This window comes from Paracraurococcus lichenis (assembly GCF_030657435.1).
GTDB lineage: Bacteria > Pseudomonadota > Alphaproteobacteria > Acetobacterales > Acetobacteraceae > Paracraurococcus > Paracraurococcus lichenis.
This window is the reverse complement of record NZ_JAUTWS010000015.1, coordinates 1-107,116: the sequence shown is the minus strand read 5'-3', so window position 1 is coordinate 107,116 and position 107,116 is coordinate 1. Positions and strand designations below refer to the sequence as shown.

At 72.9% G+C, this 107,116-nt stretch carries 118 protein-coding genes, 1 tRNA gene and 1 pseudogene; 54 read left to right on the top strand and 66 right to left on the bottom strand.

The annotated features are described in order from the left end of the window. Positions 1-210: 210 nt before the first annotated feature. The 5 genes from Q7A36_RS17180 to Q7A36_RS17160 all read left to right on the top strand — a co-directional run bounded on the left by Q7A36_RS17180 (position 211) and on the right by Q7A36_RS17160 (position 7,183). The gene (locus Q7A36_RS17180) at positions 211-1,299 is read left to right on the top strand and encodes a TRAP transporter substrate-binding protein (protein WP_305104951.1); all 1,089 of its coding nucleotides are present in this window, start codon (positions 211-213) and stop codon (positions 1,297-1,299) included. A 3-nt stretch (positions 1,300-1,302) separates the two neighbouring features. Then, positions 1,303-4,215 carry a PAS-domain containing protein gene (locus tag Q7A36_RS17175; protein ID WP_305104950.1) on the top strand — a complete coding sequence of 971 codons (2,913 nt, stop codon included), beginning with the start codon at positions 1,303-1,305 and terminating at the stop codon, positions 4,213-4,215. 138 nt (positions 4,216-4,353) lie between these two features. Beyond that, a complete protein-coding gene (locus Q7A36_RS17170) occupies positions 4,354-5,277 on the top strand; it encodes a polysaccharide deacetylase family protein (protein WP_305104949.1) in 924 nt (307 codons plus the stop codon). After that, a complete protein-coding gene (locus Q7A36_RS17165) occupies positions 5,274-5,882 on the top strand; it encodes a TRAP transporter small permease subunit (protein ID WP_305104948.1) in 609 nt (202 codons plus the stop codon). Before Q7A36_RS17170 ends, Q7A36_RS17165 begins: the two co-directional genes overlap by 4 nt. Beyond that, a complete protein-coding gene (locus Q7A36_RS17160) occupies positions 5,879-7,183 on the top strand; it encodes a TRAP transporter large permease (protein ID WP_305104947.1) in 1,305 nt (434 codons plus the stop codon). The genes Q7A36_RS17165 and Q7A36_RS17160 overlap by 4 nt, the downstream gene beginning before the upstream one ends. Before the next feature lie 13 nt (positions 7,184-7,196). On the opposite strand, the gene Q7A36_RS17155 is transcribed toward Q7A36_RS17160, so the two are convergent. Continuing rightward, complete coding sequence (locus tag Q7A36_RS17155; RefSeq protein ID WP_305104946.1) at positions 7,197-8,099, bottom strand: polysaccharide deacetylase family protein; 903 nt, start codon at positions 8,097-8,099, stop codon at positions 7,197-7,199. A 70-nt stretch (positions 8,100-8,169) separates the two neighbouring features. On the opposite strand from Q7A36_RS17155, the gene Q7A36_RS17150 reads away from it, so the two are divergent. Then, positions 8,170-9,207 (top strand): TRAP transporter substrate-binding protein, encoded by a 1,038-nt coding sequence (locus Q7A36_RS17150; protein ID WP_305104945.1) that lies wholly within the window; start codon positions 8,170-8,172, stop codon positions 9,205-9,207. Between the two features lie 10 nt (positions 9,208-9,217). Here Q7A36_RS17150 and Q7A36_RS17145 read toward each other — a convergent pair whose 3' ends face one another. The 4 genes from Q7A36_RS17145 to Q7A36_RS17130 all read right to left on the bottom strand — a co-directional run bounded on the left by Q7A36_RS17145 (position 9,218) and on the right by Q7A36_RS17130 (position 14,382). After that, positions 9,218-10,480 (bottom strand): Zn-dependent hydrolase, encoded by a 1,263-nt coding sequence (locus tag Q7A36_RS17145; protein ID WP_305104944.1) that lies wholly within the window; start codon positions 10,478-10,480, stop codon positions 9,218-9,220. Positions 10,481-10,574: 94 nt separating this feature from the next. Beyond that, a complete protein-coding gene (locus Q7A36_RS17140; RefSeq protein WP_305104943.1) occupies positions 10,575-11,321 on the bottom strand; it encodes an enoyl-CoA hydratase/isomerase family protein in 747 nt (248 codons plus the stop codon). Next, complete coding sequence (locus tag Q7A36_RS17135; RefSeq protein WP_305104942.1) at positions 11,318-12,283, bottom strand: Bug family tripartite tricarboxylate transporter substrate binding protein; 966 nt, start codon at positions 12,281-12,283, stop codon at positions 11,318-11,320. The genes Q7A36_RS17140 and Q7A36_RS17135 overlap by 4 nt, the downstream gene beginning before the upstream one ends. Beyond that, positions 12,280-14,382 (bottom strand): acetate--CoA ligase family protein, encoded by a 2,103-nt coding sequence (locus tag Q7A36_RS17130; protein WP_305104941.1) that lies wholly within the window; start codon positions 14,380-14,382, stop codon positions 12,280-12,282. The genes Q7A36_RS17135 and Q7A36_RS17130 overlap by 4 nt, the downstream gene beginning before the upstream one ends. Positions 14,383-14,583: 201 nt before the next feature. On the opposite strand from Q7A36_RS17130, the gene cysK reads away from it, so the two are divergent. From cysK to Q7A36_RS17110, 4 genes are all read left to right on the top strand, one after another. Then, positions 14,584-15,603: a cysteine synthase A gene (gene cysK / locus Q7A36_RS17125; protein WP_370655674.1), complete on the top strand. Its 1,020-nt coding sequence runs from the start codon at positions 14,584-14,586 to the stop codon at positions 15,601-15,603. A gap of 135 nt (positions 15,604-15,738) precedes the next feature. Beyond that, positions 15,739-16,323, top strand: coding sequence for a glutathione-regulated potassium-efflux system oxidoreductase KefF (gene kefF, locus Q7A36_RS17120; RefSeq protein ID WP_305104940.1), 585 nt, complete (start codon positions 15,739-15,741; stop codon positions 16,321-16,323). Between the two features lie 3 nt (positions 16,324-16,326). Continuing rightward, positions 16,327-18,222: a monovalent cation:proton antiporter-2 (CPA2) family protein gene (locus Q7A36_RS17115; RefSeq protein ID WP_305104939.1), complete on the top strand. Its 1,896-nt coding sequence runs from the start codon at positions 16,327-16,329 to the stop codon at positions 18,220-18,222. Between the two features lie 98 nt (positions 18,223-18,320). Continuing rightward, on the top strand, positions 18,321-19,898 hold the full coding sequence (locus Q7A36_RS17110; RefSeq protein ID WP_305104938.1) for an HWE histidine kinase domain-containing protein: 1,578 nt from the start codon (positions 18,321-18,323) through the stop codon (positions 19,896-19,898). A 10-nt stretch (positions 19,899-19,908) separates the two neighbouring features. Here the strand turns inward: Q7A36_RS17110 and Q7A36_RS17105 are convergent, their stop codons facing one another. Both Q7A36_RS17105 and Q7A36_RS17100 read right to left on the bottom strand, forming a co-directional pair. After that, positions 19,909-20,220, bottom strand: a complete 312-nt coding sequence (locus Q7A36_RS17105; protein WP_305104937.1) for a DUF4387 domain-containing protein — start codon at positions 20,218-20,220, stop codon at positions 19,909-19,911. 3 nt (positions 20,221-20,223) lie between these two features. Beyond that, positions 20,224-21,582 carry an acyclic terpene utilization AtuA family protein gene (locus Q7A36_RS17100; RefSeq protein WP_305104936.1) on the bottom strand — a complete coding sequence of 453 codons (1,359 nt, stop codon included), beginning with the start codon at positions 21,580-21,582 and terminating at the stop codon, positions 20,224-20,226. Positions 21,583-21,777: 195 nt separating this feature from the next. Here Q7A36_RS17100 and Q7A36_RS17095 point away from each other — a divergent pair, with 195 nt between their 5' ends. Next, positions 21,778-22,263 (top strand): MarR family transcriptional regulator, encoded by a 486-nt coding sequence (locus Q7A36_RS17095; protein WP_305104935.1) that lies wholly within the window; start codon positions 21,778-21,780, stop codon positions 22,261-22,263. 186 nt (positions 22,264-22,449) lie between these two features. Here the strand turns inward: Q7A36_RS17095 and Q7A36_RS17090 are convergent. Both Q7A36_RS17090 and Q7A36_RS17085 read right to left on the bottom strand, forming a co-directional pair. After that, positions 22,450-22,920 (bottom strand): annotated as a pseudogene (locus tag Q7A36_RS17090) (SOUL family heme-binding protein); the annotation flags it as partial. 221 nt (positions 22,921-23,141) lie between these two features. Then, positions 23,142-24,944 (bottom strand): GH39 family glycosyl hydrolase, encoded by a 1,803-nt coding sequence (locus Q7A36_RS17085; RefSeq protein WP_305104934.1) that lies wholly within the window; start codon positions 24,942-24,944, stop codon positions 23,142-23,144. Between the two features lie 119 nt (positions 24,945-25,063). Between Q7A36_RS17085 and Q7A36_RS17080 the strand changes: the two genes are divergently transcribed. Next, positions 25,064-26,278: a M20/M25/M40 family metallo-hydrolase gene (locus tag Q7A36_RS17080; protein ID WP_305104933.1), complete on the top strand. Its 1,215-nt coding sequence runs from the start codon at positions 25,064-25,066 to the stop codon at positions 26,276-26,278. A gap of 290 nt (positions 26,279-26,568) precedes the next feature. Here the strand turns inward: Q7A36_RS17080 and Q7A36_RS17075 are convergent, their stop codons facing one another. Both Q7A36_RS17075 and Q7A36_RS17070 read right to left on the bottom strand, forming a co-directional pair. Then, positions 26,569-27,405, bottom strand: coding sequence for an alpha/beta fold hydrolase (locus Q7A36_RS17075; protein ID WP_305104932.1), 837 nt, complete (start codon positions 27,403-27,405; stop codon positions 26,569-26,571). A gap of 489 nt (positions 27,406-27,894) precedes the next feature. Then, positions 27,895-28,941 (bottom strand): A/G-specific adenine glycosylase, encoded by a 1,047-nt coding sequence (locus Q7A36_RS17070; RefSeq protein WP_305104931.1) that lies wholly within the window; start codon positions 28,939-28,941, stop codon positions 27,895-27,897. Here Q7A36_RS17070 and Q7A36_RS17065 point away from each other — a divergent pair, their 5' ends adjacent. The 3 genes from Q7A36_RS17065 to Q7A36_RS17055 are packed head-to-tail and all read left to right on the top strand — an operon-like array spanning position 28,942 to position 34,707. Beyond that, the gene (locus Q7A36_RS17065; protein ID WP_305104930.1) at positions 28,942-29,424 is read left to right on the top strand and encodes a DUF721 domain-containing protein; all 483 of its coding nucleotides are present in this window, start codon (positions 28,942-28,944) and stop codon (positions 29,422-29,424) included. Between the two features lie 43 nt (positions 29,425-29,467). Beyond that, entirely contained in the window at positions 29,468-30,094 is a 627-nt protein-coding gene (locus Q7A36_RS17060; RefSeq protein WP_305104929.1) for a thioredoxin domain-containing protein, read from the top strand. Next, positions 30,091-34,707 (top strand): AAA family ATPase, encoded by a 4,617-nt coding sequence (locus tag Q7A36_RS17055; protein WP_305104928.1) that lies wholly within the window; start codon positions 30,091-30,093, stop codon positions 34,705-34,707. The genes Q7A36_RS17060 and Q7A36_RS17055 overlap by 4 nt, the downstream gene beginning before the upstream one ends. 139 nt (positions 34,708-34,846) lie before the next feature. Here the strand turns inward: Q7A36_RS17055 and Q7A36_RS17050 are convergent, their stop codons facing one another. The 3 genes from Q7A36_RS17050 to Q7A36_RS17040 form a co-directional block, all read right to left on the bottom strand. After that, positions 34,847-35,107 carry an alpha/beta hydrolase gene (locus Q7A36_RS17050; protein ID WP_305104927.1) on the bottom strand — a complete coding sequence of 87 codons (261 nt, stop codon included), beginning with the start codon at positions 35,105-35,107 and terminating at the stop codon, positions 34,847-34,849. Next, entirely contained in the window at positions 35,079-35,807 is a 729-nt protein-coding gene (locus tag Q7A36_RS17045; RefSeq protein ID WP_305104926.1) for an alpha/beta hydrolase family protein, read from the bottom strand. The genes Q7A36_RS17050 and Q7A36_RS17045 overlap by 29 nt, the downstream gene beginning before the upstream one ends. Positions 35,808-35,876: 69 nt before the next feature. Continuing rightward, complete coding sequence (locus tag Q7A36_RS17040; protein ID WP_305104925.1) at positions 35,877-36,074, bottom strand: hypothetical protein; 198 nt, start codon at positions 36,072-36,074, stop codon at positions 35,877-35,879. Between the two features lie 140 nt (positions 36,075-36,214). On the opposite strand from Q7A36_RS17040, the gene Q7A36_RS17035 reads away from it, so the two are divergent. From Q7A36_RS17035 to Q7A36_RS17025, 3 genes are all read left to right on the top strand, one after another. Then, positions 36,215-38,089, top strand: coding sequence for an ABC transporter ATP-binding protein (locus tag Q7A36_RS17035; RefSeq protein WP_305104924.1), 1,875 nt, complete (start codon positions 36,215-36,217; stop codon positions 38,087-38,089). A gap of 239 nt (positions 38,090-38,328) precedes the next feature. Beyond that, positions 38,329-39,420 (top strand): TRAP transporter substrate-binding protein, encoded by a 1,092-nt coding sequence (locus Q7A36_RS17030; RefSeq protein WP_305104923.1) that lies wholly within the window; start codon positions 38,329-38,331, stop codon positions 39,418-39,420. A 109-nt stretch (positions 39,421-39,529) separates the two neighbouring features. Beyond that, entirely contained in the window at positions 39,530-40,612 is a 1,083-nt protein-coding gene (locus tag Q7A36_RS17025) for a TRAP transporter substrate-binding protein (RefSeq protein ID WP_456306809.1), read from the top strand. Between the two features lie 57 nt (positions 40,613-40,669). Here the strand turns inward: Q7A36_RS17025 and Q7A36_RS17020 are convergent, their stop codons facing one another. The 6 genes from Q7A36_RS17020 to Q7A36_RS16995 all read right to left on the bottom strand — a co-directional run bounded on the left by Q7A36_RS17020 (position 40,670) and on the right by Q7A36_RS16995 (position 45,017). Continuing rightward, positions 40,670-42,259, bottom strand: a complete 1,590-nt coding sequence (locus Q7A36_RS17020; protein WP_305104922.1) for an ABC transporter substrate-binding protein — start codon at positions 42,257-42,259, stop codon at positions 40,670-40,672. 136 nt (positions 42,260-42,395) lie between these two features. Beyond that, entirely contained in the window at positions 42,396-42,899 is a 504-nt protein-coding gene (locus Q7A36_RS17015) for a F0F1 ATP synthase subunit B family protein (protein WP_305104921.1), read from the bottom strand. Continuing rightward, a complete protein-coding gene (locus tag Q7A36_RS17010; protein ID WP_305104920.1) occupies positions 42,899-43,525 on the bottom strand; it encodes a F0F1 ATP synthase subunit B family protein in 627 nt (208 codons plus the stop codon). Before Q7A36_RS17010 ends, Q7A36_RS17015 begins: the two co-directional genes overlap by 1 nt. Before the next feature lie 89 nt (positions 43,526-43,614). Next, positions 43,615-43,839 carry an ATP synthase subunit C family protein gene (locus Q7A36_RS17005; RefSeq protein ID WP_305104919.1) on the bottom strand — a complete coding sequence of 75 codons (225 nt, stop codon included), beginning with the start codon at positions 43,837-43,839 and terminating at the stop codon, positions 43,615-43,617. 67 nt (positions 43,840-43,906) lie between these two features. Beyond that, a complete protein-coding gene (locus tag Q7A36_RS17000; protein WP_305104918.1) occupies positions 43,907-44,665 on the bottom strand; it encodes a F0F1 ATP synthase subunit A in 759 nt (252 codons plus the stop codon). 58 nt (positions 44,666-44,723) lie between these two features. Then, positions 44,724-45,017, bottom strand: a complete 294-nt coding sequence (locus Q7A36_RS16995; protein WP_305104917.1) for an AtpZ/AtpI family protein — start codon at positions 45,015-45,017, stop codon at positions 44,724-44,726. 359 nt (positions 45,018-45,376) lie between these two features. On the opposite strand from Q7A36_RS16995, the gene Q7A36_RS16990 reads away from it, so the two are divergent. From Q7A36_RS16990 to Q7A36_RS16920, 15 genes are all read left to right on the top strand, one after another. After that, positions 45,377-45,577, top strand: a complete 201-nt coding sequence (locus Q7A36_RS16990; protein ID WP_305104916.1) for a hypothetical protein — start codon at positions 45,377-45,379, stop codon at positions 45,575-45,577. A 108-nt stretch (positions 45,578-45,685) separates the two neighbouring features. Then, on the top strand, positions 45,686-46,240 hold the full coding sequence (gene dcd / locus Q7A36_RS16985) for a dCTP deaminase (RefSeq protein WP_305104915.1): 555 nt from the start codon (positions 45,686-45,688) through the stop codon (positions 46,238-46,240). A gap of 14 nt (positions 46,241-46,254) precedes the next feature. Further along, a complete protein-coding gene (gene murA, locus Q7A36_RS16980; protein WP_305104914.1) occupies positions 46,255-47,514 on the top strand; it encodes a UDP-N-acetylglucosamine 1-carboxyvinyltransferase in 1,260 nt (419 codons plus the stop codon). A 177-nt stretch (positions 47,515-47,691) separates the two neighbouring features. After that, positions 47,692-48,432, top strand: coding sequence for an ATP phosphoribosyltransferase (gene hisG, locus Q7A36_RS16975; RefSeq protein WP_305104913.1), 741 nt, complete (start codon positions 47,692-47,694; stop codon positions 48,430-48,432). Next, the gene (gene hisD / locus Q7A36_RS16970) at positions 48,429-49,724 is read left to right on the top strand and encodes a histidinol dehydrogenase (protein ID WP_305104912.1); all 1,296 of its coding nucleotides are present in this window, start codon (positions 48,429-48,431) and stop codon (positions 49,722-49,724) included. The genes hisG and hisD overlap by 4 nt, the downstream gene beginning before the upstream one ends. Before the next feature lie 107 nt (positions 49,725-49,831). After that, complete coding sequence (locus tag Q7A36_RS16965; RefSeq protein WP_305104911.1) at positions 49,832-50,314, top strand: DUF29 domain-containing protein; 483 nt, start codon at positions 49,832-49,834, stop codon at positions 50,312-50,314. Between the two features lie 220 nt (positions 50,315-50,534). Then, positions 50,535-50,753, top strand: coding sequence for a translation initiation factor IF-1 (infA, locus tag Q7A36_RS16960; RefSeq protein WP_111471402.1), 219 nt, complete (start codon positions 50,535-50,537; stop codon positions 50,751-50,753). A gap of 5 nt (positions 50,754-50,758) precedes the next feature. Then, positions 50,759-51,346: a Maf family protein gene (locus Q7A36_RS16955; RefSeq protein WP_305104910.1), complete on the top strand. Its 588-nt coding sequence runs from the start codon at positions 50,759-50,761 to the stop codon at positions 51,344-51,346. A gap of 61 nt (positions 51,347-51,407) precedes the next feature. Then, positions 51,408-52,547 (top strand): ribonuclease E/G, encoded by a 1,140-nt coding sequence (locus Q7A36_RS16950; protein ID WP_305104909.1) that lies wholly within the window; start codon positions 51,408-51,410, stop codon positions 52,545-52,547. Then, positions 52,540-52,731, top strand: coding sequence for a DNA gyrase inhibitor YacG (gene yacG, locus Q7A36_RS16945; protein ID WP_305104908.1), 192 nt, complete (start codon positions 52,540-52,542; stop codon positions 52,729-52,731). Before Q7A36_RS16950 ends, yacG begins: the two co-directional genes overlap by 8 nt. Positions 52,732-52,824: 93 nt before the next feature. Beyond that, positions 52,825-52,900 (top strand) — tRNA-Phe (locus Q7A36_RS16940). A 126-nt stretch (positions 52,901-53,026) separates the two neighbouring features. After that, a complete protein-coding gene (locus Q7A36_RS16935; RefSeq protein ID WP_305104907.1) occupies positions 53,027-54,442 on the top strand; it encodes a pyridoxal phosphate-dependent decarboxylase family protein in 1,416 nt (471 codons plus the stop codon). Positions 54,443-54,752: 310 nt separating this feature from the next. Further along, positions 54,753-54,956, top strand: coding sequence for a hypothetical protein (locus Q7A36_RS16930; protein WP_305104906.1), 204 nt, complete (start codon positions 54,753-54,755; stop codon positions 54,954-54,956). A gap of 115 nt (positions 54,957-55,071) precedes the next feature. Then, positions 55,072-55,572, top strand: coding sequence for a hypothetical protein (locus tag Q7A36_RS16925; protein WP_305104905.1), 501 nt, complete (start codon positions 55,072-55,074; stop codon positions 55,570-55,572). Beyond that, complete coding sequence (locus Q7A36_RS16920) at positions 55,569-56,054, top strand: hypothetical protein (RefSeq protein ID WP_305104904.1); 486 nt, start codon at positions 55,569-55,571, stop codon at positions 56,052-56,054. Before Q7A36_RS16925 ends, Q7A36_RS16920 begins: the two co-directional genes overlap by 4 nt. Before the next feature lie 35 nt (positions 56,055-56,089). Here Q7A36_RS16920 and Q7A36_RS16915 read toward each other — a convergent pair whose 3' ends face one another. Beyond that, on the bottom strand, positions 56,090-56,839 hold the full coding sequence (locus tag Q7A36_RS16915; protein ID WP_305104903.1) for an SH3 domain-containing protein: 750 nt from the start codon (positions 56,837-56,839) through the stop codon (positions 56,090-56,092). A gap of 240 nt (positions 56,840-57,079) precedes the next feature. Continuing rightward, positions 57,080-58,054 carry a Bug family tripartite tricarboxylate transporter substrate binding protein gene (locus Q7A36_RS16910; protein WP_305104902.1) on the bottom strand — a complete coding sequence of 325 codons (975 nt, stop codon included), beginning with the start codon at positions 58,052-58,054 and terminating at the stop codon, positions 57,080-57,082. A gap of 83 nt (positions 58,055-58,137) precedes the next feature. On the opposite strand from Q7A36_RS16910, the gene Q7A36_RS16905 reads away from it, so the two are divergent. Beyond that, entirely contained in the window at positions 58,138-59,682 is a 1,545-nt protein-coding gene (locus tag Q7A36_RS16905; RefSeq protein WP_305104901.1) for a cation:proton antiporter, read from the top strand. Between the two features lie 3 nt (positions 59,683-59,685). Here Q7A36_RS16905 and Q7A36_RS16900 read toward each other — a convergent pair whose 3' ends face one another. From Q7A36_RS16900 to hemF, 3 genes are all read right to left on the bottom strand, one after another. After that, on the bottom strand, positions 59,686-60,018 hold the full coding sequence (locus tag Q7A36_RS16900; RefSeq protein ID WP_305104900.1) for an FKBP-type peptidyl-prolyl cis-trans isomerase: 333 nt from the start codon (positions 60,016-60,018) through the stop codon (positions 59,686-59,688). Between the two features lie 26 nt (positions 60,019-60,044). Then, entirely contained in the window at positions 60,045-61,019 is a 975-nt protein-coding gene (locus Q7A36_RS16895; protein ID WP_305104899.1) for an NADPH:quinone reductase, read from the bottom strand. Between the two features lie 149 nt (positions 61,020-61,168). Continuing rightward, the gene (hemF, locus tag Q7A36_RS16890) at positions 61,169-62,077 is read right to left on the bottom strand and encodes an oxygen-dependent coproporphyrinogen oxidase (protein WP_305104898.1); all 909 of its coding nucleotides are present in this window, start codon (positions 62,075-62,077) and stop codon (positions 61,169-61,171) included. A gap of 205 nt (positions 62,078-62,282) precedes the next feature. Here hemF and petA point away from each other — a divergent pair, with 205 nt between their 5' ends. The 3 genes from petA to Q7A36_RS16875 are packed head-to-tail and all read left to right on the top strand — an operon-like array spanning position 62,283 to position 64,910. Beyond that, the gene (petA, locus tag Q7A36_RS16885) at positions 62,283-62,831 is read left to right on the top strand and encodes a ubiquinol-cytochrome c reductase iron-sulfur subunit (protein WP_305104897.1); all 549 of its coding nucleotides are present in this window, start codon (positions 62,283-62,285) and stop codon (positions 62,829-62,831) included. A gap of 10 nt (positions 62,832-62,841) precedes the next feature. Further along, positions 62,842-64,113, top strand: coding sequence for a cytochrome b (locus Q7A36_RS16880; protein ID WP_305104896.1), 1,272 nt, complete (start codon positions 62,842-62,844; stop codon positions 64,111-64,113). Beyond that, entirely contained in the window at positions 64,113-64,910 is a 798-nt protein-coding gene (locus Q7A36_RS16875; RefSeq protein WP_305104895.1) for a cytochrome c1, read from the top strand. The genes Q7A36_RS16880 and Q7A36_RS16875 overlap by 1 nt, the downstream gene beginning before the upstream one ends. A 192-nt stretch (positions 64,911-65,102) precedes the next feature. Here Q7A36_RS16875 and Q7A36_RS16870 read toward each other — a convergent pair whose 3' ends face one another. Continuing rightward, entirely contained in the window at positions 65,103-65,249 is a 147-nt protein-coding gene (locus Q7A36_RS16870; RefSeq protein ID WP_305104894.1) for a hypothetical protein, read from the bottom strand. Between the two features lie 142 nt (positions 65,250-65,391). On the opposite strand from Q7A36_RS16870, the gene Q7A36_RS16865 reads away from it, so the two are divergent. Beyond that, positions 65,392-66,276, top strand: a complete 885-nt coding sequence (locus Q7A36_RS16865) for an S-methyl-5'-thioadenosine phosphorylase (RefSeq protein ID WP_305104893.1) — start codon at positions 65,392-65,394, stop codon at positions 66,274-66,276. 81 nt (positions 66,277-66,357) lie between these two features. On the opposite strand, the gene Q7A36_RS16860 is transcribed toward Q7A36_RS16865, so the two are convergent. The 9 genes from Q7A36_RS16860 to fliF form a co-directional block, all read right to left on the bottom strand. Beyond that, a complete protein-coding gene (locus Q7A36_RS16860) occupies positions 66,358-67,428 on the bottom strand; it encodes an OmpA family protein (RefSeq protein WP_305104892.1) in 1,071 nt (356 codons plus the stop codon). A 155-nt stretch (positions 67,429-67,583) separates the two neighbouring features. Beyond that, entirely contained in the window at positions 67,584-68,339 is a 756-nt protein-coding gene (locus Q7A36_RS16855; RefSeq protein ID WP_305104891.1) for a nucleotide-binding protein, read from the bottom strand. Further along, positions 68,336-69,292 (bottom strand): flagellar biosynthesis protein FlhF, encoded by a 957-nt coding sequence (locus Q7A36_RS16850; RefSeq protein ID WP_305104890.1) that lies wholly within the window; start codon positions 69,290-69,292, stop codon positions 68,336-68,338. Before Q7A36_RS16850 ends, Q7A36_RS16855 begins: the two co-directional genes overlap by 4 nt. A 3-nt stretch (positions 69,293-69,295) precedes the next feature. Beyond that, positions 69,296-71,359, bottom strand: a complete 2,064-nt coding sequence (flhA, locus tag Q7A36_RS16845; RefSeq protein WP_305104889.1) for a flagellar biosynthesis protein FlhA — start codon at positions 71,357-71,359, stop codon at positions 69,296-69,298. Positions 71,360-71,362: 3 nt separating this feature from the next. After that, on the bottom strand, positions 71,363-72,772 hold the full coding sequence (locus Q7A36_RS16840) for a sigma-54 interaction domain-containing protein (RefSeq protein WP_305104888.1): 1,410 nt from the start codon (positions 72,770-72,772) through the stop codon (positions 71,363-71,365). Between the two features lie 34 nt (positions 72,773-72,806). Then, positions 72,807-73,130: a flagellar motor switch protein FliN gene (gene fliN, locus Q7A36_RS16835; RefSeq protein WP_305104887.1), complete on the bottom strand. Its 324-nt coding sequence runs from the start codon at positions 73,128-73,130 to the stop codon at positions 72,807-72,809. Between the two features lie 3 nt (positions 73,131-73,133). Further along, positions 73,134-73,829, bottom strand: a complete 696-nt coding sequence (locus Q7A36_RS16830; protein WP_305104886.1) for a hypothetical protein — start codon at positions 73,827-73,829, stop codon at positions 73,134-73,136. Beyond that, positions 73,826-74,830: a flagellar motor switch protein FliG gene (fliG, locus tag Q7A36_RS16825; RefSeq protein WP_305104885.1), complete on the bottom strand. Its 1,005-nt coding sequence runs from the start codon at positions 74,828-74,830 to the stop codon at positions 73,826-73,828. The genes Q7A36_RS16830 and fliG overlap by 4 nt, the downstream gene beginning before the upstream one ends. Further along, positions 74,830-76,497 carry a flagellar basal-body MS-ring/collar protein FliF gene (gene fliF / locus Q7A36_RS16820; RefSeq protein WP_305104884.1) on the bottom strand — a complete coding sequence of 556 codons (1,668 nt, stop codon included), beginning with the start codon at positions 76,495-76,497 and terminating at the stop codon, positions 74,830-74,832. Before fliF ends, fliG begins: the two co-directional genes overlap by 1 nt. A gap of 276 nt (positions 76,498-76,773) precedes the next feature. Between fliF and Q7A36_RS16815 the strand changes: the two genes are divergently transcribed. From Q7A36_RS16815 to Q7A36_RS16775, 9 genes are all read left to right on the top strand, one after another. Continuing rightward, a complete protein-coding gene (locus Q7A36_RS16815; RefSeq protein WP_305104883.1) occupies positions 76,774-77,706 on the top strand; it encodes a ribose-phosphate pyrophosphokinase in 933 nt (310 codons plus the stop codon). Between the two features lie 94 nt (positions 77,707-77,800). Beyond that, entirely contained in the window at positions 77,801-78,418 is a 618-nt protein-coding gene (locus Q7A36_RS16810) for a glutathione S-transferase family protein (protein WP_305104882.1), read from the top strand. A gap of 131 nt (positions 78,419-78,549) precedes the next feature. Next, entirely contained in the window at positions 78,550-79,134 is a 585-nt protein-coding gene (locus Q7A36_RS16805) for a histidine phosphatase family protein (RefSeq protein ID WP_305104881.1), read from the top strand. A gap of 158 nt (positions 79,135-79,292) precedes the next feature. Continuing rightward, the gene (locus Q7A36_RS16800; RefSeq protein ID WP_305104880.1) at positions 79,293-79,958 is read left to right on the top strand and encodes a 50S ribosomal protein L25/general stress protein Ctc; all 666 of its coding nucleotides are present in this window, start codon (positions 79,293-79,295) and stop codon (positions 79,956-79,958) included. A gap of 15 nt (positions 79,959-79,973) precedes the next feature. After that, positions 79,974-80,549: an aminoacyl-tRNA hydrolase gene (pth, locus tag Q7A36_RS16795; protein WP_305104879.1), complete on the top strand. Its 576-nt coding sequence runs from the start codon at positions 79,974-79,976 to the stop codon at positions 80,547-80,549. After that, positions 80,549-81,019, top strand: coding sequence for a hypothetical protein (locus tag Q7A36_RS16790; protein ID WP_305104878.1), 471 nt, complete (start codon positions 80,549-80,551; stop codon positions 81,017-81,019). The genes pth and Q7A36_RS16790 overlap by 1 nt, the downstream gene beginning before the upstream one ends. Before the next feature lie 218 nt (positions 81,020-81,237). Next, on the top strand, positions 81,238-82,332 hold the full coding sequence (gene ychF, locus Q7A36_RS16785; protein WP_305104877.1) for a redox-regulated ATPase YchF: 1,095 nt from the start codon (positions 81,238-81,240) through the stop codon (positions 82,330-82,332). 18 nt (positions 82,333-82,350) lie between these two features. Next, positions 82,351-82,824: an MgtC/SapB family protein gene (locus Q7A36_RS16780; RefSeq protein WP_305104876.1), complete on the top strand. Its 474-nt coding sequence runs from the start codon at positions 82,351-82,353 to the stop codon at positions 82,822-82,824. Between the two features lie 128 nt (positions 82,825-82,952). After that, a complete protein-coding gene (locus Q7A36_RS16775) occupies positions 82,953-83,390 on the top strand; it encodes an MgtC/SapB family protein (protein WP_305104875.1) in 438 nt (145 codons plus the stop codon). A gap of 43 nt (positions 83,391-83,433) precedes the next feature. Here the strand turns inward: Q7A36_RS16775 and Q7A36_RS16770 are convergent, their stop codons facing one another. After that, the gene (locus Q7A36_RS16770) at positions 83,434-83,880 is read right to left on the bottom strand and encodes a hypothetical protein (protein WP_305104874.1); all 447 of its coding nucleotides are present in this window, start codon (positions 83,878-83,880) and stop codon (positions 83,434-83,436) included. 40 nt (positions 83,881-83,920) lie between these two features. Next, positions 83,921-84,115, bottom strand: a complete 195-nt coding sequence (locus Q7A36_RS16765) for a DUF4169 family protein (protein ID WP_305104873.1) — start codon at positions 84,113-84,115, stop codon at positions 83,921-83,923. A 174-nt stretch (positions 84,116-84,289) separates the two neighbouring features. On the opposite strand from Q7A36_RS16765, the gene Q7A36_RS16760 reads away from it, so the two are divergent. From Q7A36_RS16760 to Q7A36_RS16740, 5 genes are all read left to right on the top strand, one after another. After that, on the top strand, positions 84,290-85,282 hold the full coding sequence (locus tag Q7A36_RS16760; protein WP_305104872.1) for a TRAP transporter substrate-binding protein: 993 nt from the start codon (positions 84,290-84,292) through the stop codon (positions 85,280-85,282). A gap of 77 nt (positions 85,283-85,359) precedes the next feature. After that, entirely contained in the window at positions 85,360-85,872 is a 513-nt protein-coding gene (locus Q7A36_RS16755; RefSeq protein ID WP_305104871.1) for a TRAP transporter small permease, read from the top strand. Beyond that, entirely contained in the window at positions 85,872-87,191 is a 1,320-nt protein-coding gene (locus Q7A36_RS16750; protein ID WP_305104870.1) for a TRAP transporter large permease, read from the top strand. Before Q7A36_RS16755 ends, Q7A36_RS16750 begins: the two co-directional genes overlap by 1 nt. Before the next feature lie 100 nt (positions 87,192-87,291). Beyond that, the gene (locus tag Q7A36_RS16745; protein WP_305104869.1) at positions 87,292-87,444 is read left to right on the top strand and encodes a DUF3309 family protein; all 153 of its coding nucleotides are present in this window, start codon (positions 87,292-87,294) and stop codon (positions 87,442-87,444) included. 67 nt (positions 87,445-87,511) lie between these two features. Next, complete coding sequence (locus tag Q7A36_RS16740; protein WP_305104868.1) at positions 87,512-88,327, top strand: FkbM family methyltransferase; 816 nt, start codon at positions 87,512-87,514, stop codon at positions 88,325-88,327. Between the two features lie 81 nt (positions 88,328-88,408). On the opposite strand, the gene Q7A36_RS16735 is transcribed toward Q7A36_RS16740, so the two are convergent. Then, positions 88,409-89,914 (bottom strand): AAA family ATPase, encoded by a 1,506-nt coding sequence (locus Q7A36_RS16735; RefSeq protein WP_305104867.1) that lies wholly within the window; start codon positions 89,912-89,914, stop codon positions 88,409-88,411. Positions 89,915-90,036: 122 nt separating this feature from the next. Beyond that, entirely contained in the window at positions 90,037-91,014 is a 978-nt protein-coding gene (locus Q7A36_RS16730) for a cyclase family protein (protein ID WP_305104866.1), read from the bottom strand. A 60-nt stretch (positions 91,015-91,074) separates the two neighbouring features. Here Q7A36_RS16730 and Q7A36_RS16725 point away from each other — a divergent pair, with 60 nt between their 5' ends. After that, entirely contained in the window at positions 91,075-92,043 is a 969-nt protein-coding gene (locus tag Q7A36_RS16725) for a Bug family tripartite tricarboxylate transporter substrate binding protein (protein ID WP_305104865.1), read from the top strand. 232 nt (positions 92,044-92,275) lie between these two features. Then, positions 92,276-92,743, top strand: coding sequence for a GlcG/HbpS family heme-binding protein (locus Q7A36_RS16720; RefSeq protein ID WP_305104864.1), 468 nt, complete (start codon positions 92,276-92,278; stop codon positions 92,741-92,743). Positions 92,744-92,825: 82 nt separating this feature from the next. Here Q7A36_RS16720 and rplQ read toward each other — a convergent pair whose 3' ends face one another. The 27 genes from rplQ to rpsJ all read right to left on the bottom strand — a co-directional run bounded on the left by rplQ (position 92,826) and on the right by rpsJ (position 107,086). After that, positions 92,826-93,251 carry a 50S ribosomal protein L17 gene (rplQ, locus tag Q7A36_RS16715; protein WP_305104863.1) on the bottom strand — a complete coding sequence of 142 codons (426 nt, stop codon included), beginning with the start codon at positions 93,249-93,251 and terminating at the stop codon, positions 92,826-92,828. A gap of 28 nt (positions 93,252-93,279) precedes the next feature. Next, positions 93,280-94,302 (bottom strand): DNA-directed RNA polymerase subunit alpha, encoded by a 1,023-nt coding sequence (locus Q7A36_RS16710; protein WP_305104862.1) that lies wholly within the window; start codon positions 94,300-94,302, stop codon positions 93,280-93,282. 34 nt (positions 94,303-94,336) lie between these two features. Further along, positions 94,337-94,738, bottom strand: coding sequence for a 30S ribosomal protein S11 (rpsK, locus tag Q7A36_RS16705; RefSeq protein ID WP_305104861.1), 402 nt, complete (start codon positions 94,736-94,738; stop codon positions 94,337-94,339). Between the two features lies 1 nt (position 94,739). Then, positions 94,740-95,117: a 30S ribosomal protein S13 gene (gene rpsM / locus Q7A36_RS16700; protein ID WP_305104860.1), complete on the bottom strand. Its 378-nt coding sequence runs from the start codon at positions 95,115-95,117 to the stop codon at positions 94,740-94,742. A 183-nt stretch (positions 95,118-95,300) separates the two neighbouring features. After that, positions 95,301-95,960: an adenylate kinase gene (locus Q7A36_RS16695; RefSeq protein WP_305104859.1), complete on the bottom strand. Its 660-nt coding sequence runs from the start codon at positions 95,958-95,960 to the stop codon at positions 95,301-95,303. Between the two features lie 79 nt (positions 95,961-96,039). Further along, a complete protein-coding gene (secY, locus tag Q7A36_RS16690; RefSeq protein ID WP_305104858.1) occupies positions 96,040-97,398 on the bottom strand; it encodes a preprotein translocase subunit SecY in 1,359 nt (452 codons plus the stop codon). Positions 97,399-97,564: 166 nt separating this feature from the next. Then, positions 97,565-98,056 (bottom strand): 50S ribosomal protein L15, encoded by a 492-nt coding sequence (rplO, locus tag Q7A36_RS16685; RefSeq protein WP_305104857.1) that lies wholly within the window; start codon positions 98,054-98,056, stop codon positions 97,565-97,567. A 1-nt stretch (position 98,057) separates the two neighbouring features. Then, entirely contained in the window at positions 98,058-98,261 is a 204-nt protein-coding gene (gene rpmD / locus Q7A36_RS16680) for a 50S ribosomal protein L30 (RefSeq protein WP_305104856.1), read from the bottom strand. Further along, complete coding sequence (rpsE, locus tag Q7A36_RS16675; RefSeq protein WP_305104855.1) at positions 98,254-98,907, bottom strand: 30S ribosomal protein S5; 654 nt, start codon at positions 98,905-98,907, stop codon at positions 98,254-98,256. The genes rpmD and rpsE overlap by 8 nt, the downstream gene beginning before the upstream one ends. A gap of 11 nt (positions 98,908-98,918) precedes the next feature. Further along, the gene (rplR, locus tag Q7A36_RS16670) at positions 98,919-99,281 is read right to left on the bottom strand and encodes a 50S ribosomal protein L18 (protein WP_305104854.1); all 363 of its coding nucleotides are present in this window, start codon (positions 99,279-99,281) and stop codon (positions 98,919-98,921) included. Continuing rightward, positions 99,281-99,814, bottom strand: a complete 534-nt coding sequence (gene rplF, locus Q7A36_RS16665; protein ID WP_305104853.1) for a 50S ribosomal protein L6 — start codon at positions 99,812-99,814, stop codon at positions 99,281-99,283. The genes rplR and rplF overlap by 1 nt, the downstream gene beginning before the upstream one ends. A gap of 14 nt (positions 99,815-99,828) precedes the next feature. Further along, a complete protein-coding gene (gene rpsH / locus Q7A36_RS16660; RefSeq protein WP_305104852.1) occupies positions 99,829-100,227 on the bottom strand; it encodes a 30S ribosomal protein S8 in 399 nt (132 codons plus the stop codon). Between the two features lie 12 nt (positions 100,228-100,239). Continuing rightward, positions 100,240-100,545, bottom strand: a complete 306-nt coding sequence (gene rpsN, locus Q7A36_RS16655) for a 30S ribosomal protein S14 (protein ID WP_305104851.1) — start codon at positions 100,543-100,545, stop codon at positions 100,240-100,242. A 57-nt stretch (positions 100,546-100,602) separates the two neighbouring features. Continuing rightward, complete coding sequence (rplE, locus tag Q7A36_RS16650; protein WP_305104850.1) at positions 100,603-101,274, bottom strand: 50S ribosomal protein L5; 672 nt, start codon at positions 101,272-101,274, stop codon at positions 100,603-100,605. Beyond that, positions 101,271-101,591, bottom strand: a complete 321-nt coding sequence (rplX, locus tag Q7A36_RS16645) for a 50S ribosomal protein L24 (RefSeq protein WP_305104849.1) — start codon at positions 101,589-101,591, stop codon at positions 101,271-101,273. The genes rplE and rplX overlap by 4 nt, the downstream gene beginning before the upstream one ends. Before the next feature lie 4 nt (positions 101,592-101,595). Continuing rightward, the gene (rplN, locus tag Q7A36_RS16640) at positions 101,596-101,964 is read right to left on the bottom strand and encodes a 50S ribosomal protein L14 (RefSeq protein WP_043364848.1); all 369 of its coding nucleotides are present in this window, start codon (positions 101,962-101,964) and stop codon (positions 101,596-101,598) included. Next, positions 101,961-102,236, bottom strand: a complete 276-nt coding sequence (gene rpsQ / locus Q7A36_RS16635) for a 30S ribosomal protein S17 (protein WP_305104848.1) — start codon at positions 102,234-102,236, stop codon at positions 101,961-101,963. The genes rplN and rpsQ overlap by 4 nt, the downstream gene beginning before the upstream one ends. A gap of 16 nt (positions 102,237-102,252) precedes the next feature. Further along, complete coding sequence (gene rpmC / locus Q7A36_RS16630) at positions 102,253-102,468, bottom strand: 50S ribosomal protein L29 (RefSeq protein ID WP_305104847.1); 216 nt, start codon at positions 102,466-102,468, stop codon at positions 102,253-102,255. Positions 102,469-102,472: 4 nt separating this feature from the next. Further along, complete coding sequence (gene rplP / locus Q7A36_RS16625) at positions 102,473-102,892, bottom strand: 50S ribosomal protein L16 (protein ID WP_305104846.1); 420 nt, start codon at positions 102,890-102,892, stop codon at positions 102,473-102,475. Positions 102,893-102,905: 13 nt separating this feature from the next. Continuing rightward, positions 102,906-103,583, bottom strand: a complete 678-nt coding sequence (rpsC, locus tag Q7A36_RS16620; RefSeq protein WP_305104845.1) for a 30S ribosomal protein S3 — start codon at positions 103,581-103,583, stop codon at positions 102,906-102,908. A 1-nt stretch (position 103,584) separates the two neighbouring features. Next, positions 103,585-103,986, bottom strand: coding sequence for a 50S ribosomal protein L22 (gene rplV / locus Q7A36_RS16615; protein ID WP_305104844.1), 402 nt, complete (start codon positions 103,984-103,986; stop codon positions 103,585-103,587). 4 nt (positions 103,987-103,990) lie between these two features. After that, positions 103,991-104,269 carry a 30S ribosomal protein S19 gene (rpsS, locus tag Q7A36_RS16610; RefSeq protein WP_305104843.1) on the bottom strand — a complete coding sequence of 93 codons (279 nt, stop codon included), beginning with the start codon at positions 104,267-104,269 and terminating at the stop codon, positions 103,991-103,993. A 5-nt stretch (positions 104,270-104,274) separates the two neighbouring features. Next, positions 104,275-105,111 carry a 50S ribosomal protein L2 gene (rplB, locus tag Q7A36_RS16605; RefSeq protein WP_305104842.1) on the bottom strand — a complete coding sequence of 279 codons (837 nt, stop codon included), beginning with the start codon at positions 105,109-105,111 and terminating at the stop codon, positions 104,275-104,277. A 4-nt stretch (positions 105,112-105,115) separates the two neighbouring features. Further along, positions 105,116-105,439, bottom strand: a complete 324-nt coding sequence (locus Q7A36_RS16600) for a 50S ribosomal protein L23 (RefSeq protein ID WP_305104841.1) — start codon at positions 105,437-105,439, stop codon at positions 105,116-105,118. Then, entirely contained in the window at positions 105,436-106,056 is a 621-nt protein-coding gene (gene rplD / locus Q7A36_RS16595; protein WP_305104840.1) for a 50S ribosomal protein L4, read from the bottom strand. Before rplD ends, Q7A36_RS16600 begins: the two co-directional genes overlap by 4 nt. A gap of 12 nt (positions 106,057-106,068) precedes the next feature. After that, positions 106,069-106,755, bottom strand: coding sequence for a 50S ribosomal protein L3 (gene rplC, locus Q7A36_RS16590; RefSeq protein WP_305104839.1), 687 nt, complete (start codon positions 106,753-106,755; stop codon positions 106,069-106,071). 22 nt (positions 106,756-106,777) lie between these two features. Then, positions 106,778-107,086, bottom strand: coding sequence for a 30S ribosomal protein S10 (gene rpsJ, locus Q7A36_RS16585; RefSeq protein WP_007004401.1), 309 nt, complete (start codon positions 107,084-107,086; stop codon positions 106,778-106,780). Positions 107,087-107,116: the final 30 nt, after the last annotated feature.

Below are 107,116 nucleotides of genomic sequence, written 5' to 3'. Positions count from 1 at the left end.
GGTCGGGCGAGCCCGCCCGGGCCTCGCGCCGCCACCGCGGTACAGGGACGATGCAATGGCGGGCCGCGTCCGCATCTCGGGGCTGCAAACGGGCGGCACAACAGTTAGGGTCCGCCGGGCGGGGCCGATGCCACCATGGCGTGCCCCCGCCACCGTTCGACACGGGCTGCCGAGGGCCAATTCGTGACTTCCGGGACGATCCTTGCCGCCGTGCCAGGGACCATCGCTGCTGCGTGCAGATGGTGCCGGCCGGTCCTGCGCCGCCTCGCGCTGCTCGCCCTGCTGCTGCCCGGCGCGGGACCGGCCCGGTCGCAGGCGCCGGCGCCGATCGAGATCAAGGTGGTCGGCGGGCTCGCCTCCATCAGCCAGTACGTGCGCTACGAGGCGCCCTTCTGGACCGACCGCGTGCCCGGCCTCACCCATGGGCGGCTGCGGGCGGAGATCGCGCCCTTCGACCGCAGCGGCATCCGCGGGCAGGAGATGCTGCAACTGATGCGGCTCGGCGTCGTCTCCTTCGGCACCGTGCTGCTCTCGGTCGCGGCCTCCGAGGAGCCCGAGCTGAACGGCATCGACCTGCCGATGCTGAACCCGGACATCGCCACCCTGCGGCAGACCGAGCAGCTCTGGCGGCCGCGCCTCGAGGTGCTGCTGCGGGAGCGCTACGGCATCCGCCTGCTGGCGGTCTATACCTATCCGGCGCAGGTGATGTTCTGCCGGCAGGCCTTCGCCGGGCTCGGCGACCTGGCGGGCCGGCGCGTGCGGGTCTCCTCCGTCGGGCAGTCGGAGCTGATCGCGGCGCTCGGCGCCGTCCCCGTGGTCACGCCCTTCGCGGAGATCGTCCCGGCCATCCGCGCCGGCGTCGTCGAATGCGCGCTGACCGGCGCGCTCTCCGGCAATGCCATCGGGCTGCACCAGGTCACCACCCATGTCTCGCCGGTCTCGATAAGCTGGGGCGTCTCGATCTTCGGCGCCAATCAGCGCGCCTGGAATGCGCTGCCGGAGGAGGTGCGCGACGCGCTGCGCACCGGCCTCGCCGGGTTGCAGGAGGAGATCTGGCGCGGCGCGGAGCAGGAGACGGCGGACGGCCTCGCCTGCAATGCCGGGCGGCCGGACTGCGCCAACGGCACGCGCGGCCGGATGACGATCGTCGAGGACCGGCCGCAGGACCAGGCCCGCCGCCGGCAATTGCTGCAGGACACGGTGCTGCCGGCCTGGGTCGAGCGCTGCGGGCCGGACTGCGCGGAGTCCTGGAACCGGATCATGGCCCCCCTGCGCGGCATCGTGGCGAAGGCCGACTGAGCCATGCAGGCACGCCGTCTCCGGATCGCGGTGCTCCTGTCCGGCGGGCTGCTGCTGCTGGCGGTCGCGCTGGGCTCGGCGCTGATCCTGGACCGGCTGCGGGCCTCGGCGCGCGGCAATGCGGTGCAGATGGTCCAGCGCGTGGCGCGCGTCGCGGAAAGCACCGTCAATCGCCATTTCCTGGCGGTGGACGGCATGCTGGCCGGCCTGCCGGCCGTGCTCGGGCAGGTGCTGCAGGACGCCCAGCCCGATCGCGCCGCAGCCAACCGCATGCTGCGCGACCTCAACTTCCAGAACCTCAATTTCCGCGACCTGGTCATCCTCCGGCCGGATGGCCTGCCCTGGGCGAGTGCTCTCAGCGCCTCGCGCAACCACGGCCTGCCGCTCGACCCGGCCCGGATCGCCGAGGCGCGGCAGACCGGCGCCGCCGTCGTGAGCGGACCGGTGCGCAACCCGCTGACCGGCGAATGGGCCCTGCTCTTCCTGCGCAGCATGGCGCTTCCCGGCCTCGGCGAGGTGATCGCGGTGGCCGAGGTGCCCGTCTCCCTCGTGGCCACCATGCTGGCGCCGGTCGGGGAGGTTCCCGGCCTGCGCATCTCGGTCGAGCGCTGGGATGCGCATCTGCTGGCCAGCCTGCCGCATGACGAGACGCGGATCGGGCGCCGGCTGCCCCGCGGCGCGGCGCAATTGCCGCGGGACGGCACCGCCATCGAGATGCCCGGCCGCTTCACCACGGCCACCGTGCTCGCCGCCGCGCGGCCGCTGCTCTACCGGGACATCGCCGTCGTCGCCAGCCTCGAGATCGAGGAGGCGATGGCGGAGTACCACCAGGACCGCGAGCGGCTGGCCCTGGTCGCGCTCGGCTCCATGCTGCTGCTCGGCGCGCTGATGCTGGCGCTGAACGGCGCGCTGCGCCAGCGCGAGCGGATCGAGGCCGAGCGCGCCGCGGCGCGCCGCCTGCTCGAGAGCGCGATCGAGACCATGCCGGACGGCTTCGTCATGTTCGACGCCGAGGACCGGCTGGTGATCTGCAACCAGCGCTACCGCGACCTCTATGCCGTCAGCGCGCCCTTCATCGCCCCGGGCGCGCGGTTCGAGGACATCATGCGGGAGGGTGCGAAGCGCGGGCAGTACCCGCAGGCGGGCGCGGATATCGAGGCCTTCGTCGCCGAGATGAAGGCCTGGCACCGCGGCAACCATCCGCCGATGGAGCGCCTGCTGCCGGATGGGCGCTGGCTGCTGGTGACCGAACGCCGGCTGCCGCATGGCGGCACGGTCGGCATCCGCACCGACATCACGGACCTGAAGCACGCCATGACGGACCTCGCGCAGGCGCGCGACGCCGCCGCCGCGGCGACCGCGGCGAAGTCGCGCTTCCTCGCCCGCATGAGCCACGAATTGCGCACGCCGCTGAACGGCGTGCTGGGCCTCGCGCAGGTCCTCGCGCGCGACCCGGCGCTCTCGGGCGAGCAGCGCGCCTGGGCCGAGACCCTCGAAGCGGCGGGCCGCCACCTCGTCGCGGTGGCGAACGACGTGCTGGACCTCGCCAAGGTGGAGACGGGACGGCTGGAGCTGCGTCCCGCCCCGGTCGCGTTTCCGGCCCTGCTGCGCGACTGCGCGACCCTGGTCCGCGCGGCTGCCGAGGAGAAGCGGATCGACCTGGCCGTCGAGTTGGCGGAGACGCTGCCGGCGACGGTCGAGATCGACCAGACCCGGATGCGGCAGATGCTGCTGAACCTGCTGTCCAATGCGGTGAAATTCACGCCGCCCGGCGGCCGGGTGGAGCTCGCGGCGCAACCCCTGGCGCCGGCCGGGGGGGACGGCCCGGTGCGGGTGCGGATCGAGGTGCGCGACACCGGCCCCGGCGTGCCGGACGACCAGCGCGGCGCCATCTTCGGCGATTTCGTGCAGCTCGATCGCGGCAAGGGCGGCGGCAGCGGCCTCGGCCTCGCCATCGCCGCCGGCATCGTCGGGCAGATGGGCGGCCGCATCGGCTGCGCGGCCAATCCCCGCTGCCCGCCTGGCGAGGGCGCGGTCTTCTGGGCGGAACTGCCGCTGCGCCAGGCCAGCCCGCGCCCGCCGGAGGTCGCGCCGCCGGCCCTCGCCCCGCGCAGACCCCTGCACATCCTGGTCGCCGACGACGTGCCGGCCAACCTCGCCGTGGCGCGCGCCCTGCTGGAAGCGGCCGGCCACAGCGTGCACTGCGTCCCGGATGGCGCCGAGGCGGTGCGGGCGGTGGCCGAGGCGCCGCCCGACCACCCCTTCGACGTGGTGCTGATGGACGTGATGATGCCCGGCACCGACGGGCTGGAGGCCACGCGCCAGATCCGCGCCCTGCCCGGCCCCGCGGCCCGGCTGCCGATCCTCGCGGTGACCGCGAGCGCCTTCGCCGAGGACATCGCGGCCTGCCGCGAGGCCGGGATGGACGCGCATCTCGCCAAGCCGATCGAGCGGGAAGCGCTGGTCGCCGTCCTCGCGCGGCTGTCCGGCGAGGTCTGGCCCGCCGTTGCCTCGGCGCCGGATGCCGGGAGCTTTCGCCACATCCCGCTCTTCAGCCGGGAGGCGGGCTCGGCCCTGGCCGTGCCGGGACTGGACGCGGAGGCCTCGCGCAGCCTGGCGGCGGAGTTCGTGCGGGAGATGCGCGACGCCACCGAGCAGTTGCGCGAGACCGAGGCCGTGCCGGCGGAGGGCATGATCCCGTCGGCGCACCGGCTGGCCGGGGCCGCCGCCACCCTCGGCGCGGCGCGGCTGACCACCGCGGCACGGCGGCTCATGGGCGACGCGCGCGGCCTGACGCCCGAGGGCGCGGCGGCGCTGCGGGCCGCGACGCTGGCCATCGCCGAGGAGACGCTGGCGTCGCTCGCCGAGGAGGGCACGCCGCTGCCGGGCGGCAGGAGGGCCGCGGCGGTGGCCTGAGCGCCGCCTGCCCGCCGGCTGCGCAGCCTGCGCAAGGCGGGGTCATCCGCCGGCCGCGAAGACGCGGCGCGGCGGCCCGCGCCATGGCATGTCGCTTGCTCCAATCTGCCGTGCACCTGCCGTGCAGCGGAGACGACCATGACCCTTCTGCCCGGCGGCATGCCCCCGGCCGAGCGCGACCTCGCCGGCTATGGCCGCAACCCGCCCGATCCGCGCTGGCCGGAGGGCGCGCGCCTCGCCCTCTCCTTCGTGGTGAACGTGGAGGAGGGCGCGGAGCTTTCGCTGGCCAGCGGGGACGAGCGGAACGAGCTGGTGCCGGAGACGCGCCAGCACGTGGAGGGCACGCCGGATCCCTGCATGGAGACGCATTTCGCCTATGGCTCGCGCGTCGGGCTGTGGCGCATCCTGGACCTGCTGGACCGCTTCGGCGTCGCGGCCACCTTCTCCTGCTGCGGCCGCGCGGTGGCGGCGACGCCCGCGCTGGCCGGCGCCCCGGCCGCGGCGGGGCACGAGGTCAGCGCGCATGGCTGGCGCTGGCAGATGCATGCGGGAATGGAGGAGGCCACCGAGCGCGCGGTGATCGCGCGGACGGTGGAGGCGCTGCACGGCGCCGCCGGCACCCGCCCGCTCGGCTGGCACACCAAGTCGGCGCCGAGCGTGAACACCCGCCGGCTGCTGATCGAGGAAGGCGGCTTCCTCTACGACTCGGATGCCTATGACGACGACCTGCCGCGGCTGGTGCAGGTGGCGGGCCGGCCGCATGTCGTCCTGCCCTACAGCTTCGAGACCAACGACATGCGCTTCGCGCCGGGCCAGGGCTTCGTCTTCGCCGAGGACTTCTCCAGGTACTGCATCGGCGCCTTCGACTGGCTGATGCGGGAGGGCAGGACCACGCCGAGGATGATGTCGGTCGGGCTGCATCTGCGCACCATCGGCCGGCCGGGCCGCATCCGCGGTCTCGAGCTGCTGCTGGAGCATGTGACGCGCGTGCCCGGCGTCTGGATCGCCCGACGGATGGACATCGCACGGCACTGGCGGGCGCTCTCGGGTCTCCCGGCATGATGAGGCTGGACAATCCCGTCGCGCGGCTGCTGGCGCCGCCGGCGCGCCTGGTGGCGATCATCGGCGGCTGGTGGCTGCTCGGCCTCGCCTTCCTCACCTGCGCCGAGATCTTCGGGCGCAAGTTCCTCGGCGTCTCGCTGCAGGGCGTCGACGAGATCGGCGCCTATACGCTCGCGGTCTTCTCGACGCTCAGCTTCGCCCATGCGCTGGTGGTGCGGTCGCATACCCGGGTCGATTTCCTGCTCGGCCACCTGCCGGCGCCGCTCCGCGCGGTGCTGAACGCGCTCGCCTTCCTGCTGCTGACGGCGCTGGCGATCTTCGCCGCGCTGCGCGGCTGGTCGGTGCTGGAGGAGAGCCTGCTCTTCCAGAGCCACGCCAATTCCCCGCTGCAGACGCCGATGTGGCTGCCGCAATCGGCCTGGCTCGCGGGCCTCGTCGCCTTCGCGCTCGCCGCCGGCGCCTTCGCCGCGCATGCGCTCTGGCTGCTGCTGACGGACTGGCCGAAGGTGAACCGCTGGTACGGGCCGATGACGCTGGAGGAGGAGGTGGAGAGCGAGGCCGGCGCCGTCATCTCCCGGGCCGAGGGACGGGAGATCGGCGCATGATCGGCGTCGGCGAGGCGGCGATCGGCTTCGGCATCCTGGTCGGGCTGCTCTTCCTCGGCCTGCATGTCGCCACCGCGATGTTCCTGACCGCGGTGCTCGGGGCCTCGCTCTACCTGTCGCCGGCGCTGGTGGACGCGCTCGGCACGCAGCTCTGGGCCTCCATGGAGGACTACGTCCTCCTCTCCATCCCTCTCTACATCCTGCTCGGGGAGATCCTGGTCCGCAGCGGCAGCACGGACCGGCTCTACCGCAGCCTCGCGGACTGGCTGAACATCCTGCCGGGCGGGCTGCTGCACACCAACATCGCGGCCTCGGCGATCTTCTCGGCGGTTTCCGGCTCCTCCGTGGCCACTGCCGCGACGGTCGCCACCGTCGCGCTGCCGAGCTTCCGCACGCGGAAATACGACGAGCGGCTGGTGCTGGGCTCCATCGCCGCCGGCGCCTCGCTCGGCAACCTCATCCCGCCGGGGATCGCGCTGATCGTCTACGGCGCCATGACCAATACCTCTGTCGGGCAACTCTATGCCGCGGCGGTCGTGCCGGGCATCGTCATGACCGTGCTGTTCATGGCGACCATCGTGCTGATGGGCTGGCTGAAGCCGCACTGGATCCGGCAGCAGGAGGCGCAGGACCACCTGGCCGCGCGGCTGCGGCGGCTGGTGGACCTGCTGCCGCCGCTGGTCATCTTCGCCATCATCATGGGCAGCATCTACAGCGGCTGGGCGACGGTGACGGAGAGCGCGGCGCTGGCCGTGGTGGCGGCCCTGCCGATCGCCGCGCTCTACGGCAGGCTCTCCGTCCGCATGCTGCACGACTGCTTCCTGGCGACCGCCAGCCTGACGGCGATGAGCCTGCTGATCCTCTCCGTCGCCTTCTACCTCAACTTCGTGCTCGGCCTGCTCGGCGTGACGCCGGCGCTCGGCGGCTTCGTCACCCATCTCGGCGCGACGCCGCTGCAGCTCATCCTGGTGCTGACCGTCTTCTACCTGCTGCTCGGCGTCTTCTTCGAGACGCTGCCGATGCTGGTCGGCACGGTGCCGGTGGTCTTCCCGGTGGTGACCGCGGCCGGGATCGACCCGGTCTGGTTCGGCGTCTTCATCGTGCTGATGTGCGAGATCTCGCTCATCTCGCCGCCGGTCGGCATGACGCTCTACGTCATCCAGGCCGTGCGGCGGGAGGGGACGATCGCCCAGGTCTTCGCCGGCACCGTCCCCTTCTTCGTCGCCATGGTGGTGATGACCGCGCTGCTGATCGCCTTCCCCGGCATGGCGACCTGGCTGGCCAAGGCGACCTACGGGTAGGCGGCGGGGCGGACTACCCCGCCGGCAGCACCGCCCGCACATGCGCGGCGATGTCCCGCCGCCGCGCCACCCAGACCTTCCCGCCGCGCGCCGCCAGCACGCGCAGGATGCCCTCCACCGCGCGGAAGCGCGCCGGGCGGCCGCAGATCCGCAGGTGCAGGCCGATATTCAGCAGCTTCGGCGCGCCGCGCTCGCCCTCCTCGATCAACTGGTCGATCGCCGCCTCGGCATAGTCGACGAATTGCTGCGGCACCACGAAGCCGTTGGGATGGAAGAACTTCATGTCGTTGCAGTCGAGCGCATAGGGCATGACCAGCATCGGCCCGCCCGCGACATCCCGGTCCCAATAGGGCAGGTCGTCGTCGAAGGCATTGCTGTCATAGAGGTAGCCGTGCTGCGCCAGCAGTTCGCGCGTCCAGGGGCTCGGGCTGCCGCGGCAGAAGAAGCCGACCGGGCGCTCGCCGGTCGCCGCCTCGATCGCCGCGGCGCTGCGCAGCAGGCTCGCCTCCTCCTCCGCCCGGCTCGAGAAATCGGCATGCGGGCGCCAGACCCAGCCATGGTTCGCCGCCTCGTGCCCGCGGGCGATGCAGGCGCGCGCGAGGTCCGGCGTCCGCTCCACCGCCCGGCCGCACATGAACCAGGTGACCTTCACGCCGTGGCGGTCGAAGGCGTCGAGGAATCGCGCGAGGCCGGCGCGGGTGCCGTAGGAGAAGATGCCCTCCTGCCCGAAGTCGCGGCGTCCCGGCGGGACGACGCTGATCACCTCGCCGATCCGCTCGTTCTCCGGATCGCCGGCCTCGACGGCCATCTCCGCCCCTTCCTCGTAGTTGACGACGAGGGAGACGGCGAGCTTCGCGCCGCCCGGCCAGGCGATCCGGGGCGGGTTCAGGCCATAGCCGAGCAGGTCGCGGCGCATGCGCAGGCTCCTCCGATCCGGCCCCGATCTTGCAAGCACCGGGCCGGTTTCCGCCAGCCCGGGAGACGCCATGTTCCGCCGCCTTGCCCTCGCCGCCGGCCTGCTGCTGACCGCGGCCCCGGCCCTCGCCCAGGCCCCCGTGCCGCTGCGCGCGGTCGGGCATTTCAGCCAGAACACCAAGCAGATCGAGATCGAAAAGGCCTTCTACGCCGCGCTGCCGGGCCAGACCGGCATCAACTTCCAGGTCTCCTTCAACCCCATGGACCAGATCGGCCTGCAGGCGGCCGATGCGCTGCGGCACCTCCGCACCGGCGCCTTCGACGTCATGGCGGTGCTGATCGGCCAGGTGGCGCGCGACGAGCCCTTCTTCGACGGCCTCGACCTCATCGGCGTCTCGACCAACGTGGACGACCTGCGCAAGGCCGTGGATGCGGGGCGGGAGGCCTTCGACAAGCGGCTGCAGGAGCGCTTCAACGCCAAGGTCATGGCGCTCTGGCCCTTCGGCCCGCAATACTTCTTCTGCAACGCGCCGGTGCGCTCGGTCAGCGATCTGAAGGGTATGAAGGTCCGCAGCTACACCCCCTCCATGACCGCGCTGGTGCAGCATCTCGGCGCCATTCCCGTGACGCTGCAGTTCTCGGAGGTCTATCCGGCGCTGCAGCGCGGCCTCGTCACCTGCGGCGTCACCTCCGCCGTCTCGGCCTATGCCGGCAATTGGGGCGAGGTGACGACGCATACCTTCCCGCTCTCGGTCGCCGGCGGCGTGCAGGGCCATTTCATGAGCATGACCGCCTGGCGCCGCTTCACGCCGGAGCAGCAGGCGGCGTTGGTCAAGGCCTTCCAGGGCCTCGAGAAGACGATGTGGGACTTCGCCGCGGTCAGCGACCAGCAGTCGCTGGACTGCCTCGCCGGCAAGCCCGCCTGCGAGGGCCGGAAATTCACCTCCGTCATCTCAGCCGTGCCGCCGGAGGACGATGCGAAGGTCCGCGAGGCCGTCAGCAGCGTGGTGCTGCCGACCTTCCGCGACAGTTGCAACCGCATCTGGGCGGAATGCAGCGCGGTCTGGAACCGCACCGTCGGCGCGGCCCGCGGCTACACGATCCAGTAGCGGGGGATCGTCAGGCGGCGATCTCCCCGATCGCCGCCGCCAGCACGTCGAGGGCGGCGGCGAAATCCGCCATGTCCATCGCCTCCTCCGGGTTGTGGCTGCCGCCGGCATTGCGGATGAAGAGCATGGCCGTCGGCACGCCGAGCCCCGCGAAGGTCAGCGCGTCGTGCCCCGCGCCGCTCGCCATCTCGAGCACCGGCACGCCCGCCGCCTCGGCGCCGTGCCGCAACGCCGCGCGCAGCCGGGCATCCATCGCCGCGGGCGGGACGGGCAGCGGCGCGCCGTAGTCGATGGCGACGCCCCGCTCCACCTCGATCCGCGCCGCCTCGTCGCGCAGCAGCGACTCGACCTGCTGCAGCACCTGCGGATCCTCCGAGCGGATGTCGAGGCTGAAGGCGACCTCGCCCGGCACCTTGGTCGGGCCATGCATGGCAGGGTCGGTCCAGAACTCGCCCATGGTCAGCACCAGGTCGCGGCCGCCCTGCTCCGCCTCGCGCCAGAAGGCCTCCAGCGCCTGCGCCAGCGCGGCGACCGCCAGGACCGCGTCGCGCCGCCCGCCGCGCGGCACCGCGCCGGCATGCGCCCAGGCGCCGCGCGCCCGGCAGGCGCGATGCCGCAGGCTGCCGCGGATGCCGGTGACGACCGCCGCCGGCAGCCCGGCCTCGACCAGCACCGGCCCCTGCTCGATATGCGGCTCCAGGAAGGCATGGATGAGGCGCGGGTCGAGCGAGGCGCGGCCCTGCCGGATGAAGTCCGGGTCGAAGCCTTCCTCCTGCATGTGCTCGGCGAGCGTCCGGCCGCTGTCCGTCCGCCGCAGCGTATCGGGCGCCTCCGGCGGCAGCAGGCCGAAGGCGGCGCGGCTGCCGAGATAGAGCATGGGGAACCAGCACATCTCCTCGGCGCGGATGCCGAGCACGACCAGGTCGCGCGGCAGCATCCGGCCGTCCCGCCGCAGCCGCGCCGCCAGCGCGACGCCCATCACCACGCCCGCCGCGCCGTCGTAATTGCCGCCATGCGGCACGGCATCGAGATGCGAGCCGATGACGACCGGCGGCCAGTCCCGGTTCTGGCCGGGCAAGGTCATGGAGAGCGTGCCGACCGGATCCGTCTCGACCTCGAGCCCGATCTCCTCGGCTGCCGTGCGCAGGATGGCATGCGCCGCGCGCTCGCCGGGCCCGTAGCTGGCGCGGCTGACGCCGGGCGGGTCCAGCGAGGCCTCGCGCAGCGCGTCGAAGACCAGCCCCGCCATCCGCACCGCCGGATCCTGCCGCATGATGCCCCCTTCTCCGCATGCCCGCCCCTTCTGGCGCGGGATGCGGCGGAGGTCCATGCGGCGCGGCGCTCACCTCTGCGTCGCCGCCGGATGCCTACCGGCCGTGGAATTGCGGCGACCGCTTCTCGCGGAAGGCTGCGCTGCCCTCCCTGAAGTCCTCCGACTCGCGGATGGCGGCCAGCCGCGCGCCGTGCAGCGCCCATTGCTCGGAGGGGCCGCGCGGCAGGATGTGGTCCAGCACCATGCGCTTCAGCCCGCCGGTCACCAGGGGCGCGAATCCGGCCATCTCCTTCGCCCATTCCACTGCCTTGGCCAGCGCCGCGCCCTCCGGCACCACCTCGTTGACCAGGCCGACGCGCTCAGCCCGCTCGGCCTCCACCACGCGGCAGAGCAGCATGAGCTCCATGGCGATCTTGTGCGGGATGCGCGCCGGCAGCGCCGCGATCATGCCGCCGGTCAGGCCGAGCTTGGCCTCGGGGTAGTAGAACCTCGCCTTGGCGCCGCAGACCGCCAGGTCCGCCATCATCGCCAGCACCAGCGCGCCGCCGATGCACCAGCCCTCCACCGCGGCGACCAGCGGCTTGTTGGTCTGCCAGCCCACATTGGGCACGGCGCGCCAGAGCTCCGGCGGCTCGGTAACGTCGGCGCCGAAGGAGAAGGCCTTCGTGCCCTCGGCGGTCAGCACCGCGGCGCGCTGCGCGTCGTCGGCGGCGAAGGCGGTCATCGCCGCCTGCACCTCCTCGGCCATCCGCTTCGATATGGCATTGCCCTTCTCTGGCCGGTTCAGGGAGACGACCGTGACCGGGCCGTCTTCCCAAACCTTGATTTGCTCGTAGCTCATTCCACCCTTGCTCCCGTCCTGCGCACCGCCTCGCCGAAGATCGCGCGGTCCTGCGCGATGCGCCGGGCGAAGGCCTCGCCGGTCTCGAAGGCCGGCCGCAGCCCGACCGGGGCCATGGCGCGGGCCACCTCCGGCAGGGCCAGCACCTGCTCCAGCGCCGCCGCCAGGCGCGCCACGATCTCGGGCGGCAGGCCGGCGGGACCGGCGAGGCCGAAGAAGGAGAGGCCGCCCGGCCCGTACATGCCGAGTTCGCGCAGCGTCGGCAGGTCCGGCAGTTCCGGGCTGCGGGTGGCGCCGGCGGTCGCCAGGCCGATCACCCGGCCGTCCTTCACCGATGGCGTGGCGACCGGGTCGAATTGCAGCTCGACCTCGCCGGCCAGCAGGGCGGTATGCGCGGGGGCGGAGCCGCGATAGGGCACGTGCTCCAGCCTGATGCCGACGGAGCTCGCGAAGATCTCGCCGATCATCTGGGTGATGGTGCCGTTGCCGGCGCTGCTGAAGCGCAGCCGCCCGGGATGCGCCTTCGCATAGGCGACCAGGTCCTGGATCGTCCGCACCGGCACCGAGGGATGCATGGCCACCACGGCGTCCGAGATGCCAAGCATGGCGACCGGCGTGAAGTCGCGCGCGGGGTCGTAGGGCAGCCGCATCAGATGCGGGCTGATGGTCAGGATGGCGGTCGGGAAGACCAGCAGCGTATAGCCATCGGGCCTCGCCTGCGCGACCGCGGCGGCGCCGATCGAGCCGCCGGCGCCGCCGCGATTCTCCAGCACCACATTCTGGCCCAGCAGCGCCGAGAGCGGCTGCTGGATGGGCCGGGAGACGTTGTCGGTGCTACCGCCCGGCGGATACGGCACGATCAGCGTGATGCCCCGCTGCGGCCAGTTGGCGGACGCTCCCCCCTGGGCATGGGCGATGGCGGGTGCGGCGAGCAGGCCCAGCAGGGGGCGGCGGGCGATCATGCGAGGGTCGCCCGCGCATCGACGGCGATGCAGCCCTCACCCGCCGCGCGCAGCAGGATGGGGTTCAGGTCCAGCTCGACCAGCCTTGGCCCGAGATCGGCGGCGAGCCAGGAGAGGCGGACCAGCGCCTCGACCGCGGCCTCCACGTCCAGCGCCGGCCGGCCGCGCACGCCCTGCAGCACCGGCCAGAGGGCGAGGCGCCGCAGCATGGCCCGCGCATCCTCCGGTCGCAGCGGCGCGGGGGCGAGCTGCACGTCGCGCAGCACCTCCACCCAGATGCCGCCGGTGCCGACCAGCACGAAGGGGCCGAGGCCGGGCTCGTGCCGCGCGCCGAGGATCAGTTCCGCCTCGCCGCGCGCCATCTCCTGCACCAGCACGCCCTCCAGCGGCACCGGCGCGGCGAGCAGCGCGGCATGCGCGGCGCGCAGGGCCTCCGCGTCGCGGAGGCCGAGCCTGACCAGGCCGAGGTCGCTCTTGTGCACGACGGCGCGGCTCACGCCCTTCAGCACCACGGGGAAGCCGATCGCCTCGGCGGCCGCGACGGCCTCGGCCTCGGTCGCCGCGAAGCGCTCCCGCGTCACCGGGATGCCATAGGCCGCGACCAGGCGCTTCGCCTCCTCCTCGGTCAGCGCGCCGCGCGGCAGCGCCTCGGGCAACGCCAGGCCGGCGGGGCGCGCCGGCGGCGGCAGCGCGGCGCGGCCGCGGCCCTCGGCCTCCGCCTCCAGCGCCTGCAACACGCCCAACGCATGAGCGACGCTGTCGTAGAAGGGGAAACCCGCCTCGCGCAGGCGCTCGCGCGCCGCGTCGCCGACCTCGCCCGCCATCATCACATAGAGCAGCGGCCGCCCGCCCTCCCGCGCCAGCGGCGGCAGCAGCGCCGCGCGCGCGGCCATGGCCGGCTGCGTCGTCATCGGCACCACCACGGCGCCGATGTCGTCGTCGCGCATGAAGGCGCGGATGCAGGCGCCGAGGCCGTCCTCGCTGGTGCCGTCATGGAAGCTGCCGGTATCGAGCGGCAGGTGCACGTGGCTCTCCGGCATCCAGCGCCGCAACTCCGCCCGCGTCGCCTCCCCCATCGCGCCGAGCCGCAGCCCGTGCTGCGCCAGCATGTCCGTGGTGGTGACCGTGCTGCCGCCGGAGGAGGCGATGACCGCGCAGCCCATCCCCGCCCGCGGCAGGCGCGGCAGCCGGTCCAGCGCATCCGCCGCCAGCACCATCACGGCCGGGTCGTCCAGCAGCACCGCGCCGGCCTCGCGGCAGAGCGCGGCGAAGGCGGCGTGGCTGCCGGCGAGGCTCGCGGTATGCGACCGTGCCGCCTGCGCCCCTGCCTCGCTCCGCCCGGCCTTGACGCAGAGCACCGGCTTGCCCGCGGCCCGCGCCCGCCGCAGCAGCGGGGCGAAGCGGGCCGGGTCCTTCAGCCCCTCGACATAGAGGGTGATGACGCGGGTCGCCGCGTCCTCGATGAGGAACTCCAGGACGTCGCAGAGCTCGAGGTCCGCTTGGTTGCCGACCGAGACGCAGCGGCTGAAGCCGGCGCCGTGGCGGTGGCCGAGCGAGACCAGCGTCCCCATCAGCGCGCCGGACTGGCTGACCATGCCGATGCCGCCCGCCCGCACCCGCTCGACCTCGAGCGCCAGCGAGGAGGACAGCATCGCCCCGTCGGCCAGGTTGAGGATGCCGAGGCAGTTCGGCCCGACCAGCCGCATGCCGGCGGCGCGCGCGGCCGCGGCCACCCTTGCCTCCAGCGCCGCCCCTTCCGGTCCCGCATCGGCGAGCTTGCCGGTGATGACGATGCAGGCGCCGACGCCGGCGGCGGCGCAGGCCTCGACCTCCCGCAGCAGCGTCCCGGCCGGCACCGCCAGGATCGCCACGTCCACCGGTCCCGGCGCGGCGGCGATGCCGGGAAAGGCCGGCAGGCCGCGGATCACCGCCCGGTTCGGGTTGATGGGCAGCAGCCGGCCGCGGTAGCCGTGCCTGATGAGGTAGTGGATCACCCGCCCGCCGAACTTGCCCAGGTCGTCGGAGGCGCCGATCACCGCCACCGAGTCGGGGTTCACGATCCGCGCAAGCGGAGTCCGGTCCGGCGGCATCTGCGGCATGGCGTGTCCGTTTCCTCGCCACGGAGCTTCGCACGGCGCGAAAGCCCGCGCCTAGGGGGGCGGTCGCCGGCCCCCTGGACCAGGCCCGGGGCGGGATGCGCGCGGCGCCACCACCACGCAGGGTTGGATTTCCGCCGCGCGGACACGATTTCTGCCGTGGAACCCCTGATCTACGCCCCGAAAGGGTGATATCGCACAGGCATGTCGGACTCCGCCCGCACCCTCCCCCGCCGCGCTCCCCGCCCGGACCCCGATCCCCACGGCACGGAGCCCCTGCCCGCGCATGGCCGGATCTACGACAGCGTGCTGGACATCGTCGGCTCCACCCCGCTCGTCCGGCTGGGCCGGCTGAAGGCGGCGGAGGGGCTGGCGGCCGACCTCGCCATGAAGCTCGAATTCTTCAACCCGCTGGGATCGGTGAAGGACCGCATCGGCCTGGCCATGGTGGAAGCCGCCGAGCGCGAGGGGCTGATCGCCCCCGGCCGCTCGACCCTGGTGGAGCCGACCTCGGGCAATACCGGCATCGCGCTCGCCTTCGTCGCCGCCGCCAAGGGCTACCGGCTGATCGTCGTCATGCCGGACGGGGCGAGCATCGAGCGGCGCAAGATGATGCGCCTGCTGGGCGCCGAGGTGGAACTGACTCCCGCCCGCCGCGGCATGGCCGGCGCCATCGGCCGGGCCGAGGCGATCGTCGCGGCGACGCCGGGCGCCTGGATGCCGAAGCAGTTCGACAACCCCGCCAATCCCGATATCCATGCCAGCACCACGGCCGAGGAGATCTGGGCCGATACCGCCGGGGCGGTGGACGTGGTGATCGGCGGCGTCGGCACCGGCGGCACGCTGACCGGCATCGCCCGCGCGCTCAAGCCGCGCAAGCCGGGGCTGCGGGTCATCGGGGTGGAGCCGGCCGAGAGCGCGGTCCTCTCGGGCGACGAGCCGGGGCCGCACGGCATCCAGGGCATCGGCGCCGGCTTCAAGCCGGCGGTGCTCGACCTCGACCTGCTCGACGGCGTGCTGCGCGTCGGCGAGCGGGACGCCATCGCCGCCGCCCGGCGCTGCGCCCAGGTGGAGGGCCTGCCGGTCGGCATCTCCTCCGGCGCCATGCTGCACGCCGCGCTGCAGGTGGCGCGGGAGCCGGCGCTGCAGGGCGCGCTGGTGGTCGGCATCGCGCCCTCCTTCGCGGAGCGCTACCTCTCGACCGAGCTCTTCGCCGGCCTGTAGCCGAGACCGCGGCTGTCGCGATGTCGTGCGGGCCGGAGATCGGCCCCGCAACCCCTGCCATGTGGCCCGATCGGCGCGCTTGACCGCGCCGCGCGCCGCGGCCGACCTTCGCCCGCCCGCCGGAGAGACCCCCCCATGCCCCAGCGCATCCTCGTGCTGCTCGCCCATCCCGCGCGCCGGCGGTCGCGCGCCAATGCCGCGCTGCGCAAGGCGGCCGAAGCGGTCGAAGGCGTGACGCTGCACGACCTCTACGAGGCCTATCCCGACTTCCTCATCGACGTGGACCGCGAGCAGGCGCTGCTGGTCGAGCACGACGTCGTCGTCCTCCAGCACCCGCTCTACTGGTACTCCTCCCCGGCCATCCTGAAGGAATGGCAGGACCTGGTGCTGGAGCACGGCTTCGCCTATGGCCGCGCCGGCACCGCGCTGGCGGGCAAGGCGATGCTCTCGGCCATCACGGCCGGCGGGACGGAGACCGCCTATGGGCCGGAGGGGCTGAACCGCCACACCATCGCGGAATTCCTCCGCCCCTTCGAGGCGACGGCGCGGCTCTGCCGCATGCGCTGGCTGGAGCCCTTCGTGGTGCACGGGACGCATCTGCTGGACGGCGCCTCCCTCGCCCGCCATGCCGAGGCCTATCGCGCGCGGCTCGAGGCGCTGCGCGACGCGCCGCCCGAACGGCACCCTGCTCATGCCCATCCCGCGCATGGGGGGCACTGAGGCATGGAGGGCGGCTTCCTCGCGCAGGCCTTCGTCTATCTCTGCGCCGCGGTGCTCGCGGTGCCGGTCGCCAAGCGGCTCGGCCTCGGCTCGGTGCTCGGCTACCTGCTGGCCGGCGTTGCCATCGGCCCCTTCGGCCTCGGCCTCGCCGGCAATGCCGGGGAGGCGATGCATGTCGCCGAGTTCGGCGTGGTGATGATGCTCTTCCTGGTCGGGCTCGAATTGCAGCCGGCGCGGCTCTGGGCCATGCGCGGGCCGGTGCTGGGCGCGGGCGGGCTGCAGGTGGGGCTGACCGCCGCGGCGGTCGCGGCCATCGGCCTGCTCTTCGGCTTCGACTGGCGCATGGCGCTCGCCGCCGGGCTGATCCTGGCGATGTCGTCGACCGCCATCGCGCTGCAGATCCTCTCGGAGCGCGGCCTGCTGAAGACCGGCGGCGGCGAGACCAGCTTCGCCGTGCTGCTGTTCCAGGACGTTGCCGTCATCCCGATCCTGACGGTGCTGCCGCTGCTGGCGGCGGCGCCCGCGGCCGGCGGCGCCGCGCCTCACGACGGCGGCTGGATCGAGACGCTGCCGCCCTGGGGCCAGGCGCTGGCCGTGCTGGCGGCCGTCGCCATCGTCGTCCTCGGCGGCCGGCTGCTGACGCGGCCGGCCTTCCGCCTGATCGCCGGGACGCAGCTCCGGGAGATCTTCACCGCGTCCGCCCTGCTGCTGGTCATCGGCATCGCGCTGCTGATGGAAACGGTCGGGCTCTCCCCGGCGCTCGGCGCCTTCCTCGCCGGCGTGGTGCTGGCGGACAGCGAGTTCCGGCACGAGCTCGAGGGCGACATCGAGCCCTTCAAGGGCCTGCTGCTCGGGCTGTTCTTCATCTCGGTCGGCGCCGGCATCGACTTCGCCCAGGTGGCCGGGGCGCCGCTGACCGTCGCCGGCCTCGTCCTGCTGCTGGTGCTGGTCAAGGCGGCGGTGCTGGCCGGGCTCGGGCGCCTGGCGCGGCGCCCGGGGCCCGAGATCCTGCTGACGGCCATGGTGCTCTCGCAGGGCGGCGAGTTCGCCTTCGTGCTGCTCGCCTTCTCCGTCCAGAACGGCGTGCTGCCGCAGGCGGAGGCCGGGCTGCTGGTCTCGGTCGTCGCGCTCTCCATGCCGGTGACGCCGCTGCTGATGATGGCCTATGGCCGCCTCGCCGACCGGCTGGCGACGGAGGACCTGCCGCCCGAGCCCGACGCGATCGAGCCGCAGGGCAGCGTCGTGCTCGCCGGCTTCGGCCGCTTCGGCCAGATCGTCGGCCGGCTGCTGCTGGCGCATGGCCATCAGGTGACCGTGCTGGACCACGACATGGAGACGATCGAGCAGCTCCGCCGCTTCGGCTTCCGCGTCTTTTACGGCGACGCCACCCGGCTGGACCTGCTGCAGGCGGCCGGCGCGGCGGAGGCGGCGCTGGTGGTGGTGGCGACCGATGCGCCGGAGACCACGGACCGCATCGTCGAGACCGCGCGCCGCCACTTCCCGCAGGCCCAGGTGCTGGCCCGCGCCCGCGACCGCCCGCATGCCTATGACCTGATGGATGCCGGCGCCCATCTGGTGGTGCGGGAAACCTTCGGCTCCGCCCTGCAGACGGGGGTGGAGGCGCTGAAGCGCCTCGGCATGCCGGCCTACGAGGCCGAGCGGGCCGGGCGGCTGTTCCGCCGGCACGATGCGCGGATGCTGCGGCGCCTCGCGCCCATCCGGAAGGATGGCGCCGACTACAGCCGCGCGGTGCGGGAGGCCTCGGAGCAGTTGCTCCTGGTGCTGGAGCGCGACCGGGAGCGCGGGCGCGTCACCCTCGACGAGGGCTGGGACATCAGCAGCCTGGCGGAGGAGGTTCGCCAGCGCGCGGTGGAGCGGGACTCGGCCGCCTCCGGCTGAGGGGTTGCGGAACCGTTCACACTTCCGCGTGTATGCGCCTGCACGCTTTTCCGCTGCCACGACCTGTGGACCATGGTCACGGGATCAGAGGTCGCACTATGGCCGGCGCCGGCAACCAGGACGGTTTCGCCCCGGCATACCGGGGGTCGCCGGGCGAGGAGGATCGCCTCGCCGCGCTGCGTCGCTACCGCATCCTCGACACGCCGGCGGAGGAACCCTTCAACCGCGTGGCGATGCTCGCCTGCGACCTCCTCCGCACGGAGATCGCGCTCGTCTCCTTCCTCGACGAGACGCGGCAGTGGTTCAAGGCGCGCATCGGGCTGGAGGTCACGGAGACGCCGCGGAGCTGCGCCTTCTGCGCGTATTCGATCGCGCCCGGGGGCCTGGACGTCTTCGTGGTGCGCGATGCCAGCCGCGACCCGCGCTTCGCGGCCAATCCGCTGGTGACCGGGGAGCCGTCGATCCGGTTCTATGCCGGCGCGCCGATGCGCACGCCGGACGGCTTCGCGCTCGGCACGGTCTGCGTCATCTCGCGCAGCCCGCGGCCGGCCGGGATCAGCGGGAGCGAGCGGCGCTGGCTGACCGCCCTCGCCGCCCTGGCGGTGGACGAGCTGGAGCTGCGGCTGCAGGCGCGGCGGGCGGAGGAGGCGGCGGCGGCCGAGGCGCGCCTGCGCCGGGCGCAGGAGGCGGCCGGCGTCGTGGCCTTCGAGGCGAGCGCCGCCCGCGGCCAGGCCCTGGAGGGCGCGCTGCAGCGGCTGCTCGGGCTGAACGAGGACGCCCCGCTGGAGCTGCACGGCCTGGCCGCGGCGGCGCATCCGGAGGAGCGGCCCCGGCTGGAGGCCACGGCGCGGCGGCTGGCCGGGACGGGCGGCCCGCTGCAGGAGGAGTTCCGCGTCACCATGCCGGATGGCGCCGTGCTCTGGGCGCAGGTGAGCGGCGAGGTCCGGCTCGGCACCGCCGGGGATCCCGGCGGCTGGCGCGTCTCCGGCCTGCTGCGGGACGTGACGGAGCGCCGGCGCTCGGACGAGCGGCAGTTGCTGATGACGCGCGAGCTGGACCACCGGTCGAAGAACGCGCTGGCGGTGGTGCTGGCGGCGCTGCGGCTGACGCCGGCCGAGGATCCGCGCGCCTATGCCTCGGCGGTGGAGGGCCGGGTCGCGGCGCTGGCGCGGGCGCATACCCTGCTGACGCGCGAGCGCTGGGCCGGCGCCGATCTCGGGGCGCTGGTGCAGGGCGAGTTGCGGCCCTTCCTGGAACCTCCGGGGCCGGATGAGGCGCCCCGCGCCACGGTCGAGGGCCCGAAGGTGCTGCTGGCCGCGCAGGCCGCGCAGCCGCTCTCCATGGCGCTGCACGAGCTGGCGACGAATGCGACCCGGCACGGCGCGCTCTCGGCCCCTGGCGGCCGGCTCGCCGTGTCCTGGTCGGTCGATCCCGGCAGGCGCGCGCTGCGGCTGCGCTGGGCGGAGTCGGGCGGCCCCGGCCTCGAGGGTCCGCCGGGGCGGCGCGGCTTCGGCACGCGCGTCATGCGCGGCACCATCTCGGACCAGCTCGGCGGGCGGCTCGACTGGGAATGGCCGCCGAGCGGCCTGATCTGCGAGATCTGCCTGCCGGCGGCGCGCGCCTTCGCCGATGCCGCGCTGTCCACCGGCCTGGCCGCCGGCCACCGGACGGGCTGAGCCGCGGCGGTCAGAGCGGGATGTCCACCTCCAGCAGCGGGGCGTGCTGCTGCGCGCCGTAGACATCGGTGTCGCCGATCTCGCCGGCCGGGACCAGGCGCGGCAGCGTCGCCTTGAAGGCGCGGCCCGCGGGGTAGGGCGTGAAGAGCACCTCGGCCTCCGCCACGCCGTAGAGCCGGGCGAAGAGCGCGGGGCCGAGCACGCCGGAGGCCCGCACCCGCTCGAACATCGCGTCGTCCTCGAAGACCACGTCGATGGTCAGGTCGAAGGGGCCGGCATTCTTGCTCTTGCAGACCCTGGCGATGTCGCGGATCAGGGCCATGGATCAGACTCGCTCGTGCTCGATCGGGAACATCTCGTAGGGGTCGTCGGGGACGACCACGTGCGACATGCTGAACCGGTAGACCTCCCCGGCGGAGAGGTCGCTCGGCGAGAAGGGGATGGCCATGTTGCCCTCCTTGCAGAGGCGGCCGGGGAAGTCGCTGTGCAGCATGGAGGTGCGCGCCAGCGCGATCACCGCGGCGGCGATGTCCGCGTCGCGGCCGACCACGTCGATCAGGAAGCCGATCTCGTGCGAGCGGATCTCCCTGACCGGCTCGCGCGCCGCCATCACCCCGTTGGCGCCGTAGCAGTGGATGGTCAGCCGGTAGTCCTCCGGCGCGATGTCGAGGTCGCGCGCCTTGCCCGCCACCAGCTCGCGCACCAGGCCGAGGAAGCCGTCGAGCTGGCCGATCAGCACCGGGTCGCGGGTGCCGGCGACGCTGACGCAGCGATGGCCGAGGCGCTCCGCCGCCTCCAGCTTCACCGTATAGGTCTCGGCCGGCAGCCAGCGCATGCCGGTGACCAGCGTCGCCTTGGGGGAGACCGCCTCGAAACGGCAGTCGGCGGTGTCCAGCACCCCGCCCGGCTCGACATGGCGGATCGGCGAGGGGTTCTCGTGCAGCGAGTGGTTGGCGACCGAGAGGGGCGTGCAGGCGCGCTCGCCCATCGGCTCGCAGACCACCCCGTCCTCGCGCACCGTCACGTAGAGGCAGTCCGGGCCTTTCGGCAGCGCCGGCGCGGCGCCGCATTCCAGCATCTTGCCGGCATACCAGGCCTGGGCCGGCGGCAATTGCGCCCGCATGGCATGCGCCGCGAAGGGCGCCGGGTCGGAACTGCGGCCACCGAGGACGACCTGCGCCCCCTCGTCCAGCGCGCGGATATAGGGCTCCGGCCCGCAGAGGCCGACGATCCGCTCGGCCCGGTCGACCGTGCCCTCCTCCAGCGGCGGCATGCGGCCGAGCGGCATGGTGCGGCCTTCGCGGATGCGCCGGCGGATGCGCTCCTTCGGCTGCTCCGCATGGATCAGCGCCATGGGGAAGTGCAGGCCTTCCTCGCGCGCGATCTCGCGCACCATCTGCGCCACGAGTTGCAGGTGCGGCTCCCCGCCCGCGCCGCCGCAGGTGCCGACCACCATCGGCACGCGGTGCTTCACGGCCGCCAGCAGCATCAGCCGCAGGTCGCGCCTGAGCGCGCGCAGCGAGACGAAGGGCTTGCCGCTGCCGAGGTAGTAGGGCCCGGGATCGCTGCTGCCGCCGTCGCAGCCGATCATGTCCACCCCGCGCTCGAGCGCCGCCGCCAGCGAGCTTTCGGGATAGCCGTAGCCGAGGATGCCGGCGACGGAGACCATGCGGACCTGGCGCATCGGCTCAGGCCCGCCGCGGCCAGGCGGCCCGGCGCGGCGCCGGGCGGTGCTCGGGATGCTGGTTCATCCGGACGTTCTCCTCCCCCGCATCATGGCCGCATCCCGCCGCGGCGGACAGTGCCGCCGGCGCGAGGGCTCCCCGCCTCCCCCATTATCTAGCTTCCTCATGATGAGCGGGCGATCTAGCCTGCCCGCATGCGGGACGGGTCCACCCTCGCCCATACCCAGTGGCGCCTCGGCATCCTCATCGCGCAGATCGCGCGGCGATGGCGCGCGCGCCTGGACCAGCGCATCGCCGAGTACGGCCTGACCGAGGCGCGCTGGCTCGCCCTGCTGGCGATCTCCCGCGACGGCGAGGGCATGACGCAGAAGGACCTGGCCGCGCGCCTGCTGATTGAGGGGCCGACCCTGGTCCGCACCCTCGACTGGCTGGAGGGCGAGGGCCTGGTCGAGCGCCGCGAGGCCCCGCATGACCGCCGCGCCAAGACCCTGCACCTCACCACCAAGGCAAGGCCGTTGATCCACCGCATCGAGGTGGCGGCGACGGGCGTGCGGGCCGAGATCCTGGCCGGCATCCCGGAGGAGGAACTGGCCGCCTGCCTCGCGGTGCTGGAACGGGTGGCGGAGGGCCTGGCCGCGCCGGCCACCCCGCCGCCGGCGGCGGAGGCCCGGGGCGGATGACGCCGGGCCCGAGGCGCGCGCCCGCCGTTCAGCGGGGCGCGACGGGCACCACGGCCTCGTTCCGCCGCAACGGCGGCAGGGTCCAGGGCGGGTCGTAGAACCGTCCTCGGCCTCGCCCGCCGGCTGCCAGGGCCCCTCGCGGAGCGCGGCCAGCAGGGCGGCGCGGCGGGCCGCCGCGGCGGCGCCGGTCGGCACGCCGGCATAGCGCAGCACGCCCATGGTGGCGGCGGGGACCACCGCGATCGAGACCCGCGGGTCCTCGGGCTCCGGCAGGGTCTCGCGCGTGTACCGCGCCGGCATGAAGAAGCGGATGGTCCAGGCGCCCGCGCCGGCCGCCTCCTGCGCCACGGGCGCCGTCATGGCGATCCGCTGCGGCCCCTGGGCGACCGGCGCGGTCATGGCGATGCGCGCGGCGCCGCGGTTGCCGCCGAAGATGAAATGCGCGAGGCGGCGGAAGCCCTCGCTCCGCGCCGCCTCCTCGCCGGCGGCGGCGACCGTGGTCTCGGCCGCGAGGCGCGGGGCGTAGCGACGGATCTCCACCTCGCCCTGGCGACCGAGGACCTCGAAGCGCGGTTCCTCGGTGCCCGATCGCAGGCCGATCACCGAGCAGGCGCCGAGCAGCAGGGCCGAGGCGGCGGAGAGCAGGCGGGCGGGCATGGGGCGCGGTCCTCCATGGCCGTGAGATGGCCCGGCTTCGCAAGCGGTCCAGGCCGGCGGCACGGCGGCGGCGCCATTGCCCCCGGCCATGCTGCCGGGCCGCCGTCAAGGACAGGCCGCGCGACGCGCGGTGCCGCTGCGCGGCATCCTTGACGGCGGCCCGGCAGCATGGCTTTGGCTCGAGGTGCGCTCGACGGGGTCGAGCGCGCGATGCGCCTCTCTCAAGGGCGGATGGTGGTGGTCGCGGCCTCGCTGCGCTTCCCGGAGGTGGACAGGAGGCGCACGCGATACTCCAGCGGCGCTCCCGCCGGCGGCGCGGTGTCGGTCCACTCCGCGCCGCGCAGCGGCGGCGCGAGGCGCCGCCAGGGCCCGCCCGCCTGCCGCCGCAGCACCTCGTAGCCATAGAAGCCCGGCGCGCGCGACGGCGCCCAGCGTAGCAGCACATCCGCCCCGCGCGCCTCCGCCCGCAGCCCGCGCGGCGCCTCCGGCACCGCCGCCTCGAAGGGCGTCACCCAAGCGAGCACCGTCGTGCCCGGCGCCAGGTCGAAGTCGAGCGCGATCCGCCCGCCCCGCGGCGCGAGGCCCGGGCGCAGCGGCGCCGGCGCCATCCCCTCCGCCGCCTGCCGCAGCCGCCCTGCCGCCGCCGCATCCACCCGCGCCGGCATCCGCCGCCCCGCCGCGGCGAAGGCATTCGCATGCGTCGCGTCGATCCGGAACAGCGCCAGGTTCACCCGCGGCCAGGGCAGGTCGCGCTGCTCCCACCGCCAGCGCCGCGGCGCGCCCGCCTGCAGCGTCGCCAGCGCGGCGATGCCGCCCTCCCCGGCCGTCACCATGGCGTAGAGCTCCGGCCCCGGCGCGATCGAGAGCACGCGCTCGCCCAGCAGCCGCAGCAACTCGTAGACCTGGAAGACCGGCAGCTTCACCAGGTCGTCCGGCCCGGCATCGGTGCGGGTGAACAGCGCCCGCCGCCCGTCGAAGGGCGCCCGCACCAGGTGCTGGTTGGCATCGTCCGCCGCCGCCGCGAAGCGCAGGCCCTGCCCGGCATGCCGCAGCGACAGCGCCGTATGCGCGATGGCGGAGGCCGCGAGCCAGGACGGGAAGCGCTCATCCAGCCGCGGCGCATAGGGCTGGTCGAAGCCGACCTTCATGTCGGCCTCGTGGTTCACCAGCACCAGGCCACGGCAGCGCCCGGGGACGAGGTCCTGCGCCATGGCGGCGGTCTGCTCCGCCGCCTCGACCAGGCGCGACAGGCGCGGCTCCGTCTCCTCCTCCACCCAAATGCCCTTGCGGTGGTAGCTGAGGAAGTCGCACGGCACCGCCGGCTCGTCGCGGAGGAATTCCAGGAAGCGCCGCATCAGCCGCGGCCCTTCCTCCGGCATCCAGGCGATCACCGGCCCGCCCAGCCGCACCTGGTGGCCGCCCTCGTGCACCGCCGCGGCGGTCGCGCGGTAGAGCGCGAGGTAGCGCTCGAAATCGCCGCGCCAGAAGGGCGGCATGTTTGGCTCGTTCCAGACCTCCAGCCACCAGCGCCCGACCTCGGCCGCGCCGAAGCGCGCGACGGCGGCATCGAGGAAGCCGCGCACCAGGCGCTGCCAGAGCCCGAGATCGGCCGGCGGCTCCGCCGGATGCGGCGCGAGGGCGGCCGGGGAGAAGGCGAGCGGCAGGAAGGGCAGGAGGCCGCGCGAGACCAGCGCCTCGATCCCGGCGAGGCTCGCGGCAAAATCCATCGGCGCCCCGGGCGCGGGCCAGGTGCGGCCGCTGCTCGTCGGCGCGACCTGCTCGCGCTCCCCCGCATTCAGCACGCCGAAGACGCGCACCGCGCCGAAGGCCCCGGGCGAGGCGGCCATGGCGTCCAGCATGCGCGTCATGCGCGGCTCGGTCAGCCAGTCGATGTCGAAGACGCCGACCATGTCGAAATCGCCGCGGCGGAATTCGCCGATCCCGGCCGGCAGCGCCGCAGCCGACGCCCCGCGCGCCAGGGCGGCCGCCCCCAGCCCCGCCAGCACCGCGCGCCGTCGCGCCATCGCCCCCTCTCCCCGGCCTGCCCCGCCGGGAACGGGTGCCCCCGCCGCCCGTTCCGCCGCGGCTTGACGGGCGCGGCCGTCCACCCCCCCTCTGCCGCGGACGTAGCCGGGACGCCGCCATGACCGCCGAGGCCACCATCGCCCGCATCCTCGCCCATCCCCGCTTCCGCGAGGCCGCGGCGGTGATGGCGCGCGAGCACGACCGCACCGTCGCCGACATCGTCGCGCTGACGGAGATCCCCGCCCCGCCCTACGGCGAGGCGGAGCGCGCCGCCGCCTATCTCGACATGCTCCGCGCGCATGGCCTCGAGGAGGTGGAGCAGGATGCCATCGGCAACGTCATGGGCCGCCGCCGCGGCATCGGGAACGGCAGCACGGTGGTGGTCGCCGCGCATCTCGACACGGTCTTCCCCGCCGGCACGGATGTGCGGGTGCGGCGGGAGGGGACGCGGCTCTTCGCCCCCGGCATCGGCGACGACACGCGCAGCCTCGCCGTCAACCTCGCCTTCCTGCGCGCGATCGACGCGGCCGGCATCCGCACGCGGGCCGATATCCTCTTCCTCGGCGATGTCGGCGAGGAAGGGCTGGGCGACCTCCGCGGCGTGCGGCACTTCTTCACCGAAGGCCGCCACCGCGACCGCGTCGAGGCCTTCTTCACGGTGGACAGCCCCGACGTGGACCGCATCGTCACCGGCGGCATCGGCAGCAAGCGCTACCGCGTCACCTTCCGCGGCCCGGGCGGCCACAGCTTCTCCGCCTTCGGCCTGGTGAACCCCGCCTATGCGATGGCCCGGGCGATGCTGACGCTCTCGGCGCTCCCGGCGCCCGACGACCCGGAGACCACGCATTGCGCCAGCGTGCTCGGCGGCGGCACCTCGGTGAACGCCATCCCGAACGCGGTCTGGATGGAGGTCGACCTGCGCAGCCGCTCGGCGGCGGAACTGGCGCGGCTGGAGCGGGACTTCCTCGCCGGCGTCGAAGCCGCCGTCGCCGCCGAGAATGCCGCGCGCTCGACGGAGCAGGGCGCGGTCACCGCGGAGTGCACGCCGATCGGCGACCGCCCCGCCGGCAACACCGCGCCGGACGCCGCCATCGTGCAACTCGCCACCGCCGCGGTCGCGGCGCAGGGCTATGCGCCGCAGCACGAGTATTCCTCGACGGATGCCAATATCCCGATGAGCCTCGGTGTCCCCGCGGTGAAGATCGGCTCGGGCGGCAGCGGCGGCCGGGCGCATTCCCTGGAGGAGTGGATCGATGTCGAGCCGGGCGAGAGCCTGCGCGGCATGACGGCGAGCCTGGCCGCGATCCTCGCCGTGGCGGGGATGGAGGAGTAGCGGGGCGCTCCCGGCCCGCGCGAGCCGAAGGGCGGACCGCGCGCCGGCCTCCGGCCGTCCAGGTCGTCCCCGCGCCATTGCCGACCCCGCCCCGTCGCCGTCCCGGCCATGGCGCGTGGCTGGGACGGCGGCGGCGCCCTCGCGCACGCGGCAGCAGGATCACCCGCTGCCGGCGGCAGCATCCGTCCGGGCGCCCTGCACGCGCGGCATAGCCGGGCGGTCCCGGCGCGGGTCCGGCATCGGCCGTCCCGCTTCGGGCGCCGGCGGCGGATGCCGCCAGCGCGCGGGCGTCAGGAGCGGAGGAAGGCGAGCAGGTCGGCGTTGAGGGTCTCGGCATGCGTCGTCAGCATGCCGTGCGGGTAGCCCGGATAGACCTTCAGCCTGCCGTTCTGCAGCAGCTTGATGGATTTCTGCGCCGAGGCGACGATCGGTACGATCTGGTCGTCGTCGCCGTGCAGCACCAGCGTCGGCACGGTGATCGCCTTGAGGTCCTCGGTCTGGTCGGTTTCCGAGAAGGCTTTGATGCCGTCGTAATGCGCCTTCGCGCTGCCCATCATGCCCTGGCGCCACCAGTTCTGGATCACGCCCTGGTGGACCTGCGCACCCGGCCGGTTGAAGCCGTAGAAGGGCCCCGCCGCGACGTCGAGGAAGGTCTGCGCGCGATTCCCGGCGGTGCCCTTGCGGAAGCCGTCGAAGACCTCGCGCGGCAGCCCCTCCGGGTTGCCCTCGGTCTTCAGCATCAGCGGCGGCACGGCGCTGACCAGCACCGCCCTGGCGACGCGGCCGGCAGGCTCGCCATGCCGCGCGACATAGCGCGCGACCTCGCCGCCGCCGGTGGAATGGCCGATATGCACGGCGTTGCGCAGGTCCAGGTGCTCGACCACCGCGAAGGCGTCGGCCGCATAGTGGTCCATGTCGTGGCCTTCGCTGACCTGCGCCGAGCGGCCATGGCCGCGCCGGTCATGCGCGACCACGCGGAAGCCATGCCCGAGGAAGAACAGCATCTGCGCGTCCCAGTCGTCGCTGGAGAGCGGCCAGCCGTGATGGAACACGATGGGCTGCGCGTCGCGCGGCCCCCAGTCCTTGTAGAAGATCTCGACGCCGTCGCGGGTGGTCACGAAGGACATGCCTGTGGCTCCTCTTGCATCGGTCGGTCTGGCCGCGGCTGCCGGATGCGGCAGGGCGCGGGGCGGCGCCGCTTCGCATGCCTGCCGCCCGGGCGCGGGCGCAGGCACGGTGTCCTGGGTGGGGATCACGCGTTCCCTCCATGGCCTTGGGCGCCGAACCGCGCCTTGGCGTGGAGGACCTGGCTGCCGCCAAGTCGCCGCGCGATGGCCGGCATCATCGCGCCGGTGCCGCTGCCCGTCCAGCCAGGCTGCCGCGCGGGTCGCCCGACCGCGCTTGCCTTGCGGCGGTGCGGCGTGTATAGGAATAATGTCAACACCGCCCCTGCGCCCGGAGAGCCGGCCGGTGTCGGACCCCGCGTAAAATTCTAAAATTCCTCAAGCGCCGCGCGTGAACGCCGCGGGAAAGCTGGGCTTCGGCGCATTGGGTCCGATCCGGACTCAGCCCGGTTTTACGAATCCGGCCCCGGATTGAGGGATTTTGAGCCGGCTTCATTCGAGGAGTTGCAGCAGCCGCCGCATCACCGTCGGCAGCGCTGCCGGCGCCTCGGCCAGCGGTCGTGCCTCCATGCCCTCGGCGGGCGAAAGCGCCGGCACCTCGGCCGCCAGCAGCCCCATCTCCAACTCGAAATGCGTGAAGCCGTGCCGCGCCACCCCCGGCACCCGCCGCCAGCGCAGCCCGGGCAGGGGCGCGAAGGGCAGCGCCTCGGCCTCGCTCCAGGGCTCATCACGCCAGGGCGTGCCGGGGATCTCCAGCATGCCGCCGAGCAGCCCCTTCGGCGGCCGGCGCCGCAGCAGCACCTGCCCCGCCGCATCCGTCAGCAGGAAATGCATCCCCTGTCGCAGCGGCCGCGCCCGCTTCGGCGCCTTGCGCGGCAATTCCTCCTGGATGCCCCGCTTCCGGGCCTCGCAACCCTCCCGCCAGGGGCAGAGGGCGCAGGCCGGCGCGCGCGGCGTGCAGATCGTCGCACCCAGGTCGAAGAGCGCCTGGGCGAAGTCGCCGGGCCGGGCGCGGGCCTCGGCATCGGCCATGAAGCCCTCGGCCAGCGCGGCGAGGCGTGGCTTCGCGCCGGGCAGTTCGGCCTCCTCCGCGGCAAGGCGCGCCACCACCCGCTCGACATTGCCGTCCACCGGCACCACCGGCCGGTCGAAGGCGATGGCGGCGACCGCCGCGGCGGTATAGGCGCCGATGCCCGGCAATTCCCGCAGCGCCGCCGCCTCCCGCGGGAAGCCGCCGCGCGCGGCGACCAGCCTCGCGCAGGCATGCAGGTTGCGGGCGCGGGCGTAGTAGCCGAGCCCGGCCCATTCCTCCATGACATCGCCCTCCGGCGCCGCCGCCAGCGCCGCCACGCTCGGGAAGCGGGCGAGGAAGCGGTCGAAGCGCGGCCCGACCGCGGCGACCGTCGTCTGCTGCAGCATCACCTCGGACAGCCAGACATGGTAGGGATCGGGCGGTCCGCCGCGACTCCGGAAGGGCAGGACCCGGCGGTGGCGGTCGTACCAGGCGAGCAGCGGCGCTGCGGGCGGGAGCAAGGGCATATGGCCAAGGATAGCGGCAAGGGCGCCGGCTTCACCCCTGCCCGGTCACCTTATGGGCCGCGGCCGCTCGGCGCCCTGATCCCGGCCCTCACCCGCCCGGTCTTCCGCCGGAAGAGCCCGGGCGGCGCGCAGCTCATGGCCGACTGGACGGAGGTCGTGGGCCCCGCCCTCGCCGCCGTCACCACGCCGCGCCGCTTCGCCGCCGGGACGCTCACCATCGCCTGCGCCGGGCCGGTGGCGATGGAGCTGTCGCACCTCGCGCCGCAGCTCCTCGCCCGCATCAACGGCCATCTCGGCAAGGCGATGGTGGAGCGGCTGCGCTTCATCCAGCAGGCGCCGGCCGGCCCCGCCGCCGCCTCCCGCCCCGCCGCGCCCGCGCCGCTGCCGGACCGGGTGGAGCAGGCCGTCTCCGCCGTCCCCGGGGATGAGCTGCGCGCGGCCCTGGCAAAGCTCGGCCGGGGAGTCTATCGGAATCGGCCCTGACCGCCGCAGGGCGGAGTCGCATGGAATGCACATGGAGACCCGGATGCGCCTGCCCCGCCGAACGCTCCTCGCCGCCAGCGCCCTCGCCGCCGCCTCTCCCGCCGCGATCGCCCCCGCCCTGGCCCAGGGCGCCGACCCGCGGCTGGCGGAGCGCGGCATCGGCAACCCCGACGCGCCGGTGAAGGTGATCGAGTTCTTCTCCCTCACCTGCTCCCACTGCGCCGCCTTCCACCGGGAAACCTATCCGCGGGTGAAGAAGGAGCTGGTGGACACGGGTGCCATCCGCCTCATCTGGCGCGACTTCCCGCTCGACCAGGTGGCGCTGGCCGCCGCCGCCGTCGCCCGCACCCTGCCGCCCGAGCGCTACGAGGGCTTCGTCTCGGCGCTCTTCTCCAGCCAGGACCGCTGGGCCTTCACCCGCGGCGACCCGCTGGCGGAGCTGGCGAAGATGGCCGCGCTGGCCGGCATGCCGAAGGCGCAGTTCGACCAGGTCCAGGCCGACGAGGCGCTGAAGCGCGCCATCCTCGCCGAGCGCATGACGGCCGAGAAGGAGTTCAGCGTGCAGGCCACGCCGAGCTTCTCCTTCCAGGGCAAGCGCACCGTGAACCAGTCCGGCAACATGCCCTTCGAGCGCTTCGCGCAACTCGTCCAAGACGTGAAGTCCGCTTGAGCGACGAGGCCGCCGCGGAGGCCGGGGCCGCAGCGACGGAGGAGGCCGAGCGCGCCGCGCTCCGCGCGACCCTCGCCCGGCTGCGCATCGCCGGCTTCAAGAGCTTCGCCGAGGCCACGGTCGTGGAGGTCCTGCCGGGCCTCACCGGCATCGTCGGGCCGAATGGCTGCGGCAAGTCCAATGTCGTGGAAGCGCTGCGCTGGGCGATGGGCGAGACCTCCGCGCGCTCCATGCGCGGCGGCGAGATGGAGGACGTGATCTTCGCCGGCACGGCGACGCGGCCGGGCCGCAACCTCGCGGAGGTGACGCTCTACCTGGAGGAGGCCCAGGGGCTCGCCCCGCCGCCGAACCAGGAGGCCGCCGACCTTGAGATCGTCCGCAAGATCGCCCGCGGCGAGGGCAGCAGCTTCCGGGTGAACGGCCGCGAGGTCCGGGCGCGCGACGTCCAGACCATGTTCGCCGATATCGGCTCCGGCGCCCGCGCCTCCGCCATGGTCAGCCAGGGCAAGGTCGCCGCCATGATCGGCGCCAAGCCCGAGGAGCGCCGCCAGGTGCTGGAGGAGGCGGCCGGCATCAGCGGGTTGCGCGCCCGCCGGCACGAGGCCGAGCTCAAGCTCCGCCAGGCCGAGACCAACCTGACCCGGGCCGAGGACCTGCTCGGCCAGCTCGAGGTGCAGCGCACCTCCCTGCAGCGCCAGGCGCGGCAGGCCAACCGCTACCGCAACATCAGCGGCCTGGTGCGGCAGGCCGAGGCGGAATGGCTGGCCCTGCTCAAGGCGCGCGCCGAGGCGGCGCTGGCCGTCGCCCAGGCCGGGTTCGACACCGCCGCCGCGGCGACCCGGCGCGCCGAGGCGGAGGCCGAGGCGGCGGCGATCCGCGGCTTCGAGGCGGAGAAGGCGCTGGCCTCCGGCCTGCGGGAGGCCGAGGCCGAGGCCCGCACCGCGCTGGAACGCCGGCGCGTCGAGACCGAGGGGCTGGAGGCGGAGGAGCGCCGCGCCCGCGCCGCGCTGGAGACGGCCGAGGCGCGCCTCGCGCAGATCGAGCGCGACCTGGCGCATGCCCGGGGCGTCGAGGCCGATGCCGATGCCGCGGAGCGGCGGCTCTCGGCCGAGATCGCCGCGCTGGGCGAGGCGGCGGAGACGCTGCCGCAGCGCGTGGCGGAGGCCGAGGCGGCGCTGCAACTCGCCGCCGAGGCGGCGCGCGAGGCCGAGCGCGCGGCCAACCTGGCGACCGAGGAGGCAGCCGCGCTCGCCGCGCGCGTCAATGCCGCGGCGGCGGAGCTGGAGGCGGCCGGGCAGCGCGCCCGGCGCCTCGGCGGGCAGCGCGCGGCGCTGGCGGCCGAGCACGACGCGGCGCTGGCCGCGCGGGTCGCGCCGGAGAGGCTCGCCGCCGCGCAGGCCGCGGTGAGCACGGCCGAGCAGGGCTTCGCCGCCGCCCGGGCCGCGCTGACGGAGACCGAGGCCGGCCGCGCCGCCGCCCAGGAAGCGCATGCCGCCGCGCGGCGGGAGGCCGCGGCGGCGGAGGCCGAGGCCGGCCGCGCCCGCGCCGCGCTGGCCGAGGCCGAGCAGCGCGCGTCCCGCATCGGCACGCAGCACGCCGCCATCGCCCGCGACCACGCGGCGGCGCTGGCCGCCCAGGTGCCGGCGGAGAAGCTCGCCGCCGCCCAGGCCGCCGCCGCGGCGGCCGAGGCGGAACTCGCCGAGCGCCGGGCCGCGCTGGAGACGGCCGAGGCCGCCCGCGCCGCGGCGCAGGAAGCCCATGCCGCGGCCCGCCGCCGCATCGCCGATGCCGAAGCCGCGCGGGAGCGCGCCGCCGCCGAGCAGGCCGCCGCCGCCCAGCGCGCCGCCCAGTCCCGCGCCCAGCACGAAGCCCTGGCGGCGCAATTGCAGGCGGCCCGTGCCGCCCAGGTGCCGGAAGACCAGGTCGCCGCCGTCCAGGCCGAGGCCGAAGCCGCCGAGGCGGCGCTGGCCGCCGCGCTGGAGTCGGTGACCGGCGCCGAGGCCGCCCGCGCCGAGGCCGCCGGCCGCCATGGCGCCGCCCGTACCGCCGCGGCGGAGGCCGAGGGCGCCGAGGCCCGGGCCGCCGCCGAGGTGCAGGCCCTGTCGGAGACGCTGAAGGCCAGCGAGCAGGCCGGCAGCGCCGCCCCGCCGGTGCTGGACGCGGTGCGCGTGCCGCCGGGGTTGGAAGCCGCGCTCGGCGCCGCGCTGGGCGAGGCGCTGGAGAGCCCGACCGATGCCGCCGCGGCGCGCCACTGGCGCCTGCTGCCGGCCTTCGCGGCGCCGCCGGCCCTGCCCGGAGGGCTGACGCCGCTCGCCGCGCTGGTCGAGGCACCGCCGGCCCTGGCCCGCGCCCTCTCCCAGGTCGGGCTGCTGCCGGAGGGCGGCGACGGCGCCGCGCTGCAGGCGGCGCTTCAGCCGGGCCAGGCGGTGGTCGGGCGCGACGGCGCGGTCTGGCGCTGGGACGGCCACACCGCCCGCGCCGATGCGCCGAACCCGGGCGCGGTGCGGCTGCAGCAGCGCAACCGGTTGCGCGCCGCCGAGGCGCGGCTGGTGACCGCGCGCGAGGCGACCGCCGCCGCCCGCGCCGCGCGGGCCGAGGCCGAGCAGGCCGAGTCCGAAGCCGTCGCCGCCGAAGCCGCGGCGCGCGAGACGCGCCGGGTGGCCGAGGCGCGCCTCGCGAAGGCACGGGCCGAGGCGAGCCGCCTCACCGCCGCCGCGGCCGAGGCGGAGAGCCGCATCGGCGCGCTGGAGCCGCAGCTCCGCCGCCTCGCCGAAGATTGCGCCGAGGCCGAGGCCGCCGCCGAGACGGCCGCCGCCGCGCTCGCCGCCCTGCCGGGGCCGAAGGCGGCGATCGCCGATTACGACGCCGCGGCCCGGGCGGAAGGATCGGCCGCCGCGGCCGAGGCCGAGGCGCGCGATGCCCGCGCCGAGGCGGAGATGGGCCTGCAGCGCGCCCGTAGCGCCGCCGCCGCCCTCGCCGCCGCCGCGGCGCAGGCCGAGAGCCGGCTGGGCGCGCTGGCGCCGCAGCTCGAGCGGCTGGGCGCCGAGAAGGCGGAGGCCGGGGCGGCGCTGGAGGCGGCGCGCGCGGCGCTGGCCGCCCTGCCCGACCTCGCCGCGCTGCGCGACGCCGCGCGGCAGGCCGAGGCGCGCGATGCCGCCGCGGTCGCCGCCGAAGGCGCCGCCCGCACCGCCCGCGCCGCGGCCGAGACGGCGCTGGAGCAGGCCCGCGAGGCGGCCGCGCGCTTTGCGGCCGAGGCGGCGCAGGCCGAGAGCCGGATCGAGGCGCTGACGCCGCAGCTCGCCCGCATCGGCGCCGAGGCGGAGGAGGCCGAGGCGGCCCTGGCCCGGGCGAAGGACGCGCAGGCGGCGCTGCCCGAGCTGACGGACATCCGCGCCGGGGTGGACCGGGCACGCGAGGCGCTTTCGGCCGCCCGCGCCGGCGAGGTGCAGGCGCTGGAGGCGCTGGCCGGGCTGCGCGCCGAGCGCGACCGGATCGCCGCCAGGCGCGGCGGTGCCGAGGCCGAGCAGGCCGACTGGGCCGCCCGCCGCGGCGATGCCGCGACGCGGCGCGAGGCGCTCGAGGCCCGCGCCGCCGAGGCGCGGACCGAGCGCGACGAGCTCGCCCCCCTGCCCGAGGCCGCCGCCGCCCGCCGCCGGCAATCCGGCGCCGCGCTGGCCGAGGTGGAGGCGGCGCATGCCGCTTCCGCTGCGACGCTGACGGCCGCCGAGACCGAGCGGCGCGAGGCCGAGGCCGCCCGCCGCGCCGCCGATGCCGGTTTCGCCGCGGCGCGCGAGGCGCAGCTCCGCGCCGAGGGCGCCGCCGAGCAGGCGGCCACCGCCGCCGCGGCGGTGCGCGAGCGCGTGGTCGAGCGCCTCGGCGAGAATGCCGAGCTGCCGGCGCCCGCCGAGCTCTCCGACGCCGCCGAGGACAAGGCGCGCCGCAAGCTCGAGCGCCTGGCGCGCGAGCGCGAGGACATGGGCCCGGTCAACCTGCGGGCCGAGGTCGAGCTGCAGGAGATCGAGGCGAAGGTCGCCGAGATCGTGCGGGAGCGCGAGGAGATCGGCGCCGCCATCGCCAAGCTGCGCGGCTCCATCGGCCATATCAACCGCGAGGGCCGCGAGCGCCTGCGCACCATCTTCGACCGGGTGAACCGGGAGTTCGTCGACCTCTTCACGCGCCTGTTCGGGGGCGGGCGGGCGCATCTGGCGCTGGTCGGCTCCGAGGACCCGCTGGAGGCCGGCCTCGAGATCTATGCCGAGCCGCCGGGCAAGAAGCTGGCGGCGCTGTCGCTGCTCTCGGGCGGCGAGCAGGCGCTGACGGCGCTGTCGCTGATCTTCGCGGTCTTCCGCTGCCAGCCCGCGCCGGTCTGCGTGCTGGACGAGGTGGACGCGCCGCTCGACGACGCTAATGTCGAACGCCTCTGCGACCTGCTGGACGGCATGGCGGCGGAGAGCGGCACGCGCTTCCTGGTGGTGACCCACCATCCCCTGACCATGGCGCGCATGCACCGCCTCTACGGCGTGACGATGCAGGAGCGCGGGGTGAGCCGGCTGCTCAGCGTTGATCTCGGCCGCGCGGTGGAGATGGCAGAGGGGCCGCAGGCGGCGGAGTAGCGAAGGTTGGGGAGGAAAGCATTTCCTCCCCGAACCCCACCTTTGTTTTCTCGGAGTCGGCCGCCGCCGCGCGGCGAAGGCAAGACTCACAGAAATAGAGGAGGGGCCCGGGGAGGATACTTCCTCCCCGTCTTTCTTTCTACTTCAGCACCTTGCGAAAGAAGCCGACCACGTCCCGGTTCAGCGCGCGGTGGAACGCCACGCGGTCGAAGCCCGGCGGGTCGAGGCAGATCTCTGGCACCGCCGCGGCCATGCCCTCCGGGCAGGGCGCGAGGAAGGCGTAGTGGCCGGCGCGCGGGACCACATGCATCTCCGGGGCCGCGGGCAGGAAGCGCCTGATCTGCTCGGCATGCCAGGGATGCGGCAGCACCTCATCCGCCGCGCCGCGCCAGAGTTGCACCGGCGCGGAGAGCCCCGCGAGGCCGCGGCCGACGAAGGCCCAGCCGAGCGCCGGCGCGGCCGCCACCACGGCGCGGATGCGGGGCTCCACCACCATGTCGCCCCGCATCTCGGCCTCGGGGCCTGGCCAGGCGGCAGGAGACGTCCGCGGGCTGGGTCATGCAGTGCAGCCTGGCGCGGGAGAAATCCGGCGCGCCGCCCGCCGCGGCCAGCACGGTGAAGCCGCCGGCGGAGTAGCCGAAGGCGCCGAGCCGGCTTGGATCGAGCCTGCCGTGCTCCGGCCATTCCGCGAGCAGCCAGTCCAGCACCCGCTTCACCTGCCGCGTCCGCTCGCCGAAGCCGCGCACCGTGCCGGCATAGGCCTGGTCGCGCATGTTGTCGCCGGTATGGGTCAGGCCGATGGCGACGAAGCCGGCCGCGGCGAGGGCATGCGCCGTGTCCCAATGGCCGGCGAAGCTGCCGCCGGTGCCGTGCGAGATGACGACGACCGGCAGCCTCTCGCCCCGCAGCGGGGCATCCTGCGCCACCTGCTGCGTGTAGGGCCAGAGCGCCCGGGGGGAGGCCGGCGCGTCGGAGGGGTACCAGATGCCCACCTCGATCGGGCGGTCCTCGGGGTCGGGCACCTCGGCCTGCCGGAAGCCAACGGCGTGGGCCGGAACCGCGAGCAGGAGCGCGGCGAGGAGGGCGAGCAGGCGGGGCATGGCGGCACCTCGGGGCGGTTCCTTGCGCTGTCGCACCGCCCGGGCGGCCTGTCCATCGCCACGCTGCCGCTACAGGCCGTGCACCAGCCGCAGGACGACGAGCGCGGCAACGGCGGTGAAAAGGCCCTGCGCCAGCATCGTCGGCAGCGCCCCCGGCCCGCGCACCCGCAGATGCGCGGCCGTTCGGGCCCGCCCGCGCGCCGCCTCCATCAGGCAGGCCGAGAGCAGGGCGGCCGTCCGGTCGGCCTCGTCGGGCGGGTGGCGCATGCGGGGCTCCTCGGCTCTGGACGCGATCGGGTCAGGGTCAAGCACGGAACAGGCGGGCGCGTTGCAATTTCCCTGCCGCGCCACGGCTTGTTCACCGGGTTTCGCTTGACCCGCGCGCCCGTGAGGCCGTTGTTGCGGGCATGTCCCTTGGGCCCTTCCGACTCTTCGAACGCCTGATCGATCCCGTCGCGCCGCCCGGCGCGCCGGCGGGCCGCCTCCTCGGCACCCCGGTGCCGGAGGCGGCGCCGCCCCGCAGCCTGCCGGGCTTCTACTGGCACTTCCTGAAGCAGACGCGGGCGCTGTTCCTCGCGCTCTTCGTCGCCGGGATGCTGGTGGCGCTGATGGACGCCGCCATCCCGACCATGATCGGGCGCCTGGTCGGGCTGCTGACCTCGCACCGACCGGAGACGCTCTGGGCGGAGGCCTGGCCGACGCTGCTGGGGATGGGCGCGATCGTGCTGCTGGGACGGCCGCTGGCGCTGCTGCTGCAGAACCTGATCACCCAGCAGGGCATCAACGGCAACGTCACCTCCATGATCCGCTGGCAGAGCCACTGGCAGGTGGTCCGCCAGGGCCTGCCCTTCTTCCAGGAGGATTTCGCCGGCCGCATCGCCACCCGCGTCATGCAGGCGGGGCCGGCGCTGCGGGAGAGCATCGTCCAGGTCATCAACGCGGTCTGGTACATCCTGGTCTACGGCACCGCGGCGCTCGGCCTGCTGGCGGCCACCGACTGGCGCCTGGCGCTGCCGATCGCCGCCTGGTTCCCCTGCTACGCCCTGCTGCTGCGCTTCATCGTGCCGCGCATGCGCGACCGCTCGCGCGAGGCTTCCGCCCAGCGCAGCGCGCTGACCGGCCGCATCGTCGACAGCTACACCAATATCCAGACGGTCAAGCTGTTTGCCCGGGCGCGCGACGAGGATGCCTTCATCCGCGACGGCGTGCTGGGGCTGACCGAGGCCTTCCAGCGGCAGATGCGCCTGGTCACCTTCAACGGCTTCGCGCTCGCCACGCTGAATGCCGCGATGATCACGGCCATGGCGGCGATCGCCGTCTGGCTCTGGACCCGCGGCGACATCGAGGTGGCGGCGGTGGCGACCGCGCTCCCCATGGCCTGGCAGATCGCCAATATCTCCGGCTGGGTCGCCTTCAACGTCACCTCGATCTTCGAGAACCTGGGCGTGGTGCAGGAGAGCATGGGCAGCATCGCCGTGCCGCCCACCGCGCCGGACCCGCCGGGCGCCAGGCCGCTGCGGGTGCCGCGCGGGGAGATCCGCTTCGAGCATGTCCGCTTCGCCTATGGGCGGGAGACGGGCGTGATCCAGGGCCTCGACCTCCGCATCGCGCCGGGCGAGCGCGTCGGCCTGGTCGGGCATTCCGGCGCGGGCAAGTCGACGCTGGTGAACCTGCTGCTCGGCTTCTTCCGGCCGGAGGCGGGGCGCATCCTGATCGACGGCCAGGACATCGCCGGCGTGACGCTCGAGAGCCTGCGCGCCGCCATCGGCGTCGTCACCCAGGACACCGCGCTGCTGCACCGCTCGATCCGCGACAACATCCGCTACGGCCGGCCGGAGGCGACGCCGGCGGAGGTCGAGGCGGCGGCGGCGCGGGCGCATGCCGATGCCTTCATCCGCGACCTGCAGGACTGGCGCGGCCGCGCGGGCTACGAGGCGCATGTCGGCGAGCGGGGCGTGAAGCTCTCCGGCGGCCAGCGCCAGCGCGTCGCCATCGCCCGCGTGCTGCTGAAGGACGCGCCCATCCTGGTGCTGGACGAGGCGACCAGCGCCCTCGATTCCGAGGTGGAGGCGGCGATCCAGGAGCAGTTGGAGACGCTGATGGAGGGCAAGACGGTGATCGCCATCGCCCACCGCCTCTCCACCCTCTCTCGCATGGACCGGCTGGTGGTGCTGGACCACGGGCGGATCGCCGAGGAAGGGACGCATGCCGGGCTGCTGCGGCAGGGCGGCGTCTATGCCCGGCTGTGGCGGCAGCAGAGCGGGGCCTTCACCGAGGCCTGACGCGGTCCGATGACCGGAGCGCCGCAGGGCGCGAAGGTCTGAATCGGCCCGCCCGGCATACAAGGCGTGCCGATGACCGAAGGGCCGGACGGCCCGGAGGTCTGAATCGGCTCGCCCAACATAAAAGGCAGGGCTGCCGGCGGAAGGCGGATCCCGCAGGAGGCGGACCGGAGGCTCGTTGCCAGGACGGGCGGTTGCAGGCTAAGTGCCGGCACCGACTCATGGGAGAGAACCCGGGAATGAACCGCCGCCGCCTTATCGCGAGCGGCGCCGCGGGCGCCGCCGGCGCCGCGACGCTCGCCACGCCCAACCTCGCCTCCGCCCAGCCCCGCATCCGCTGGCGCTGCCCGGGCAGCTTCCCCAAGTCGCTCGACACGCTCTACGGCACGCAGGAATACATCGCCAAGCGCGTCTCCGAGATGACAGACGGCGCCTTCCAGATCCAGGTCTTCGGCCCGGGCGAGCTGGTGCCGGCGCTGCAGGTGCTCGACGCCGTCGGCGCCGGCAATGTCGAGTGCGGCTTCACCTCGGGCTACTACTACCTGGGCAAGGATCCCTCGCTCGCCATCGTCACCTGCCTGCCCTTCGGCCTCTCCTCCCGCCAGCACTGGGCCTGGCTGACCCATGGCGGCGGCCGCGACCTCTATGCCGAGGTCTACCGGGACCAGGGCGTGGTCGGCATCCCCGCCGGCAATACCGCGGCGCAGATGGGCGGCTGGTTCCGCAAGGAGATCAAATCGCTCGACGACCTCAAGGGCCTGAAATTCCGCATCGCCGGCTTCGGCGGCAACGTGCTAAGCAAGCTCGGCGTCATCGCGCAGCAGATCGGCGGGCCGGACATCTACCCGGCGCTCGAGCGCGGGGTGATCGACGCCGCCGAATGGGTCGGGCCCTATGACGACGAGAAGCTCGGCTTCAACCGCGTCGCGCAATACTACTACTATCCCGGCTGGTGGGAGTATTCGCCCTCCATCGACCTGATGGTCAATGCCAAGGCGCATGACGAGTTGCCCGCGCAGTACAGGGCGGTCCTGCAGGCCGCCTGCTCCGAGGGCTGGCACTGGATGGCGGCGCGCTACGACGTGCTGAACCCGGCAGCGATCCGGCGGCTGATCGCCAGCGGCACGCAGCTCCGCGCCTTCCCGCGGGAGGTGATGCAGGCCTGCTACCGCGCGTCGCAGGAATTCTACGCCGAGGTCGGGGCGCAGAACCCGCGGTTCAAGCGGATCCACGAGAAGTGGGACGCCTTCCGGATCGAGCAGACGCAGTGGCTGCGGGTGGCCGAGGATTCGCTCGGCAACTTCCTCGCGGTCGCGACGGCGCCGCGCTGACCCCGCGGGGCCGGTTGCGGCCGATTCGGATATTCCGCAACCGGCCAATTCGCCCCTAGACTGAAACGGGACCGCCCGAAGGCGGCCTGGATCACGACGGGAGCAGATCATGTCCATGAAACGCCGCGGCCTGCTGGCCGCGGGTACGGCCGCGCCGGTACTGGCCGCGCCGATGCTCGCCAATGCCCAGCCGCAGGTGCTCTGGCGCTGCACCGGCAGCTTCCCGAAATCGACCGACGTGCTCTGGGGCGTGCAGGAGCTGTTCGCCCGGCGCGTCGCGGAGCTGACCGGCGGCGCCTTCCAGATCCGCAATTTCGCGCCGGGCGAGATCGTCCCCGCACTGCAGGTGCTGGACGCGGTCGGCGCCGGCACGGTCGAGTGCGGCTATACCGCCGCCTACTACTACATCGGCAAGGACCCGACCCTCGGCTTCGGCACGGTCATGCCCTTCGGCATGAATGCCCGCCAGCAGCTTGCTTGGCTGCACCATGGCGGCGGCCGCGAGATCATGGAGGAGGTCTACCGCGACCAGGGCGTCATCGCGCTCCCCTGCTCCAACACCGGCGCGCAGATGGGCGGCTGGCTGCGCAAGGAGATCAGGACCGTCGCCGACCTCAAGGGCCTGAAATTCCGCATCGCCGGGCTGGCCGGCGGCGTGCTCAGCAAGCTCGGCGTCATCCCGCAGGTGCTGGGCGCCGCCGATATCTACCCGGCGCTCGAGCGCGGGGTGGTGGACGGCGCGGAGTGGGTCGGGCCGCATGACGACGAGAAGCTCGGTTTCCATCGCGTCGCGCCCTACTACTACTACCCCGGCTGGTGGGAGGCCTGCTCGCAGGGCGAGATCCAGGTGAACATCAAGGCCTGGGAGGCGCTGCCGAAGCAGTACCAGCAGGTGATCGAAGTGGTGACCGGCGAGATGCAGGTCTGGGGCACCTCGCGCTACGACATGCTGAACATGCAGGCGCTGCGGCGGCTGGTGGCCTCCGGCACGCAGCTCCGCGCCTATCCGCGGGAGGTGCTGCAGGCCTGCTACCAGGCGACGCAGGAGACCTATGCCGAGATCGGCGAGAAGAACCCGCGCTTCCGGAAGGTGCACGCGCACTGGGACCGCTTCCGCCGCGACACGCAGGGCTGGTTCCGGGTGGCGGAGGACAGCCAGGCGAATTTCCTGGCGCTGGCCGAGCGAGGCTGAACGCAGAAGGGCCGGCGGGTCGCCCCGCCGGCCCGGCCGCCGCGCGGATGGCCGCGCTCAGCGCGCGTTCACCCGCACATGCCGCATCTGGATGTAGTTGTCGGCGGTCTGCACGACCTCGACGTTGCTGCGGGCGGCCCAGACGATCTGCTGCTGGTGCAGCGGGATGTAGAGCGCCTCCTCGCGTACGATCTTCCCGACCTCGCTGATCATCGCCTGGCGCTTCGCCGCGTCGGTCTCCACCGCGATCAGGTCGGACAGCTCGTCGATCCGCGGATTGCTGACACCGCCGTTGTTGAAGATGCCGCGCGCCTTGCCGTCGCGGGAGGCGATGAGGTTGTAGATGGAGTTGTGCGCGTCGCCCGTCGCCGGCGTCCAGCCCAGCATGTAGAAGCTGGTGCTGAAGCGCGGCGCGTTCACCTCGGCGAAGAAGCGGGCGCGGGTCTGGGCGTTCAGCGTGACCCGCACGCCGATGCGGGCGAGCATGGAGACGGCCGCGGTGCAGATGCCCTCGTCATTGACGTAACGGTCGTTCGGGCAGTCCAGCGTGACGCCGAAGCCGTTGGGGTAGCCGGCCTCCGCCAGCAGCTTCTTCGCGCCCTCCACGTCGAGCGGCAGGCGGGTGTCGTCGGCCGCCTGGTAGCCGTTGACGCCCGGGCCCCAGAGCAGGCCGGTCGGCTTGGACTGGCCGCGCATGACGGTGCGCTGGATCGCGTTGATGTCGATCGCCTGGTAGAGGGCGCGGCGGACGCGGATGTCCTGGAAGGGATTCTTGCCCTTCACGTCGCTCTTCAGCAGCTCCGGCCGCAACTGGTCGAAGCCGAAGTAGATGGTCCGCAGCTCCGGCCCCTGGATGATGCGCACGCCCTGGCTGTTGCCGATGCGCGTCACGTCCTGCGGCGGCACGGTGTAGATGAAGTCCACCTCGCCGGAGAGCAGCGCGGCGACCCGCGTCGCGTCGTTGGCGATGATGTTGAGCTCGACGCGCTCCAGGTTGTGGGTCGGCTTGTCCCACCAGCCCGGGTTCCGCTCCAGCACCGTCTTGCGGTCGGGCTCGCGGCTGACCAGCCGGAAGGGGCCGGTGCCCATGGCGTTGCGGGTGGCGAAATTCTCCTCCCGCGTCGTCAGATCGGCCGGGCGGGTGGCATTGTTCTTCTCCGACCAGGCCTTGGACATGATGCCCCAGGTGGTCAGTTCCTGCAGCAGGATCGGGTTCGGCGCGGCGGTCTCGATCTCGACCGTGGCGTCGTCGACCTTGCGGACCTCCTTCACCGAGGCGAGCACCGCCTGCAGGTTCGAGCCCTGGGCGCGCACGCGCTGGGCGCTGAACACCACGTCCTCCGCGGTGAAGGGCGTGCCGTCGGTGAAGGTGACGCCGCGGCGGAGGTGGAAGCGCCAGACCGTCGGGGAAGGCTGCTCCCAGCGCTCGGCCAGGGCCGGCTCCACCTCCATCTTCACGTTCCGCCGCACCAGCGGCTCGTAGATATTGGCGTTGAAGGAGAGCAGGAAGGTTTCGTTGCGCCCGTAGGGATCCATCGAGTTGACGTCGCCGTCATTGGCCCAGCGGAAGACCTGGGCGCCGGCGGGCGCCGGGACGGCAAGCGCGGTGCCGCAGAATAGCGCGGCGGCGAGGGCAAGGCGTCTCATTGTCGTCGGGATCTCCCAGCGCATCGAAGGCGCGGGACGTTATCGCGGGATGCGCCATCCGCAAAGCGGAACGGGGGGCACGAAGGCCCCCCGTTCCGGCATCCCGGTGCCCGGCGTTGCCGCCCGGCGATGAGGGTCAGGCGCGCAGCGCGCGCGGCAGGTCGCTGACGGCCGCGTCGATGAGCGCGCCGTCGCTCTCGGGCGTCATGCGCTCGGCGATGACGCGGCGCGCCGCCGACGTGGCGATCTCCGCCGCCGCCTCGCGCACCTCCGCGACCGCGCCGGCTTCCGCCGCCGCGATGCGGTCCATCGCCATGCGCTCGCGCCGCTTCGCCGCCGCTTCGGCCTCGGCTGCCGCCGCCTCGGCGACGCGGGCGGCCTCGGCGCGGGCGCGCCCGAGCAGGGCCTCGGCCTCCTGCAGCGCCGCGGCGCGGTCGGCCTCGGCCTGCTTCAGCATGGCCTCGGCCTCCTCGCGCAGGCGGGACGCCTCGGCAAGCTCGGTGCGCACGCGCTCGGCCCGCGCATCGAGCATGCCGGTCAGTTGCGACCAGGCCTTCCGGCCGACCAGCAGCAGGAAGATGACGAAGCTGACGCCGACCCAGAACTTCGGGTCGAGCCAGAAATGCTCGTAATGATGCATCAGGCGCGCCCCCTGGCTGCGAGCTCGGCCCCGACGGCCTGGTCGATGGCGCCGCGGTCGGCGCCGCCGGTCAGCCGCGCGACCAGCGCCTCCGCCGTGTCGCTGGCGACGCTGCGCAGCGCCGCCATGGCGCTGTCGCGCGAGGCGGCGATGCGCTGCTCGGCGGCCTCGATCTGCGCGTTCAGCTTCGCATTGAGCGCCTCGGCCTTGGTGGCGGCCTCGGCCTGCGCCTGCTGGGTGGCGGCGGCGATGGCAGCCTGCGCCTCGGCCCGCGCCCTGGCGGTCGCGGCCTGGTGCTCGGCCAGCGCGGCATCGGCACGCTGCTTGGCGGCCTGCGCCTGCTCGAGGTCGCCCTCGATCCGGCTGCGCCGCGCCTCCAGCACGCTCTCGACCTGCGGCAGCGCGTATTGCGCCATCACCACGTAGAGGACGCCGAAGATGATGAAGAGCCAGACGACGCTGGCGATCAGGTAGCGGCCCTGCTCCGGATGGCCGAAGGCGAGCTGCGGCATGCCGGGGACGGGCTCGCCCGCATGGGTGTCGGCCGCGAAGGCCAGGCAGGGTGCCATCGCCAGCAGAACCGTGGCGGCGGTCAGGACCCAAGGCATCAAGGCCCGAGGCTTCACGGGAAATCTCCTCGCCTGAGTGGGCGCGACGGCGCGCCCGGGACGCGAAGGCACGCCCGCCGGGATCGGCGGGCGCGCCGGCGGCGGACTCAGGTGAACAGGATGAGGAAGGCGATCAGCAGCGCGAAGAGCGCGACCGCTTCCGTGAGCGCGAAGCCCAGGATGCCGATCGGGAAGACCGCGTCGCGGGCGCCCGGGTTGCGGGCAACGGAGGACACCATCGAGGAGAAGATGTTGCCGATGCCGATGCCGACGCCGGCGAGGGCGATGACGGCGAGACCGGCCCCGAGGGCCTTCGCGGCGAGAACGTCCATGGGATAGTCCTTCCTTGTCGGATGAAGGGTTGGTGGGGGTCAGCCCGCCCGCGGCGGTGCGCCTGCGTCAGTGCAGGTGCACCGCGTCGTGCAGGTAGATGCTGGTGAGGATGGCGAAGACGTAGGCCTGCAGGAAGGCCACCAGCAATTCGAAGCCGATCAGCGCGATGTTCACCGCGAGCGGCAGGGCCGCGCCGAGGACACCGAGCACGCCGGCGGCGCCGCCGATCATCACCACGAAAGTGGCGAAGACCTTCAGCATGACGTGGCCGGCGACCATGTTGGCGAAGAGACGGACCGAGAGGCTGACCGGCCGCGAGAGGTAGGAGATGATCTCGATCGGGATGATCAGCGGCGCCAGCAGCTTCGGCGCGCCCTCGGGGAAGAAGTAGCTGAAGAAATGCGTGCCGTGGATCACCAGGGCGATGATCGTCACCACCACGAAGACCAGCGCCGCCAGCGCGAAGGTGACCGCGATGTGGCTGGTGAAGGTGAAGGCGTAGGGCACCATGCCCAGCAGGTTGCCGAACAGGATGAACATGAAGAGGCAGAAGACGAAGGGGAAGTAGCGCTTCCCTTCCTCGCCCACCTGGCCGACGACGAGTTCGTGGACGAACTCGTAGCTGCTCTCGGCCAGCGCCTGCAGGCGGCCCGGCACGATGGCACGGCCGGCGACACCCCACATCATCAGGGCGGTGATGAGCCCGAGGGCGAGCAGCATGTGCGCGTTCGCCTGGCTGAATCCCACGGCGTTGCCGACAGCCCCGAGAACGGGCGTCAGCTCGAACTGGCTCAGCGCGTCGATCGATTTGCCTTCGGCGGCCACTTTCGGCTCCCAGCACCCGTTTGCGCCGCGCCGCGGACAAGGTCCCGCGGCACGGCCATCAGCGACCGGCGCCGCGGCGCGGGCTGAACAGCCGATAGACGTTCAGGACCCCGGCGGCGCCACCCAGGACGAAGAACAGCAGGAAGAGCCACGGCCAGGTGCCGAGCCACCGGTCCGCCATGAAGCCGAGGAAGATGCCGACCCCGAGGGCCGAGACCACCTCGACACCGGCGCGAAAACCGATGCCCCAGGGTCCGGAGGAGGCCGCGCCGCGGGGGGTCTGCGGCTTGTCCAGACCCCGACGGGCCCTGGCCTCGCGCAACCGCTCCTCGAACCCGTCTCGCTCGTTCACCGCGCTCCTCCGTCGGCTCCCCGTCGGAAGGCACGTGGCTGCTACGGCACCCCCCGGATGCTGTCAAGCAAGCGCCACCCGCCGCCACGCCCCCCGTGCCGCATCTGGCACCAAAGTCGGGCCGGCGGAAAGCGTTCCTCCGCCGGTGCGCGATGCGCGGCACGACATGCCGCCGGGCGCCTGCGCGACGATGCGGTCCCATCCGCAGCGGCGCGGGCTTTCGCGCCGGTCGGGCAGGCCCGCGGGATCATCGCGCGACGCGCACCGACGGAGGGAATCGCAGCGCCGATGCGGCCGGGCCGCGCGCCGACATGGCCTGCGCCGTTGACGCGCCACCAGCGGCCCGCGATCTCTCCGCCATGGCGAAGGATCCCGCACCCTTCCAGAAATCCGGCACCGACCCGAAGGCGGAGCGCGAGGCGCGCCTCGCCGCGGCGCTCAGGACCAATCTCCGCCGGCGCAAGGCCCAGGCGCGGGCGCGGCAGGATGCCGCCCCCGCCGCACCTGAGGACGACGGGACGGCGGACGGCGCGCCAGGCGATCAGCAACGCCAGGACTGACCACGGTTCCGGTTGCCGCTGCCGGGCCGCTGGGCTAAGGGGGCCGCCAATCCGGGGCGCCCGGGCCGGTGAGGGCCATGGCGCCCGCCACGCGAAGGCCGGTCCCCGATGTCCATCATGCCCGACCACTGGATCCGCCGCATGGCGGCCGAGCACGGCATGATCGAGCCCTTCGTGGAGGCGCAGCGGCGGGAGGGCACGATCTCCTTCGGCCTCTCCTCCTATGGCTACGACGCCCGCGTCGCCGAGGAGTTCAAGGTCTTCACCAATGTCGACAACGCGCTGGTCGACCCGAAGAACTTCTCCGAGTCCGGCTTCGTCACGCGGCGCGGCGAGACCTGCATCATTCCGCCGAACAGCTTCGCCCTGGCCCATACGGTCGAGTATTTCCGCATCCCGCGCGACGTTCTGGTCATCTGTCTGGGCAAGAGCACCTATGCGCGGTGCGGTCTGATCGTGAACGTCACCCCGCTCGAGCCGGAATGGGAAGGCCAGGTGACCATCGAGATCAGCAACACGACGCCCCTCCCCGCGCGGATCTACGCGAACGAGGGGATCTGCCAGTTCCTCTTCCTCAAGGGGGAGAGCGGGCCCGATGTCAGCTATGCCGACCGGGCCGGCAAGTACATGCGCCAGCGCGGCGTCGCGCTGCCGAGGCTGTAGGGAGAGCGACGCGCATGGACCGTATCCGGATTCGCGGCGGCCGGCCGCTCGAGGGCCGCATCCCCGTCAGCGGCGCGAAGAATGCGACGCTGCCGCTGATGGCCGCGGCGCTGCTCTGCGACGGGCCGCTCCGGCTGCTCAACGCGCCGGACCTGGCCGATATCGCCACCATGGCCGGGCTGCTGCGCCAGCACGGCCTCGCGGTGGAGCACGACAAGCAGGCGCGCACGCTGACGCTCTCGGGCGCCGCCTCCAACCTCGAGGCGCCCTACGACCTCGTGCGCAAGATGCGCGCCTCGGTCCTGGTGCTCGGCCCGCTCCTCGCGCGCTACGGCCAGGCCAAGGTCTCGCTGCCCGGCGGCTGCGCCATCGGCACGCGGCCGGTGGACCTGCACCTCAAGGGCCTCGAGCAGATGGGCGCCTCGATCGAGATCGAGGCCGGCTACATCCTCGCCAGCGCGCCGCACGGCCTGAAGGGCGCGCGCATCCTCTTCCCGCAGGTCTCGGTCGGCGCGACCGAGAACCTGCTGATGGCGGCCTGCCTCGCCGAGGGCGAGACCGAACTGGTCAATGCGGCGCGCGAGCCCGAGATCGGCGACCTCGCGGAATGCCTGATGCGCATGGGCGCGCGGATCGAGGGGATCGGCACCGACCGCCTGCGCATCGAGGGCGGCGCGCGGCTGACCGGCGCCACCCACCCCATCGTGCCCGACCGGATCGAGGCCGGGACCTTCGCCGTCGCCGCGGCCATCACCGGCGGCCGGCTGCTGCTGGAGGGCGCGCGGCTCGACCATCTCGGCACCGTCGCCCGCATCCTGCGCGAGGCCGGGGTGGAGGTGACGGAGCGGCCGGAGGGGCTGCGCGTCTCCCGCCTCAACGGCCTCTCGGGGGTCGACGTGATGACCGAGCCCTTCCCCGGCTTCGCCACCGACATGCAGGCGCAGTTCATGGCGCTGATGTGCGTGGCCGAGGGCGCCTCGATGATCACCGAGACGATCTTCGAGAACCGCTTCATGCACGTGCCGGAGCTGATGCGCATGGGCGCCCGCATCAACTACCACGGCCATTCCGCCATCGTCCGGGGCGTGCCGAAGCTCTCGGGCGCGCCGGTCATGGCGACCGACCTGCGTGCCTCGGTCTCGCTGGTGCTGGCCGGGCTGGCCGCCGAGGGCGAGACGATCGTGAACCGGGTCTATCACCTCGACCGCGGCTATGAGCGGCTGGAGGCGAAGCTCGCCGCGGTCGGCGCCGATATCGAGCGGGTGCCGGCGTGACGCGGTCCGATCGTCGGAGGGCCGCGAGGCCCGGAGGCGTGAATCGGACCGCCACCGCCGTGCGGTCCGATCGTCGGAGGGCGGCAAGGCCCGAAGGTGTGACTCGGCCCGCCGCTGCCGGCCGAATGACACGAAAGCGTTGCGCGCCATCCGCCCGCCGCGGTGCTAGGCATTGACATGGACCTGCCGATTCCCACCCCCGAGGCGATGCCGGCCGCCGAGGCCGCCCCCCTCGTCCTCGCGGTCCCCAAGGGCCGCATCCTGCAGGAGCTTGGACCCGTCTTCGCCCGCGCCGGCGTCACCCCGGCGCAGGACCTGATCGACGAGGACAGCCGCCGCCTCCGCTTCGAGAGCTCCGACCCCGGCCTCGACATGGTCCGGGTCCGGCCCTTCGACGTGGCGACCTTCGTGGCCTTCGGCGCGGCGCAGATCGGCATCTGCGGCGCCGACGTGCTGATGGAGTTCGACTACGACCAGATCTATGCGCCGCTCGACCTCGGCATCGCCCGCTGCCGGGTGAGCGTGGCCGAGCCGGCCGCGACCGCCGGCAAGGACGACCACAGCCGCTGGTCGCGGGTGACGGTGGCGACCAAGTACCCGAACATCACCCGCCGCCACTTCGCCGCCCGCGGGGTGCAGGCGGAGATCGTCTCGCTCTCCGGGGCGATGGAACTCGCGCCCTCGCTCGGCCTGTCGCGGCTGATCGTGGACCTGGTCGCGACGGGCAGCACGCTGAAGGCGAACGGGCTGGTGGAGACCGAGGTGATCGCCGAGGTCACCTCCCGCCTCATCGTCAACCGCACCGCGCTGAAGACCCAGCCGGAGCGGATCGGCGCCTGGATCGCCCGCTTCCGCACCGCGCTCGGGGCCGCTGCGGCCGCGGAGCGGGGCGCGGCGCGAAGCGGCGGCGGCGCATGATGCGGCTCGACACGCGCGACCCGGGCTTCGCCGTGGCCTTCGAAACGCTGCTCGACACGGCGCGCGAGACGACCGCGCGGGTGGACGCCGCCGTCGCCGAGATCGTCGCGGCGGTCCGCCGGGAGGGCGATGCCGCCCTGCTGCACCTCACCGCCCGCTTCGATGGCTGGCAGCCCGCCGATGCCGCGGTGCTGCGGGTGACGGAGGCGGAGATCGCGACAGCGACCGCCGGGATCGAGCCCTCGCTGCTCGCCGCCCTCGACCTCGCCGCCGAGCGGATCGAGCGCTTCCACCGCGCGCAGATGCCGCACGACCTTGAGGTGCCGGACCCGGCTGGGCTGACCCTCGGCATGCGCTGGACCGCCCTCGATGCCGTCGGGCTGTATGTTCCCGGCGGCAAGGCGGCCTATCCCTCCTCGGTGCTGATGAACGCCCTGCCGGCGCGGGTCGCGGGCGTCGGCCGGATCGCCATGGTCGTGCCGACGCCGGGCGGGCAGCTCAATCCGCTGGTGCTGGCGGCGGCGCGGCGGGCGGGCGTGACGGAGGTCTATCGCCTCGGCGGCGCGCAGGCCGTGGCGGCGCTGGCCTGGGGCACGGCGAGCATCGCCCCGGTGGACCGCATCGTCGGCCCGGGCAATGCCTATGTGGCGGAAGCCAAGCGCCAGGTCTTCGGCCGGGTCGGCATCGATTCCATCGCCGGCCCCTCCGAGGTGGTGGTGCTGGCCGATGCCACGAACGACCCGCGCCATGTCGCGGTCGACCTGCTGGCCCAGGCCGAGCATGACGAGAGCGCCCAGGCGATCCTGGTCACCGACGATGCCGGCTTCGCCGCGGCCGTCGTCGCGGCGGTCGAGGCCGAGCTCACAACCCTGCCGCGCGGCGCCATCGCCGGCGAGAGCTGGCGGCGGCACGGCGCGGTGATCCTGGTGCGGGACTGGGAGGAGGCCTATGCCCTGACCAGCCGCCTGGCGCCGGAGCACCTGCAGCTCATGCTGCCGGAGCCGCGCGCCGCCATGGCGAAGGTGCGCCATGCCGGTGCCTGCTTCCTCGGCCGCTACTGCCCGGAGGCGATCGGCGACTATGTCGCGGGGCCGAACCACGTACTGCCCACCGGCCGCACCGCCCGCTTCGCCTCCGGCCTCTCGGTCTTCGACTTCCTCAAGCGCACCACCTGGGTGGAGGCGAGCCAGGCCGGGCTGGATGTCGTGGGCCCGGCAGCGGTCGCGCTGGCCGAGGCCGAGGGGCTGCAGGCGCATGGGCGGAGCGTGGCGCTGCGGCTCGGCCAGGGCTGAGCGCCGCGGAGCGGCCAGGGGCTGGGCGCCGCGGAGCGGCGACGCCGCCCCATCGGCGCGCGCACGGAATGCTTGGAGGCCGGCACTCGCCTCCCTATCCTCTCGCCATGTCGGACGCGGCCGAGCTTTACGAGCGGGACTTCTACGCCTGGACCCAGGACCAGGCGGCGACCCTGCGTGCCTGGCCGGAGAAGCTGCGCCCGAACGCCCTGGACATCGCGCATCTCGCCGAGGAGATCGAGGACTTGGGGAGTTCTCAGCGCAATTCGGCGAAGAGCTTCCTGTTCCAGATCCTCGTTCATCTGCTCAAGATGAAGTTCCACCCCGATCAGCAGCCCCGTGGGCACTGGCGGGACGAGGTCGGCAATTTCCGGGCGCAGCTCGACATCATCCTATCGGACAGCCCTTCCCTGCGGTCGCGCCGGGCGGAGCTCGCCTCGGGCGAATGGCGCCGTGCGGCCCGTCAGGTGTCGCGCAGCCTGGAGGACGACGGGCACGCGACGGCAGCAGCCGACCTCCGGCTGTTCACGGCCGATCAGGCGTATTTCGACCTGGACCGCCAGGTGCTGGACCCCGACTGGCTGCCGTGACCGCCAAGGGGTGGGGTCATCCTTGACCCGGCCCCCCCGGGCCGCCATGTTGCGGCCCGCCGGTCAAGCCCCTGGCATCCCCGCTTCGTGACCCCCATGCGCCGCCCGTGCCGCGCAGGCTCCCGCGGCGGTTGTCCGCCGTGGACCGGCTCATGATTTTCCGCGCCGTGCCCCGCGCCCCAGGCCCGGGCAGACGCGGCGCGACGCAGAAGGGTACCGGATGTCAAAAGAGGACATGATCGAGTTCAGCGGCACCGTGGTGGAGCTGCTGCCCAACGCGATGTTCCGCGTGAAACTGGACAACGAGCACATGGTGCTCGCCCATACCAGCGGGAAGATGCGCAAGAACCGCATCCGCGTCCTGGCCGGCGACCGGGTGAATGTCGAGATGACGCCCTACGACCTCACCAAGGGCCGCATCACCTTCCGCTTCAAGTAGCCGTCTTGGCCGCCGACCGGCTGCCCCTGGTGCTGGCCTCCGCCAGCCCGCGGCGGCGCGACCTGCTCGCGCGCATCGGGGTGGTCCCCGACCGCATCCTGCCCACCGACACGGAGGAGGCCCCGCGCAAGGCAGAGCTGCCGCGCGAGCTCGCCGCGCGCCTGGCCGCCGACAAGGCCGCCGCCGCCGCCGCCCTGGCGCCGGACAGCCTCGTCCTCGCCGCCGATACGGTGGTGGGCGTCGGGCGCCGCATCCTGGGCAAGCCCGCCGACGCCGCCGAGGCGCGGCGCTTCCTCGCCCTGCTCTCCGGCCGCCGGCACCATGTCTATACCGGCGTCGTCCTGCGCCGGCCGGACGGCAAGGCCTCCGTGCGCCTGGTCGATACCATCCTCGCCTTCCAGCGCCTGACCGAGGCGCAGGTCGAGGACTACGTCGCCGGCGGGGAATGGCAGGGCAAGGCCGGCGGCTACGCCATCCAGGGCCGGGCGGAGATGTTCGTGCGGTTCCTGGCGGGATCGCATTCGAACGTCGTCGGGCTGCCGCTGTTCGAGACGACGCAATTGCTGCGGGGCGCGGGGTGGCTTCGGCCTTAGGAGGCGGGGGAAGGTATTCCCCCGCACCCCCATCTATTTCTCCGAGTCTGGCAGCCGGCAGATGACCACCATCCTGGCTTCGGCCTCGCCGGGCGAACGCCGCACCGTGTTGGTCGATGACGACGGCAACCTCGTCGAACTCCACATTGAGCGGCCGGGGCGGCCGGACGGCGTCGGCGACCTGCACCGGGCGCGCGTCTCCGCCCTCGCCCCCGCCATGGCCGGCGCCTTCCTCGCCATGGCCGGCGGCGAGACTGGGTTCCTGCCGGAATCGGCCGTCGGCCCGGCCAGGCAGCCCATCGGCAGATCGGTCTCCGAGGGGCAGATGCTGGCCGTCCGAATCACCCGCGCCGCCCAGGGGGGCAAGGGCCCGCGCCTGACCGCCCGCCTGACGCCGGAGGAGGCCACCCGCATCGCCGCCGCGCCCGGCACCGGCCCCGCCCTGATCGCCCGCGGTCCGGACGCCGCCACCCGCCTCGCCCGCGCCCATCTCGGTGCCGCGATCCGCACCGACAGCCCCTCGCTCGCCGCCCGGCTGCGCATTCCGCTCAGCCACCGCCCCGTCCTCGACGACGCGCTCGAGGCCGAACTCGACCTGCTGGCCGGGCCGGAGGTGCCGCTGCCCGGCGGTGGCCGGCTGCTGGTCCACCCGACCCCGGCGCTGACCGCCATCGACGTGGATGCCGGCAGCGCCGCCGGCACCCGCGACCCGCAGGCCCAGCTTCGCCTGAACCAGGCCGCCGTCGCCGAGGCGGCGCGGCAGATCCGCCTGCGCAACCTGGCCGGCCCGATCCTGCTCGACCTCGCCGGCCTGACGGTGAAGCGCCGGGAAGCCCTGGCCGAGCCGCTGCGCGCCGCGCTGGCCACCGACCCGCTGGCGCAGCTTCGCGGGCTCGGCCCGCTCGGCCTCTTCGAGATCCTGCGCCAGCGCATCCAGCCGCCGCTGCACGAGGTGCTGGGCTGGCCGCCTTCCCCCCTCACCCACGGCCTCGCCGCGCTGCGCCGCGCCGCGCGGGAGGCCGCGGCCCGCCCCGGCCGCCGCTGGGCGTTGCGCGCCCATCCCGCCGTCCTCGGCGCGCTCCGTGACCTGCCCGGCGCGCTGGCGGAGGCCGAGGCCGCCCTCGGCACCCCGCTGCACCTTCACCCCGACCCGGCGCTTGCGCCGGCCCAATCCGAGATCGAGGAGGCCGCGCATGGCTGACGCCGCCCCACCGCCCCGCCCGAAGCGCCCCTGCCCCGTCTGCGGCAAGCCCGCCGAGCGCGAGGGCCCCTACCGCCCCTTCTGCTCCGCCCGCTGCAAGCAGATCGACCTCGGCCGCTGGCTGGCCGGCGACTACGCCGTCCCCGGCGAGCCGCTCGACCCCGCCGAGGAGGATCGGTCGTAAGAAAAGCGTCGTCAGGCGGGTGGACAGCCCCATTGCCTTCGGTTATTTCCGCCGTCCTCTGCCACCGGCCCCCGCAACGGGCCGGATGCTTGGGCCCAGGTAGCTCAGTTGGTAGAGCATGCGACTGAAAATCGCAGTGTCGGTGGTTCGATTCCGCCCCTGGGCACCATTCCTCTCCTTCCATGTCGCCAGCCGCCGCACGGCGCCGTCCCCTCGCTGCCCGGCCTCGTGCGCCGGCCCTCGCCGCCATGCCGCGCCTGCGGCATGAGTGCGGGCCAGGGGTAAGGAGCCGCCGATGACACCGGACGAATTCCGCCGGCTTGGCCACGAACTGATCGACTGGATTGCCGACTACCGCGACGGCATCGCCCGCCATCCCGTCCAGGCCCAGGTCGCGCCCGGCGAGATCCGCTCGCGGCTGCCCACGGCACCGCCCGAGCAGCCCGAGGACATGCGCTCGGTGCTCGCCGATCTCGACCGCATCCTCCTGCCCGGCATCACCCATTGGCAGTCGCCGCGCTTCTTCGGCTACTTCCCGGCCAATGCGCCGCTCGCCGGCGTGCTGGGCGACCTGGTCTCGACCGGCCTCGGCGTCATCGGCCTCTCCTGGCAATCCGGCCCTGCCATCACCGAGCTCGAGGAGGTCGTCACCGACTGGCTCCGGCAGATGGTCGGCCTCTCGCCGGCCTGGAGCGGCGTGATCCAGGACACCGCCTCGACCAGCACCCTCGTCGCCCTGCTCTGCGCGCGGGAGCGCGCGACGGGCTATGCCATGGCCCGCGGCGGCCTGCAGGAGGCCGGCGCTCCGCTGCTGGTCTACGCCTCGGCCCATGGCCACAGTTCGGTCGAGAAGGCGGCGCTGCTGGCGGGCTTCGGGCGCGACCATCTGCGCCTCGTGCCCAGCGACGGGACCTACGCCATGCGCGCCGAGGCCCTGGCGGCGATGGTGGAGGAGGACCTGGCGCGGGGCCTGCGTCCCTGCGCCGTGGTCGCCACCACCGGCACGACGGCGACCACCGCCATCGACCCGGTCGGCGCCATCGCCGAGGTCGCGCGCCGCCACGGCCTCTGGCTGCATGTGGACGCCGCCATGGCCGGCAGCGCGATGATCCTGCCGGAATGCCGCCCGCTCTGGGACGGCATCGAGGGCGCCGACAGCCTGGTCCTGAACCCGCACAAATGGCTCGGCGTGCCCTTCGATTCCTCGCTCTACTACGTGCGGGACCCGCAGCACCTGGTGCGGGTGATGTCCACCAACCCCTCCTACCTGCAGAGCGCCGCCGACGGGCAGGTGAAGAACCTGCGGGACTGGGGCATCCCGCTCGGCCGCCGCTTCCGCGCCCTCAAGCTCTGGTTCGTCATCCGCGAGCAGGGCGTCGAGGCGCTGCGGGCGAGGCTGCGGCGCGACATCGCCAATGCGCGCTGGCTGGCCGAGCAGGTCGCCGCCGCGCCGCATTGGCGGCTGCTGGCGCCGGTCGCGCTGCAGACGCTCTGCCTCCGGCACGAGCCGCCGGGCCTCGCGGGCGAGGCGCTCGACCGGCACACGATGGGCTGGGCGGAGCGCATCAACCGCTCCGGCGCCGCCTATCTGACGCCGGCGGTGCTGGACGGACGCTGGATGGTGCGCGTCTCGGTCGGCGCCGAGGCGACGGAGAGGGCCGATGTCGCGGCGCTGTGGGAGACGATGCGCCGGGAGGCGGAGGGCGGCTGACGCCGGCCCCCGGCCGGTTTATTCCACCTCAACCCGCCTCAATCCCGCGGAATTACACTAAACTGAGTCCCTGAAGGACGCCCCGCAACACGCTGACCCGAAACCGAATTCCCAGGCGGGCGCTTTAGAATTTTAGAAATAAGCGGCCCCTCGGGGGTCGCGCGCCCGCGGCCTTGCGGCTGCGATCCGCAGGGGCGAAGGCGGGCGGAGTCGAGGCAGTCGGCCATGCTTTCCTACCGGCGCGCGCCCATAGATGCAAAACGAGATGGCGTGATGGACGCAGTGGTTGATAGGCCGCAAGCTCGTTGCCATGCCGCTGCCGCTCAACGAAATCCGCGCCCGCGTGGATGCCCGGCTCTTCTGGCGGGGCTTCCTCCACGCCTTCGGCATCAGGGCTTGGCGCGTCGACGCCTTCGAGCGCCCGGTGCGCGACCTCCGCAACCGCAGCGGACGCGACCGCCTCGACATCCTCAGGAAGGCCGTGGCCCCCGCCCGCCGCGCCGTGCGCCGCTGACCCACCGAACCCAGGCCGGTCCAGGCCGGGCTCCCGGCCTGGCGGAGGGGGTTCGGGGGAGGCAGGGCCTCCCCCGCCGGCGAACCCTGCCGCTCCGCTCACGTTGCGGCCCCCGATGCCGCGCCCGCCCCTCCTTCCCGTCGCCCTTCTCCTCCTCGCTCTCCCGGGCTGCCAGGCCGTGCTGACCGAGACGACCTCGACGCTCGCCGGCATCACCGGCGCCAGCATCGCCAGCGGCGTCGGCGCCGACCCGGCGGTCACCACCGGCATCGGCCTCGGCGTCCAGGCGCTCGGCCGCGCCGGGCTGCAATATGCCGAGCGTCGCACCCACCGGGCGGAGCAGGACCGCATCGCCGCCGCCGCCGGGCCGCTGCCGGTGGGCGGCACCGCCGCCTGGAAGACCAACCACACCATCCCCGTCGAGCCGAACGAGCGTGGCCAGGTCGCGGTCAGCCGCCTCATCAGCACCGGTCCGCTGGAGTGCAAGGAGATCGTCTTCTCCATCGAGGACCGCGAGGCGAAGTCCTTCTTCCTCGCCGCCATCTGCCGCGACGGGGAGCGCTGGAAATGGGCCTCGGCCGAGCCGGCGACGGAGCGCTGGGGCAGCCTGCAGTGAGGCTCGCGGCGGCGCTGCTGGCGACCATGCTGCTCGGCGGCTGCAACTCCGTCGGCGACCTGGTCGGTGCCGCCACCGGCACCGCGGCGGCCGCCGGCTCCGGCAACCCGGCGCTCGGCATCGCCATCGGCGTCGGCTCGCGCGCCGTGGTGGACTGGGGCTGGCGCCGGGTCAGCCGGCGCTGGCACCGGACGGAGCAGGAGGCGATCGCCACCGCCGCCGGGGAAGCCCCCATCGGCGAGCCCCGCCCCTGGCAGGTCCGCCACAGCCTGCCCATCGGCAACGAACGCGGCGAGGTCCGCGTGCTGCGCGACATCGAGACGCCGCTCGCGGCCTGCCGGGAGATCGCCTTCTCGGTCGAGAGCGGCGAGGGCGATGCCGCCAGGCGCGCCTGGTACCTCACCAGCCTCTGCCGCGACGCGACTGGCTGGCGCTGGGCCGCGGCGGAACCGGCGACGGAGCGCTGGGGCAGCCTGCAGTAGGCGCGGCGCCGCGCCGGACGGGATGGGTGCCCCGCTCAGCGTTCCAGCATGGAGCCGTGGACCCAGCCGAAGGGCTGGTCCTCGCCCACTTCCAGCCAGCCGCCCGGCGCCTCGCCGAAGACGCGCAGGGTGGAAGCGCGCGGGACGATCCGCACCACCGCCCCGCCGCCGGTCGGCGAGGAGCGGATATTGACCGGATGCGCCGCGGTGGTCGTCACGCTGGGGCCGGCGGCGACCGGCGACCCGGCGGCCGGCGGGGCGGTCGGCGCCGGCGCGGCCTGGCCGGCGGCAGGGGGCAGCACGGGCGGCGCCGCGGGTGCCGGCGCGCCCGGGCGGGGCAGCGCGGCCTCCAGCGGCAGGGGCGGCAGGGAGCGCGGCGCCTGCGGCCGCGCATTCGCCGGCCCGCCGCCTTCCCAGCAGCGGTCCAGCATTTCGATGAAGACCCGCGTCGCCTCGGCATTGGAGGCGGCGAGGAGGAGGTCCGTCCGCTCGGGATGCCCGTCCTTCAGGCCGACCACGGCGACCCAGGGGATGAAGGGATCCGTCGCGCCGCCCGCCGGGTTCACCTGGCCGCAGACCGCGAGCGTGCCGGGCAGTTGCTGGCGCCAGACCTGCACGGCGCGCAGCGGCAGGTCCCCGGTCATGCGCAGCCGGGCGCGCACCTGGTCCTCGGCGGCGCGGCGGGCCTCGGCGAAGGCGGGCGGCGGGCCCTCGGCAGGCGGGGCCTGCGGGGCCTTGTCGTCGCAGGCCGCCAGCGCCAGCAGGGCCACGATCACCTTGCGCATGCAGCCATCCGATCCCGTCCACAGAAGCCGGCGTCCCCATGCCCCGCGTGCCGGGGAGCTGGCAACCGGCGATTGCGTGCGCAGGCGGAACCGCTGCGGCGCGGCGCGGGCATGGCGGGAACCAGGGCCGCGGTGGCGGGGTCCCGCGCGCCTTGCGGCACGCGACCTGGGCCGCGGCCGCCGCACCGGGCCGATCGTCGCGCGGGCGCGAATCCCGCGCCCAGGGCCCTGCGCCCCGCCCTATTCCGGCTGCGCGCCGCTGATGCGCACCATCTCCGCCCAGATCGGCTTCTCCCGCGCGAGGCGCGCCGCCAGCCCCTCGGGCGTCGAGCCGGTCAGCCGCGCGCCCATGCCGATCGCACGCTGCTGCAGCGCCGGGTCGGTCCAGGCGGCGCGCACCTCGGCCGAGAGCCGCTCGAGGATCGGCTGCGGCGTGCCGCGCGGCGCCGCCCAGAGATGCCAGGGCGAGACCTCGAAATCCGGCATCCCCGCCTCCGCCATGGTCGGCACCTCGGGCAGCGCCGGCCAGCGCTGCGGCAGGGTCACGGCCAGCGCCCGCATGCGGCCTTCCTGGATGACGCCGACATAGCTGGCGAGGTTGTCCACGGCGTACTGGACATCGCCCGAGAGCATGGCGGTGATGGTCTGCGCGCCGCCGCGGAAGCTGACATGCTGCGCATCCAGCCCGGCGCGGTTGGCGAGATAGGCACCGGAGAGGTGGATGGTGGTGCCGACGCCCGAGGAGCCGAAGCTCACCCCGCCCGGCCGCGCCTTCGCCCAGGCGATGAACTCCGCGAGCGTCCGCGCCGGGACATGCTGCGCCGGCACGACCAGCACATTGGGCAGGTCCCACATGGCGCTGATCCAGGCGAGGTCGCGGTCCGGGTCATAGGGCAGCCGCCGGAAGAGCAGCGGGTTGATCAGCAGGTTGTGCATGCTGACCGTGCCGATCGTGTACCCGTCCGGCGTGGCGCGGGCGATGGCCTCCACCGCGATGTTGCCGGAGGCGCCGGTGCGCGTCTCCACCACGAAGGGCTGGCCGAGGCGCTGCGTCATTTGCTCGCAGGCCAGCCGCGTCATGACGTCGAGCGAGCCGCCGGGCGGGAAGCCGACCAGCACGCGCACCGGCCGGTCCGGCCAGGCGGCCTGCCCGCGCGCGGCGAGCGGCAGGGCGGCGAGGAAAGGCGTCGCCAGCAAGGCCCGGCGTTGCGGCATGGATGTCCCTCCCATAGTTGCTTGCGAGGGTCATATCATCGGCCATCACCCGCCGGTAGCGCGGCAGCAGGCGGAGCCTCCCCATGCTGGTCTTCGAGATCACCATCGCCCTGCTGCTCGCGGGCGCGCTGCTGGCGCTCTGGGCGCGGCGGCTGCGGGCGCCCTATCCGGCGCTGCTGGCGCTGGCGGGCACGCTCGGCGCCGTGGTGCCGGGCCTGCCGGAGGTGACGCTCGATCCCGAGCTTGCGCTCGCCCTCTTCGTCGCGCCGACGCTGCTGGATGCGGCCTACGATGCCTCGCCACGCGACCTCAGGGACAATTGGCTGCCGGTCACCGGCCTGGTCGTGGTCTGCGTGCTCTGCACCACGGCGGCTGTCGCGGCCGTGGCGCGCTGGGTGGAGCCGGGGATCCCCTGGGCGGCCGCCCTCGCGCTCGGCGCCATCGTCGCGCCGCCGGATGCCTCGGCGGCCGCGGCGGTGCTGCGGCAGCTTCGCCCGCCGCACCGGGTGCTGGTGATCCTGGAGGGCGAGAGCCTGCTGAACGACGCGACCGCGCTGCTGATCTACCGCGTCGCGGTCGGCGCGGCGGTGACCGGCGTCTTCGATGGCTGGTCGGTCCTGCCGATGCTGCTGCTGACCTGCGGCGGCGGCGCCGCGCTCGGCCATGTCTGGGCGCGGCTCTATTTCTGGCTGACCGAGCGGGTGGAGGAGATCGCCGTCTCGGTGCTCCTGCAATTCCTCGGCGTCTTCGCGCTCTGGATGCTCGCCGAGCGGCTTGGCGTCTCGCCCATCATCGCCATGGTCGCGCATGCCATCACCATCGCCCGGCATGCGCCGATGCGGTCGGGGGCCCGGCACCGCATCGCCTCCTACGCGGTCTGGGAGGTGGCGGTCTTCGTGCTCAACATCCTCGCCTTCATCCTGATCGGGCTGCAGCTCCGCGGCATCCTGCAGCGGCTGGACGGCGGCGCCTGGCGGGACGTGCTCTTCGCCGCGGTGGCCTGCGCCACGGTGATCCTGGTGCGGGTCTTCTGGGTGATGGGCTACAATACCGTGATCCGCTGGAAGATCAGGCGCTGGGGCATGCGCACGCGCCGGCCGATGCAGCGGCCGAACTGGCAGGGCGGCGTCATCATCTCCTGGTGCGGCATGCGCGGGATCGTGACGCTCGCCGCGGCGCTGGCCCTGCCGGAGGACTTCCCCTTCCGCGACCTGATCCTGCTGACCGCCTTCGCGGTGACGCTGGTCACGCTGGTGGCGCAGGGGCTGACGCTGCGCTGGCTGATGGAGCGGCTCAGCCTGCCCGATGACGGCGCGGTCGAGCGGGAGGTGGAGCTGGCGCGGGCGGAGACGGCGCGGGCGGCGCTTGGCGTGCTGAAGGACGCGCCGGACGGCGCCGCGACGGCGCGGCTGCGGGAGGAGTACAAGGCCAGGCTGCAGCCGGCCGAGGGCAGCGCCGCGGCGCTGGCGGCGCTGCAGTCGCAGGCGGTGGCGGCGCAGCGCGCGCGGCTCGGCGCGCTGCGGCGGGACGGCGCCATCGGCGACGACGCCTTCCACGTGGTCGAGGAGGAGATCGACCTGCTCGAGCTCTCGGGCGATCCCCGGATCAGGGCGCTGCGGGCGCCCTGAGGCTCATTCGACCCCGAGCAGCTCCACGTCGAAGACCAGCGTCGCGTTCGGCGGGATGACGCCGCCGGCGCCGCGGGCGCCGTAGCCGAGCTCCGGCGGGATGGTCAGCCGGCGCTGGCCGCCGACCTTCATCCCCGCCACGCCCCGGTCCCAGCCGGCGATGACATCGCCCGCGCCGAGCTCGAACTGGAAGGGCTCGTTGCGGTCGCGCGAGCTGTCGAACTTGCGGCCCTTGGTCTCCGGCGCGCCGGCATCGTAGAGCCAGCCGGTATAGTGCACCGTCACCAGCTTCCCGGCCTCGGCGGTCGCGCCGCTGCCTTCCTTCATGTCGCTCATGGCGTGGTCCTTTCCGTCCGGCGCGCTCAGCAGTCGAGCACCAGGTTGCCGATGAACTTGCCGCCCTCGACGGCATCATGCGCGGCCGCGCATTCCGCGAGCGGCACCCGCGCGGCGATGGCGTGCCGGACGAGGTCCGCCCGCAGCCAGGCCTGCAGCGTATCGACCGCGACCGAGCGCTGCGGCCCGGTCAGCTCGTAGACGATGAACCAGCGGATGGCGATGCCCCGGATGATGGAGGGGCCGAATTGCACCGTCGCGGCCGGGCCGTTCGAGCCATAGGCGGCGCAGATCCCGCCCGGCGCCAGGATCGTCGGCAGCAGGGCGGCCGTGGTGGAGAGGTCGACATCGACCACCCGCTGCACGCCCTGGCCGCGGGTCAGGTCGGCGATGCGCGCCGCGACGTCCTCGGTCCGGTAGTTGATCGTGTCGTCCGCGCCGGCGGAGAGGGCATGTGCCGCCTTCTCCTCCGAGCTGACGGTCGCGATGATGCGCGCCGCGCCGAGGAGGCGGGCGAACTGGATGGCATAGTGCCCGACCGAGCCGGCGCCGCCGGTGACCAGCACGGCCTGGCCGGTGACGCCGCCATCGGTCAGCACGCCATGCAGGGCGGTGAGCGCGGGGATGCCGAGGCAGGCGCCGGCCTCGAAGGGGACGTGCCCGGGCAGCGGCACCGCCTGGACGGAGGGGAGCGCGATGTATTCGGCCGCCGTGCCGAAGGCGCGCTTCCACTGGCCGTTCCAGATCCAGACGCGCTGGCCGATCCGGGCGCGGTCGACGCCCTCGCCCACCGCCTCGATGGTGCCGGCGCCGTCGCTGTGCGGCACCACGCGCGGGAAGGCCATGGGGCGGGAGCCGCGGCGGGTCTTCCAGTCCGAGGGGTTCGCGCCCGAGGTGGCGAGGCGGACCAGCACCTCGCCCGGGCCGGGGCTGGGGGTGGGCAGCTCGCCATAGGTCAGGACGCTGCTGTCGCCGTTGCGGTCGTACCAGACGGCGCGCATCAGCGGACGCCCCCGCGGGCGGCCGGTCGGTGCATGGGCGTTGCGGTCATCCTGGCGTCTCCCGTCCCTGTCCCCGGCAGGTTAGCGCGCCGGGGCCCCATTGCCAGGGTGCCGGCCGGGATGCGGGCGGCGGGTCGGTGGGCGGCGGGTCACGGCCAGATCGGCGGCGGCAGGGACATCAGGATGGCTTCCACATTGCCGCCGGTGCGCAGGCCGAACAGCGTGCCGCGGTCGTGCAGAAGGTTGAACTCGGCATAGCGCCCCCGCCGGACCAACTGGTGCTCCCGCTCCGCCTCGGTCCAGGGCTCGTGCATCCGGTCGCGGATGATGGCGGGATAGACGTCGCGGAAGGCGCGGCCGACATCCTGGACGAAGGCGAAGTCGTCCTCGATCCCATGCCCCGGCGTGCGGTCGCCGAGCCAGTCGAAGAAGATGCCGCCGAGGCCCCGCGTCTCCCCGCGATGCGGCAGGTAGAAGTATTCGTCGCACCACTGCCTGAACTTCGGGTAATAATCGGGGTCGTGCCGGTCGCAGGCCGCGCGGAAGGCGGCATGGAAGCGCGCCGCATCCGCCTTCGATTCCGGTGCCTCGAGCGCCATCGGCGTGATGTCGCCGCCGCCGCCGAACCAGGGCCGCGTCGTCACCAGGAAGCGGGTGTTGAAATGCGCCGCCGGCACGCGGGGGCTGCGCAGGTGCGCGACCAGCGAGATGCCGGTGGCGAAGAAGCGCGGATCCGCCTCGGCGCCCGGGATCTGCCGGCGGAACTCGGGCGAGAACTCGCCATGCACGGTCGAGACGTTCACCCCGACCTTCTCGAAGACCCGGCCGCGCAGGATCGCCATGGTGCCGCCGCCGCCCTCCGGCCGCTGCCAGGAGGTGCGCTCGAACCGCCCGGGTGGCATCCCGGCATGCGGGCCGGCCCCGAGCGCATCCTCGCAGGCCTCGAAGGCCGCGCAGATCTGGTCGCGGAGATCCTCGAACCAGGCGCGGGCGCGGCCGGCGAAGGGATGGTCGGCCGGGGCCGCGCTGGGCGCGGCGGCGTGGCTGGCGTCGGTCACGGCTTTCCTCCTGCTCCGGCACCGTTCTATTGGCAACGCGGCGGATTGCCACCCCGCGGACCCTCCCTTTATATGCGGCGCGGCGCGTCAGGGTAGCGCAGGTCCGGCCATGCCCGGCCCGGCCCTTCCCGCCGCGGCAATCGCACCCGGCCCCCGCCGGTCCCGCCCGGGACGCAAGCGAGGCCGCGATCAAGGACGATGAGGCATGGCCGATAGTATGGCGCAGGCGGCGCCGCAGGACGGCGAGACCCGGCGCGACTTCCTCAACCTGGTGACGGCGTCCTTCGCCGCGGTGGGCGTCGGCGCGCTGGCCTGGCCCTTCATCAGCTCGATGAACCCGGCGCGGGACGTGCTCGCCCTCTCGACCACCGAGGTGGACCTCGCCCCGGTCGCGGTCGGCTCCGCCGTGACGGTGATGTGGCGCGGCAAGCCGGTCTTCGTGCGCAACCGTACCCCGCAGGAGATCCAGGAGGCCCGCCAGGTCCCGCTCTCCGAGCTGCGCGACCCGCAGACCGACCAGTCCCGGGTGAAGAAGGACAACTGGCTCATCCTCGTCGGCGTCTGCACGCATCTCGGCTGCGTGCCGCTCGGCCAGAAGCCGACCGACCCGCGCGGCGACTACGGCGGCTGGTTCTGCCCCTGCCACGGCAGCCATTACGACACCTCGGGGCGCATCCGGAAGGGGCCGGCGCCGGCCAACCTCGCCGTCCCCGACTACAACTTCACCTCCGACACGCAGATCCGGGTCGGCTGAGGAGCAACCCATGGCAAGCGGACTGCACAAGAGCGAGGTAGCGAACCCGGTCCTCCGCTGGATCGACGCGCGCCTGCCCGTCATCACCATGATGCAGAAGGAGTACGGGACGTTTCCGACGCCCCGGAACTTCAACTACTTCTGGAATTTCGGCGCCCTCGCCATGGTCAACCTGTTGATCATGATCGCGACCGGCATCTTCCTCTCCATGCACTACACCGCGCATGTGAGCCTGGCCTTCGACAGCGTCGAGCGCATCATGCGCGACGTGAACTACGGCTGGCTGCTGCGCTACGCGCATGCCAACGGCGCCTCGATGTTCTTCATCGTGGTCTATGTCCACATCTGGCGCGGCCTCTACTACGGGTCCTACAAGGCCCCGCGCGAGCTGCTGTGGATGCTGGGCGTCGTCATCTTCCTGCTGATGATGGCCACCGCCTTCATGGGCTACGTGCTGCCCTGGGGCCAGATGTCCTTCTGGGGCGCGACGGTCATCACCAACCTCTTCTCCGCCCTGCCGCTGGTCGGGCCGGACATCGTGACCTGGCTCTGGGGCGGCTTCTCCGTCGACAACCCGACGCTGAACCGCTTCTTCAGCCTGCACTACCTGCTGCCCTTCGTGATCTTCGGCGTCGTCTTCCTGCACGTCGCGGCGCTGCACATCACGGGCTCGAACAACCCGCTCGGCATCGACCCGAAGGGCCCGCAGGACACCCTGCCCTTCCACCCCTACTACACCGCCAAGGACAGCGTCGGCCTGGTCGCCTACTTCGCCTTCTTCGCCATCCTGGTCTTCTTCTTCCCGAACTACCTGGGGCACCCCGACAACTACACCCCGGCCAATCCGCTGGTGACGCCGCCGCACATCGTGCCGGAATGGTACTTCCTGCCCTTCTACGCCATCCTGCGCGCGGTGCCGGACAAGCTCGGCGGCGTGGTGATGATGGGCGCCTCCATCGCCATCCTCTTCGTCCTGCCCTGGCTCGACACCAGCCCGGTGCGCTCCATGCGCTTCCGCCCGCTGGCGCGGCCCTTCCTGTTCACCTGGCTGGTCAGCTTCTTCGTGCTGCTCTACTGCGGCGGCAAGCCGCCGGAGGAGCCCTACGTCACCATCGCCCGCGTGGCGACGGCCTACTACTTCCTCTATTTCCTCGTGATCCTGCCGCTGCTCGGCCGCCTCGAGCGGCCGCTGCCGCTGCCCGAGAGCATCGCCCGTCCCGTCCTGCGCGGCGGCGGCCCCCTACCGGCCGGCGCGATGAGCAAGCCGATGGAGAAGGCGTGATGCCAAAGGGGCATATGATGAAGACCAGCCTCAAGGCCCTCGCGGTCGCCGCCGGCCTGCTCGCCGGCGCCGGCCTCGGCGCCGCCCCGGCCCGCGCGGCCGGGGGAGAAGACCACCTCCCCGAGGTCCACTTCTCCTTCAACGGTCCCTTCGGGCATTTCGACCGGGCCTCGGCCCAGCGCGGCTTCCAGGTCTACAAGGAGGTCTGCTCGAACTGCCATTCCATGCGCCTGCTGTCCTACCGGAACCTGCGCGAGCTGGGCCTGTCGGATGCCGAGGTGCGGGCGATCGCGGCGACGGTGCAGGTCACCGACGGGCCGAACGACGAAGGCCAGATGTTCGAGCGGCCGGGCCGGCCCTCCGACCGCTTCCACAGCCCCTTCGCCAATGAGAAGGCGGCGCGCGCGGCCAACAACGGCGCGCTGCCGCCGGACCTCTCGGTCATCACCAAGGCCCGCGAGGGCGGCGCGTCCTACATCCACGCGCTGCTCAACGGTTATGAGGACCCGCCGGCCGGCGTGACCCTGATGCCGGGCATGAACTACAATAAGTACTTCGCCGGCCACCAGATCGCCATGGCGCAGCCGCTCAGCAGCGACGGTCAGGTCGAGTACACCGACGGCACCAAGCCGACGGTGGACCAGATGACCCGCGACGTCGCGCAGTTCCTGACCTGGGCGGCCGAGCCGGAGATGGAGCAGCGCAAGGCGCTCGGCGTGAAGATGGTGCTGTTCTTCACCGTGCTCGGCGGCCTCGCCTATGCGGTGAAGCGCAAGATCTGGGCCGACGTGCACTGACCGGGCCGCCGGCCCGCCCGGCACCCTGTCCCCATGTCAGAAGGGCCGCCCTCGGGCGGCCCTTCGTCGTTCCGGCATCCCGCGTGGAACGGGTCGTCCCGCGCGGGGGTGCGCCCCCGGCGGCGGGTCGCGGCCCGGGATGAAAGGGCGACCAGGATCTCCGCGCAGGACGGGCGCCGGGGGGCAGCCTGCTCAGCGCGGCCGGGCCTCGGCCAGGCCGGGCGGCGGCAACGCGGTGCCGCGCTCGATCGAGCGGTCCACCACGGGCGCGGGCGGCCGGTTGCAGGCACCGACCAGCGTGACCAGCAGCAGGGCGAACAGGCAGGCGATCCGGGTCACTGGCGGCACTCCTCGCGTCGGTCCCGCCCCATGCGCGACTCGCCCGGCATCATGCCAGCGCGAGGCGGCGCCCGCATCCACCCCTGGGCAGCGCGCCGCGCATTCCTTAGAACCCCCGCCCATGCCCGCCGGAGGAGCCGCCATGCCCGAGACCATCGACCCCGTCATCGGCCTGATCGGCGGCTCCGGCCTCTACGACATCGAGGGACTCGAGGACCGCGAATGGCGCCGGGTGGAGACGCCCTGGGGCGATCCCTCCGACCTGCTGCTCTTCGGCCGCCTCGCCGGCGTGCGCTGCGTCTTCCTTCCGCGCCACGGCCGCGGCCATCCGACCCCGCCCTCCGAGCTGAACTACCGCGCCAATATCGACGCGCTGAAGCGCTCCGGCGTCACCGACGTGATCTCGCTCTCGGCCGTCGGCTCCCTGCGGGAGGACCTGCCGCCCGGCCATTTCGTCATCGTCGACCAGTTCATCGACCGCAGCTTCGCCCGGGTGAAGAGCTTCTTCGGCAGCGGCTGCGTCGCGCATGTCTCGGTCGCCCATCCGGTCTGCCCGCGCATCGGCGATGCGCTGGAAGCCTCGGCGCGCGGGCTCGGCCTGCCGGTGACGCGCGGCGGCACCTACCTGGTCATGGAAGGCCCGCAGTTCAGCACCAAGGCCGAGAGCGAGCTCTACCGGCAATGGGGCTGCAGCGTCATCGGCATGACCAACATGCCGGAAGCGAAGCTCGCCCGGGAGGCGGAGCTCTGCTACGCGACCGTCGCCATGGTCACGGATTTCGACTGCTGGCACCCGGACCACGACCACGTCACGGTCGACCAGGTGGTGAAGGTGCTGCTCGGCAATGCCGACAAGGCCAAGGCGCTGGTCAGGTCGGTGGTGCCCGAGCTCGGCAAGCCGCGCGGCCTCTGCCCTGCCGGCTGCGACCGGGCGCTCGACCACGCCATCATCACCGCGCCCGAGAAGCGGGATCCGGCGCTGCTCGCCAAGCTGGACGCGGTGGCCGGGCGGCTGCTGCGCGCATAGTGGGGAGGGAGGGAACTCCCTCCCCACGCCCCACCCTCCTTTTTCTCCGGGTTCGGCGCGCGACGGGCGGCGCCGCGCGACTCAGCGGAGAATGATTTCCACGCGGCGGTTCTGCGGCTCGCGCACGCCGTCGGCCGTCGGGACCAGCGGCTTGGTCTCGCCGAAGGCGGTCACCGCGATCTCCTCGCGCGCGATGCCCTGCCGCACCAACTCGTTCGCCACCGCATCGGCGCGCCGCTGCGACAGGCGCTGGTTGTATTGCGGCGTGCCGGAGCGGTCGGCATGTCCCGCCACCTCGATCCGCGTGGTCTGCACCCGCCGCGCCGCCGCCGCGGCATCGGCGATGATCTGCCTCGCCCGCTCCGTCAGGTCGGCGCGGTCCCAGTCGAAGAAGACCAGATAGGTCCGCGCCGGGGCGGGCGCCGTCACCGGCGCCGGCGCCTCCGCCACGGCGGGCGCCGGCGGCGGGTTGAAGGCATAGCGCAGGCCGAGCAGGACGGAATGGTTGCTGTTCGACGGCTCGATGCTGCCCGGCACGCCCGGCACCGCCGGCCCGGATGTCCGCGTCAGGTTGAACTTCGGATCGAGCGTGCCGAGGAAGCGGTACTCCGCCGTCAGCGACAGGCCCGGCACCATGTTGCCCAGGCCGAAGGCCGAACCGAGGATGGCCTGATAGGCGAATTGCGGGTCGGTATCCTCGATCCGGTAGCCGCTGCCGCCCACCCGCAGCCGTGCATTGCGGATGTCGTTCCAGACATAGCCGCCGCCGATGCCGAGATAGGGCTGATAGGTGCGGGGCGAGAGGCCGAAGCTGCTGAGGTCGAAGTCGAAGAGCAGGTTCGCCATCACCCCGTACTTGTCGTACTGGCCGGACCCGCCGATCCGCGTCCCGTTCAGCGACAGCCGGTCGATCTCGTTGTTGCGGTAATTGCCCTCGATCTCCGCCCGCCAGCCATTGCCGAAGCCCCAGCCCAGCGAGAGCACCGCCGCCGCGCCCGGATCCCGCGTGCTGAGCCGCACGCCATGGTCGCTGGCCTCCGGCGCGAAATTCAGGCCGGCACCGGCGCCGAGATAGAGACCCTCGACCGGCTGCGCCGCGGCGGCGAAGGGGGCCAGAAGGCTGGCGGCGAGGAGGAGACGGCGCAACGACATCCAAGGCTCCAAGGCGACGGGGCAGCTTCACGCTGCCCCGAAACTTGGCGCAGGCCGCAGTCGCCCGCGCCGGTGGTTCACCCCTAGATAGGAGCGCCCCGGCGGGAAAAGGCAACGCAAATCCTTTCGCGGCTGCGAAGAACGCAAAAGTGTGTTCACCGCGCCAGGGCCTTCGCCAATGCCGTGACATCGGCCGCGGCCGGACAACCCGGATGGCGCGTCAGCAGCGGGACCTGCCGGCGGATCGCCTCCGGCACCTTCGGGTCGCGGCGGATGACGCCCGCCAGCGGCACCCCCGCGCCGAGGAACCGGGCGCAGGCCTGGTCCAGCGTGCGCCAGGTCCGCTCCCCCGCCGCGCGGTCGGCAGCCTGGTTCACCACCACCCGCGCCGCGGCGCCGGGCCGGTCGCGCCGGTGCAGCTTCAGCACGGCATAGGCATCCGTCAGGCTGGTCGGCTCCTCGGTCGCCACCACCAGCAGCAGGTCGGCCATCGCCGCCAGCCGCCGGACCGCCGGGTCGAGTCCCGCGCCGAGGTCGAGCAGCACCGTATCGAAGCACGCGGCCGCCGCGCGCAGCGCCGCCTCCAGCCGCCCGAGCGCCGTGCCGTCCAGCCCGGCCAGCGCACCGGAGCCCGAGCGTCCCGGCAGGATGGAGAAGCCCGCCGCGTGCCGGGTCGCTGCTTCGGCCACGCCGAGGCGCCCGGCCAGCACCGCGGACAGGTCGTGGCGCGGGTCGAGGCCGAGTTGCACGTCGACATTGGCGAGGCCGAGATCGGCATCCACCAGCAGCGCACCCTGCCCCGCCTGCGCCAGGGCCTGGGCCAGGCTGATGGCGAGCCAGGTCTTCCCCACCCCGCCCTTGCCCGAGGCGATCGCCAGGATCCGGCCGCGCGCCGGCGCCTCTGCCGTCATGCCACTCTCCCCTCATGGCCCGGCGGTCCCGCCGCATCGAAGCCCGCCTCCGGCGCCCGCCGCAGCCGCGCCGCCAGCCAGGCCGGATCGACGGGCGCGAGGTCGCCGGCCGGATCGGGCCCCACCCCCGCCTCCGTCAACGCCAGCCCGGCCGCCGCCGCGGCCAGCACGCCGCCGAGGCGCCGCGCGGCATCCAGCCGGGTCGGCAGCAGGTGCCGGGCGCCGAGCGCCCGGAAGGCCCGCGCCGTCTCCGCCGCCTCCGCCGGGTCGAGGCCGGCGGGCAGCACCAGCACGACAGCCGCCTCCGCCGTGCGGGCCAGCGCCAGCAGGTCGGCGGCCTGGGCCGGATCGAAGGGATCGCAGCCCGCCGTGTCGATCAGCACCGCCTGCCCCGCCGCCCGCCGCGCCAGGGCCCGGCCGAGCGCCTTCGGCTGCGGCGCGACGGCCAGCGTCAGGCCGAGCACCCGGGTGAAGGCCGCCATCTGCTCCGCGGCGCCGGCCCGGGCGCCGTCGGTGGTGACGATCAGCGGCGCGCCGCCCGCCAGCACCGCCCGCGCCGCCAGCTTGGCGCAGGAGAGCGTCTTACCCGCGCCCGGCGGGCCCGCCAGCAGCAGCGGCCGCGCGGCGGCATCCGGCAGCGGCGCGAAGCCGAGCGCCGCGGCGAGCGCTGGCTCCAGCGGCCCGGCGGCGAGCGCGGCGGCGAGCGCCGGCGGCAGGTTGTGCCGCGCCAGCGAGGGCGCCGGCTGCGACGGCGCCGCATCCGTGGCGGGCGGGGCGGGCGGGATCAGCCAGGGCTCCTCCGCCGGGTCGGGCGGGTCCTCGAGCGCCGCGGTCACCTCCACCCCGCCCGCGACGCGGCGCGTCTCGAGGATCACCGCCTCCTCGCCGAGTTCGGCGCGCACCTGCGCCATCGCCTCGGCCATCCTCGGGGCGCGGAACAGCCGGAGCCGCATGCGCTAGACGCTGCCCAGGGTGCGGATGCGGGCGCGCGGATGGATCTCCGCCTGGCTCAGCACCATGGTCGCGGGACGGAAGCGCTCGACGATCGCCCGCACGGGCGCGCGGATGCCGCCGGAGCAGACCAGCACCGGCGCCTCGCCCGCCGCCGCGGCGGCGTCGAAGGCGTCGCGCAGCCGCTGCATGAACTCCTGCAGCCGGCTCGGCGCCATGGCGAGCTGCCGGTCCTCCGGCGGGCCGGCCAGGCTCTCGGCGAAGGCCAGCTCCCAGTCGGGCGAGAGGGCGATGAGCGGGACATAGCCGCCCGGGCCCCGCGCCGCCTCCGACAGTTGCCGCGCCAGCCGCGCCCGCACCACGGCGAGGATGCCGGCGACGCTCCGGGTATTGCCCGCGACCGCCTCCTGCACGCCCTCCAGAATGGTCGGCAGGTCCCGGATCGAGACGCGCTCGGCCAGCAGCGCCTGCAGCACCCGCTGCAGCCCGCCGACCCCGATCTGCGAGGGGATGACGTCCGCGACCAGCTTGCGGTGCTCGGCCGGCAGCTCGTCCAGCAGCTTCTGCGTCTCGGCGAAGGAGAGCAGCTCGGGCATGGTGTCCCGCACCGTCTCGGTCAGGTGCGTCGCCAGCACGCCGGCGCAGTCCACCACGGTGCAGCCGCGCGCCAGCGCCTCCTCCCGCAGCGCCTCCTCGATCCAGAGGGCGGGCAGGCCGAAGGTCGGCTCGACGGTGCGCTCGCCGGCCATGGCCGGAACCTGGCCGGAGGGGTCGATGGCCAGGTGCAGCGGCGGGCGGAGCTGGCCGCGCGCCGCCTCGATCTCCTTGACCCGGATGACATAGGTATCGGGCGGCAGTTCCAGGTTGTCCTGGATGCGCACGCTCGGCAGGACGAAGCCCATGTCCTGCGCCATGGAGCGGCGGAGGGCGCGGATCTGCTCGGTCAGCCGCGGCGCCTCCCCGGCCGCGAGCGCGAGCAGCCCGTAGCCGAGCTCGAGCCGCAGCAGGTCGAGGCGCAGCGCCTCGGCCACCGGCGGCTCCGCCGTGGCGGCGGGCGCCTCGGGCGGCGCCTCCCCGGCCCGGCGATCGGCCTCCCTCCGGGTCCAGGCGGTGGCGCCGGCGGCGCCGGCCAGCGCCAGGAAGGGAATGAGGGGCATGCCGGGCAGCAGCCCCAGCACCGCGGCGGCGCCGGCGGCGAGCGCCATGGGCTTCCAGCCGCCCGCGAGCTGCCGTCCCAGCACCTCGTCGGCCCGCTCCTCCCCGCCGCCCTTGGTGACGACGATGCCGGCGGCGACCGAGACGAGCAGCGCCGGGATCTGGCTGACCAGGCCGTCGCCGACCGTCAGGGTGGCGAAGGTGGTCGCCGCCTCCGCGAGGCCGAGGCCGTGCCGCAGCGCGCCGATGCCGAGGCCGCCCACGAGGTTGATGGCGGTGATGATCAGCCCGGCGATGGCGTCGCCGCGGACGAACTTGGCCGCGCCGTCCATGGCGCCGTGGAAGGCGCTCTCCTCCTCCAGCTCGCGGCGGCGCTTGCGTGCCTCCGTCTCGTCGATCAGCCCGGCCGAGAGGTCGGCATCGATCGCCATCTGCTTGGCGGGCATGGCGTCCAGGCTGAAGCGCGCCGCGACCTCCGCGATGCGGCCGGAGCCCTTGGTCACCACCATGAAGTTCACGACCAGCAGGATGGCGAAGACGATCAGCCCGACCACGACGTCGCCGCCCATCAGGAAGCCGCCGAAGGCGGCGACGACATGGCCGGCCGATTGCGGCCCCTCGTAGCCATGGGTGAGGATGGTGCGGGTGGTGGCGACGTTGAGCGCGAGGCGGAGCAGCGTGGTCAGCAGCAGCACCTGCGGGAAGGCAGTGAAGTCGAGCGGCCGCCGCAGGAAGAGCGCGACCATCAGCACCAGCACCGAGAGGGTGATGGAGACCGCGAGCCCGGCATCGAGCAGCAGCACCGGCAGCGGGACGATCAGCACCGCGAGCAGCAGCGCGACGCCGAGCGCGAGCGCGACGTCGCCGCCGAGCCGCACCTGCCGCAGCCAGCCGGGCAGCGCGATGCCGCCCATGCGCTACCGACCCCCGCCCTGCCAGCCGCCCGGCAGCAGGCCGGTGCCCGGCGCGACCGGCACCGGCGCGCCCTGCGCGCGGTATTCGTGCAGCTTGTTGCGCAGCGTGCGGATGGAGATGCCGAGGATCTCGGCCGCGCGGGTGCGGTTGCCGAGGCAATGGGTCAGCGTCTCGAGGATCAGGTCGCGCTCCACCTCCTCCATCCGGCGGCCGACCAGGCCGGCGACGGCGCCGGCCGCCGCAGGCGGCACGGCGGGTTGTGGCACGGCGGATTGCGGCACGGCCGCGGGCGCCTCCGCCGGGCGGGCGGGCGGCAGGGGCGTCAGCTCGATCGCCTCCGGCCCGATCCAGCCGCCCTCCGCCAGCAGCACGGCGCGATGCAGGGTGTTCTCCAGCTCCCGGACATTGCCCGGCCAGGGATGCGCCAGCAGCGCCTGCTCGGCCGCGGGCGACAGGGCGCGCACCGGCAGCCCGTTCGCCTCGGCGAAGCGGCGGGCGAAATGCGCGGCCAGCGCCGCGATGTCGGCGGGCCGCTCGCGCAGCGGCGGGATGTGCAGCGCGACGACGTTGAGGCGGAAATAGAGATCCTCGCGGAAGCGGCCGGCCCGCACCTCGGCGGCGAGGTCGCGGTTGGTCGCGGCGAGCAGCCGGACATCGACCCTGACCGGCGCGGTGCCGCCGAGGCGGTCCACCTCCCGCTCCTGGATGACGCGCAGGAGCTTGGCCTGCAGCCGCGGGTCCATCTCGCCGATCTCGTCGAGCAGCAGGGTGCCGCCATCGGCCTGCTCGAACTTGCCCTTGCGGGCCGCGACGGCGCCGCTGAAGGCGCCCTTCTCGTGGCCGAAGAGCTCGCTCTCCAGCAGGCTTTCCGGCAGGGCGGCGCAGTTCAGCGCGACGAAGGGGCCGCGGCTGCGGCGGCTATGGGCGTGGATGAAGCGCGCCAGCACCTCCTTGCCCGTGCCGCTCTCGCCGGTGATCAGCACGCTCGCCTCGGCCCGCGCCAGCGCCTCGGCGCGGGCGAGCAGCGCGCCCATGGCGGGGTCGCGGTGCACCGGCCCCTCCGGCTCGCCGGCCACCGCCTGCAGCATGGCGACGATCAGCTCCGCTTCGGGCGGCAGGGGGAGGAATTCCTTCGCCCCGGCGCGGATGGCGCGCACCGCCGCGGCGGCATCGGCATTGCGGCCGCAGGCGATGACCGGGCAGGCGATGCGCTCCTCGGCCAGCCGCTCGATCAGCCAGGGGATGTCGTGCGCGAGGTCGCAGAGGACGAGGTCGGCGCCCTCCCCGCGCAGCCGCGCCAGCCCCGCCGCCGGCCCGTCCGCCTGGGCGATGCGGGCGCCGCGCGCCGCGGCGATGCGGGCGGCCTGGCCCAGCTCGCCCTCCAGCGCGCCGATGATGAGCAGGCGGGTCACGGCCGCCGCCCCCGCGGGAATCCCGGCGCCATGCTCATCCCGCCCGGTCGCTCTTGACGATCTCGGTCATCGTCACGCCGAGGCGGTTGTCGTCCACCATCACCACCTCCCCGCGCGCGACCAGGCGGTTGTTGACATAGATGTCCACCGCCTCGCCCAGCTTGCGGTCCAGCTCCACCACGGCGCCGCGGCCGAGCTTGAGGAGCTGCGAGACCTGCATGGTGGCGCGCCCGAGCACGGCGCTGACCTGGACCGGGATGTCGTAGACAGCCTCGAGGTCGCGCGCCGCCGGGCCGGCGGGGCGCGCGGCCGCCGCCTCGGCCGGCGACAGGGTCTCGAAGGGGCCGGGCTCGGCCATGCGTTACCTCTCCTGCAATTCGAAGGCGTCGAGGAGCGCGGCCACCGCCTGCCGCCGCGCCGCGAGCGAGAGCGTGGCGCCGCCGCCGCGCCAGCGGGCCGCCGCGTCGCCGGGCGGCAGGGCGGCGTCCTCGGCGATGGCGAGGGCCGGGTCGCCGATCCGGGCCGCCGCCGCGGCGGCCTCGCCCGGGGCGACGCGGAGCGCGACGGCGACGCCCGCCTCGACCAGCGGGCGCAGCGCCGCCGCGAGGCGCGCGGCGGCCTCCGGCGCCAGCCGGGCGGCCGCCTCCGGCAGCGCGGCATCGAGGGCGGCGAGCAACAGACGGGCGAGCGACTCGGCCGTCTCGCCGGCGGCCTCCGCGGCCGTCACCCGCGCCTCCTCCAGCGCCGCGGCGATCCGCTCCAGCGCCGCCGTCTCGCGCGCCGCGAGGCTGGCGGCCGCCGCCTCGCGCGCCACCGCCTCGCCCTCGGCGAAGCCGGCCTCCCGCGCCGCGGCGCGCGCGGCCTCCTGCGCCGCCGCGGCGATCTCGGCCGGGTCCGGCCCGGGCGGCGCCGACGGCGCGTCGAAATCCGGCACCGCGAAGACCATGCCCGCCTCGGCCCTCGCGGCCGTGGCTGCCGGCCGCGCCGTCACCGCCGCGGGCTCGAAGCCGGCGGCGCGCGGGCGGCGCGCGAGGGCCGGGCGGAAGGCGGCGGTCACGGCACCATCTCCTCGTCATGGCCGTCCTGCAGGTTGATCTGGCCCTGCGCCGCCATGTCCTTGGCCAGCAGCACGATCGCCGCCTGCGCCTCGTCCACGTCGCGCAGGCGCACGGGGCCGAGGGCGGCGATGTCGTCGCGCAGCAGCTTGGCCGCGCGCTCCGTCAGGTTGCGGAAGAACATCTCGCGGAGCTGCTCGGAGGCACCCTTCAGGGCGAGCGCGAGCTTGTCCTTCTCGACCGCCCGCAGCAGCGCCTGCAGCCCGGCGGCGTCGACGCGCTGCAGGTCCTCGAAGGTGAACATCAGGCTGCGGATGCGCTCGGCCGCGTCGCGATTGCGCTCCTCGAGCGCCGAGAGGATGCGGCTCTCGGCCTGGCGGTCGAGGTTGTTGAAGATCTCCGCCATCATCTCGTGCGCGTCGCGCCGCTGGGCGCGGGCGAGGTTCGACATGAACTCCGCCTTCAGCGTCTTCTCGACGCCCTCGAGCGCCTCCTTCTGGATGGTCTCCATGCGCAGCATGCGCATCACGACCTCCATCGCGAAGCCCTCCGGCAGCAGGGAGAGCACGCGGGCGGCGTGGTCGGGGCGGACCTTGGTGAGCACCACGGCGACGGTCTGCGGGTATTCGTTCTTGAGGTAGTTGGCGAGCACCGCCTCGTTCACATTGCCCAGCTTGTCCCACATGGTGCGGCCGGCGGGGCCGCGGATCTCCTCCATGATCTGGACGACGCGGTCGCGCGGCAGCGACTTGAGCAGCATGCGCTCGGTGCTCTCGTAGCTGCCGACCAGGTTGCCGGCCTGGCCGAGCTGCTCGCCGAACTCCCGGCACAGCTCCTCGATCGCCGGCGCCGGCACGGTGCCGAGTGAGGCCATGGCCGCCGAGAGGTCGCGGATCTCGTCCTCGTGCATGCGGGCGAAGAGGTTGGCGGCATGCTCCTCCCCCATCGCCAGCATGATGGCGGCCGCCTTCTGCGGGCCGGTGAGGACGCGGGCGAGGCTCATCAGGCATCCTCCGGGTCGAGCCAGCGGCGGAGCACGGCCAGGCTCTCATCGGGGTGGCGCTGGACGAGCTGGATCAGGCCGTTCAGCGAGGAGGCCCGCATCTGCCCCTGGACATGGGCGAGGCTGACCATGCTCTCCTCCCCCGACGGCAGCGCGGCCGGGTCGGCGCCGGGCGGCAGCGCCGCCATCCCGCCCTCCGCCGCCATGCCTGGCAGCGCCGCCGGGCCGCCCACCATGCCCGGCAGCGCCGCCGCGCCCTCGGCACCGGCCAGCGCCGGCAGGGGCGCGAGGCTGGCGCTGAGCCGCCCGACCACGGGCCGGCCGAGCAGCAGGATGGCGGCGAGGGCGACGAGGGCGAGCAGCGCGCTCTCGATCAGCCGCGTCGCCAGCGCCGGCGGGACGGGCAGGCCGAGGAAGCGCTCGGGCGGCGCCTCGCCCGGCGCCTCCTCGACGAAGCGCATGGAGACCACCTCCACCCGGTCGCCGCGGCGCTCGTCGAAGCCGATGGCGCTGCGCACCAGGGCGCCGATGCGGGCGAGGTCCTCGGCCGGGCGCTCCCGCCAGCGGGGCGGCCCGCCGCCCTCCCCCGGCTCGGCCACGCCGTCCACCAGCACCGCGACCGAGATGCGCCGGACCACCGGATGCTCGCGCAGCGTGCTGCGGGTGGAGCGGCCGATCTCGTAATTGGTGGTCTCCTCCTGCCGGCTCTCCTGGGTGGCGCCGCCGCCCGGCGGCTCGGCGCCCGGCAGGTTGCCCGCGACCGTGGTCGGCTGCGGCTCGGCGCCGCGGGTCTGCTCCGCCACGCTCTGCTGGCTGCGGGGCACCTGGTTGTCGGGGTCGAAGCGCTCCTCGCGGGTCTCGACCCGGTCGAAATCCATCTCGACCGTCGCCTCGGCACGGACGCGGCCGGGGCCGAGGCTGCGCTCCAGCAGCTCCTCGACCGCGCGGCCGAGGCGGAGTTCCTGCGCCCGGCGGATCTCCTCCTGCGTCTGGACGGCGGCGGGGCCGGCCAGCGCCTGGCCGCCGCGCGCGAGCAGGGCGCCGCGGCTGTCGACGATGGAGACGTTCTGCGGCCGCAGGCCGGGCACGGCGGTGGCGACCAGGTGCAGCACGGCCTGCACCCCCTCCCGGTCCAGGCGCTGGGCGCCCTGCATGGTCAGCACGACCGAGGCCTGCGCCTCCCCCCGCTCGCGCGAGAAGGCCTCCCGCCGCGGCAGGACGAGGTGGACCCGGGCGGCGCGGACGCCGTCGAGGCCGCGGATGGTCCGGGCCAGCTCGCCCTCCAGGGCGCGGAGCTTGTTCACGTCCTGTTGAAATGGCGTGACGGTGAGGCCGTTGTCGCGGTCGAAGATCTCCCAGCCCAGCCCGCCGCCGGCCGGCAGCCCCTCCCGCGCCAGCAGCAGGCGGAGGCGGGGGACCTGGTCGAGCGGCGCCATGACCTGGGCCCCGCCGGCGGCGAGGCGATAGGGGATGCGCTGGCGCTCCAGCGCGGCGACCACCGCGGCGGCGTCGCGCGGCTCGAGCTCCCCGAAGAGGGGCGCCATGGGCGTGTCGCCGGCGCGGAAGGCCAGGACGCCCAGCAGCGCCAGCAGCGCGAGCCCGACGCTGCCGAGCGCCAACAGCCGCTTCGGGCCCAGCGCCTTCAAGCCGGCGATCACGCCGCCCATACCGCCACCTCCTGCGACCCCAAGCGTCCCTCGCGCGGCATCCATGGGGCGGCTGGTCTCCCCCCGCCGTCGGCGGGCGCCGCCCGGTCGGCAGGAATTGCCGGAGTGCGATTGCAAAGCGGTTAAGCCGCGACGGCATCGGGACACAGGCCCGCGGGCAACGCGATTTACACCGTTCCGTCACCTTGATATCTCCGCCGCGCCGTGCGGAATGCGGTTTCGGCGGCGTTCCCGTCGCGTGGAGGCAGGTCGCGTGGAGAAGGGGTCCGGCCGGGCATGAAGATCGTCGCCTGCAACAGCAACCGTCCGCTGGCCGAGGCGGTCGCCGCCTCGCTCGGCCTGCCGCTCACCAGCGCCTCCATCCGGCGCTTCGCGGATATGGAGGTCTTCGTCGAGATCAACGAGAACGTCCGCGGCGAGGACGTCTTCGTGGTGCAGAGCACCAGCTACCCGGCCAACGACAACCTGCTGGAGCTGCTGATCACGCTGGACGCGCTCAAGCGCGCGAGCGCGCGGCGCATCACGGCGGTGATCCCCTATTTCGGCTATGCGCGGCAGGACCGGAAGTCGGGCTCCCGCACCCCGATCTCGGCCAAGCTGGTGGCGAACCTGATCACCACCGCCGGCGCCAACCGCGTCCTGACCATGGACCTGCATGCCGCGCAGATCCAGGGCTTCTTCGACATCCCGGTGGACAACCTCTATGCCGCGCCGCTCTTCACCCGCGACATCCAGGAGCGCTACCAGGGCCGCGAGTTGATGGTGGTCTCCCCCGACGTCGGCGGCGTGGTCCGGGCCCGCGACCTCGCGACGCGGGTGCACACCGAGCTGGCCATCATCGACAAGCGGCGGCCGCGGGCCGGCGTCTCGGAGGTGATGAACGTGATCGGCGACGTCGAGGGCCGGCACTGCATCCTGGTCGACGACATCGTCGATTCCGGCGGCACGCTGTGCAACGCCGCCGAGGCGCTGATGAAGAACGGCGCCAACGGCGTCTCGGTCTATGTCACCCACGGCGTCTTCTCGGGCGGGGCGGTGGCGCGCGTCGGCGCCTCCCCGATCGAGAACATGACGGTGACGGACAGCATCCTGGCAACCGAGGCGGTTCGCATCTCCTCCAATATCCGCCAGGTCACCATCGCGCCGCTGCTGGCCGAGGCGATGCGCCGCATCTCCGAGGAAAGCTCGGTCTCCTCGCTCTTCCACTGAGCCCCGATGGATGCCACGCCCCGGCGGATCGCCGGGGCTGGGCGGCCGTGCCGGCGGCGTATAGTCTCGGCCTCCCAATCCCGGGAGGAACACGATGAAACTGTATTACGGTCCGGGCGCCTGCTCGATCGGCATCCATGTCCTGCTGGAGGAGATCGGCCGGCCCTACGAGGCGGTCGCGGTCAACCTGCGGGAGGGCGCGCAGTACAAGCCCGACTTCACCGCGGTGAACCCGAAGTCGAAGGTCCCGACCCTGGTGCGGGACGACGGCTCGGTGCTGACGGAGTACCCCGCCATCGCGGTCTGGCTGGCGAGCACCTTCCCCGAGGCGAACCTCCTGCCGAAGGAGGCCGATGCCCTGGCCCGGGCGCTCGAGGCCACCGACTTCGCCGTCGCCACGCTGCACATGCAGGGCTTCTCCCGCATCTTCCGCCCCTCGAACTACGCGCCCTCCGAGGCCGACCAGGCGGCGGTGAAGGCGCGGGGCGAGGAGATCTTCCAGAAGGGCCTCGCCTGGTTCGACAAGGCGCTCGAAGGGAAGGAGTACCTGACCGGCAGCTTCTCCTTCGCCGACAGCGCGCTCTGGTACGTCTCCTTCTGGTGGGCCGGGCGGCTGGGCAAGGAATTGCCGCCCAACGTCGCCGCGCACTATGCCCGCATGAATGCCCGCCCCTCGGTGCAGCGGGTGCTGAAGGCGGAAGGCCTCGCCTGATCCGGCCGGCGCCGCGCGGGCTTGACCCGCGCGGCGCCCCTGCCGCAGGAAGCGGGCGACATCCCCCCATCCAGCGGCCTGCGACCGTCCCGCGCGGCGTGCCCGCCGGCGCCGCGAGCAAGGACCCCGCCATGGCCGAGACCCTGAACCCGGCTCCCTTCTGGTTCCTCCGCCATGGCGAGACCGACTGGAACGCCCAGGGCCTGTCGCAGGGCCGCACCGACATCCCGCTGAACGCCATCGGCCTCGCCCAGGCGGAGCGCGCCGCCCGGACCCTGCAGGGGATCGGCGGCATCGCCACCATCGTCGCCTCCCCCCTCATCCGCGCCCGCGTCACCGCCGAGATCGCGGCCGCGGCGCTCGGCCTGCCCCTCGCCTTCGATCCGGACCTGCAGGAGGTGAATTTCGGCGAGCAGGAAGGCCGGCCGATGGGCGACTGGTACGACGACTGGATCGCCGGGACCTATACGCCGGCGGGGGCCGAGACCTTCGCCGGCCTGCTGGCCCGCGCCGTCGCGGCGGTGAACCGCGCGACCGCGAAGCCGGCGCCGGTGCTGATCGTGGCGCATGGCGCGCTGTTCCGCGCCCTCCGCCTCGCCTTCGGGCATGAGCCCAATGTCCGCACCCCGAATGCGCTGCCGATCCGCTGCGCCCCGCCCCGGGATGGCGGCCGGGTCTGGGACGTGGAGCCGGCGGCGCTCGCGGCGGAGGCCTGACCGCGGCCGGTTCCGCGGCCGGGCGGCTTTCCATTGCCCTGCCTCCCCCGATCCGCTAATGCCCCGCGATGCGCCGGCACCCCTGGAGGCCGGCGCAGCCGTTTCCGGGGCATGCCGTCCCGCGAAGGGGCCATTTCCCAGCCAAGCGGAGTTCGACCATGGTCCAGACTGTCCGGATCGAGGCCGAGTCGCGCGAGCGGGCCGGTAAGGGGGCGGCGCGTGCGACCCGGCGTGAGGGGCTTGTCCCCGCCGTCATCTACGGCGCGAAGCAGGAGGCGGCGCTGATCGCGCTCGACCCGCGCGACGTGATGAAGGAGCTGCACAAGGGCGGGTGGCAGAGCCACCTCTACGAGATCGCGCTGAAGGACGGCTCCACCGTCCAGACGCTGATGCGCGACGTGCAGTTCCACCCGGTCACCGACCGGCCCCTGCATGTGGATTTCCAGCGCGTCGCGCCGGGCGCCCGCATCCGCGTCCGCGTGCCGGTGCACTTCCTGCACGAGGACACCTGCCCGGGCCTCAAGGCCGGCGGCGTGCTGAACGTCGTCCGCCGCGAGCTCGAGGTGCTGGCCGCGGTCGATGCCGTGCCGGATGCCTTCGAGATCGACCTGGCCGAGGCCGGCATCGGCGATTCGCTGCGCTGGTCGGCGGTGAAGGACAATTTCGGCACCCGCGCCGTGATCAACCGCGACTTCGTCGTCGCCACCATCGCCCCGCCGACGGTGGTCGAGGAGGTCGTGGCCGCCCCGGCGGCGCCGGCCGCCCCGCCCGCCAAGGGCAAGGGCAAGGCCGCCGCCCCGGCGCCCGCCGCGAAGAAGAAGTAAGGCGGGCCCCTGGCGATGCTGCTCTGGGTCGGGTTGGGCAATCCCGAGCCCTCCCAGGCGCGGCATCGCCACAATATCGGCTTCATGGCGCTGGACGAGATCGCCCGGCGCCATGGCTTCTCCCCCTGGCGGCAGCGCCACAAGGGGCTGGTGGCGGAGGGCATGCTGGGCCGGCACAAGGTCCTCGCCCTGAAGCCGCAGACCTACATGAACGGCTCGGGCGACTCGGTGCAGCCGGCGGCCGCCTTCCACAAGATCCCGCCCGCCGACATTTGGGCCTTCCATGACGAGCTCGACCTGGCGCCCGGCAAGGTGCGGGTGAAGAAGGGCGGCGGTGCGGCGGGCCACAACGGGCTGCGCGACATCCAGCGCGCCCTCGGCACGCCGGATTTCTGGCGCGTGCGGCTCGGCATCGGGCATCCCGGGCACAAGGACCGGGTGCATGGGCATGTGCTCGGCAATTTCGCCAAGGTGGACACCTGGGTGGAGCCGCTGCTGGAGGCGGTCGCCGATGCGGCGCCGCTGCTGGCGGAGGGCAAGCATGAGGAGTTCATGACCCGGGTCGCCTTCCTGACGCAGGAGACGCGCTGATGAACCAGGAGGAGCTGACCGACTTCGCCGCCGGCATGGGCGGCCCGGGTGCGGAGGATTTCGCCAATGGCGCCGCGGCGCTGGCCGCCGCCCTGGTGCGGGAGGCCGGCGCGCTCGCCTCGGCGGCGGCGGCGCTGCGCAACGCGGCGGCGGTGACACCGGGGGACCCGACCGGCGGGCCGCTGTCGGACATCCGGCGCCAGCGCGGCGCCATGGCGGCCTCGGGCGAGGCGGCGATCCGGGCGGCGCTGCTGCTGGAGGCCGCGGAGGCGATCGGCCCGGGCGGCGAGGCGGCGGCGCTGGCGGAGCGCATCGCCGCCGCGGCGAAGCGGGCGGGCGTGCCGCCGGCCGCGCTGGTGCCCTCGCTGCGCGCGGCGGCGCTGCGGCTCGGCACGGATGACGGCGCGGCGCGCATCGCGGCGGCGACCATCGCGGCGGGGATCGCCGAGGCGCTGGGCCGGGCGGCCTAGAGCGTTCTCACGCTGACGGTGCAGCGTGAGAACGCTCTAGGCTATTGATTTGGAGAGCAGATCCACGCCTCCGAGCGCTGCCGCTCTGCGGCGATCTGCTCTGGCGGCGCGTCCCCGCGTCGCAGGATGACGGCCGGGCCGGTGCCCGGCCATGACGTGGTTCAGGGTGCGGCGCCCCGCCTGCGGGCGGCCGGCGCCCATCGCTTCAGGAGGTTCCCGTGGGTTTCAACTGCGGCATCGTCGGCCTGCCGAACGTGGGGAAATCCACGCTGTTCAATGCGCTGACCGAGACGGCGGCGGCGCAGGCCGCCAACTACCCCTTCTGCACCATCGAGCCGAATGTCGGCCGCGTCGGCGTGCCCGACCCGCGGCTGACGAAGCTGGCGGAGATCGGCAAGTCGCAGAAGATCGTCCCGACCAGCCTCGAATTCGTCGACATCGCCGGCCTGGTCCGCGGCGCCTCGAAGGGCGAGGGCCTGGGCAACCAGTTCCTGGCGAACATCCGGGAGGTGGACGCGATCGTCCATGTCCTCCGCTGCTTCGAGGATGGCGACATCACCCATGTCGAGGGCAGCGTCGATCCGGTGCGGGATGCCGAGACGGTCGAGACCGAGCTGATGCTCGCCGACCTCGAGGGGCTGGAGAAGCGCCAGGTCGGCCTGCAGAAGCGCGCGCGGAACGGCGACAAGGAGGCGATCCAGCAACTCACGCTGATCGACCCGATCGTCAAGGCGCTGCAGGAGGGCAAGCCCGCCCGCACCGCCGTGCCGAAGGGCGAGGAAGCGGCCGCGGCGCGGCTGCAGCTCCTGACCACCAAGCCCGTGCTCTATGTCTGCAATGTCGAGGAAGCCTCGGCGGCGACCGGCAACGCGCAGTCGCAGCGCGTCTTCGAGATGGCGGAGCGCGAGGGCGCCCGCGCCGTCGTGGTCTCGGCCGCGATCGAGGCCGAGATCAGCCAGATGGCGCCGGCCGACCGCGGCGACTTCCTCGAGAGCCTCGGCCTGCACGAGGGCGGCCTCGATCGCGTCATCCGCGCCGGATACGCGCTGCTCGGCCTGCAGACCTACTTCACCGTCGGGCCGAAGGAGGCCCGCGCCTGGACCATCACGCGGGGGACCAAGGCGCCGCAGGCGGCCGGCGTCATCCATGGCGACTTCGAGCGCGGCTTCATCGCCGCGGAATGCATCGCCTATGACGACTACGTCGCGCTCGGCGGCGAGCAGGGCGCCAAGGAAGCCGGCAAGATGCGGGTCGAGGGCAAGGAATACGTGGTGAAGGACGGCGACGTCCTGCTCTTCCGCTTCAACGTCTGAGGCCGCGCGGCGGCGGCGATGGCCTGGCTGCTCTCCTGGCTGACCGGGGACACCACCCTCTCCGGCCTGCCCATCGCCTTCCTGCTCGGCGCCATGGTCGGCGCCGAGCGCGAGTGGCGGCAGAGCGCCGCCGGGCTGCGCGCCTGCGTACTCGTCTCGGTCGCGGCCGCCGCCTTCGCCGACCTGATGACGACGCGGGTCGATCCCGCCAATCTCGGCGCGGCCTTCGGTGCCATCGCCACCGGCGTCGGCTTCCTCGGTGCCGGCGCGATCATGCGGGAGGGGGCGAATGTCCGCGGCCTCTCGACGGCGGCCACCATCTGGTGCGTCGCCGCCATCGGTGCCCAGGCCGGTGCGCAGGAGACGGTAGGCGCCCTCTGGCTGACCGTGCTGGTGCTGCTGATCAACATCCTGCTCAAGCCGGTGCAGCGGCTGATCTGGCGCCGGCGGCCGCCGCATCCCTCGGCGGAGGACCGGGCGCTGGAGGGCTAGAGAGGCCCCACGGCCGTGCTGCCATCCGGCGGCATCGGGGCGCAGCGCGTGGCCTTCATCGGTGGGGCGCCGGCGGCATCGCGAACCGGGGATTTCCGTTCCGGCCCCGGTCGGCGCATCGCTGGGCCATGCCGAGCTTCCCGGAAAACCTCCTCGCCGTCCTCCTCGCCTTCCTGCTCGGCGCCGCCATCGGGGCGGAGCGCGAATGGCGCCGCCATCCCGGCGGCTTGCGCTCCTGCGCCCTGGTCGCCGCCGCGGCCTGCGTCTTCGCCCGCATCGCCGTCGCGCATGGCGGCAGCAATCCCGGCGCGGCGCTCGGCGCCATCGCCACGGGCATCGGCTTCATCGGCGCCGGCGTGATCCTGCGGAAGGGGATGACGGTGCGCGGCCTCTCGACCGCGGCCACCTTCTGGGCGGTGGCGGCGGTGGGCGCGGCGGCGGGCCTGCAGGAATTCGGGCTGGCCATCGGCCTGACCGCCCTGGTCTTCTTTGCCCATTCGCTGCTGCGCGCCCTGTCGACCTGGATCGAGACCAGGGCTCCGCCGGTGCAGAAGGGCCCGCGCTGACCGCTCCGGGGCAGGGAGCGGTGCCGGCCGAGGCCGGCCGTGGTCACTCCTGCTTCGTCATGCTCACGGCATAGCTGCAGAGGCCGTTGCGGTGCTCGCCGAGGAAGCGGCCTTCGGCGAAGGCGCCGGTGGTGGCGATGGTCCGGTCGAGCGTATCGGCCATCCGCACGTCGCCCGCCGGGCCGACCACCCCGTTCAGGGTCTGGCGGGTCTGCGGGACGATCAGGAAGCTGGCGCGGCCCTGGCGCACCGTGATCTCGCGCTGCTCCCGCGGCGCGGCCGGGCAGGCCCGGGTGCGGTCGGGGTTCAGCGTGATGGTGCCGGCATAGCGGCCGTCATAGGCGGTGACCGGCCCCGCGGCCGGGGCCGCCGCCGCGGCGGGCCGCGCGGGCCCGGGCGCATCGGTTGCCTGGGGGATCACCGTCTCGTTCACGCAGGCGGCAAGGAGGCATGGCGCGAGCAGCGCCAGGAGGCGGCGAGCGGCCGGCATGGAGGTCTCCGTCAGGATCGGCCCGGCAGGGGCATTGGGGTCAGCGGGACTCGTCCCCCGGCGGGTCGCGCCGCGCGCCGTCCAGCAGCGCCTGCCGGCGTTGCTCGGCGCGGCGGTCGTTCGCCTTCTCGGCGCCGGTCCGGCCATGCTTGGCGCGGTTGGCGGCCGCGGTCGCTTCGGCCTCGGCCCGGGCCTTCGCCTTGCGAAGCCGGTTCAGGTTGACGATGTCGCCCATGCCCGCAGGATAGCGCCGGCCGGCCGGAGGGGGAACGCCGGGCGGCGCCCTGCCATGGCTTCGTCCTGGCCGGCGGGGACGGCCGCATCGGACGCCGGTTCCCATACCCGGAATGTACGGCTAGGCTCGCCGCCGGAAACGGCCACCAAGGCCGACCACGTCCGAGGAGACATCATGCATCGCAGGGCCCTGCTGGGGGGCGCGCTGGCTGCGCCCGCCCTTCTGTCCATCCCCGTTCGCGCCCAGGGGGCCATCACCCTGAACGGCGCCTCCCAGTTCGGCGACGACCATCCCTATACGAAGGCGCTGGTCCGGTTCGAGGAACTGGTGAAGCAGTACTGGGGCAAGCCGATCAATTTCGTGCTGCACAAGAACTCGTCGCTCGGCCTCGAGAAGCAGTATTTCGAGTACATGGCGCAGGGGCGGGCGGTGGACTATGCCGTCGTCTCGCCGGCGCATATGTCCACCTTCTCCAAGGCGGCGCCCTTCATCGACGCGCCCTTCCTGTTCCGCGACCTCGGGCACTGGAACGCCGTGCTGGACCAGGACCTGTTCAAGCCGGTGGCGGACGAGGTCGAGAAGCGCGCCCGCGTGCTGATGATCGGCTATGGCGGCGGCGGCGTGCGCAACATCTTCGCCAACAAGAAGGTGACGGACCTGGCCGGGATGCGCGGCCTGAAGGTCCGGGTGCAGGGCGCGCCGATCTGGTCGCGCACCTTCAGCGCCGTCGGCATGTCGCCGACCGTCATCGCCTACAACGAGATCTACAACGCCATCCAGAACAACGTCATCGACGCCGGCGAGAACGAGGCGGCGGGCGTCGAGCAGATGCGGTTCTACGAGGTGGCGCCCGACCTCGCCATGACCCAGCACGCCATCACCATCCGGCCGCTCTGCTTCTCCGTCGGCACGCTGAGCAAGCTGCCGAACGACCTGCAGGCGGCGATCCGCCGCGCCGGCAAGGAGGCCAGCGCCTTCCACCGCCAGGCCGAATCGGGCGCCGACGGGCAGATCCTGGAGACGCTGGAGAAGGTGGGGCGGCTGCGCCGCGTCGAGTTTGCCCAGCGCGCCGAGATGAAGAAGCTGGTCGATCCGGTGATGGCCGCCTATGCCAAGGAGATCGATGCGGAGACCATCCTCAACCGCATCAACGCGCTGACCTCGTAAGCCCGCCGGCCCCGCGCGGCCGGCCGGCACGGCCGCGCGGTGACCGCCCTCGCCGCTCCCCTCGTCCAGGACCCTTCATGCAAACCCATCGTCCCGGGGCGCCGGCCGCGCTCCGCGCCGTCAACCGCGCGCTTGCCGGCCTGATCCTGCTGCTGCTGATCGTGACCGTCGGCGTGCTGGTCCTCCCCGTCAGCCTGCAGATCTTCTCGCGCTACACCTCCCTGATCCCCGCCTATATCTGGACGGAGGAGATGGCCCGCTTCTGCCTGGTCTATTCCGTCATGCTCGGCGCCATGCTGGCGGTGCGGGAGGGGACGCACTTCACCGTCGACGTCTTCCCCAGGCTCTCGCCGCGCGGCGAGGCGAAGGTGGAGCTGCTCTCGGGCAGCTTCATCCTGGTCTTCGCCTTCGTCTTCCTCTGGTGGGGGATCGAGTTCACCGACTTCGCGTGGTGGCGGATCTCGGAACTGGCCGAGCTGCCGCTCTGGATCATCCACATCGCCTGGCCCGTCGCCGGCGCGGTCTGGATGCTGTTCGAGGCGGAGCGCATGCTGGACGCCGTCGCGGTGCTGCGCGGGGAGGCCGCGTGATGGGCGGCAATGTCCTCTCGGCCGGCACGGCCGCCGAGATCCTCTTCGGCGTCTTCTTCCTGCTGCTGGTGCTGCGCGTGCCGGTCGCCGTCTCGCTCGGCCTCGCCTGCCTGCCGATCCTGCTGATCGAGCCGCGGCTCAGCCCCATGATGCTCGCGCAGGAGACCTTCAACGCCTACAACAGCTTCATCCTGCTGGCGGTCCCCTTCTTCCTGCTGACCGCCAACCTGATGAACATCGGCGGCATCACCGACCGTCTCATGGCCTTCAGCCGGGCGCTGGTCGGCCACTTCCCCGGCGGCCTCGCGCAGATCAACGTGGTGCTGTCGATCTTCTTCGCCGGCATCTCCGGCAGCAGCACGGCGGATGCCGCCAGCCAGTCGAAGATCTTCATCGAGGCGCAGCGGAAGGAGGGCTACGACGACAGCTTCTCCGTCGCCATCACCGCCGTCTCGGCGGTGCTCGCCGTCATCATCCCGCCGTCGATCCTGATGATCGTCTGGGGCGGCGTGCTGACGGTCTCGATCGGCGCGCTCTTCCTCGCCGGCATCATCCCCGGCCTGCTGATCGGGCTGGTGCAGATGGCGACCGTGCATGCCTATGCGAAGGCGCGGGGATACCCGACCTATCCGCGGGCGACGCTCCGCGAGATCGCGCACACCTTCCTGATCTCCATCCCGGCCCTGACCACGCCGATGATCATCATCGGCGGCAAGATCTTCGGCTGGTTCACCGCGACGGAGAGCGCCTGCATCGCCGTGCTCTATGCCGGCTTCCTCTCCCTGGTCGTCTACCGCGAGATGACCTGGCGCGGCCTGGTGGACGCGTTGGGGGAGACGGGGCGACTGGCCGGCGTCGCGCTGTTCTGCGTCGGCACCGCCTCGGCCTTCGGCTGGCTGCTCGCCTTCTACCAGATCCCGGAGGCGCTGCTGGCGAATGTCTCGACCTGGGGCATGGGGCGGATCACCACCGGCTTCTTCATCGCCGGCGTCTTCCTGGTGGTGGGCTGCTTCCTCGACGCCATCCCGGCGATCATCATCGTCGGCGCCATCCTGCAGCCTCTGGCCGTCGGCGTCGGCATGGACCCGGTGCATTTCGCCATGATCGGCATCGTGGCGCTCGCCTTCGGGCTGGTGACGCCGCCATACGGGCTCTGCCTGATGATCGCCTGCTCGGTGGCCGGGATGCGCATCGCGGATGCGCTGAAGGATACCTGCATCATGCTGCTGCCGATGCTTGCGGTTCTGGCGGCCATCATCGTCTTCCCCGAGGTGGTGCTGTTCCTGCCGAACCTGATCTCGCCGGAATTCCTGCGCTAGAGGCCGCCATCACGACAAAGCGCCGGGATCCTCCCGGAAACCGGCGCGGTCTGTCGCCGTTCCTCGCCCGAACCATGTGCCTCACGGGAGAGGAACGACGATGTCCACCATCCTGCTGATCGTGCTCATCCTGATCCTGCTCGGCGCCCTGCCGACCTGGCCCTATAGCCGCGGCTGGGGCTACTACCCCTCCGGCCTGCTCGGCCTGATCGTGCTGGTGCTGATCATCATGGCGCTGATGGGCCGGATCTGACGCCGCGGCGCTTCCGTCCCGGCCCGCCATCGCCCATCTGAAGCCCGGACAGGGGCCGGAGGCAGGGATGATCGGCACGCGCGCGATCCGCATCGGCGGGCGGGACTGGCAGGTGGCCGGCCAGGCGGAGGACAGCTTCTTCGCGCATGCCGAGGCCCATGCGACCGGCATGGCGGAGATGGCCGCGGTCGCCGCCGCCGTGCTGCCGGCGGACGGCGTCGCGCTCGATATCGGCGCCAATATCGGCCTCTCGGCCCTCGCCCTCGCGCCGGTCGTGCCGCGCGGGCGGATCCTGGCGGTCGAGCCCTCCCCGCGCACCCATGCCGCGCTGCGGGAGACCGTCGCGGCGAACGGGCTCGGGGAGCGCGTCGCGGTCGAGGCCGTCGCCCTCGGCGCCGCGCCGGGCGTGGCGGAATTCCACGCGGCCGAGCATTCCGCCGGCGCCCATCTGCTGGACCCGGCGACGCTCGGCGGCGAGTCGCTGCCCAGGGTCCGCGTGCCGGTCGAGACGGTGGATGCGCTGGTGGCGCGGCACGGCCTCGCCCGGCTCGACTTCATGAAGGTGGATGTCGAGGGCTTCGAGACCGAGGTGCTGGACGGCGCGAAGGCGACGCTGGCGCGCTTCCGCCCGGTGGTCTTCGCCGAGTTCAATGCCTGGGTGCTGCAGTGCAACCGCAACGCCAATCCGCGCGCGGTGCTGGAGGACTGGCTGGCGCGCTTCCCGGTGACCCATGCGCTGCGCGGCACGGCGCCGCCGATGCGCCTGGATGCCGCGAACCTGCTGGCCTTCCTGCACGACCACCTGGTCCTGCGCGGCTGCGCGGACGAGCTGGTCATGGGCTTCGACGAGGGCTGGGTCTCCCGCTGGCGCCCGGCCGCCTGAGCGACGGCCTGGCTGCCTGCCTTGATCGGTCGGATCGCGACGCCTGCCCGGATCCGCGCAGGCGTCGCCTGGTCCCAGCCGTCAGTGCGCGACCTCGAGCGCTTCCTCGGCGGCGATGCCGAGGCATTCCTCGATCTGCGCCCGCAGCCGGCGCAGGTTGCGGTGCTGGGCGAAGCTGCGCTTCAGCGCCTGCCGCGTCTCCAGCGGCAGGGCCGGCAGCTCCTGTGCCACGCAGCCGATATCCGCGGCGATCCCCGAGAGCAGGCCGGAGAAGGTGCCGTCGAAGGCCGAGGCCGGCGGCGGCTGCACATGGTGCACCGAGACGCGGGAGAGGAAGGGCGCCGGGATGCCGCGGGTCTCGTTCGCCGCCATCACCCAGACCACGTTGCGCAGGTCCGCCGTGGTGCGCAGGCACTCGTCGTACCAGCCCGCGGCGCTCTCCGGCTCGATCATCGCCAGCAGCGTGTCATGCGCCCGGCCATTGCTCTCGCGCTGGCCGCCGGCCTTCTCGACCTCGTCGAGGAAGAGCACCGGGTTCGGCGCCTGCAGGCGGGACATCTCGGCGATCGGCCAGGCCGGCGTCGCCGCCGACCAGCCGCGCGCGGTGCCCTGCAGGCAGCGGTTGTCCGTCGCGCCGCCGAGGTTGAGCGAGGCGAAGGGCAGCATCAGCGCCTGCGCCAGGCGGCGCGCGAACCAGGTCTTGCCGATGCCCGGCGCGCCGACCAGCAGGATCGGGCGGATGCGCGGGGAGGGCCGGCCGGCATGCGCGGCCAGCGCCAGCGTCCGGCGGATCTCCTTCAGCGGCGCGGCGAAGGCGGGCGCCGCCTCGGCCAGGGCCTCGATCCGCCGCACCGAGTCGCGCGGCACGCGGCGCAGCGGCAGCGGGGCGGTCAGCGGCTGGTAGCTCAGCCATTCCGCGCGGTCGTTCGGCGGCTCGAAGGGCTGTAGCACCGTCACCGTGCCGGGCCCCGCCTGCGGCTTCGGCGGCGGCTCCGGCGCGGCCGGCGCCGGGGTGGCCGCCGGCAAGCCGAGCGCCTCCGCCATGCGCCGGTGCAGCGGGCGGCCGCTGTCCGGCCCCTGGACGTGCCGCAGCCAGAGATCGGCGGCGAGGCGGCTGGCCAGCACGAAATGCCGCAGCCGCGCCGGGTTGGTCGCCGCGGCGCCGAGGCCGCGCGCCTCGGCATGCAGGCGGTATTGCAGCGCCTCGACGCAGGCCATGGCGCCCTGGCGGGAGAGCGGGCCGCCGCGCTCCGTCACGATGCGGGTTGCGGCGATGACGAGGTCGGTGCCCTGCGCGAAGCGGCCGGCGATGGTGCCGAAGCGCAGCGCGAATTCGAGCAGCCCGGCATCGTCGCCGGACTGCAGCGGCCCCTCGCCGATGCGGGAGGGGAAGAGCGGCGAGCGGAGGTGGTCGAGCAGCGCCGCCTCCAGCGCCACGAGCTCGTCCTGCTCGATGGCGAGCCAGAGCCAGAGCGGCGGCGTCTTCTCGTCACCGAAGAGCAGGGCGGAGCCGCTCGGGCTCGCCTCGTTGGTCTGGCAGTCGGCGGGCGTGGGCATGGTGTGGCTGTCGAGATGCGTATCCGGCACGGAGGGGCTCGCTCCCACGGTTCGCGAAAATGCGAGACCAGGAAACACGGACCTCCGGGGTTTGTGAATACAATTCTACGATCAGCGCGTGGAACGACCCTCCGGGTGACAGCCGGCCTCTCCTATCGGATCGCCAGCGCATTGCCCGGGGAGCCCACGCCGCCGCGCAGATGCAGCGGCGCCGCAGTGAAGAAGCCGGTGTAGCGGCCGGTCGCGGCGCTATCGGCGGCCAGGGCCTCGAAGTCGAAGAACTCGCCGATGACCAGGCCGAGCCGGGCGATGGCCCAGTGCAGGGTCGGCTTCCAGGGGAAGTAGGGCCAGACCTCCACGGTCGGGTTGTCGGCGCAGGTGGCGGCGACGCCCTGGTCCCAGAGGAAGCGCCACATGTCCTCCCCGCCCGAGAGGCCGCTGTAGTCCTGGGCCTTGTTGGTGCCGCGCACGAGATGGTCGCGGGCATCGATGTCCGGCGCGGCGCGGAAGGCCTCGAGCCAGCCGGTGCGGACCAGCAGGATGTCGCCGGGGCGCAGCGCCACGCCCTGCCCGGCGAGGCAGGCGGCGAGGTCCTCGGCCGAGGCGCGGCGGCCGCCGAGCGGGCCCCAGTCGCGGCCTGTCTTCGAGAAGTGCCGCGCCAGGTCGGCGAGCACGCAGCGGCCGGCGATGCCGTGGCGGAGCGCCTTGTCGATGCCGTTGCGGCTCTCCGCCCCATGCACCACGGCGCTGACGGGCGCATGGTTGTAGAAGCCATGATAGGGATCGGCGAAGTGGGAGAGCCCGTCCCACTGCGTGCTGCCCTGCAGCCAGAAGCTGTCCAGCCGGTCGTCGCGGATCAGCTTGCCCGGCGTCTCGTCCGCAATCAGGGTCGGGCTAGGCGGCGTCCGGCGGCGATGGCTGCCCTGGTGGGTGGCGCCGAAGGGCTCGTCGAGCGGCAGGTTCAGGTTGAAGCGGCGGCCGTCGCGGATCTCGGAGGCCGCGGCGGCGACGGTCGCCTCGGTGATGCGGTTGAGGGTGCCGACCTCGTCCTGCGGCCCCCATACGCCCCAGGCGAGAGGCAGGCCGGAGCCATCATCGGGACGCGGCAATTCATCGTAGCGTGGCGGCATTCCTGGCCTCATATCCCCCGTGTTAGGGGCGGATCGTGCCGCCTTCCGGGGGACGCCACAATGCATCTGAGACGTCGCGGCCTGCTGGCCTGCGCGGGGACAACGCTGCTGCCCATGGGCGCCGGGGCGCAGGGCGATTGGCCCAACCGCCCGATCCGCCTGGTGGTGCCCTTCGCCGCCGGCGGCGCGGCGGACAGCGCGGCGCGGGCCATCACGCCGGTCATGACGCAGAGGCTGGGCCAGAGCATCGTCGTCGAGAACCGCACCGGCGCGGGCGGCAGCGTGGGCGGCGGCGCGGTCGCCGCCTCGGCGCCGGATGGCTATACGCTGCTCTGGGATGCCTCCTCCCACCTCGTGAACCCGGCGCTGATGAAGGGCCTGCCCTTCGACTATGCGAGCTTCGTCCCGGTCTCCCTGGTGGTGACCTTCCCGGGCGTGCTGGCGGTGAAGCAGGACTTCCCGGCGAAGACGCTCGCGGAGTTCATCGCGCTCGCCAAGGCGAAGCCGGGCAGCATCAGCGTCGGCACCCAGGGCAATGCGACGGCCGGGCATGTCGGCCTGCTGCAGTTCTGCAAGCGGGCGGGGATCGAGGTCATCCACGCGCCCTATCGCGGCGGCGCGGATGCGGCGCGCGACCTGGCGGCGGGGGCGATCGACGCGGTGTTCATCACGACGGTCAGCGCCGGGCCGATCGTGGACAGCGGCCGGGCGCGCTTCCTGGCCGTCGCCACGCTGCAGCGCGTGCCGAGCCGCCCCGATGTCCCGACGCTGGCCGAGAGCGGCTTCCCGGGCTTCGACTCGAACGAATGGGCGGCACTCTTCGGGCCGCACGGCATGCCGGCGCCGATCGTGGCGAAGCTCCACGAGGCGCTGACCGCGGCGCTGGCCGATGACGGGGTGAAGCAGCGCCTGGCGCAGATCGGCGCCGTGCCGGTCGGCAGCGCGCCGGCCGACTTCGCGCGCTTCGTGAAGGACGGCCGCGAGCAGATGGCGGTGCTGGTGCGGGAGGCGGGAATCCGCCTCGACTGATCCCGGCGGCGCGGGTGATGCGAGGGGGACGCCGTCCCCCTCGCACTCCCCCAGCCAAGGGCTTAAGGCCCTTGGATCCCATGGGTTTGACTCGGGCCGGGGTCCGGGGGGTCGCTTGACCCCCCGGCGGGGGAGTGCAGAGGGGGCAGCGCCCCCTCTGCGATCCCGCTTGCAGGAGGCCCCCGTCCGGCGAAGACTTCCTCCGGGGCAACGACCCCGGGAGGAATGGACCATGCGCATCATCCTGGCCGCCGCGGCTGCGGCGCTTCTCGCCATGCCTGTCGCCCGGGCGCAGCCGGCGCCGGGCTACGGCCCCAACGTCACGCTGGACGCCGCGCGGAAGGTGGTGGAGGCCGGCATCGCCAGCGCGCAGCAGCGCAACCTGCAGATGGCCGTCGCGGTGGTGGATACCGCCGGCAACCTCGTCGCCTTCGCCCGGGTGGACGGGACCCAGACGGCCTCGCTGCAGGTGGCGCTGGACAAGGCGAAGAGTGCGGCGACCTATCGCCGCCCGACCAAGGCCTTCGAGGATGCGCTGGTCGGCGGCCGCATGGCGATCCTGGCGCTGCCGGGGGCCATGCCGGTGGAGGGCGGCCTGCTGCTGACGGCGGAGAACCGCATCATCGGCGCGGTCGGCGTCTCCGGCGGGACCTCGGCCGAGGACGGGCAGGTGGCGGCGGCGGCGATCGCCGGACGCTGAACACGCGCCGCTGAACGCGCAACCGGGGCGGATGATCGCCCATCCGCCCCGGCGCAGAACCTGAAATGCGGCCGGAAGGGGCTTACGCCGCCTCCTGCTCCTCGCTCGCCGCCTCCGGCTTCGGGCCGCTGTCCTGGCCCTTGGCGGCGACATCGCGGTCCACCAGCTCGATCACCGCCATGGAGGCGGCGTCGCCATAGCGGATGCCGGCCTTCAGCACGCGGGTATAGCCGCCGCTGCGGGCCTTGTAGCGCTCGGCGATGGTGGTGAAGAGCTTGTCCACCACCTTCTCGTCCATGATCTGCGCATAGGCCTGGCGACGCGCATGCAGGCCGCCGCGCTTGCCGAGGGTGATGATGCGCTCCACGTAGGGGCGCAGCTCCTTCGCCTTCGGCAGGGTGGTGGTGATCTGCTCGTGCTTCAGCAGGCTGGTCGCCATGTTGCGGAACATGGCGACCCGATGGGTGGAGGTGACGCCGAGCTTACGGCCGGCAATACCGTGACGCATGTTGATGTCTTCCTAAGTCTCGCCGGCCTCAGAACGGCTCTTCCAGCTTCTTCGCCAGGTCCTCGATGTTCTCCGGCGGCCAGCCCGTGACGGTCATGCCGAGGGACAGGCCCATGGAGGCGAGAACCTCCTTGATCTCGTTCAGCGACTTGCGGCCGAAGTTCGGAGTGCGGAGCATCTCCTGCTCCGTCTTCTGCACGAGGTCGCCGATATAGACGATGTTGTCGTTCTTCAGGCAGTTCGCCGAGCGGACGGAGAGCTCGAGCTCATCCACCTTGCGGAGCAGGTTGCGGTTGAAGGGCAGGTCGTCCCGCTCCTCCTCCACCTTGCGCTCGCGCGGCTCGTCGAAGTTGATGAAGAGCTGCAACTGGTCCTGCAGGATGCGGGCGGCGAGCGCCACCGCGTCCTCCGGCGCCACGGTGCCGTCGGTCTCGACGTTCAGGACGAGCTTGTCGTAGTCCGTCACCTGGCCGACGCGGGTCGGCTCCACGCGGTAGGCCACGCGGCGGACGGGCGAGTAGATGGCGTCCACCGGGATCAGGCCGATCGGCGCGTCCTCGGGCCGGTTCATCGCCGCCGGGACATAGCCCTTGCCGGTATTGACCGTCAGCTCCATCGACAGCTTGGCGCCGTCGTCGAGCGTGCAAATCACCAGATCCGGGTTGGAGATCTCGATGTCGCCGGTCGTCTGGATCTGGCCGGCGGTCACCTCGCCCGGGCCGGTCGCGGTGAGCTGCAGGCGCTTCGGCCCCTCGCCCTGCATCCGGATGGCAAGCTGCTTCACGTTCAGGACGATGTCCGTGACATCCTCCCGCACGCCCTGGATGCTGCTGAACTCATGCAGCACGCCGTCGATGCGCAGCGCGGTGACGGCCGCGCCCTGCAGGGAGGACAGCAGCACGCGGCGCAGCGCATTGCCCAGCGTCATGCCGAAGCCGCGCTCCAGCGGCTCGGCCACGATGGTCGCCACGCGCTCGGGATCGCTCCCGACCTCGACGCCCAGCTTCTCCGGGCGAATCAGCGACCGCCAATTCCTCTCGATCACGAGCATCTCCTTGCGGCACCCTCCCCCGTAGCGGCGCGGTTCAGACGCGCCGGCGCTTGCGGGGGCGGCAGCCGTTGTGCGGGATCGGCGTCACGTCGCGGATCGCGGTGACGTAGAAGCCCACGGCCTGCAGCGCGCGCAATGCGGATTCACGGCCCGACCCCGGCCCGCTCACCATGATCTCGAGCTGTTCCATCCCGTGCTCGCGGGCCTTGCGGCCGGCATCCTCGGCCGCGACCTGCGCGGCATAGGGGGTGGACTTGCGGCTGCCCTTGAAGCCCTGGCTGCCCGAGGAGGACCAGGCGATCGCGTTGCCCTGGGCATCCGTGATCGTCACGATGGTATTGTTGAAGGAGGCCAGGACATGCGCCACGCCGGTGGCGATGTTCTTGCGCTCCTTCTTGCGCGGCGCGCGGGCGCCGCCACGGGGTTCCCGGGCCATCTTACTTCGTCACCTTCTTCTTGCCGGCGATCGGCACGGCCTTGCCCTTGCGGGTGCGGGCATTGGTATGGGTGCGCTGGCCGCGGACCGGCAGGCCCTTGCGGTGACGGAGGCCACGGTAGCAGGCCATGTCCATCAGGCGCTTGATGTTCATCGCCACTTCGCGGCGAAGGTCGCCCTCGACCCGGTACTCGCGGTCGATCAGCTCGCGGATGCGGAGGATCTCCTCATCCGTGAGCTGGTTGACGCGGCGCTCCTCGGGGATGCCGAGCGCCTGGCAGATGTCGAGCGCGTTCTTCGGCCCGATGCCGTAGATGTAGCGCAGCGAGATCGGCACGCGCTTGTTCGTGGGAATATTGACACCGGCGATGCGCGCCACTGCTCAGCTCCTGGAGCCTGTCGCTCCTGCTCGACACCGGTAGAGGCGGGACCACCCTGGTCCCCGCGCCTTGCCGGCGAGGTGATCTTCGTTAATCTGACGAACGGCTAAACGCGGCCACGGCGGCCTGACGGCCACCCCTGCCCGCGAGAGGCGCGGACTATACCGGCCGCGCCCTCTCCGTCAACCCTTTTGCGGCGGCCCGAGGATCGCCTCCAGCGACCTCGCCACCGCATCCATCTCGGCCATGCCGTCGACGACCCGCAGGATGCCCTTGGCGGCATAGTAGGGCAGCAGCGGCGCCGTCTGGCGGTGATAGGCCTCCAGCCGGGCGGCCACCGTCTCCGCCTTGTCGTCGGCCCGGCGGGTGAACTCCGCATTGCCGCAACGGTCGCAGATCCCGGCCCGCTTCGGCTGCTTGAAGCTGTCGTGGTAGCCCTCCCCGCACTTGGCGCAGGTGAAGCGGCCGGAGATGCGCTCGACCAGCGCGGCATCGTCCACCTGCAGCTCGATCACGTGATGGAGCGGCATGGCCTTCTCCTTCAGCATGATGTCGAGCGCCTCGGCCTGCGGGACCGTGCGGGGGAAGCCGTCGAGGATGAAGCCTTCGGCGATGTCGGGGGCGGAGACGCGGACGGCCAGCATGGCGATGATGATGGCGTCGGGCACCAGTTCGCCCCGCTCCATGATCGCCTTGGCCTGCAGGCCGATCTCGCTGCCCGACTTCACCTCGGCGCGCAGCATGTCGCCCGTCGAGATCTGCGTCAGGCCGTAGCCGTCCTCGAGCCGCTTGGCCTGGGTCCCCTTGCCTGCGCCCGGCGGGCCCAGCAGGATCAGGTTCATACCGTCATCCCCCATCCGACCGCAGGCCCGACGGGGCCCGCGTGACTTGCGTTTCCGACCCCGACCCGCCGCGGCCCTTCTATCGGGGGCGGGGTGCCCCGCGCCCGCCGAGCCTCGCCTTGCGGATCAGTCCCTCGTACTGGTGGGCGAAGAGGTGCGACTGGACCTGCGCCACCGTGTCCATGGTGACAGAGACGATGATCAGCAGGGAAGTGCCACCGAAGTAGAAGGGCACGCCGTAGTTGCTGATCAGGATCTCCGGCAGGATGCAGACCAGGCAGAGATAGAGCGCACCCACCGCCGTCAGCCGGGTCAGCACCCGGTCGAAATAGTCCGCGGTATTCTGGCCGGGACGGATGCCGGGGATGAAGCCGCCATACTTCTTCAGGTTGTCCGCGGTCTCGACCGGGTTGAACACGACCGCGGTGTAGAAGAAGGAGAAGAAGATGATCAGCGCGACGTAGAGCGCCATGTAGAGCGGCTGGCCATGCGCGAGCGCATTGGCGATCGTCTGCAGCACCCCCTCCTTCCCCGGATCCACGGCGAAGCCGGCGACGGTCGCGGGCAGCAGCAGCAGGGAGGAGGCGAAGATCGGCGGAATGACGCCCGCCGTGTTCAACTTGAGCGGGAGATGCGTCGCCTCCCCGCCGAACATGCGGTTGCCGACCTGGCGCTTCGGGTACTGCACCGGGATGCGGCGCTGCGCCCGCTCCATGAAGACCACGATGCCGATCACGGCCAGCGCGATCAGGATGAAGAAGATGATGAAGATGGTCGAGAGCGCGCCGGTGCGGCCGAGCTCGAGCAGCGAGACCAGCGAATGCGGCAGGTTGGCGACGATGCCGGCGAAGATGATGAGCGAGATGCCGTTGCCGACGCCGCGGGCGGTGATCTGCTCGCCCAGCCACATCAGGAACATCGTCCCGCCGACCAGCGTGATGACGCAGGAGATGCGGAAGAACCAGCCGGGGTCGTGCACCGCATTGCCGAAGGCGCCGCGCATGCTCTCGAGCCCGATGGCGATGCCCCAGGCCTGGAAGACGGCGATCAGCACCGTCAGGTAGCGCGTGTACTGGTTCAGCTTCTTGCGGCCCGACTCGCCCTCCTTCTTGAGGGTCTCGAGCTGCGGGATGGCGGCCGACATCAACTGGATGATGATGCTGGCCGAGATATAGGGCATGATGTTCAGCGCGAAGACCGTCATGCGCCCCAGCGCGCCCCCGGTGAACATGTCGAACATGCCGAGGATGCCGCCGCCGTGCTGCGCCAGGATCTCGCCCATGACGGTGGCATCGACGCCGGGCACGGGCACATAGGTGCCGAGCCGGTAGACGATCAGCGCGCCCAGCGTGAACCAGATGCGCTTCTTGAGCTCGGTGGCCTTGGACAGGACGCCGAGGTTGAGATTGGCCGCGAGCTGTTCGGCGGCGGAGGCCATGGGATTGCGAACCCTCCACACGACCGCGGCGCCGAGCGCGGGCGGAGGCTCCGCCGGCGGTGGCGCCGCAGCCACGATTCCATCTCTAGGTAGCCCCCGCCCTGGCGGGGGGCAAGCACGATGCCCGAGGGGCGCGCGGCGGCCAGCGCCGCCGCGCGGATCGGGATCAGCCCTCGGCCGGGGCCTCGGCCGGCGCGTTCAGCACGGTGACCGTGCCGCCCGCCGCCTGCACCGCGGCGATGGCCGAGGCGGAGGCGCCGGAGACGGTGATGGTCACCGCCCGCGAGATCGCGCCATGGCCGAGCAGCCGCACGCCCGCGAGCTTCGCGCCGCTGCGGACGATGCCGGCCTCGCGCAGCTTCGCCTCGTCGATCGGCTCGCCCGCCGGCAGCCGGCCGGCCTCGATCGCCTTCTCCAGCGCGCCGAGGTTGAGCGGCGCGTATTCCTTGCGGAAGATGTTGACGAAGCCGCGCTTCGGCAGGCGCCGGTAGATCGGGAGCTGGCCGCCCTCGAACCCGTTCAGCGCCACGCCCTCGCGTGCCTTCTGGCCCTTCACGCCCTTGCCCGAGGTCTTGCCCTTGCCGGAGCCGATGCCCCGGCCGAGCCGCTTGGACTTGTAGCGCGCGCCGGGATTGTCCCGGATCTCGTTCAGCTTCATCTCACCCACCCTGGCCCGGGGTATCGTCCACCTTCACGAGGTGGGCGACCTTCCGGATCATGCCGCGGACGGCCGGAGTGTCCTCCAGCTCCCGCGAGCGGTGCATCTTGTTGAGGCCGAGGCCGATCAGCGTCTCGCGCTGGCCGGGCTTGCGGCCGATCGGCGACCCGGTCTGGGTCACCTTCACGGTCTTCTTGTCAGACATTCGGGGCCTCCGCCGCCGAGGTCTCGGCCGGTGCGGCCGCGTCCTTGCGCGGGCCGAGCAGGTCGGAGACCTTCTTGCCGCGCCGCGAGGCGACCGCCCGCGGGCTGGTCGAGCGCGTCAGCGCCGCGAAGGTCGCCTTGATCATGTTGTGCGGGTTGGTCGAGCCGAGGCACTTGGCCACGACATCGCCCATCCCGAGCGTCTCGAAGATCGCGCGCATCGGGCCGCCGGCGATGATGCCCGTGCCGGCCGGGGCCGAGCGCAGGACCACGCGGCCGGCACCGAACTCGCCGATGACGTCGTGGTGCAGCGTCCGGCCTTCCCGCATCGGCACGCGGATCATGGTCCGCTTCGCCTGCTCGGTCGCCTTGCGGATCGCCTCGGGCACCTCGCGGGCCTTGCCCGCGCCCCAGCCGACCCGGCCCTTCTGGTCGCCGACGACGACGAGGGCGGCGAAGCTGAAGCGACGGCCGCCCTTCACCACCTTGGCAACGCGGTTGATGGTGACGAGCTTGTCCTTCAGCTCGTCGCCGTCCTGCCGCTCCTGCCGGTTCTCCCGCTCGCGGTCACGGCCGCGGCCGCGACGGCGGTCACCGCCCTCGCCGCCATGATCGCCACCACCGCCGCCATGAGGTTGACGTGCCATCTATGCAATCCTCAGAACGACAGGCCGCCCTCGCGGGCGCCGTCGGCCAGGGCCTTGACCCGGCCATGATAGAGGTAGGGGCCGCGGTCGAAGACCACGGCGGTCACGCCGGCGGCGATCGCCCGCTCGGCCACGCGCTTGCCGACGACCGTCGCGGCATCCCGGTCCGCGCCGGTCTTCAGGCTCTCGCGCAGCTCCTTCTCGAGCGTCGAGGCAGCGGCCAGCGTCCGTCCCTGGGCGTCGTCGATCACCTGGGCATAGATGTGCCGGCCGGAGCGGAAGATGGACAGGCGCGGGCGCCCGCCGGACTTCAGCTTCAGCTGGTAGCGCAGCCGCGAGCGGCGGCGCTGCTGCAATGCGAGCTTGTCGGCCATTACTTCTTCTTACCCTCCTTCCGGAGGATGGTCTCGTCGGTGTAGCGGACGCCCTTGCCCTTGTAGGGCTCGGGGCCGCGATAGGCGCGGATCTCGGCCGCGACCTGGCCCACCCGCTGCTTGTCCGCGCCGGACACCTTCACGGCGGTCGGACGCTCGCAGACGATGGTGATGCCGGCCGGGATCGGATAGCGCACCTCGTGGCTGAAGCCGAGGCTGAGGACCAGGTCCTTGCCCTGCACCGCGGCGCGGTAGCCGGTGCCGGTGATCTCCATGGACTTGGTGAAGCCCGTGGAGACGCCGGTGACCATGCCGTTGATCAGGCTGCGGGTGGTGCCCCACATGGTGCGGCTGCGGCGGTCGTCCCGCCGCGGCTTCACCGCCACCTGGTTGTCGGCGACCTCGACATCGACCTCGTCGGTGAGGTCGAGCGTGAGCTCGCCGTTCTTGCCCTTCGCCACCACGGTACGGCCCTGCAGCGCCACCTGGACGCCGGCCGGGACCGGGACGGGATATTTGCCGACGCGCGACATGCCCTACCCCTCCCTCAGAACACGCGGCAGAGGACTTCGCCGCCGACATTGGCAGCGCGGGCCTCGTTGTCGCTCATGACGCCGCGGGGCGTCGACAGGATGGAGATGCCGAGGCCGTTGTAGAACTTCGGCAGCTCCTTGATCTTGCTGTAGACCCGGCGGCCCGGCTTGGAGACGCGGGTGATCTCCTTGATGGCGGGCTCGCCTTCCGAGTACTTCAGCTCGATCTCGATGTTGCGGATGCCGGGGCGCAGCTCCTCGACGCGCCAGGCGCGGATGTAGCCCTCGCGCTTCAGCACATCCAGCACATCGGTCCGCAGCCGGCTGGCCGGGGCGACGCAGCGCGTCTGCCGGGCCCGCTGGGCATTGCGGATGCGGGTGAGCATGTCACCCAGAGGATCGGACAGCGACATGGCCTGCCCTCCTTACCAGCTCGCCTTGGTCAGGCCGGGGATCTGGCCGGTATTGGCCAGCTCCCGCAGCATGTTCCGGCTGAGCTTGAACTTGCGGTAGTTGCCGCGCGGGCGGCCGGTGAGCTCGCAGCGCAGGCGCACGCGCACCTTGGCGCCGTTGCGCGGCAACTGGGCGAGCTTGAGCGTCGCGTCGAACCGCTCCTCCACGGGGAGGCTGCGGTCCATCACGATGTCCTTCAGCGCAGCACGCTTCGGGGCATGCGTCGCGGAGAGCTTCGCGCGGCGCCGGTTCTTCTCGACTGCCGAAGTCTTGGCCATGCGGTTTCTATCCTCCGGAACCTGCTCCCGGGCCATGGCCCGGGCGGTCTTCCAAGATCAGTTCTGGAAAGGAAGCTGGAACGCCTTCAGCAGCGCCTTCGCTTCCTTGTCGGTCTTCGCCGTGGTGACGAACTGGATGTCCATCCCGCGTACCGTGTCCACCCGGTCGTAGTTGATCTCGGGGAACACGATCTGCTCCTTCAGGCCCATGGCATAGTTGCCCCGGCCGTCGAAGCCCCGGTTGCCCGGGATGCCGCGGAAGTCCCGGACGCGCGGCAGGGCGATGGTCACCAGCCGGTCCAGGAACTCGTACATCCGCGCCTTGCGCAGCGTCACCTTGCAGCCGATGGCCTGGCCCTCGCGGATCTTGAAGCCCGCGATCGCCTTCTTCGCCTTCGTCCGCACCGGCTTCTGGCCGGCGATCGCCGTCAGGTCGGCGACGGCCGCGTCGAGCTTCTTCTGGTCGCCCGCCGCCTCGCCCACGCCCATGTTGATGACGATCTTCTCGAGCTTGGGCACTTCCATCGGGTTCTTGTAGCCGAACTCCTTCTGGAGCTCGGCGCGAACCACCTCGGCATAGAACTGCGCGAGGCGCGGCTTCTCGGCCGGCGAGGCCGCGGCCTTGCCCGCCTTCGCCGCGACCGCCTGCACGCGGCCTTCGCCGCCGCCGCCGCCTTCGCGCTTCCCGGCCTCGGGCTTGCCGCCGGCCTTCTTCTTCGTGTCGCTCATGCGTCAAGCACCTCGCCCGAGGGCTTCGCCACGCGCACCTTCTTCCCGTCCTCGAGCAGCCGGAAGCCCACGCGGGCCGGCTTGTCGGACTTCGGGTCGATCAGCGCCAGGTTGGACAGGTGGATCGGCGCCTCTTTCTCGGTGATGCCGCCGGGACGGTTCATCCCCTGCGGCTTCTGGTGGCGCTTCACCAGGTTCACGCCCTGCACCAGGGCACGGCTCTCGGTCGGCATCACGGCGATGACCTCGCCGCGCTTGCCCTTGTCCCGGCCCGTCAGGACCTGGACCCGGTCGCCCTTCTTGATCTTCGCGGCCATGGCCTTACAGGACCTCCGGCGCCAGCGAGATGATCTTCATGTACTTCCGCGCGCGCAACTCGCGCACCACGGGTCCGAAGATGCGGGTGCCGATCGGCTCGCCCTGCTTGTTGATCAGCACGGCGGCGTTGTTGTCGAAGCGGATGGCCGTGCCGTCGATGCGCCGCACCGGATAGGCGGTGCGGACGATGACGGCGCGATGCACCTCGCCCTTCTTGACCTTGGCGCGCGGGATCGCCTCCTTGACGGAGACGACGATCACGTCACCGACCGAGGCGGTCTTCCGCTTGGAGCCGCCCAGAACCTTGATGCACTGGACGCGGCGCGCACCGGAGTTGTCCGCGACGTCGAGGTTGGCTTCAACGCCGATCATGCCGACACCGCCTCAGCCGGCGCTTCCGCCAGCGGCTGCCCGTTGCGCTGCACGACCAGCCAGGCCTTGCGCTTGGAGATCGGCGGGCACTCCTCGATCGCCACGACGTCGCCTTCCTTGCACAGGTTGGCCTCGTCATGCGCCGCGTACTTCTTCGAGCGCCGGATGAACTTCTTGTAGAGCGGGTGCATCACGCGACGCTCGACAAGGACGGTGACCGTCTTGTCCATCTTGTCGCTGACCACCCGGCCCGTGAGGACTCGCTTCGGCATCGCCGCCGGTCTCCCCTTAAGCCTTGGGTTGGGATGCTGCCGAGCGCTTCCGCTCGGACAGGACGAATTTGATGCGGGCGATGTCGCGCCGCACCACGCGGATGCGGCCGGTCGCCTCGAGCTGGCCGGTCGCACGCTGGAACCGCAGGTTGAACTGCTCCTTCCGGAGATCCAGGAGCTGCGTCTGCAGCTCATCCGCGGTCTTGGCGCGGATATCGGCAATCTTGGTCATGGGTTCAAGCCTCCGCGCCGAGGCGCTGGACGATCTTGGTCTTGATCGGCAGCTTCGCCGCGCCGAGCGTCAGCGCCTCGCGCGCGACGTCGTTCGGGACGCCGTCGAGCTCGAACATGATCCGCCCGGGCTTCACGCGCGCCACCCAGTATTCGGGCGCGCCCTTGCCGGAGCCCATGCGGACCTCGGCGGGCTTGGTCGAGACCGGGACATCCGGGAAGATGCGGATCCACACACGGCCCTGGCGCTTCATGGCGCGGGTGATCGCGCGGCGGGCCGCCTCGATCTGGCGCGCCGTCACCCGCTCGGGCTCGAGCGCCTTCAGGCCGAAGCCGCCGAAGGACAGCGAGAAGCCGCCCTTGGCGATGCCCTTGATCCGGCCCTTGTGGGCCTTGCGGAACGTCGTGCGCTTGGGTTGCAGCATCTCAGTTCATCCCTCAGCGCTGCGGCGCCTGCTCGGCGGCCCGGCGGTCCTGCGCCATCGGGTCGTGCGCTAGGATCTCGCCCTTGAAGATCCAGACCTTCACGCCGCAGGTGCCGTAGGTCGTCTTGGCCGTCGCCGTGCCATAATCGATGTCCGCGCGCAGCGTGTGCAGCGGCACGCGCCCCTCGCGGTACCACTCCATCCGGGCGATCTCGGCGCCGCCGAGGCGGCCGCCGCAGTTGATCCGGATGCCGCCCGCGCCGAGGCGCATGGCCGACTGCACCGCGCGCTTCATGGCGCGGCGGAAGGCGACCCGGCGCTCGAGCTGCTGGGCGATGTTCTCGGCGACGAGCGTCGCGTCGATCTCGGGCTTGCGGATCTCGACGATGTTCAGCGAAACCTCGGCGCCGGCGAGCTTCGCCATGTCCTTCCGGAGGTTCTCGATGTCGGCGCCCTTCTTGCCGATGACGACGCCAGGCCGCGCGGCGTGGATCGTGACGCGCGGCTTCTTTGCCGGGCGCTCGATCACCACGCGGCTGACGCCCGCGCCCTTCAGGCGGGTGCGCAGCGTCTCGCGCAGCTTCAGGTCCTCGTGCAGCAGCTTCGAGTAGTCGTCGCCGGCGAACCAGCGGCTGTCCCAGGTCCGGTTGATGCCGAGCCGGAAGCCGATCGGATTGACTTTGTGACCCATGTTACGCGGCCTCCTGCTGGGCCGGCGCGGCCGCCTGCTGCTCGGCGACGACGATCGTCAGGTGGCTGAACCACTTCTCGACGCGGGCGGCGCGGCCGCGGCCGCGGGCGTGGAAGCGCTTCATCACCTGGGACCGGCCGACCTCGACGCGGGCCACCACGAGCTGGTCGACGTCCAGCTGGTGGTTGTTCTCCGCATTGGCGATCGCGCTCTCCAGCGTCTTCTTCACGGTCTGCGCGATGCGGCGCTTGCTGAAGGTCAGCGTGGCGACGGCATCGGCGGCGGTCCGGCCGCGGATCAGCCCCGCGGCCAGGCTGAGCTTGCGCGGCGAGACGCGGATGTTCCGCGTGACGGCCTGCGCCTCGGTCTCGGCGAGCGAGCGCTCGTGCTTCGGCTTGCTCATCGGATCAGCCCCGCTTCGCCTTCTTGTCGGAGCTGTGCCCCGAGAAGGTGCGCGTCGGCGAGAACTCGCCGAACTTGTGGCCGACCATGTTCTCCGAGACCTGCACCGGGATGAACTTCTTCCCGTTGTAGACACCGAAGGTCAGGCCGACGAACTGCGGCAGGATGGTGCTGCGGCGCGACCAGATCCGGATGACCTCGTTGCGCGTCGAGGCACGCGCGGCCTCCGCCTTGTTGAGCAGGTAGCCGTCGACGAACGGCCCCTTCCATACGCTGCGCGGCATCGCGATCAGCCCTTCGTCGCGTGGCGGCGCCGGACGATGAGCCCGTCGGTCCGCTTGTTGTTGCGCGTCTTCGCACCCTTGGTCGGCTTGCCCCAGGGGGTCACCGGATGGCGGCCACCGCTGGTCCGGCCCTCACCACCGCCATGCGGGTGGTCGACCGGGTTCATCACGACGCCGCGGTTGTGCGGCTTGCGGCCCAGCCAGCGGGAGCGACCGGCCTTGCCGATCTGCTGGTTGGAGTTGTCCGGGTTGGACACCGCGCCGACGGTGGCGATGCACTCGGCCCGCACCGTCCGCAGCTCGCCCGACATCAGCTTGATCTGGGCATAGCCGGCATCCTTGCCGACGAGCTGCACATAGGTGCCGGCCGAGCGCGCGATCTTGCCGCCCGCGCCCGGCTTCATCTCCACGTTGTGGATGATGGTGCCGACCGGGATGGCGGACATCGGCATGGCATTGCCCGGCTTGATGTCCGCGCGCTCGCCGGCCACCACAGTATCGCCCGCCTTCAGGCGCTGCGGCGCGAGGATATAGGCGAGCTCGCCGTCCTGGTACTTGAGCAGCGCGATCCAGGCGGTGCGGTTCGGGTCATATTCCAGCCGCTCGACCGTCGCGGGCACGCCGAACTTGGCGCGGCGCTTGAAGTCGACGACGCGGTAGGACTGCTTGTGCCCGCCGCCGCGGAACCGCACGGTGATGCGGCCGTGGTTGTTGCGGCCGCCCGAGGAATGCTTGCCCTCGGTGAGCTGCTTGACCGGCGCGCCCTTCCAGAGCTCGTCGCGCTTCACCAGGATGGTGCCGCGCAGGCTCGGGGTGACCGGGTTGAAATTCTTCAGCGCCATGGCGTCACGCGAGTCCCGTCGTGAGGTCGATGCTCTGGCCTTCGGCCAGCTTCACCATCGCCTTCTTCCAGTCCGAACGCTGGCCCGGGCGGCCCTTGAAGCGCTTGGTCTTGCCCTTCACGATCAGGGTATTGACCGCCAGCACCTTCACGCCGAACAGGCCCTCGACCGCAGCCTTGATCTCGGGCTTCGTCGCCTCGAGCGGCACGCGGAAGACCACCTGGTTCTGCTCGGAGAGGGCGGTCGCCTTCTCCGTCACCAGCGGCGCCAGGATGGTCTGGTACATCCGCTCCTTCGAGAGGAGCGGGCGCGTCGTGGCCTCGCTCATGCCAGGCGCTCCTTCAGGGCCTCGACGCCGGCGCGGGTGACCGCGAGCACGTCGTACTTGAGGATGTCGTAGACATTGGCGCCCATGGTCGGCAGCACCTGCAGGTTCGGCAGGTTGCGGGCGACGCGGCCGAAGCCCTCGTCCACCTGCGCGTCCACCACGAGCGCCGACTTCCAGCCGAGCGCCTTGACCTGCTTCGCCAGCGCGCCGGTCTTCGGCGTCTCGCCGGCCGAGGCCGTCTCGAGCACCACCAGCTTGCCCTCGGCCGCCTTCTGGCTGAGCGCGGAGATCAGGCCGAGGCGCCGGACCTTCTTGTTCAGCGAATAGCCGTGGTCGCGCACGACCGGGCCGTGCACGACGCCGCCGGTGCGAAACTGCGGCGCGCGCAGCGAGCCCTGGCGGGCATTGCCCGTGCCCTTCTGGCGATAGGGCTTCTTGGTCGTGCCGGAGACCTCGCCCATCCCCTTGACCTTGTGCGTGCCGGCACGGCGCTTGGCCAGCTGCCAGTGCACGACGCGCGCCATGATGTCGGGGCGGGGCGCCGCGGCGAAGATCGCCTCCGGCAGCTCGATCTCGCCTGCCGAGCCGTTATCCAGCGTGATGACCGGAACCTGCATCGTTCTCTATCCTCAGGCCACGGCCGCGGGGAAGGGCGCATCGGCATGGCGCGCGCGCTTCACCGCGTCGCGCACCAGCACATAGCCGCCCTTGGAGCCGGGGATCGCGCCCTTGATCAGCAGCAGGCCCTTCTCCAGGTCGTGGCCGGCCACCTCCAGGTTCTGGGTGGTGACGCGCTCGACGCCGAGATGGCCCGCCATCTTCTTGTTCTTGAAGGTCTTGCCCGGATCCTGGCGGTTGCCGGTGGAGCCGTGCGAGCGGTGGCTGATGGAGACGCCGTGCGAGGCCTCGAGGCCCGCGAAGTTCCAGCGCTTCATCGCGCCCGCGAAGCCCTTGCCCTTGGTGATGCCGGTGACATCGACCTTCTGGCCCTTGGCGAAATGCGCGGCCGTCAGCGCCGCGCCCGGGTCGACCGCCGCATCGGCGCCGATCCGGAACTCGACCACCTTCAGCGGCGCCTCGACGCCGGCCTTGGCGAAGTGGCCGCGATTGGCGCGGGTGACATTCTTCGGCTTCGCCTTGCCGATGCCGAGCTGGAGGGCGTCATAGCCATCCTTCTCGGCATTGCGGCGGGCGATCACGCGCACCTCGTCCAGATGCAGGACGGTCACGGGGACCGTGCTGCCATCGTCGTTGAAGAGCCGGGTCATGCCCAGCTTCCTGGCGATCAGGCCGGTGCGGCCGGTCTTGGCGGCCATGGCGAACTACTCCCCCTGCCGCTCAGAGCTTGATCTCGACGTCCACGCCCGCGGCCAGGTCGAGCTTCATCAGCGCGTCCACGGTCTGCGGGGTGGGGTCGACGATGTCCAGCAGGCGGCGATGCGTGCGGATCTCGAACTGCTCGCGCGACTTCTTGTCGACGTGCGGCGAGCGGTTGACGGTGAAACGCTCGATCTCCGTCGGCAGCGGGATGGGCCCGCGCACCCGTGCGCCCGTCCGCTTCGCGGTGTTGACGATCTCCCGCGTGCTGCCGTCCAGCACGCGGTGATCGAACGCCTTGAGGCGGATGCGAATATTCTGGCTGTCCATGGGAGACGGACCCAACCTTGCGTTCGAAAG

Excerpts from the sequence above, each read along its gene's own strand:
- Q7A36_RS17175 (WP_305104950.1), top strand. The coding sequence starts at position 1,303 with ATGCAGGCACGCCGTCTCCGGATCGCGGTGCTCCTGTCCGGCGGGCTG.
- Q7A36_RS17170 (WP_305104949.1), top strand. The coding sequence starts at position 4,354 with ATGACCCTTCTGCCCGGCGGCATGCCCCCGGCCGAGCGCGACCTCGCC.
- Q7A36_RS17165 (WP_305104948.1), top strand. The coding sequence starts at position 5,274 with ATGATGAGGCTGGACAATCCCGTCGCGCGGCTGCTGGCGCCGCCGGCG.
- Q7A36_RS17160 (WP_305104947.1), top strand. The coding sequence starts at position 5,879 with ATGATCGGCGTCGGCGAGGCGGCGATCGGCTTCGGCATCCTGGTCGGG.
- Q7A36_RS17155 (WP_305104946.1), bottom strand. The coding sequence starts at position 8,099 with ATGCGCCGCGACCTGCTCGGCTATGGCCTGAACCCGCCCCGGATCGCC.
- Q7A36_RS17150 (WP_305104945.1), top strand. The coding sequence starts at position 8,170 with ATGTTCCGCCGCCTTGCCCTCGCCGCCGGCCTGCTGCTGACCGCGGCC.
- Q7A36_RS17145 (WP_305104944.1), bottom strand. The coding sequence starts at position 10,480 with ATGCGGCAGGATCCGGCGGTGCGGATGGCGGGGCTGGTCTTCGACGCG.
- Q7A36_RS17140 (WP_305104943.1), bottom strand. The coding sequence starts at position 11,321 with ATGAGCTACGAGCAAATCAAGGTTTGGGAAGACGGCCCGGTCACGGTC.
- Q7A36_RS17135 (WP_305104942.1), bottom strand. The coding sequence starts at position 12,283 with ATGATCGCCCGCCGCCCCCTGCTGGGCCTGCTCGCCGCACCCGCCATC.
- Q7A36_RS17130 (WP_305104941.1), bottom strand. The coding sequence starts at position 14,382 with ATGCCGCAGATGCCGCCGGACCGGACTCCGCTTGCGCGGATCGTGAAC.
- cysK (WP_370655674.1), top strand. The coding sequence starts at position 14,584 with ATGTCGGACTCCGCCCGCACCCTCCCCCGCCGCGCTCCCCGCCCGGAC.
- kefF (WP_305104940.1), top strand. The coding sequence starts at position 15,739 with ATGCCCCAGCGCATCCTCGTGCTGCTCGCCCATCCCGCGCGCCGGCGG.
- Q7A36_RS17115 (WP_305104939.1), top strand. The coding sequence starts at position 16,327 with ATGGAGGGCGGCTTCCTCGCGCAGGCCTTCGTCTATCTCTGCGCCGCG.
- Q7A36_RS17110 (WP_305104938.1), top strand. The coding sequence starts at position 18,321 with ATGGCCGGCGCCGGCAACCAGGACGGTTTCGCCCCGGCATACCGGGGG.
- Q7A36_RS17105 (WP_305104937.1), bottom strand. The coding sequence starts at position 20,220 with ATGGCCCTGATCCGCGACATCGCCAGGGTCTGCAAGAGCAAGAATGCC.
- Q7A36_RS17100 (WP_305104936.1), bottom strand. The coding sequence starts at position 21,582 with ATGCGCCAGGTCCGCATGGTCTCCGTCGCCGGCATCCTCGGCTACGGC.
- Q7A36_RS17095 (WP_305104935.1), top strand. The coding sequence starts at position 21,778 with ATGCGGGACGGGTCCACCCTCGCCCATACCCAGTGGCGCCTCGGCATC.
- Q7A36_RS17085 (WP_305104934.1), bottom strand. The coding sequence starts at position 24,944 with ATGGCGCGACGGCGCGCGGTGCTGGCGGGGCTGGGGGCGGCCGCCCTG.
- Q7A36_RS17080 (WP_305104933.1), top strand. The coding sequence starts at position 25,064 with ATGACCGCCGAGGCCACCATCGCCCGCATCCTCGCCCATCCCCGCTTC.
- Q7A36_RS17075 (WP_305104932.1), bottom strand. The coding sequence starts at position 27,405 with ATGTCCTTCGTGACCACCCGCGACGGCGTCGAGATCTTCTACAAGGAC.
- Q7A36_RS17070 (WP_305104931.1), bottom strand. The coding sequence starts at position 28,941 with ATGCCCTTGCTCCCGCCCGCAGCGCCGCTGCTCGCCTGGTACGACCGC.
- Q7A36_RS17065 (WP_305104930.1), top strand. The coding sequence starts at position 28,942 with ATGGCCAAGGATAGCGGCAAGGGCGCCGGCTTCACCCCTGCCCGGTCA.
- Q7A36_RS17060 (WP_305104929.1), top strand. The coding sequence starts at position 29,468 with ATGCGCCTGCCCCGCCGAACGCTCCTCGCCGCCAGCGCCCTCGCCGCC.
- Q7A36_RS17045 (WP_305104926.1), bottom strand. The coding sequence starts at position 35,807 with ATGCCCCGCCTGCTCGCCCTCCTCGCCGCGCTCCTGCTCGCGGTTCCG.
- Q7A36_RS17040 (WP_305104925.1), bottom strand. The coding sequence starts at position 36,074 with ATGCGCCACCCGCCCGACGAGGCCGACCGGACGGCCGCCCTGCTCTCG.
- Q7A36_RS17035 (WP_305104924.1), top strand. The coding sequence starts at position 36,215 with ATGTCCCTTGGGCCCTTCCGACTCTTCGAACGCCTGATCGATCCCGTC.
- Q7A36_RS17030 (WP_305104923.1), top strand. The coding sequence starts at position 38,329 with ATGAACCGCCGCCGCCTTATCGCGAGCGGCGCCGCGGGCGCCGCCGGC.
- Q7A36_RS17025 (WP_456306809.1), top strand. The coding sequence starts at position 39,530 with ATGTCCATGAAACGCCGCGGCCTGCTGGCCGCGGGTACGGCCGCGCCG.
- Q7A36_RS17020 (WP_305104922.1), bottom strand. The coding sequence starts at position 42,259 with ATGAGACGCCTTGCCCTCGCCGCCGCGCTATTCTGCGGCACCGCGCTT.
- Q7A36_RS17015 (WP_305104921.1), bottom strand. The coding sequence starts at position 42,899 with ATGCATCATTACGAGCATTTCTGGCTCGACCCGAAGTTCTGGGTCGGC.
- Q7A36_RS17005 (WP_305104919.1), bottom strand. The coding sequence starts at position 43,839 with ATGGACGTTCTCGCCGCGAAGGCCCTCGGGGCCGGTCTCGCCGTCATC.
- Q7A36_RS16990 (WP_305104916.1), top strand. The coding sequence starts at position 45,377 with ATGGCGAAGGATCCCGCACCCTTCCAGAAATCCGGCACCGACCCGAAG.
- dcd (WP_305104915.1), top strand. The coding sequence starts at position 45,686 with ATGTCCATCATGCCCGACCACTGGATCCGCCGCATGGCGGCCGAGCAC.
- murA (WP_305104914.1), top strand. The coding sequence starts at position 46,255 with ATGGACCGTATCCGGATTCGCGGCGGCCGGCCGCTCGAGGGCCGCATC.
- hisG (WP_305104913.1), top strand. The coding sequence starts at position 47,692 with ATGGACCTGCCGATTCCCACCCCCGAGGCGATGCCGGCCGCCGAGGCC.
- hisD (WP_305104912.1), top strand. The coding sequence starts at position 48,429 with ATGATGCGGCTCGACACGCGCGACCCGGGCTTCGCCGTGGCCTTCGAA.
- Q7A36_RS16965 (WP_305104911.1), top strand. The coding sequence starts at position 49,832 with ATGTCGGACGCGGCCGAGCTTTACGAGCGGGACTTCTACGCCTGGACC.
- infA (WP_111471402.1), top strand. The coding sequence starts at position 50,535 with ATGTCAAAAGAGGACATGATCGAGTTCAGCGGCACCGTGGTGGAGCTG.
- Q7A36_RS16950 (WP_305104909.1), top strand. The coding sequence starts at position 51,408 with ATGACCACCATCCTGGCTTCGGCCTCGCCGGGCGAACGCCGCACCGTG.
- yacG (WP_305104908.1), top strand. The coding sequence starts at position 52,540 with ATGGCTGACGCCGCCCCACCGCCCCGCCCGAAGCGCCCCTGCCCCGTC.
- Q7A36_RS16935 (WP_305104907.1), top strand. The coding sequence starts at position 53,027 with ATGACACCGGACGAATTCCGCCGGCTTGGCCACGAACTGATCGACTGG.
- Q7A36_RS16930 (WP_305104906.1), top strand. The coding sequence starts at position 54,753 with ATGCCGCTGCCGCTCAACGAAATCCGCGCCCGCGTGGATGCCCGGCTC.
- Q7A36_RS16925 (WP_305104905.1), top strand. The coding sequence starts at position 55,072 with ATGCCGCGCCCGCCCCTCCTTCCCGTCGCCCTTCTCCTCCTCGCTCTC.
- Q7A36_RS16915 (WP_305104903.1), bottom strand. The coding sequence starts at position 56,839 with ATGCGCAAGGTGATCGTGGCCCTGCTGGCGCTGGCGGCCTGCGACGAC.
- Q7A36_RS16910 (WP_305104902.1), bottom strand. The coding sequence starts at position 58,054 with ATGCCGCAACGCCGGGCCTTGCTGGCGACGCCTTTCCTCGCCGCCCTG.
- Q7A36_RS16905 (WP_305104901.1), top strand. The coding sequence starts at position 58,138 with ATGCTGGTCTTCGAGATCACCATCGCCCTGCTGCTCGCGGGCGCGCTG.
- Q7A36_RS16900 (WP_305104900.1), bottom strand. The coding sequence starts at position 60,018 with ATGAGCGACATGAAGGAAGGCAGCGGCGCGACCGCCGAGGCCGGGAAG.
- Q7A36_RS16895 (WP_305104899.1), bottom strand. The coding sequence starts at position 61,019 with ATGCGCGCCGTCTGGTACGACCGCAACGGCGACAGCAGCGTCCTGACC.
- petA (WP_305104897.1), top strand. The coding sequence starts at position 62,283 with ATGGCCGATAGTATGGCGCAGGCGGCGCCGCAGGACGGCGAGACCCGG.
- Q7A36_RS16880 (WP_305104896.1), top strand. The coding sequence starts at position 62,842 with ATGGCAAGCGGACTGCACAAGAGCGAGGTAGCGAACCCGGTCCTCCGC.
- Q7A36_RS16875 (WP_305104895.1), top strand. The coding sequence starts at position 64,113 with ATGCCAAAGGGGCATATGATGAAGACCAGCCTCAAGGCCCTCGCGGTC.
- Q7A36_RS16865 (WP_305104893.1), top strand. The coding sequence starts at position 65,392 with ATGCCCGAGACCATCGACCCCGTCATCGGCCTGATCGGCGGCTCCGGC.
- Q7A36_RS16860 (WP_305104892.1), bottom strand. The coding sequence starts at position 67,428 with ATGTCGTTGCGCCGTCTCCTCCTCGCCGCCAGCCTTCTGGCCCCCTTC.
- Q7A36_RS16855 (WP_305104891.1), bottom strand. The coding sequence starts at position 68,339 with ATGACGGCAGAGGCGCCGGCGCGCGGCCGGATCCTGGCGATCGCCTCG.
- Q7A36_RS16850 (WP_305104890.1), bottom strand. The coding sequence starts at position 69,292 with ATGCGGCTCCGGCTGTTCCGCGCCCCGAGGATGGCCGAGGCGATGGCG.
- flhA (WP_305104889.1), bottom strand. The coding sequence starts at position 71,359 with ATGGGCGGCATCGCGCTGCCCGGCTGGCTGCGGCAGGTGCGGCTCGGC.
- fliN (WP_305104887.1), bottom strand. The coding sequence starts at position 73,130 with ATGGCCGAGCCCGGCCCCTTCGAGACCCTGTCGCCGGCCGAGGCGGCG.
- fliG (WP_305104885.1), bottom strand. The coding sequence starts at position 74,830 with ATGAGCCTCGCCCGCGTCCTCACCGGCCCGCAGAAGGCGGCCGCCATC.
- fliF (WP_305104884.1), bottom strand. The coding sequence starts at position 76,497 with ATGGGCGGCGTGATCGCCGGCTTGAAGGCGCTGGGCCCGAAGCGGCTG.
- Q7A36_RS16815 (WP_305104883.1), top strand. The coding sequence starts at position 76,774 with ATGAAGATCGTCGCCTGCAACAGCAACCGTCCGCTGGCCGAGGCGGTC.
- Q7A36_RS16810 (WP_305104882.1), top strand. The coding sequence starts at position 77,801 with ATGAAACTGTATTACGGTCCGGGCGCCTGCTCGATCGGCATCCATGTC.
- Q7A36_RS16805 (WP_305104881.1), top strand. The coding sequence starts at position 78,550 with ATGGCCGAGACCCTGAACCCGGCTCCCTTCTGGTTCCTCCGCCATGGC.
- Q7A36_RS16800 (WP_305104880.1), top strand. The coding sequence starts at position 79,293 with ATGGTCCAGACTGTCCGGATCGAGGCCGAGTCGCGCGAGCGGGCCGGT.
- pth (WP_305104879.1), top strand. The coding sequence starts at position 79,974 with ATGCTGCTCTGGGTCGGGTTGGGCAATCCCGAGCCCTCCCAGGCGCGG.
- Q7A36_RS16790 (WP_305104878.1), top strand. The coding sequence starts at position 80,549 with ATGAACCAGGAGGAGCTGACCGACTTCGCCGCCGGCATGGGCGGCCCG.
- Q7A36_RS16780 (WP_305104876.1), top strand. The coding sequence starts at position 82,351 with ATGGCCTGGCTGCTCTCCTGGCTGACCGGGGACACCACCCTCTCCGGC.
- Q7A36_RS16775 (WP_305104875.1), top strand. The coding sequence starts at position 82,953 with ATGCCGAGCTTCCCGGAAAACCTCCTCGCCGTCCTCCTCGCCTTCCTG.
- Q7A36_RS16770 (WP_305104874.1), bottom strand. The coding sequence starts at position 83,880 with ATGCCGGCCGCTCGCCGCCTCCTGGCGCTGCTCGCGCCATGCCTCCTT.
- Q7A36_RS16765 (WP_305104873.1), bottom strand. The coding sequence starts at position 84,115 with ATGGGCGACATCGTCAACCTGAACCGGCTTCGCAAGGCGAAGGCCCGG.
- Q7A36_RS16760 (WP_305104872.1), top strand. The coding sequence starts at position 84,290 with ATGCATCGCAGGGCCCTGCTGGGGGGCGCGCTGGCTGCGCCCGCCCTT.
- Q7A36_RS16755 (WP_305104871.1), top strand. The coding sequence starts at position 85,360 with ATGCAAACCCATCGTCCCGGGGCGCCGGCCGCGCTCCGCGCCGTCAAC.
- Q7A36_RS16750 (WP_305104870.1), top strand. The coding sequence starts at position 85,872 with ATGGGCGGCAATGTCCTCTCGGCCGGCACGGCCGCCGAGATCCTCTTC.
- Q7A36_RS16745 (WP_305104869.1), top strand. The coding sequence starts at position 87,292 with ATGTCCACCATCCTGCTGATCGTGCTCATCCTGATCCTGCTCGGCGCC.
- Q7A36_RS16740 (WP_305104868.1), top strand. The coding sequence starts at position 87,512 with ATGATCGGCACGCGCGCGATCCGCATCGGCGGGCGGGACTGGCAGGTG.
- Q7A36_RS16730 (WP_305104866.1), bottom strand. The coding sequence starts at position 91,014 with ATGCCGCCACGCTACGATGAATTGCCGCGTCCCGATGATGGCTCCGGC.
- Q7A36_RS16725 (WP_305104865.1), top strand. The coding sequence starts at position 91,075 with ATGCATCTGAGACGTCGCGGCCTGCTGGCCTGCGCGGGGACAACGCTG.
- Q7A36_RS16720 (WP_305104864.1), top strand. The coding sequence starts at position 92,276 with ATGCGCATCATCCTGGCCGCCGCGGCTGCGGCGCTTCTCGCCATGCCT.
- rplQ (WP_305104863.1), bottom strand. The coding sequence starts at position 93,251 with ATGCGTCACGGTATTGCCGGCCGTAAGCTCGGCGTCACCTCCACCCAT.
- Q7A36_RS16710 (WP_305104862.1), bottom strand. The coding sequence starts at position 94,302 with ATGCTCGTGATCGAGAGGAATTGGCGGTCGCTGATTCGCCCGGAGAAG.
- rpsK (WP_305104861.1), bottom strand. The coding sequence starts at position 94,738 with ATGGCCCGGGAACCCCGTGGCGGCGCCCGCGCGCCGCGCAAGAAGGAG.
- Q7A36_RS16695 (WP_305104859.1), bottom strand. The coding sequence starts at position 95,960 with ATGAACCTGATCCTGCTGGGCCCGCCGGGCGCAGGCAAGGGGACCCAG.
- secY (WP_305104858.1), bottom strand. The coding sequence starts at position 97,398 with ATGGCCTCCGCCGCCGAACAGCTCGCGGCCAATCTCAACCTCGGCGTC.
- rplO (WP_305104857.1), bottom strand. The coding sequence starts at position 98,056 with ATGAAGCTGAACGAGATCCGGGACAATCCCGGCGCGCGCTACAAGTCC.
- rpmD (WP_305104856.1), bottom strand. The coding sequence starts at position 98,261 with ATGTCTGACAAGAAGACCGTGAAGGTGACCCAGACCGGGTCGCCGATC.
- rpsE (WP_305104855.1), bottom strand. The coding sequence starts at position 98,907 with ATGGCACGTCAACCTCATGGCGGCGGTGGTGGCGATCATGGCGGCGAG.
- rplR (WP_305104854.1), bottom strand. The coding sequence starts at position 99,281 with ATGGCCGACAAGCTCGCATTGCAGCAGCGCCGCCGCTCGCGGCTGCGC.
- rplF (WP_305104853.1), bottom strand. The coding sequence starts at position 99,814 with ATGTCGCGCGTCGGCAAATATCCCGTCCCGGTCCCGGCCGGCGTCCAG.
- rpsH (WP_305104852.1), bottom strand. The coding sequence starts at position 100,227 with ATGTCGCTGTCCGATCCTCTGGGTGACATGCTCACCCGCATCCGCAAT.
- rpsN (WP_305104851.1), bottom strand. The coding sequence starts at position 100,545 with ATGGCCAAGACTTCGGCAGTCGAGAAGAACCGGCGCCGCGCGAAGCTC.
- rplE (WP_305104850.1), bottom strand. The coding sequence starts at position 101,274 with ATGAGCGACACGAAGAAGAAGGCCGGCGGCAAGCCCGAGGCCGGGAAG.
- rplX (WP_305104849.1), bottom strand. The coding sequence starts at position 101,591 with ATGGCCGCGAAGATCAAGAAGGGCGACCGGGTCCAGGTCCTGACGGGC.
- rplN (WP_043364848.1), bottom strand. The coding sequence starts at position 101,964 with ATGATCGGCGTTGAAGCCAACCTCGACGTCGCGGACAACTCCGGTGCG.
- rpsQ (WP_305104848.1), bottom strand. The coding sequence starts at position 102,236 with ATGCCGAAGCGAGTCCTCACGGGCCGGGTGGTCAGCGACAAGATGGAC.
- rpmC (WP_305104847.1), bottom strand. The coding sequence starts at position 102,468 with ATGACCAAGATTGCCGATATCCGCGCCAAGACCGCGGATGAGCTGCAG.
- rplP (WP_305104846.1), bottom strand. The coding sequence starts at position 102,892 with ATGCTGCAACCCAAGCGCACGACGTTCCGCAAGGCCCACAAGGGCCGG.
- rpsC (WP_305104845.1), bottom strand. The coding sequence starts at position 103,583 with ATGGGTCACAAAGTCAATCCGATCGGCTTCCGGCTCGGCATCAACCGG.
- rplV (WP_305104844.1), bottom strand. The coding sequence starts at position 103,986 with ATGAGCAAGCCGAAGCACGAGCGCTCGCTCGCCGAGACCGAGGCGCAG.
- rpsS (WP_305104843.1), bottom strand. The coding sequence starts at position 104,269 with ATGCCGCGCAGCGTATGGAAGGGGCCGTTCGTCGACGGCTACCTGCTC.
- rplB (WP_305104842.1), bottom strand. The coding sequence starts at position 105,111 with ATGGCGCTGAAGAATTTCAACCCGGTCACCCCGAGCCTGCGCGGCACC.
- Q7A36_RS16600 (WP_305104841.1), bottom strand. The coding sequence starts at position 105,439 with ATGAGCGAGGCCACGACGCGCCCGCTCCTCTCGAAGGAGCGGATGTAC.
- rplD (WP_305104840.1), bottom strand. The coding sequence starts at position 106,056 with ATGCAGGTTCCGGTCATCACGCTGGATAACGGCTCGGCAGGCGAGATC.
- rplC (WP_305104839.1), bottom strand. The coding sequence starts at position 106,755 with ATGGCCGCCAAGACCGGCCGCACCGGCCTGATCGCCAGGAAGCTGGGC.
- rpsJ (WP_007004401.1), bottom strand. The coding sequence starts at position 107,086 with ATGGACAGCCAGAATATTCGCATCCGCCTCAAGGCGTTCGATCACCGC.